This is a genomic window from Paractinoplanes ferrugineus, from assembly GCF_016862195.1.
Lineage (GTDB): Bacteria > Actinomycetota > Actinomycetes > Mycobacteriales > Micromonosporaceae > Actinoplanes > Actinoplanes ferrugineus.
In genome coordinates, this window is record NZ_BOMM01000039.1 from 1 (window position 1) to 109,719 (window position 109,719).

Consider the following 109,719-nt stretch of genomic DNA (forward strand, 5'->3'; position numbering starts at 1 on the left):
CGACCAGGCGGTAGTAGGCCGGGTTGTCGATGCCGCGGAACGACAGGGTCGGGCCCAGGTGGTTGCCCTCGGCGGTGTGGTTGTAGACGACGTCGAGGATCACCTCGATGCCGGCCTGGTGCAGCGCCTTGACCATCGACTTGAACTCCTGCACCTGGCCGCCGTGGCCGCCGAACCCGGCGTAATCGTTGTGCGGGGCGAAGAAGCCGATCGTGTTGTAGCCCCAGTAGTTGGACAGACCGCGTTCGGCGAGCGTGGAATCGTGCACGAACTGGTGCACCGGCATCAGCTCGACGGCGGTCACGCCCAGTTTCTGGAAATGCTCGATCATCCGGGGGTGGGCGAGCCCCGAATAGGTCCCGCGCACGTCGTCCGGAATGCCCGGATGACGCATCGTGATGCCCTTCACGTGTGTCTCGTAGATCACCGTCTCCCAGAACGGGATGCGCAGCGGCCGGTCGTTGGCCCAGTCGAAGAACGGGTTGACCACCACGGCCTTCTGCGCGAACGGGGCCGAGTCGGCGTCGTTGCGCGACAGCGGGTCGCCGAACCGGTACGCGAACAGCGCCTCGTCCCACTCGTTATGCCCGTCGATCGCCTTCGCGTACGGGTCGAGGAGCAGCTTGTTCGGGTTGCACCGGACGCCCCGCTGGGGGTCGTAGGGGCCGTGCACGCGGTAGCCGTACCGCTGGCCCGGCACCACCCGCGGCAGATAGCCGTGCCAGACGAGTGCCTCCCGCTCCGGCAGATCGATGCGGGTCTCCGTGCCGTCGTCGTCGAACAGGCACAACTCGACGCGCTCGGCAACCTCGGAGAAGAGCGCGAAGTTGGTACCGCCGCCGTCGTACGTCGCGCCCAGCGGATAGGAGCTACCTGGCCAGATCTTCATGTCCGCTCTGCTTCCCACAAGTCCCCCCGAGCAATCCCGGCCCGCCCCCGGAGTCAAGCCCGCCGAGCGCCCCGGCGCAACCCGGGCGAGGGGCCGAATGCCAAAAGCTATTCACGTACGTCATTTGCCAGTTCCTTTAATAATCGTTCGGCTATGGACGGGGCGGGGGCCGTTCGGCAATATCGTCCGCACCACCACCGAGGAGACCGCAAATGCGGCGCCACCCCCTGCTCGCCCCGCCGGCCGTGAATTCCGGCGATTCCCCGCGCACCGTCGCCCTGCCCGCCGGGTTCGCGCCCGAGGGCATCGCGATCGCCGGCATCCACGCCTATGTCGGCTCCCGGGCCACCGGCTCGGTCTACCGCGCCGACCTGGTCACCGGGGCCGGCGAGCTGATCCACACCGGGCCCGGCACCCCCACCGCCGGCCTGTGCGTCGACGACCGGGGCCGGGCGTTCCTGTCCGGCAACACCGGCGGCGACATCCGGGTGATCAGCGTCCGCACCGGTGCACTGCTCGCCTCGTACCGGATCGCGGGTTTCCCCAACGACGTCGTCCTGACCCGGGCCGCCGCCTGGTTCACCGACTCGTTCAGCGCCACCCTGCACCGGCTGCCGATCGCCGCCGACGGCACGCTCGGCCCGTCGGTCACCGCGCTGCCCCTGACCGGCGTGACCATCACGGCCGGCACGGTCAACCTGAACGGCATCTGCGCCACCCCCGACGGCCGAGCCCTGCTCGTCGTGCAGTCCAACACCGGCCTGCTGTTGCGGGTCGACCCGGCCACCGGCGCCGCCACCCGGGTCCCGCTGGGCGGCGCCTCGCTGGTCCACGGCGACGGGCTGCTCCTCGACGGCCACACGCTGCACGTCGTACGTAACCGCGCCGACGTGGTCGAGGTCTTCCGGCTCAACCGCGGTGGCACCACCGCCGCCCCGGTCACCACCATCACCGACCCGCGCTTCGCGACCCCGACCGCCGCCGCGCTGTCCGGCCGGCGCCTCTACGTCGTCAACGCCAGACTGAGCACACCGGTCACCGCCGACGTCCCGTACGCCGTCGTCGCCCTGCCCTGAATCACACCACCGAGAACTTCGGCGGCAGCTCGCCGCGTCCGGTGAGCGCCCGCAGCAGGGGCTCGCCGTCACCGACGGCGATGGCCACGTGGGCGGCCATGCTGGTGGCCTCGGCCACCGCCTCGGGTGACATCCCATGGGGTACGCCCACCGCCGCGGCCAGGTCGAGCCCATGCACCACCAGCTCGAACGTCCGGGTCGGCAGCCACGCCCGGACCGGCATGCCACCCACCGGCGTCGACACCACGTCGTCATCGCCGACCGCGGCCAGCGCCTGCGTGGCCCGCCCGGCCAGCTCCCGCACCACCCCGGCCGGGTCGTCACCCAGCGCCACCCCGGTCGCATGCGCGTCCGCCCCGGACGCCGACGTGAACGCCGCATGGACCTCGGCCGGCACCTGCCGGGCGAACGCCCAGAACCCCTCCGCATAGCGGACGACCACCTCGTCGGCCGGTGTCGACAGCACTTCGGGAACCTGCCGCAGCGCCGAGCTCACCGTGTGCCCGACCAGATCCCGCACGGTCCAGTCGCCGAGCCCCGGGTCGTCCCACCGCGGCGCGGGCACCCGCGACACCAGGTCGACATAGCCAACAGCGGCAGCCCGAAACGCACGGCGATAATCCATGCCGCCAATCTTGCCCGCCCCCGCCGGGCTCCGCCGCCCCGATCCGCCCGCCGGCCTTTCCCCGGGCCGCGCTGCTTCCCCTCGGCCGCTCCCCGGGCCGCCGCGCCGCTTCCGGTCAGCCGTTCCCGGGTCGTCGCGCTGTTTCCGGTCAGCCGTCGGCGGGTGATCCGTCGGCGGTGCCCGCCGGTGGGCGCCGCTGGTGCCGGGAGTGCCGCCCGCCGTCGTCCGCCTCGTCTGCGGGCGGCGGCTCAGCCGGCTCGGACAGCCAGGCCGGTTGCCGAAGCCGGCTGCTCGTCTGCCAGACCTGAGCCTGCTCGGCGTGGGTGTCCCGGCCGGCCTGCGTGTCGTGTCCGGCCGCCGGCTGCTCGTCCCAGCCGCCCTGCTGCTGTGCGTTCCTCGCCACCTGGTCCTCGTACCGCCCGCCGTCCGGGTGGGCGTTCACCGCCCCCGGCCGCTGGTCCCAGCCGCCGTCGGGCCGTTCGTCCCAGCCGCCGTCCGGCTGTGCTTCGGCAGCCGGGTCGCGGTAGTCGCTGTGCCGCCCGCCGCTGGGGTAGGGCTCGCCGTAAGCGGGGAACCGTTCCCGCGGGTGGTAGTTCGAATAGCGCGGATCGGGCGCGTAGCCGTAGGGCGTGTTCGGTCCCGCCGACCCCCCACCATGCCGGCCGTGGCTCGACGGCTGATCCGGCTGCTGACCGGGCTCACCGGAGTGCCGCCCGCCCGGATCCGGCCCGACGCCCGGCTGCGGGCCGAACCCCTGATGCCGCCCGCCACCGGCGGCCTCGCCCGGCTGACCGCCTGCCTGCTCGCCGGCGGCCGGTCCCGGTGCACCGGACTCCCACCCGAGGTTTCCCGGCGTGTAGGGCCCCGGCTCCCACGCCCCACCTTCCGGTGCGGCTGCCCCGCGCTGCCACCCGTGAGCCGACGGTTCAGCGGCCTCTGGCGGCCACCCGGAAGCTTGTGCGGCGCCCTGCTGCCATCCGGGGGCTTGTGCCGGGTCTGCCTCCGGCCACCCGGGAGATTGTGTGGGGTCAGCCCCCCGCTGCCAGGCGGGAGCTTGCGCGGCGCCGGTTCCCTGCTGCCACCCGGTGGCGGACGGGTCGGCGGGGCCTTGCTGCCACCCGGTGGCGGAGGACTCGGTGGGCGGTTGCTGCCGGTCGGGAGGTGCTTGCGGGTGGCTCTGGGGCCATGCGGGCGCAGGTGGTCCGGTGGGGTTCGGCGACCAGGTGGGCGCGGTGGGCTCGGCGGCGCTCGGCGGCCGACCGGGAGTGGAGGCCGGGGGCCAACCCGGCGCCTGCGTCTCGTCGGATCGCTGCTGCTGGTAGGGGTCGCCGGGGGAGGACTGCCAGCCGAGCGCGCGGGCGTCGCCGGGGGCTTGCCACCCCGGCGCGGAGGTCTCGGCCGGGGCTTGCCACCCGGGTGCCGGGGCGTCCCATGCGTGACCCTCGATCGCCGGGCCCGGGCCCGCGTCCGGCGGCTGCTGCCAGCCCGGCACGCGGGAACCGCCGGACCACTCCGGCTCGGACGAGGGCGACGGCTCCGACAAGGGCGACGGCTCCGACGAGGGCGACGGCTCCGACAAGGGCGGCCAAGGCGACGAGGGCGGCCACGGCGAGGACGGGGATGACGAGGGCGATGACGGGAGGGCCATCGAGGCCGGTGGCGTCGTGGGTCGGGGCTGGCCGGCGTCGGGGGGTGGGTAGGAGTTGCCCAGGGCGGAGAAACGCGGACCGGCCCAGGGCGCGGCGGCCGGGGCGGGGGCCTCCGGTGGGGGCTCCATGCCGTGCCGGCCCGGCGGCTTGGGAGCGGGGCCGGCGCCGGGGGCGGTCGGCAGGCCCGAGGGCATCGGTGGGCGGGGGCCGGGCGGGTCGGGGAGTGACGGTGGCAGGGTGGTGGGCGGCAGGTTCGACAGGCCGGAACCCCCCGGGGCCGGGCGGTCGGTGGGGGTGGGCAGGTTCGCTGCGACCGGGTCGCTGCCCAGTGGGGGCGGGGGAGGCGGGAACGGGGTGAGGGGAGTCGAGGGCGGCTCCTCCGCGAACACCTGCGGGGCGAAGCCGGCGGCGAACCGCAGGGCACGCGCTCGGCGGCTCTGGCGGAGCATGTGCAGCGTCAGCACGACGGGGAGGGCCACGGCGAGATAGACCACGCGGCTCAGGCCGGCGCCGGGGCCGGTGGTGAACAGGTAGACCGCGTAACCCAGGAAGGCGACGCCGACCAGGGCGTCGAGGGCGCGGGTGAAGCCGCGCTGGTCGAAGCCCCGGACGGCCAGGACCGCCATCGCGAGGCCGCTGACGGCCAGCAGGCCGACGTAGGCGTAGAACTCGCCTTTCGACATGAAGTGACTCCCGCGGTCCGGTGGGGCTTCCTCCACTGTCGGCCCCCGGGGCGGCGAATGTAGGTATAACGGAGAGTTGTCCGTTTCATGAAGGGGAGGTTTGTCCGGTGGGCTATGACCTTGAGCGGTTCGTGGTGGCGCAGGACGGGGTGTACGAGCGGGCGCTGGGTGAGCTCCGGGCCGGCAGCAAGCGGTCGCACTGGATGTGGTTCGTCTTTCCGCAAGTCAGTGGGCTCGGGTCGTCGCCCGCGGCGCAGCGCTATGCGATCAGCGGCGCGCCCGAGGCGCGGGCCTATCTGAGTCACCCGGTGCTCGGCCCGCGCCTGCGGGAATGCGCGCGGGCGATGCTCGCGCACGACCGGGGCGCCACGGAGATCCTCGGCTCCCCGGACGATCTCAAGCTGCGCTCCTCGATGACCCTGTTCGCCCAGGTCGCGGACGATCCGGCGATCTTCACCGAGGTGCTCGAGCGGTTCTTCGGCACGCCGGATCAACGCACTCTGGATCTTATGGCGAAATGACCCATTTCTACCCATTATGGCTGTTAAGGTACTGGATCATGCGCTCAGGGGATCTGCCACGCATGGGTGTTCCGGACGACCTCGCCGTCCGGCTCAGTCTGCCCGAACAGCACGAATATCTGACCCGGTCCCTGCGCCGGCGCACGCTGTTCGGGGCGGCCGCCGGGGGCGCGGTCGCGGTGAAGATGCGCAGCCCGGCGTTCGCGCGCCAGGGGGACTTCCACCCGGGCCGGCTGATCGTCCCCTTCGGCCGGCATCTCGCCTGGGGGGCCAACCCCCGCACCCAGATGCGGATCGGCTGGCAGGTCCCCGACAAGGTCCGCCACCCGTACGTACGGGTGGGCGACTCCCCGGCCGGTCTCGGCGACAAGATCCCGGCCGAGATCCGGCCGTTGCACACCGAGGTCAAGGACGTCATCGCGGCGACCGACCAGTTCTACGTGCACGCCGCGATCGACGGCCTCGAACCCGGCCGGACCTACTTCTACGTGGTCGGCCACCACGGGTTCGAACCGACCGACCTGGCCGAGTTCGGTCGCATCGACACGTTCACGACCGCACCCACCCGCACCCGGGTCGCCGAGCCGTTCACCTTCACCGCGTTCGGTGACCAGGGAGTCAGCCCGCAGGCGCTGCACAACGACAGCCGGATCGCCGCCCAGAAGCCGGTGTTCCATCTGCACGCGGGCGACCTCTGCTACGCCGACGCGTCCGGCAAGGGCGAGCTCGACGATCTCTACAACCCGACGCGGTGGGACCAGTTCCTGGCCCAGAACGAGCCGATCGCGGCGACCGTGCCGTGGATGGCGACGCTGGGCAACCACGACATGGAGGCGATCTACTCGCCGCACGGCTACGGCGGGCAGCTCGCCCGGTGGGAGTTCCCGGGCAACGGCCCGGCGAAGGCGGTCGGGTCGTACTCGTTCGTCTACGGCAACGTGGGGGTGGTCGCCCTCGACGCGAACGACATCTCCTTCGAGATCACGGTCAACCGCGGTTACACCCACGGCGCCCAGACGGCCTGGCTGGACGAGCGGCTGAAGTGGCTCCGCGCGCAGCCGGACGTCGATTTCGTGGTCGTCTTCTTCCACTACTGCGCCTATTCGACGACCGTCTCGCACGCCTCCGACGGCGCGGTCCGCAACATGTGGGTGCCGCTGTTCGACAAGTACGGCGTGGACCTGGTCATCAACGGGCACAACCACATCTACGAGCGGGCCGACACCATGAAGGCCGGCCGTTCGACGAGGACGCCGATCGGCGCCACCGTGCACCCCGGGACCGACGGCACCACCTATGTCACGGCCGGGGCGGGTGGTCGCGGCCTGTACGAGTTCTCCGCGCCGGACACCTACGCCGGTCACGAGCGCGGCATCGACGCGGTCAAGTCGTTCGTCTGGAACGCCGACGGCGACCGGGTGGACGAGATCGTCCCCTGGTCGCGGGTGCGCTACACCGGTTATTCGTTCCTGGCCGTCGACGTGCGACCGGCCCACGCCGGCCGGACCGCCACCATGACGTTGCGCGCGGTCACCGAGAAGGGTGCCGAGATCGACCGGCTGGTCCTCGCGCGAACCGCCGGGGACGGCTCCCGTCTGCACCTCAGCGACGACGCCGGCTGAACAAAGTGCGGCCGGCACCCTCGCCTTCCGGCCCGGCGGGGCGCTAATGTTCCGGACTCATGACGGGTCTGGAGCCGGCGGCGATGAAGCTGCTCGCCACCCTCCTGCGATCCCGGCCGGCGACACGCGACGAACTGCGCCTGATCCGCACCGTCCCGCCCGGCGCCGACCGGCTCCTGGACCAGTTGATCCGGGCCGATTTCGTCGAGGAGGCCGAGGGCCGGCTCACGTACCACGCCCCCGACCGTACGGTCCAGGAGCAGGCCCGCACCCTGGCCGGTCTGGTCGGTCTGCTGCCCGAGCTCAGCCGCGAATGGCGGCAGGGCGCCGAGCGGCGGGCCACTCTCGACATCGAACTGGTGCACCGGCCCGGCACGCGATGGCAGGCGTGGACGCGGGTGCCGCAAGCGGCGCTCAACCTGTGCCCCACACTCGACGAGGTCGAGGACCTGGTGGCCGGTCAGAGCCGGGGGCGGGTCGTGCTGCCGGCCTCGGTGGTGGTCGGCGAGGCCGACCGGCGCGCGGTCGACGAGCTGGTCACGGCCGGGATGCGGGTCCGGCTGGCCCGCTGCGTCGAGACGTGGCTCTATTCCGGCCCGGACGGGCTGTGCGCGCTGCCGGTGGTGTGGGGCGAGCACCCGCCGACCAGCATCATGCTCGTGCGTGATCCGTCGATCCGGGCGCTGACCGCCGCGTACGCGGAAGGGGTGTGGCACGGCGCCGAGCCCTACCGCCGGCCCCGCCCGGAATGGCAGGACGTGCTGCGCCTGCTGGCGCTCGGCATGTCGGACCGGGCGATCGCCTCCGCCCACGGCACGTCGCAGCGCACCGTGGAGCGGCGGATCGCCGAGGCGATGGCGCATTTCGGCGTCGGCACCCGGTTCGAGCTGGGCGCCGCGTGGTCAGTTGAACAGCCAGGCGAACGATGAGCCCTTCGCGGTCAGCTTGAGGGTGCCGGCGGTGCAGCTGTAGGTCAGGGTGTTCGTCCCGAACGTGTCGGCCGGCATCTTCACCGGCGAATCCCGGTCGTGTCCGTCGACCGTCGCCGACGTGTCCACGTCGATTCCCCCGGTCCACGTGCCGGTCGGCTGCAGGGTCCGGCCGGAGACCTTCCACTGCCCGCCCGCCGACCCGGTGTGCCGCCGGGTGACGACCACGTCGGCGCCGTTGCTCGTCCGCCCGGAGATCCTCGCGCTGGTCTCGTCGAGGATCGTCACGTTCAGGTCCTGGGTGACGGTGAGGGTCTGGTCGCCCTCGACCCGGACCTGTTTGGCGTCGAGCCCGCGCACCGCCTCCCGGTAGCTGGCCTCGAGGTCGGGGTTGGACGCCTTCCAGGGGCTGCCCGCGACGAGGCACTGCTGGTCGGCCGACCCGGGCAGGGTGGTGGCCTTGGGCGCGGCCGGGGCCGCCCCGGCATCGGCGCCGGCGCAGCCTCCCGTCCCGAGCAGGGTCACGCCGCCGCACAGCACGATGATCCATTGCTTCACGGTCGGTGATGTTATGGCCACCGAACCCGCTCGCGACCTGGCCGGACGCGGCGGAAGTCCGACACGGCGGAGATCCGAAACAGCGACGCGGGCCGATCCGGCGGCGGCCGTCACCGGGCTGCCCCGGGACCGGGCCGGCCGCGCGGTGAGGGGTGCGGCGCCCCTCACCGCGACCGGGTCAGGCGGTCGTCAGCTCGCAGGGGGTGCCGTTCACGGCGGCGGCGGTCGGTGGGGCGTTGCTGGTGCGCCAGCTGCCCAGCATGCCGAAGGAGGCCGAACTGCCGGGGGTGATCTTCTTGTTCCAGTCGGCCGCGGTGAGGGTGGCCACCGCGCCGCTCTGGCTTGCCGTCGCGTTCCAGGCGCCGGTGATCCGCTGGTCGCCGCCGAGGGTCAGGGCCAGGGTCCAGCCGTTGATGTCGGCCGTGCCGAGGTTGGTCACGCTCAGCTCGGCGACGAAGCCGCCCGGCCACTCGTTACCGGGTCGGTAGGTGACCCGGCAGGCACGGACCGGCGGGGGAGTGGTCACGACCGGGGCGGTGACGAAGTTGGAGACGAAGCCGAGGTTGCCGGCGGCGTCGACGGCCCGGACATACCAGTTGCCCACGGGGGAGGACACCGGTGGGACCGTGATGGAGGTCGCGGTGGTGGTGCCGACCAGGGTGGAGACGAACAGGCCGTCGAAGCGGTAGACCTTGTAGCCGGTCACCGCCACGTTGTCGGTGGCGGCCGTCCACGCCAGGTCGACGCCGGTGCTCGAGGAGCCGGTCACCCGCAGGTCGCCCGGGGCGGTCGGCGGTGACTTGTCAGCGGTGGTGTCGGAGGCCGGTGTCACCACGACGATGGTGTCGGAGCTGCGGCTGAGGTGACCGAGGGTGTCGCGGGTGGCGATCCGGAGCGAGTACTGCCCCGAGGGCCGGACGCCGTCGGTGATCGTCACCGTGGTGACGGCGCCGATCTGCTTCAACCAGAAGATGTCGTTGAACGCCTGGGTGTAGCTGACGTTGTAGCCGTCGATCGCCGCGCTGGTCGGGGTGGGTGCCGTCCAGGCGAGCGTGATCGAGCCGGTGGTGACCGCCGCGACGTGCAGGTCGGCCGGGGGATTGGGCGGAGCGGGCGAGGTGCTGACGGTGGGTGTGGTGGCGAGGGGCGCGGCGGCGGCCCCCGCGGGAGCGCCGGACATCAGGGCCGTGGCGCCGGCGAGGACGGCGGCGGCGAACAGCGTCGCGGCCGCGAGCGTACGAGGACGATGCTGCGTCATGCCCTCGACGCTGCGGCAACAATTCGAAATATGTCAATGCGTATAACGGAAGGCGGCGAACACGACGTCGTGGCTGGACTCGAAGCCGAGCCGCTCGTAGAGCCGGATCGCCCGCTCGTTGTCCGCGGCGGCGTGCAGGAACGGCAGCTCGCCGCGCTCGAGGATGCCGGCCGCCACCGCGAGGGTGAGCCGGGCGCCCAGGCCCTTGCCCTCGAAGTCGGGGTCGGTGCAGACGGCGCTCACCTCGGTCCAGCCGGGCAGCCGGAACCGCTCGCCGGCCATCGCCACCAGCCGGCCGTCGACCCGGATGCCGAGGTACCGGCCGAGCTCGACGGTGCGCTTGCGGAACGGGCCCGGCTGGGCCCGCTCGACCAGGTCGAGGATCTCGGGCACGTCGGCCTCGGTGAGGATCACCGCCTCGGGGTCGCGCACCCCGGTCATCGCCCGCCCCACCATCTGGACGCCGGGCGTGGCGGAGGCGGTCTCCCAGCCGGGCCCGGGGCTCAGCGACGGACCGGTCAGCAGCGCCGTGCTGGTGAGGGTGGCGAGGTCGCGCCAGGCCGCCGGGTCGGCCGGGTCGGCGAGGGCGGCGAACGGGGAGACGTCGGACCGGAAACGGGCGGCGTCACCGGACGCCTCGGCGAAGCAGGCCTGCGGTCCGGAGAGCGCGGCCCACGCGGGATTCGACAGCACGTCCTCGACCCTGCCCCGGCGAGGCCGCCGCCGCTAGCGAATATCCGTCAGAACAACTCAGACGAGCTGTGCCTCGGCGTGGGCCAGGGCGACGATCTCGGCCGGCCAGACCGGCCTCGAGAACAGGTAGCCCTGCCCGTACGGGCAGCCCATCCGGGCGAGCGCGGCCCGCTGGCCGGGTTCCTCGACGCCCTCGGCGATGACCTTGAGGTCGAGGTTGCGGGCCAGCGCCACGATCGCGTCGACCATGGTGTGCTGCTGATCGCTCGTCAGGATGTCGTCGATGAACGACTTGTCGAGCTTGAGCACGTCGACCGGCATCTGCCGGAGGTAGCTCAGCGACGAGTAACCGGTGCCGAAGTCGTCGATCGCGATACGTACGCCCATCGCCCGCAGCATCCGCAGATCGGCCCACACCTGCTCGGCGTCGCGCAGCACGAGGCTCTCGGTGATCTCCAGCAGGAGCCACTCCGGCTTCGCGCCGGCCTCGTCGAGGGCCGCGCGCACCCGGTCGACGAAGCCGGGCGTACGGAACTGGCGGGCCGAGACGTTGACACTGACGTACCGCAGCGTCATGTCCGGGTCGTCGGCGCGCCACCGGGCGAACTGGCGCAGTGCCTCGCGCAGCACCCAGTCGCCGATCGCCACGATCGCGCCGCTCTCCTCGGCCACCTCGATGAAGTGGTAGGGACCGAGCAGCCCGCGAACCGGGTGCTCCCAGCGCACGAGCGACTCCACCCCGGTGATCAGGCCGGTCTCCAGGTCGATGATCGGCTGGTACATGGTGCGGAACTGCTGCGTGTCGATCGCCTCGTGCAGCGCCGCCCGTACCTCCAGACGCTCGGTCATCGCGGTGTGCAGTTCCGGCTGGTAGCGCTGCCAGGTGCCCTTCGCCCCGCCCTTGGCCTGGTAGAGCGCCAGGTCGGCGTGGCGCAGCAGTTCGGTGGCACCGGCCGCGTCGAGGCTGGAGGCGACGCCGACACTGGCCGCGCCGCTGACGATGTGCGAGCCGCCGAGACCGTCGGACACCTCGACCGGCACGGCCAGGGCGGCCACCACCGCCGACGCCAGTTCCTCGGCCCCGGCCAGGTCGCAGTGCGCGAGGATGGCGAACTCGTCGCCGCCCATCCGGGCACTGGTGGCGGCCTCGCCGACGATCTCGCTGATCCGCCGGCCGACGGTGACCAGCAGCTCGTCGCCGACCGCGTGCCCGAGGGTGTCGTTGACCTCCTTGAAGTCGTCGAGGTCGACGAAGAGCACGCACAGCTCCTGGCCGTGCCGCTCGGCCGACGCGAACGCGTGCTCGAGCCGGTTGCGGAACTTGACCCGGTTGGCCAGCCCGGTCAGGCCGTCGTGGAAGGCCAGGTGGGACAGGTCGTCCTCGAGGCGGCGGCGTTCGGTGACGTCGCTGATGGTCAGCACGAGGCCGCCCACCGTCGGGTCGGCGCGCAGGTCCCGGCCGTCGACCTCGACCTGGATGAGCCGCCCGTCGGCGCACAGCACGGTCAGGTCGGGGGCGCCGGCGGTGCCCCGGCCGGCCCGCACGGCCGCCAGGACGTCGTTCATGGTGCGGTGGTGGCTGACCGCGACCAGGGCGGACAGCGAGCTGCCGGCCAGGTTCTCGTGGCCCAGGACGGTGGCCGCGGACGGGCTCGCGTACCGGATGTGGTCCTCGTCGGTGATGATCAGGATGACGTCGGACGCGTTCTGGATCAGGGTGCGGAACCAGACCTCGCTGTCGCGGCGGTTGACCTCCCCGGTCAGGGTGATGCGTTCGAGCACGACCTGGACCTGCGCGGTCAGGGCGGCGAACGTGTCGGCCATGTCGCGCAGCAGGTTGCCGGGCGCGGCGATGATGCCGAGCAGCTGCCGGGTCGGCGTGCCGGGCAGCCGCAGCGTGCCGATCAGGAACGCGTCGTAGCCGTCGGTGGGCACGCCGGCCGGAACCAGCTCGGCGCCGACCACCCGTACCCCGGTGTTCTCCGGGGTCTGCGTCTCCTCGATGATCTGGTGCAGCTGGTACGGGGTGTCGCGGGGCATGAGGGTGCCGATCGCATCGGCCGTCGCCAGCAGGGCGTCGTCGACGGTGGCCGCGGCGAAGAGCTTGTCGCCGGCTTTGCGCAGCGCGCGCTCCCGCGCCCGGGCCCGCAGCTGGTCGAGGGCGAGGCCGTTGACCCGGAAGATGACGAGCATGAACATGAGGGCGGCGGCCCCCGCGATGACCGGCGCGTCGATGATGCCCGCGCGGGCCGATCGGGCGCTGCTGACCCACTCCAGGTAGAGCACGGCCGGGGCGATCAGGGCGGCCGAGGCCATCCAGAGGATCCGGTGCCGGCTGTCGGCGGAGGTCGCGCCGGTCGGCTCGGTGAGCTCGCGCATCGACGGCATCAGGCCGATCAGGCCCATCCCGACGTAGAAGACGATCCAGCCGAGGTCGACCGGGCCGCCGAGGGTCCAGGCGGCGTTGAGCTGGGACTGGCCGTAGAGCACGTCGGAGATGAGCAGGCCGACGGCGGCGACGGCGAGCACGGTGAGCGCGCGTGGCCGCTTGCCCGGCACGGTGAGCATGCGCAACGTCATCGCGAGGACGAGCACGTCACCGAGCGGGTAACCGACCGACGCGAGCTTCTCGACGAGCGACAGGTCCGTGGCGCGGGTGAACGGCGCGATCCAGTAGACCCAGGACAGCAGGCCGAGGCCGACCGTCGGGACGAGCGCGTCGAGCAGGGCGGCCCGGTTGCTCACGCCGCCGCCACGCAGCCGTACGAAATACAGCATGCCACCGGTGAGCAGCGGATAGACGGCCAGGTAGAGCCAGTCGGCGATACCCGGGAAGGCCGGTTCGTGGCCGAGCGCGAGGATGAGGTTGTAGACGTTGTCCCCGGTGTTGAAGGTGACCAGGGCGGTGGCGATCAGATACCAGGGCAACTTGCGGGACGGCTGGTGCAGGCGTACGCCGAGGATGATCATCGCGGCGCAGGAGTAGCCGATGGCCGCCCACGTGTAGAGATGGCTGCCCGGGAACGTGTAGTAGATGGCGCTGAGCACCAGGATCCACGCGGCGAAGCACGCCTGTATGGCCCGCGTCGTCATGCGCTCTCCTGTCCCCGCCGAACGTTCCGTCAGGCGTTTCATCGGATGCCCGCGGGACGGTCTGAGATCTTTGCCGGGCGGGCGTCGTAGGATTCGGTTTTTGGCCGGCGACGAGGGTGGTCAGTGGTGCGTTTCGGGTCACGGATGGTAACGGTGGGTGCGGTCGCCGGCTTCGCGGTGTTCGGCGTGGCCGGGCCGGCGCTCGCCCACGTCGAGGTGAGCGCGGACAAGACCACCGCCGGGGCGGAGAACGTCACGCTGACCTTCGACGGCGAGGCGGAGAGCACCTCGGCCGGCCTCGCCGCCGAGCGGGTGGTGCTGCCGGCCGGCATCGACCCGGCCGGTGTCACGCTCGTCTCCGCGCCCGCGGGCTGGGCCTTCAGCCGCACCGCGGACGGCTTCACGGTCGCCGGCAAGGCGCTCAAGGTCGGCACGGACGCGGTCTGGAAGGTCAAGATCGCAAAACTGCCCGACGGCGAGACCCGGCTGTCCTTCAAGACCCTCGAGACGTACGGGGACGGCAAGGTCTCCCGCTGGATCGAGATCCAGCAGGCCGGCCAGGACGAGCCGGACAACCCGGCGCCGCTCGTCACCCTCAAGCCCGGCCCGTCGTCGGCCCCCGCCGCAGCCGCCGGCACACCGGCCGCCACCGCACCGGTTGCCATCGCCTCGGCCACCAGCTCCGACGCCGCCGTCGCGCCGCCGGCGTCGCCCACGCCGTCGGCCGTCGCCGGCGACCGGGCCCTCCAGCGGACCGCCGAGGACCAGGGCAGCACCTGGTGGATCTGGGCGATCATCGCGGTGGTGCTCGCCGCCATCGCCGGTTTCGCCGTGCTGCGGCAGCGCCGATCGGCCCGCCCGGCCGAACCCCGCTCCTGACCCGCCGGCCCTCCACGGCGGGCTGGGCGGGACCGGGCAGACCGATGAGCCGGGTCTAGCCGGCCAGGGCGTCGACCAGGCGGCGGGCCGAGCCGGCCAGGTTCCAGCGCTCGGCCAGCGCCAGCAGCGCGTCCGGGTCCCGCGGGGCCGTCGGCAGGGCCGGGTCGAACGGCGGCAGTTCGACGTCGAGCGCGACCTTGCAGACCGGCAGCGCCTTCGTGAGGTAGTCCCGCGAGTCGGCCAGCTTGGTGCGCAGGCCCGCCGCGAAACCGGCGTCCGGGTCGTCCAGCGCGGCCAGGATCTCCGCGACCCCGCCGTACCGGTTGATCAGCCGGGCGGCGGTCTTCTCGCCGACGCCCGGCACCCCCGGCAGGCCGTCGCTCGGGTCGCCCCGCATCGCGGCGAAGTCCGCGTACCACCGGGCGGGGACGCCGTACTTCTGCTCGACCAGGGCGTTGTCGGCGTCCTCGAGCTTGGCCACGCCGCGGCCGCAGTAGAGCAGGCGGGTGCCGCGCTCGTCGTCGACCAGCTGGAACAGGTCGCGGTCGCCGGAGACGACCTCCACCGGCGCGGCCTGGGTGGCGGCCAGGGTGCCGAGGACGTCGTCCGCCTCGTACCCGTCGACGCCGAACGCCGGGATCCCCACCGCCGCGAGCGTCTCGAGCAGCACCGGGACCTGCTTCTCCAGCGCCGCCGGCACCTCCTCGACGTCGCCGCGGGCGACGCGGTGCTTCTTGTACGACGGAACCAGCTCGACCCGCCACGCCGGCCGCCAGCTGGCGTCGAGCGCGCACACCAGCCGGTCGGGGCGGCGGGTGCGGATGAGCTGGGCCAGCATGTCGAGGAACCCGCGGATCGCGTTCACCGGCTCCCCGGCGGAGGTCTGCGCCGCCTTCTCCGGGATGCCGTGGAAGGCGCGGAAGTAGAGGCTGGGCGCGTCGACGGCGAGCAGCGGCGGTTCGGTCACCCGCACACAGTAGCGACCGGGGCGCGCCGGGGCGTGCGCCGACATGGCGGCGGGGCGGGTGACGCGGAAAGTCGGTGGTGTCGATGCCGTGGAACGAACTGAACGACCGTTAAGATGGGTCGGTGACCGTCGACCGGATCCTGCCGACCGAGGAAGCCCACGAGCTCCTCGACCTGACACGTGAGCTGGCCACCCGCGAACTCGCCGGGAAGGCCGACGACTACGAGCGCCAGGGCGAGTTCCCCCGGGAGATCGTGCGCACGCTCGGCCGCGCGGGCCTGCTCGGCCTGCCCTATCCGGAGGCCGACGGCGGCGCCGGCCAGCCGTACGAGGTGTACGTCCAGGTCCTGGAGATCCTGGCGGGTTCGTGGCTGGCCATCGCCGAGGCCGTCAGCGTGCACACCCTCGCGTGCTACCCGGTCCAGGCCCACGGGTCCGAAAGCCAGCGCAAGTCGCTGCCCGACATGCTCGGCGGCGAACTGCTCGGCGCCTACTGCCTGTCCGAGCCGCAGGGCGGCTCGGACGCGGCGTCGCTGACCACGCGCGCCACCCGCGACGCCACCGGCTGGACGGTGAGCGGGACGAAAGCCTGGATCACCCACGGCGGCCAGGCGGATTTCTACAACATCTTCTGCCGTACGGGCGGAGCCGGCGCCCGTGGCATCTCCTGCCTGCTGGCCGCGGCCGGGTCGCCCGGACTGCACCCGCAGAAACCGGAACGGACCATGGGCCTGCGTTCGTCGGCCCCGGCCCAGATCGTGCTGGACGGCCTGCACGTCGACGCCGACGGCCTGGTCGGCGACGAGAACGGCGGCTTCCGCATCGCGATGGAGGCCCTCGACGCGGGCCGACTCGGCATCGCCGCCTGCGCGGTCGGCCTGGCCCAGGCGGCGGTCGACCACGCCGCGGCCTACGCCAGCGAGCGCACCCAGTTCGGCAAGCCGATCGCCGCCTTCCAGGGCCTCGGCTTCCTGCTCGCCGACATGGCCACCCAGGTGTCCGCCGCGCGCGCCCTGCTGCTCTCCGCCGCCCGCCTCAAGGACCTGGGCCGCCCGTTCTCGATCGAGGCGGCCAAGGCCAAACTGTTCGCCACCGACGTCGCCATGAAGGTCACCACCGACGCGGTGCAGGTGCTCGGCGGCTACGGCTACGTGAGCGACCACCCGGTGGAACGCTGGTTCCGGGAGGCCAAGGTCCTGCAGATCGTCGAGGGCACCAACCAGATCCAGCGCCTGGTGATCAGCCGGTCGCTGACCTCACCGGACGCCCGCTGACCGCTCCGTCGTCAGCAGCGGCTCGGCGAACGTGGGCGACGGCGCGCCCGGGTCCTCGGCGACCGCCCGCTCCAGCTCGCGCAGGCCGGTCTCGATCTGCTCCTCGCTCAGCCGGGCGAAGAACGACTTTCTCCCGATATATCGGTCCGATACATCGAACTTATGGAGGCTCCGGCGGGCGGGCAAGACGGTGTTCCGCCGCGCCGCCAAGTAGGGTGGCGCCGTGGAAGAGATCGACCGGGCGATCGTGGCTGCCCTCACCGTGGACGGGCGCTTGTCGTACACCGACCTGGCCGAGCGAGTCGGCCTGAGCGTGTCGGCGGTGCACCAGCGGGTGCGCCGGCTCGAACAGCGCGGCGTGCTCGCGGGCTACACCGCCAAGGTCTCCTACGAGGCCCTGGAGCTGCCGCTGACGGCGTTCGTGGCGATCCGCCCGTTCGACCCGTCGCAACCCGACGACGCCCCCGACCGGCTGGCCCACCTGGCCGAGATCGACTCCTGCTACTCCGTGGCCGGCGAGGACTTCTACATGCTGCTGGTGCGGGTGGCCGGCCCGGCCGACCTGGAGCGCCTGCTGCAGGAGATCCGCACCGCGGCCAACGTCACGACCCGGACCACAGTGGTGCTGTCCACGCCGTACGAGAACCGCCCGCCCCGCATGCCCGCCGCCCCCACCCCCTCAGACCTAGCATCCTAGGATGCCTTAGCGGGTGTGACCCGTCCCGGAAAACGCCGCCACCGGGCGTCGGGCCAGCGTGAAGAGGGCCGGCCGGGCCGAAGGGGCCGGGTGCAGCGGGCCGGGCTCAGCTGGTGGCGTTGCCGGGCAGGGTCGTCCGGGCGCACTCGGTGCGGTAGGGCAGCGCGAACTCGGTGCGGCCGACCAGCTGCGGGTGGGTGGCGGCGAGCCGGCGGACCTCGTTGAGGAGGGCGGCGCGCTCGTCGGGAGGCAGCAGGATGATCCTGCTGCGGGAGGCGACCATGTCGATCAGGCGGTCCGGGCCCAGTGTCTCCACCCAGTCGAAGGTGGCGTGCTCGACCGGGCCGAAGGGCGGGCCGACGGTGGTGTCACGCTCGAGTTCCGCGTTGCCGATGATCTCGCCCAGCCGGTGGACCCACTCGGTGCGCTGGTCGCGCAGGTTCCAGAGCAGTCCCAGCCGGCCGCCGGGGGACAGGACGCGGGCGATCTCGGGCACCGCCCGGGCCGGGTCGACCCAGTGCCAGGACTGGGCCATCAGGACGACGTCGGCGGAGTTGTCGGGCAGCGGGATGTCCTCGGCGGTGCCGCGCCGGACGGGGACGCCGGGCAGGACCCGGGTGAGTTCGTCGAGCATCTCCTGGGCCGGGTCGACCGCGGTGACCGGCAGGCCGCGGGCGTGGATCCGGCGGGTGAGCTTGCCGGTTCCGGCGCCCAGGTCGACGACGCGGGGCCGGCCGGCCGGCAGGAGCCAGGAGAGCGCGGGGTCGGGGTATCCGGGGCGGCCACGCTCGTACGCGGCGGCGGCTGCACCGAAGGAGCGCGCATGATCGTCCATGCGAAGCATCCTAATATCGCAGTATCCTAGGACGCTCTACGAGCAGAGATCTGTTTCAAAAAAGCGCCCTCCGGGCACATTCCTCCTCGAACGAACAAGAACTTTGGAGGAGTTGACGATGAGCTTCACTGACAAGGTCAAGAACGAGGCCGACGAGCTGTCCGGCAAGGCGAAGCAGGCCGTGGGCCGCGCCACCGACAACGAGAGCCTGGTGGCCAAGGGTGAGGCCCAGGAGGCCGGCGCCCAGGCGCGCAAGGCCGCCGAGCACGTCAAGGACGCCGGCAAGGACGTCAAGGACGCGTTCAGCTGAGCCGACTCAGCCAACGGAGCGGCCCCGGGGTTTCCACCCCGGGGCCGCTTCTTGTCGGCTAGGCCACGAAGCGGGACCGGCGGCGGCGGGCGAGCAGGAAGCCGGTTCCGCCGAGGAGCAGGAGAGCGGCACCGACGGCGGCCACGACGGCGGTGTCGGCACCGGTCCGCGCCAGGCCGCCGCCGTCCTGTCCGCCGTCCTGTCCGGCGGCACCGGTCCGGCTGGTGGAGGACGTGGGGGCCGGTGCGGCGGTCTTCGTCGGGGTGGGCTCGACGGTCGGTTTCGTCGTGGGCTGGGCCGCGCAGTCGAGCGCGCGGGCGGCGTGCAGGCCGTCGTTCAGGAAGGTCAGGTGGGCGTCGACGGTTCCGGTGTCGAGCGCCTTCTTGGCCGCCGAACTCACGTTGCGGCCGGCGTCCGTCAGCGTCCGGAGAGCCGCGATCCGCAGATCCACGGCCCAGGCCTGCAGCACGTCCGACTTGAGGAACGCCCGCAGTTCGGCCGGGGTGCCGTCGAGCTTCTCCTGCACCCGGTCGGGCACGAGGGGCAGCGATTCGGCGGTGGCCTCGGCCAGGATCTGGTTGGCGAGAATCCGCACCTGTACGTCGGTGGCAGTGTCCAGATCGCTGGTGATGAGCTTGCGGAAGTCCTGGTAGACCACCCGTTCGACGGTCTGGCAGGCCGCGTTGAGACCGGGCGGGGCGGCCTGTGCCGCCGCCGGTGCCGCCGGAATCAGAAGGGCCAGGGCCATCAGGATGCCGGCCGCCGACTTCGCTCGCATGTGGTTGGTCCTCCCCGTTGCTGGCAAAACACGGGGAGATTACCGGCTGTGGATGGAGTTGTCCGCCCCGGACCTCGGGCGCACCCTCGGCAACCGTGCCTAGTCGGTGGCCTCCTCGGCGACCTGCTTGCGCCACCAGTTCTGGCCCGATTCGGGCAGCGTGTCGATCGGGTCGTAGTAGGCGTGCAGCTTGGACAGGGCCTCGTCGTCGTCCTGCTCGATCGAGGTCCGGTAGTTCTTGGTCCAGTAGGAGATGCCGTGCTCGCGGTCGTACTCGGCGAGCATGTGCACCCAGCGTTTGCCGACGAACGGCACGTCGCAGACGATCCGGGGGGTGGCGTAGCCGGGCAGGTAGCCCATCATGTCGTGCTGCAGTTGCTGGGCGTGCCAGACCGGGACCCGCCAGTGCTCGGCGTTGGGGATCATGTCGCACATGTAGAAGTAGTACGGCAGGATGCCGGCCTCGCCCTGCAGCCCGAAGCACAGGTCGAGCAGGTCCTCGGTGGTGGCGTTGACGCCGCGCATCAGGACGCCCTGGTTACGGACGTCGCGGACGCCGACCTCGAGCAGGGTCTGCGCGGCGCGGGCGACCAGTGGGGTCAGCGAGTTGACGTGGTTGACGTGGGTGTGCACGGCGAGGTTGACGCCGCGGCGGGAGGCGGTGATGGCGACCCGCTGCATGCCCTCGACGACGTCGGGCTGCAGCCAGTGCTGGGGCAGGCCCATCAGGGCCTTGGTGGCGAGCCGGATGTCGCGCACGGTGGGCACCGAGAGGATCCCCATGAGGTACGACTCGAGCTGCTTCCACGGCACGTTGGCGACGTCGCCGCCGGAGACGACCACGTCGCGTACGCCCGGGTGGGCTTTCAGGTAGGCCAGGTGGGCGTCGTAGCGGTCGACCGGTTTGAGGGTGAGTTTGAGTTTGTCGACCGTGGGGGTGCTGTTGCCGACGAGGTCCATCCGGGTGCAGTGGCCGCAGTATTGCGGGCAGGTGGACAGGAGCTCGGCGAGGACCTTCGTGGGGTAGCGGTGGGTGAGGCCCTCGGCGACCCACATGTCGTGCTCGTGCAGGCTGTCGCGGGTGGCGTGCGGGTGGGACGGCCAGGCGAGGTCGCGGTCGGTGGCGACGGGGATCATGTAGCGCCGGATCGGGTCGTTGTAGAACGACTCCGTGTCGGGTGTCCGGTCGGGCACCATGGTGTTGAGCATCTGGGGGGTGACCAGCATCGACATGGTGGCGAGGCGCTGCTGGTCGGTTTCGAGGTCGGTGTAGAACCGATCGTCGAGCAGTTCGCCGAGGACCGCGCGCAGCTGCTTGATGTTCTTGACGCAGTTGACCCGCTGCCACTGGGCCGATTCCCACTGGGCGGTGGTGACGTGTTTCCAGCCGGGGAAGCGGGTCCAGTCGGGTTCGGCGAGGGGGCGGCGTCGGTAGTCGTAGGGCTGGCCGTTCATCGCTGCCTCCTGGACGCCGTTGTCACAACTCGAGCTGGGCTCTAACGTACTGGATTATTTTTCGTCTAGAAACCTCGTGTCCGTAGGATTTACGGTTAGTCCTCGCTTCGAGCATGTTGATTTCTTGTGAAGGGTGGGTTTCATGTCAGCTTCTGTTGGTCTTCGGAGGGTGCTCGAGCCGGCCGGGGTGCTGCCGCAGGCGGCGTGGCGGCTCGACGCGAGTCCGGAGATCTCGGCTGACGAGGTGCGCATCCGGGTGCAGCGGCTCAACCTCGACGCGGCGAGTTTCCGGCAGCTGGCCGAGAAGCACGCGGGGGACGGGGCGCGGGTCCGCGCCGAGGTCCTGGAGATCATCGAGACGCGCGGCAAGATGCACAATCCGGTCACCGGGTCGGGCGGCATGCTCATCGGGATCGTCGAGGAGGTCGGTCCGGAGTCGCCGCTGGGTCTGAAGGTGGGGGACCGGGTGGCGACGCTGGTGTCGCTGACCCTGACGCCGCTGCGGGTCACCGATGGGCTGGCGGGGTGGGACGGCAGGTCGGAACAGATACCGGCGGACGGTACGGCGGTGCTGTTCGGTCGTTCCGTCGTCGGTGTCCTGCCGGACGATCTGCAGCCCGAGCTGGCCCTGGCCGTCTACGACGTCTGTGGGGCACCCGCGCTCACCGACCGGGTGGTCCGCGACTACGTCGACGGCGCCGCCCGCGAGTCCGGTGGCGGGGCGGGGGAGCCGGTGACGGTCACGGTGCTCGGCGGGGCCGGTAAGAGCGGGTCGTTGTCGCTGACCGCGGCGCGGCTGGCCGGTGCCCGGACGCTGGCCGTGGTGCGGGACGAGGCGGAGGCCGCCACGGTGCGTGATCTCGGTCTGGCCGACGCGATCGCGGTCGCCGACGCCCGGGACGCGGTCGCGGTGCGGGCGAGGGTCGGCGAGGCGCTCGGCGGGCCGGCCACGGTGACGGTCGTGTGTGTGGACGCGCCGGGGTGTGAGCACGGCGCGATCCTGGCGACGGCGACCGGCGGGACGGTCGTCTTCTTCTCGATGGCGACGAGTTTCCCGGCGGCGGCGCTCGGCGCCGAGGGTCTGGCGGCGGATGTGACGATGCTCATCGGCAACGGTTTCGTGCCCGGTCACGCCGACTTCGCGGTGGATCTGCTGCGTCGTGTCCCGGCGGTCCGGCGGCTGTTCGAGGCGCGGACAGCGGGACACTGAACGGCATGACTGACCACCCCTCGGTTCTGTACACCTCCGGCCGCTTCTATTCCGCCGCCGACCCGCGGGCCACCGCCATGCTGGTTCGGGACGGCCGCATCGCCTGGCTGGGCGACTCCGCTGACGCCCCGGCCGCCGACCGGCGCGTCGACCTGGACGGGGCGCTGGTGACGCCGGCGTTCGTGGACGCCCATCTGCACGCGACCGACACCGGTCTGGCCTTCGACGGCCTGGATCTGTCGGCGGTCCGTTCGCCCGCGGAGTTGCTGGCGCGGGTGGCGGAGTTCGCCGCGACCCGGCCGGCCGACGGGGTGGTGCACGGGCACGGCTGGGACGAGTCGACCTGGGCCGACCAGACCCCGCCGACGGCGGCGCAGCTGGAGGTGGCGTCGGGTGGCCGGCGGACCTATCTGTCGCAGGCGAGCGTGCACTCGGCGCTGGTGTCGACGTCGCTGCTGGGCGGCGCCGGTTCGGGCTGGGTGAAGGAGCACGATCACCATGTGGTCCGGGCGGTGGCGCTCGGTGCGTTGACCGCGCGGCAGCGGACGGCGGCGCAGCGGACCGCGTTGTCCAGGGCGGCGTCGATGGGGATCGCCGCGGTGCACGAGTGCGCGGGTCCGGGGACGTCGAGCGAGGAGGATTTCCGCTCGGCGCTGGCCCTGTCCGGGCAGGGGCTGCCGCGGGTGTTCGGTTACTGGGGTGAGCTGGGCGGCGCGGAGCGGGCCCGGGATCTGGGCGCGGTGGGCGCGGCCGGTGACCTGTACGCGGATGGGGCGCTCGGCTCGCGGACGGCGTCGCTGCGGCATCCCTATCACGACGGTGACCGGGGTGTCGGGGAGGCGTTCGTGACCGCCGACCAGGCCGCCGAGCATCTGCTGGACTGCATGCGGGTGGGGGTGCAGGGCGGTTTCCACGCGATCGGGGACGCCGCGATCGAGGCGGTGCTCGACGGGTTCGCGATCGCGGCGAAGACGGTCGGGGTCGATGATCTGCGGGCGGCCGGGCATCGGATCGAGCATGTCGAGCTGATCGACAAGCCGATGATCGCGCGGATGGTGGAGTTCGGCGTGACCGCGTCGGTGCAGCCGGTCTTCGACGCCCTGTGGGGTGGGACGGGCCGGATGTACGCGCAGCGCCTCGGGGTGCAGCGGGCGCTGGCGAGCAATCCGATCGGGGCGATGCACGCGATCGGGGTGCCGCTCGCGTTCGGGTCGGATTCGCCGGTGACGGCGCTGGATCCGTGGGCGGTCGTGGTGGCGGCGGCGGCCCCGCGTAACCCGGTGCACCGGATCTCGGTGCGGTCGGCGTTCGCGGCGTCGACCCGGGGTGGGTGGCGGGCGGCCCGCGCCGAGGGTGTGGGGGTGCTGGCGCCGGGGGCGGAGGCGACGTTCGCGGTGTGGGAGACGCCGGGTGGGGTGCAGGGCGGGCTGCCGGTGCTGCTGCCCGACGTCGAGGGTGTGGTGCCGCCGCGCCCGGTGTGCCGGCGCACGGTGCTGGCCGGCGAGACGATCTTCGAGAGTTAGGAATTCAGGGTGACCGGGAAGTTGGATCTTGATCCGGGGGTCGTGGCGAAGGCGCGGGCCCTGGCGGCGCGGGCCGGTCAGCCGGTCGTCGACCTGGCCCGGTCACACACCACGGTTTCGGTGGAGCGGGCCGTGTTGCGCCTGGCCGGTGTGCAAGGTGCCGACTCGGACGGCATCCCCTGGGTGAACCGGCTGGTCGACACGGTGCGCGCGGACGTCGGGCTGGGGCACGGGGTGGCGTTGCCGGTCTTCGACGCCATGCGGTCGACCGGGGTCGACGACGTGACGGTCCTGGCGCAGAAGGCGGCGGCGGGGGCGGTGCGTTTCGCCGTACCGGAGCGCAAGGCGGATCTGGCGGCGGCCCGGCGGGCCGCGCGGCGGGCGACCGGCGCCGGTCTCAAGCTCGTCGACCGGCGGCGGGCCGAGCGGGATCGGCTGATCAAGCGGTACGGGGATCCGCGGCAGCGTCCGTGGATCTACCTGATCGTCGCGACCGGGGACATCTTCGAGGACATCCCGCAGGCGCAGGCGGCCGCGCGGGCCGGGGCCGACGTGATCGCGGTGATCCGGTCGACCGGGCAGTCGCTGCTCGACTACGTGCCGGAGGGGGCGACCCGGGAGGGTTTCGCCGGCACCTATGCCACGCAGGAGAATTTCCGGTTGATGCGGGCGGCGCTCGACGAGACGTCGAAGGAGCTCGGCCGTTATGTGCGGCTGACGAACTACGCGTCGGGGTTGTGCATGCCGGAGATCGCCGCGCTGGCCGGGATGGAACGCCTGGACATGATGCTCAACGACTCGATGTACGGCATCCTGTTCCGCGACATCAACCCGATCCGCACGTTCGTCGACCAGCGGTTCTCCCGGCAGGTGCACGCCCGTGCCGGCATCATCATCAACACCGGTGAGGACAACTACCTGACCACGGCGGACGCGGTCGAGGCGGCGCACACGGTGACGGTGTCGCAGTTGCTCAACGAGTTCTTCGCGCACGAGGCCGGGCTGGCGGACTGGCAGCTGGGTCTGGGGCACGCGTTCGAGATCAACCCGGATCTGCCGGACTCGTTCCGGATGGAGCTCGCCCACGCGTTGCTGGCCCGGGAGTTGTTCCCGGACGCGCCGCTGAAGTGGATGCCGCCCACCAAGCACATGACCGGTGACGTGTTCCGCGGCAACCTGCTCGACGGTTTCTTCAACCTCGTCGGCGCCCTCACCGGCCAGGGCATCCTCCTGGTCGGCATGATGACCGAGGCGGTGGTGACCCCGTGGCTGTCCGACCGGGACATCGCCCTGCAGAACGTGCGTTACGTCCTCAACGGTGCCGGCAACCTGCACGAGGATTTCGTCCCGGCGCCCGGCGGTTTCATCCAGAGCCGGGCCCATGAGGTGCTGGGCGAGGCGGTCGGTCTGCTGGCCCGGATCGTCGACGACACCCTGCTCGACGCGATCGCCGACGGCACGTTCGGCATCATGAAGCGTCCCGCCGACCGCGGCAAGGGCCTCGACGGGGTGGCCCGGCACGAGGACGACTACTACAACCCGGTGACGGAGGCGTTGGAGGCATGAGCATCGTCCGGCCCTACGGGGACACCACCGGTGACGGCATGGTGCAGCTGTCGTTCACCCTGCCGGTCGTGCACGACAAGCGGGCCGAGGGGGCCGCGCTGCAGCTGGCCGCGAAGATGGGCATGGAGCCGGCGATGCTGGTGCACGCCAAGCCGATGGGGGACGGGTTCACCTTCTTCGTCGTCTACGGCCGGGTCGCTCATCTCGTCGACACCGACCAGGTGCAGGTCGTCGAGCGGGACTTCCCGCTGCTGAGCGCCAAGGAGGTGAACGCGGTGATCAAGCGCCGGCTGCGGCGGCGGCTCAACGTGGTCGGCGCGTGCATCGGCACCGACGCGCACACGGTGGGGATCGACGCCATCCTCAACGTCAAGGGCATCGCCGGGGAGAAGGGCCTGGAATATTACCGGGAGCTGGCGGTGACGAACATGGGCGCCCAGGTGTCCGTACCGGATCTGGTCGAGACCGCGCGGGCGCAGAAGGCCGACGCCGTGCTGGTTTCGCAGGTCGTCACGCAGCGCGACGCGCACCTGCAGAACACCCGGGCCATGTCGGCCGCGTTCCGGGAGGCGCTGCCGGCCGGCAAGCGGCCGCTGCTGATCGTCGGCGGGCCGCGGTTCGACGAGCTGATGGCCGGTGAGCTCGGCGTCGACCGGATCTTCGGTCGCGGCACCACCCCCGGCGAAGTCGCCTCCTACCTCGTCCACGCCCTGCTCGGGAGCCAGAATTGATCACCGTCACGCACCGTCGTTACGTGCCCTACTCGCATGCCCACTACGCGGGCAACCTGGTCGACGGCGCCTATTCGCTGGGTCTGTTCGGCGATGTCGCCACCGAGGTCTGCATCCGCCTCGACGGCGACGAGGGGTTGTTCGCCTCCTACGACGACGTGCAGTTCAAGGCGCCGGTGCAGGCCGGGGACGTCCTGGAGATCACCGGCACGGTGGTGCGCACGGGCACCCGGTCCCGCAAGATCGCGTTCGAGTCCAAGGTCGTCTGCCGGGGCACCGGTGGTTCGGCGGCGGCGGTGCTCGACGAACCGATCATCGCGGTCACCGCCACCGGCACGGTCGTCGTCCCGCCGAAGGGATGACGGCCGCGGTCTGTGTCGACGTCGGGTCCACGTACACCAAGGCCGCCCGCGTCGATCTCGCCTCGGGTGAGTTGACCGCGCGGGCCGAGGTTCCGACGACCTCCGCGAGCGATGTGCTGCACGGCCTCGACGAGGCGGTCGCGCTGGTCGGTGGTCCGTCTTCGCCGGTGTACGTCTGCAGCAGTGCCGGCGGGGGGCTGCGGCTCGCCGTCGTCGGGTACGAGTCGCTGGTCACCGCGGAGGCCGGGCACCGGGTCGGGCTGTCGGCCGGCGCCCAGGTGGTGCACGTCGCCGCCGGTCCGCTCGACGGTCCGGCCGTGGCCGCCCTGCGGTCGTCGCGCCCGGATGTGATCCTGCTGGTGGGCGGCACCGACGGCGGGGATGCGGCGGTGCTGCTGCACAACGCGAACCGGCTGGCCACGGCCCGGCTGCGGGTGCCGGTCGTGGTCGCCGGCAACGGCGACGCCGCCCCCGGCGCGGCGGCCGTGCTGTCCGCCCGGTCGGTGCCGGTGACGGTGACCGCGAACGTGCTCCCGAGGATCGGCGTCCTCGATCCGGGGCCGGCCCGCGCGGCCATCCGGGCGGTGTTCCTCTCGCACGTCATCGGGGGCAAGAGGCTGTCCCGGGGACGCCGGTTCGCGTCGCTGGTGCGGGCGGCCACCCCCGACGCCGTGCTCGCCGGGGTGGAGCTGCTCGCCGACCTGACCGGCGCCGGGGTCCTGGTCGTCGACGTCGGCGGGGCCACGACCGACGTCTACTCGGCGCTGCTGCCCGACGCCGAGGCCGAGAACGGGCCGCGCCGGGACGTCGCCGGCACCCTGTGGCGGTCCCGGACGGTGGAGGGTGACCTGGGCGTCGCGGCCGGCGCGGCCGGCACGGTGGCCGCCGCCGCGGCCGAGAAGCTGGCGTTCGCGGACCCCGGCGGCGGGCCGTCGGCGCGGCGGGACCGGGCCCTTGCCGCGGCGGCCGCGACGGTCGCGTTGCGGCGGCACGCCCGGGGGCACTCGCCGGGGCCGGGGCAACCCCGCACCGGCGGCCGGGATCTGCGCGATGTCCGCCTCGTGGTCGGCTCCGGCGGGGTGCTGCGCCACGGTGGTGGGCGTCAGGTCCTCGACGCAGTGCTCGGCGACACCGCCGGTGGCTGGGCCGCCCCGGTGCGGGCCCGCACGGTGGTCGACGAGCGTTACGTGCTGGCCGCGGCCGGGTTGTTGTCGATCGATCATCGTGACGCCGCGGCGCGCCTGGTGAACTCGCTGTAACTCGATCGGGTACGTCACATGACACGCCGAGGAACGCGACACGCCAGAGTGCGGGGGCGGTGGTTGACAGGCGGGCGGGGGCTGGACGTACCGTCTTCAGGTCCTGAGCACGGCAAGCGATCGATGTCCTCTCGTTCCCTCCGCCAACTGGCCGCAGTCCTCGCAGGGGTCGCGCGTTCAGCCAGGTCCAGTCGGTGGGGGTCGGCGGGGCGGATGCGGACCGATCGCACCGTTCGGTGGGCGGAGGGTCGTGCCGGCGCCAGTAGACAACGGTTCGGCGGGGGCAGCCAGTCCTCGGCGGGTCGGTCCGAAGGCGTACGGGACCGTCCTGCGACCCACCGGCCGTGCCCGGGAGCACGGAGAGCACCCGAAGGCGCGGCCGGATCACGGCCGCGCCTTCTCTCGCGCACCGTTCGCCCGGTAGCCTTCCGCGGGTGGAAATGACGCTCCGGCCACCGGCCGCGCCGCAGGTCAGCGCCGCGGCCGCGCCCGGCCCGCTCAGGCTGCGCCTGGCCGTGCCCCTCGCTGTGCTCGGCGGGCTGGCGCTGCTGCTGGCGTTGCCGCCCTACGACCTGTGGTGGCTGTCCCCGGCCGGGGTGGCGCTGGTCGCCGTCGCCACCCACCGCCGCCGGCTGCGGGCCGGTTTCGGGGTCGGCTTCGTCGCCGGGGTCGTGCTGTTCTTCCCGCTGCTCAACTGGACCAGTTTCGCCGCCGGGTGGCTGCCGTGGGCGCTGCTCGCCACCGCCGAGGCCACCTATCTGGGGCTGACCGGCCTGGCCACCGCCTGGCTGTCGCCGCTGCTGGACCGGCGCCGGTTCCTGTGGCCGGTGCTGCTCGGGCTGCTGTGGGTGGCCCAGGAGGCGGCCCGGGACCGGGCCCCGTTCGGTGGTTTCCCGTGGGGGCGGCTCGCGTTCAGCCAGGGCGATGCCCCCGCGCTGCGGTTCGCCGCCTACGGCGGGGCCCCGCTCGTCACGTTCGCCGTGGCCGCCGCCGGCGGGTGCCTGGCGGCCCTGGTGTGGCAGCGGCCGTCCCGCGGCGCCCTCGGCCATCTGGTGGCCCTCGCCGCCCTGACGGTGGCGCCGGCCGCGCTGCCGCTGCCGGCGCCGGCCGGTCCCACCAAGGTCGTCGCGATCGTCCAGGGCAACGTGCCCCGCCTCGGCCTCGACTTCAACGCCCAGCGGCGGGCCGTGCTCGACAATCACGTCAAGGCCACCCTGGGTCTCGCCGGCGAGGTCGAGGCCGGCCGCCAGAAGCAGCCCGACCTGGTGATCTGGCCGGAGAACTCGAGCGACATCGACCCGCTGCAGAACCAGGACGCCGCCCAGGAGATCGCCGCGGCGGCCGCCGCGATCGGGGCCCCCATCCTGGTCGGGGCGGTGCTGCGCACCGACAACCCGGCCGACATCAAGAACGCCGGCATCCTGTGGAACCCGGGCACCGGCCCCGACCTCGCCCAGACGTACGTCAAGCAGCATCCGGTGCCGTTCGCCGAGTACATGCCGCTGCGTTCGATCGCCCGTCTCGTCTCCGACAAGGTCGACCTGGTCCGGAACATGCTCGCGGGCGACCATCCGGGGGTGATCAGAACGTCGGCGCTGACCCTCGGGGACGTGATCTGCTTCGAGGTGGCCTACGACGGCATCGTCCGGGACACCGTCACCGGCGGGGCGCAGATCCTGGCCGTGCAGACCAACAACGCCACCTTCAACGCCGCCGAGGCCCGCCAGCAGCTGGCCATGGTGCGCCTGCGGGCCGTCGAACACGGCCGGGAAGCCCTGATGGCGTCCACCGTCGGCGTGTCGGGATTTGTCGGGACGGCGGGGGACGTGCACGAGGAGAGCGGCTTCAACGAGGCATCGGTGATGGTGCGCGCAATGCGGCTCGACGGATCGCGTACGCTGGCCACTCGCTTGGGTGTTCGGCCCGAGATGGCGGCCGTGGCCCTGACGGCTGCCGCCCTGGCCTGGGCGTTCGTTCTGCGGCGCAACCGGCGGGCCGGTGTACACCTCGGGGAAGCGAAGGCGGAGGAACGGTGAGCGAGGCGGAAGGCTACCCGGGAGTTGGACGGGTCCTCGTGGTCATCCCGACGTACAACGAGGCGGACAACATCCGCAAGATCACCGGCCGCGTCCGCAGCGCGACGCCGGACGTCGACATCCTGATCGCCGACGACAATTCACCCGACGGCACCGGCACCATCGCCGACGAGCTGTCCACCGCCGACGACCACATCTTCGTGCTGCACCGGGCCGGCAAGGAAGGCCTCGGCGCCGCCTACAAGGCCGGTTTCGCGTGGGCCAAGAACAAGGGCTACGACGCGGTCGTCGAGATGGACGCGGACGGTTCGCACGCCCCCGAGGAACTGCCGAAGCTGCTCGACGCGCTGCGCGACACCGACGCCGTGCTCGGCACCCGCTACATCCCCGGCGGCAGCGTGCACAACTGGCCGATGCACCGGCTGCTGCTCTCCCGCGGCGGCAACATCTACATCCGCATGGCGCTCGGCATGCCGTTCCGGGACGCCACCGGCGGCTACCGTGCCTACCGGATGCCGGTCCTCGACGCGATCAACGTCGACACGGTCGCCTCCACCGGTTACTCGTTCCAGGTCGAGCTGGCCTGGCGGACGTACAAGAACGGCTTCCGGATGGCCGAGGTGCCGATCACGTTCACCGAGCGCGAACACGGCGTCAGCAAGATGAGCGGCAACATTTTCAAGGAACAGCTGCTCAGGGTCACCGTGTGGGGTCTGACCGCGCGCCGCGAGGCCCTGCTGAGCCGCTTCGGCCGGCGTCCGCGCCAGGGTTCCACCTGGCCGTGACCGAGCATCGGCGTGTCATGCTGGAATCCGTTCGCATGACACCCGGGAGGTCCGCATGCAGCGTCGAGGATTGGCCCTGCTGCCGGTGGGGCTCGCCGTGTTGTCGGTGGCCGAGGTGGTCGTCTTCCTGAGCGTGGCCCACGCCATCGGTTTCGGCTGGGCCGTGCTGGTGATGGCCGTCACCATGCTCGTCGGGATGAGCCTGCTGCGCCGCGAGGGCATCAAGGGCTGGCGGGGTTTCCAGGCCGCCGCCGCCGAGGGCCGCCCGCCGGGCGCGCAGGTGGCCAACTCGCTGGCCGGACTGGGCGCGGCCCTGCTGCTCGCCGTGCCCGGCTTCATCACCGCCGTCATCGGCCTGGTCCTGCTGATCGGCCGCCCGTTCACCAAGCGGGCGATCGAGCGTTACACCGAGCGCCGGGTCGGCGCCGCCGTGGCCGGCGACCTGTTCGGCCCGCGCCGGGTCCGGGTGCGCCGCGGTGAGCCGGTCGTGGTCGCCGAGCACGACGAGACCCCGGTGCGCACCGCGCCGGTGGCCGCCATCGAGGGTGAAGTGATCGAGGGCGAAGTCCTGCGCTGAACACCCCTGGACAGCACGAAGGCCGACCCGAATCGGGTCGGCCTTCGTCGTTCGTGCGGTGGGTCTCAGCGGCCCCGGCGGGTCCGGACTTCCTGCAGGCGCTCGTTGAGGATGTCCTCGAGCTCCGAGATCGACCGCCGCTCCAGGAGCATGTCCCAGTGCGTACGCGGCGGCTTCGCCTTCTTCTGCTCCGGCTCGTTACCGTCCACCAGGCGGGCGACGCTGCCGTCGAACTTGCACTCCCAGGTGGCGGGCACCTCGGCGTCGACGGCGAACGGCACCTCGAACTGGTGACCCTTGACGCAGAGGTATTCGCGGGTCTGCCGGGGAGCCAGCTCGGTGTTGCGGTCGGACTCGTAGCTGACTGCGCCAAGACGGCTTCCGCGCAGCATGCGTTCGCCCATGATCGGCTTTCCCCTCGCTCGTGGTGCTGCTCTCGTCGGTGTAACGAAAGGGACGGCCGTGAGATTCCACGGTCGCCAAAGTCTCCGGCCCACCGTTGTGACGGCGGTGTTAACGCTACGAGCGTAACCGGCAACGGCCCTTACCGGTCACCGCCGTACCCCGCCGAAGTGGACCTTGGTCCACTTTACGGGGTTATGCCTGTTCTGCGGGTACTGCGACGTCGGTCACTCAACCGATTACCCAATAAAACCCAGCCACATTCCGCCGTACGCCTGGAATTATTCGTCCGCAGGTCGCCAGAACTGAGCATAGTTCAGCGCGCCTTCACCTACCGCCGCCCGCCTCGCCGGCCAGCCGGCCGGCGGGTTCGCGCCGCCGCCCCGGCCGCCCCGTGGCACCTGCGCAAACCCGCCACGGCCCGGCTCCAAGATCATCCGTCGGCACGACCGGTGGCCGGCGCCGGGCCTCCACCGGTCCCCGCGCGTCCTCGACCCCTGGCGCCGAGGCCACCGCCCGGCAGTCCGCGGCGCGGTCGGCGGTAGTGACAATTCGCACTCCGCCGGTGCCGCGGATCCGGCGCCGCATCCTGCGGTCCGCAATCACCCCGCCGCCAGCCGGTGGGTCAGCAGGCCGGCCATGGCGCGCACCCCGAGACCGATCGCACGCTCGTCGGCGGCGAAGTCGAGGGTGTGCGGTGCGCCGTTCATCCCCGTCCCGGCATCCGCCACACCGAGATAGAACATCGCGCCCGGCGCCTCGTCGAGGAACAGGGCGAAATCCTCGCAGTTGTGCGGCCAGGACGCCCGGCCCCACAGGACGGACTCCGGTCCCAGCGCCGTGCTCAGGTAGTCCCCGGCGGCCGCGCTGAGATCGACCGAGTTGACCATGGCGGGGAACGGATCGCCGTAGGGATACTCGACGTGGCCGCCCGCCTGCGCCGCGAGCCGTTCGATACGCAGGCGCAGCTCCGGGAAGAGCTCCTGCGGCCACACCTTCAGCATGAGGCCGGCGGCGGGCGGCGCCTCCGGCGTGTGCTCGCTCCACTGGACGACGCTCACCGACTCCTGGATCGAGGCGGCGATCCGCGGGTCCAGCACCGCGTGGAAGCGGGCGTGATAGTCGTCGACGCTCCGTGGGGGCTCGACCGTGTTGATCTTCGCCACCTCGGCCGCGACGGCGGCGAGCGCCGCGTCGTCCCCGCCCGGCAGCACGATCCGCAGGTTGTCGACCCCCGGCAGCCCGTACCCCGGGGACACCGTGAGCGTCCCGGCCGGGAACGGGGCACAGTGCAGCGCATAGCTCTCGCGCGGAGCGAGCTTCTGCACCAGCCCGGTCGCCAGCATCGCGCGGGCACCCTGCAGGGGCTCCTCGGCCGGCTGGAAGACGAACGCCAACCGGCCCCGCACCCGGGTGGAGTCCCGGGCCAGGGTGCGGGCGACGCCGACCCCGATCGCGGTGTGCAGGTCGTGCCCGCACAGGTGGGCGACCTCGGGGACGCGCGAGGCGAACCCCTCGTCGAAGACCCGGCCCGACCGGGGGAAAGGCAGCGCGTTGTGGCGTACGTCGACGGCGTCCAGGTCCGCCCGGTACACCACCGTCGGGCCGTCCGCGGAACCGTCGAGCACCGCCAGCACGCCGTGCCCGCCGACACCGGTCGTCACCCGCAGCCCGGCGGCGCGCAACTGCTCCGCGACCAGACCCGCGGTCTGCCGCTCCGCCCCGGCCAGTTCGGGATGACGGTGGATCTCCCGGCGCAGCTCGATCAGTTCGTCGTCGATGGTCGTCACCGGTGCATACTGCCCACAATCGACGATCCCCCGCATCACACTTACGCCCGCCGGTGGATCAGCTGCGGCCGAGCATCTCGGCGGTCAGGACGGTGCCGCCCAGACCCCAGCCGCCCTCGGCGACCTCGTCGACCAGGACGAGGGTGGTGGCGCGGGCGCGTTCGCCGTACACGTCGGCGTAGGCATCGGTGACGGCGTCGATGAGCTTCTTCTTCGACTCCGGGGTCAGGGTGTCGGCGGGCACTTTCAGGTTGGCGAACGGCATGACGGGTGTTCCTCTCGGGTGCGGTGACGCGGTTTCAGAGTGCGGCGTTCGGGGCCAGCAGATCCTCGATGCCGATGCGGTGGTAGAACTCGGCCCGGATGCGGTCGGCGACGGCGGCGACCACCTCGCTGCCGTCCCGGCTGGGATCGACGTGGGTGCGGTAGGGCCGCTCGCTCGCGGGCCGGCCGATGACGCGGACGATCTCGTCGGCGACCGCCGGGGCCTCGGCGTCCGGTGGGATCAGGCCGGCCAGGCGCGGGCCAGGGTGTGCGCGGTCAGCCGGCCGAAGCCGCTGGACGCGCCGGTGACCAGGACGACGGCCATCAGATGATCCCCCCGTTGGCGCGCACGATCTGGCCGTTGACCCAGCGCCCGCCCGGTCCGGCCAGGAACGCGACGACCTCGGCGAGGTCGGCCGGGGTACCGAGCCGTTCCAGCGGGGGCTGCTTGGCCAGCCGCTCGACGGTCGCCTCGTCCTTGCCGTCGAGGAACAGGTCGGTGGCGGTCGGGCCGGGGGCGACGGCGTTGACGGTGACGTCGCGTCCGCGCATCTCGCGGGCCAGGATGAGGGTCATCGCCTCGACGGCGCCCTTGCTGGCGGCGTAGGCGCCGTAGCCGGGGAACTGCAGGCCGACGACCGAGGTGGAGAACAGCACGATCGCGCCGCCGGTGCGGACCCGGCGGGCGGCCTCGCGTGCCACGACGAACGTGCCGCGGATGTTGGTGCGGTGCAGCGCGTCGAGGTCGGCGAGGTCCAGGTCGGCGATCGGGGACAGCGACATGCGGCCGGCGGAGTTGACGACGACGTCGACGCCACCGAAGGACTGCTCGGCGGTGTCGAACAACTTGGCGACCGCCTGCTCGTCGGCGATGTCGGCGCGGCCGGCCACGGCCTGCCCGCCGGCCGCGGTGATCTGTTCGACGACCTGCTTCGCCGCGGCGTCGTCGCCGGCGTAGCCCACGACGACGGCGTGCCCGGCGGCCGCCAGGGTGGTGGCGGCGGCGCGCCCGATGCCCCGGGAAGCGCCGGTGACGACGGCGACTCGTTGGTCGGCCATGATTCTCACCTTCAAGATCAATAGTGACGATAGCTGTTCCGCGTATCGCTGATATGACGAACGTAGCAGGCATCCGCGATCACCGCTAGCGCTGTGCCGTAGCATTGATTCGTGAGCGATGTCTCCCGCCGTCAGCGCGGCTCCACCGGCCCTGGTAACGACACCGTCGTCCGGGCGGCCCTGATCGCGGCCGCCGAGCGGCAGCTCGCCGCCGCCGCGGACGGCGACATCGCCACCCGCGCGGTCGCCGACGAGGCGGGAGTGACCCAGCCGGTGCTCTACCGGCTCTTCGGGGACAAGCGCGGCCTGCTCGACGCCGTCGCCGACGCCGGTCTCGAGCGCTACGCGATGCGCAAGACCGAACTCGAGGTCACCGACGACCCGGTCGCCGACCTGTACGCCGGCTGGGCCGACCACATGGCCTTCGCCGCCGCCAACCCGGCGCTCTACCAGCTGATGTTCACGCCTCGGCCGCAGTCGGTGGCGACCACCTACCAGCGCATCCTGCAACTTCTCGAGGCCACCCTGCTGCGCTGCGCCGCCACCGGCGCCCTGACGACGACACCGCGCCTGGCCGCTCAGCTGATCCTGCCCGCCAACATCGGCGTCGCCCTCGGCCGGATCGCCCAGCCCGCGCTGTTCGACGACCCCACCCTGTCGCACCGGGCCCGCGACGCCGTCTTCGCCGCCGTGCTGACCCACCCGGCCGCCTCCAGCGGCCCGGACCCGGTCCGCGCCGCCGCCCGCCGGCTGCGCTCGCAGCTCTCCCTGACCGGCACCGACCGGCTGGAACCGGTCGAGGCCGCCCTGCTGGACCGCTGGCTCGCCCGCCTCGACGAACCGGACCCGGCGGGCTGACCAGCCGGCTTCGGGCTCCCGCCCCGCGACGTCTCCGCAGTGCTCAGGCCGGGGCCGGGGCCACCCCGGACGCGGCGCCGGGCCTCACGGCGTGACGGTGTGGACCGCGCCGACCCGCAGGAACTCCAGGCGTTCCGCGGTGGTGCTGCCGGCCGCCGCGGTGTAGACCGTGATCCGCAGGTCGGAGCCCGTAACGGTGAGCACGTCACAGTCCAGCACCAGATCACCGACCAACCGGTGGTGGATCGTCTTGGCGGAGCTGAGATGCCGGCCGGCGACGCCCGAGCGCCACAGGCTCTCGAAGCGGGGGCTGGCCGCGGAGACCTCGGCGACGAGGGCACGCAGCTGTTCGTCCTGCGGGTAGGTGGTGACGGCCTGACGCAGGTCGGCGACCAGCGCCCGGTCGATCTCCTCGGCCGGCCCGTGGGTGTTCGCCCAGTCCGGGGGCGCGCCGAAGGTCGCCCGGATGACGTTGCGGTCGGCCGCCGGACTGCCCGCCGGGTCACCGCAGACGGCGCTCCACAACGGATTCCAGGTGATCAGGCTCCAGTCCGCCGCGTAGACCGCCACCGGGTAGTCGGTCATCCGGATGAGCAGCCGCTGGACCCCGGGCGGAATGTGCACCGGCACCGTCCGGCCGGACGGGACCGGCAGCCCGGCGGCCTGATGCAGAAGGGCGTTCTCCGCCTCGTCGAGTTGCAGCGCGCGGGCCAGCGCGGTCACGATCGGCCGGCTGGGCCGCCGCGACCGGCCCTGCTCCAGGCGGACCAGATAGTCGACGCTCACCCCGGCCAGGCCGGCCAGTTCCTCCCGGCGCAGCCCTTGCGCCCGGCGCCGGCCGTGCCCGGACAGGCCCACGTCGGCGGGGGAACACCGGTCCCGCCACGCCCGCAGAAGACCACCCAGATCGTTCGTCATGGCCCCATGATGGCCGCGTTCCCGGCGGGTTGCCTGGTAACGCCGTTCCTACCGAAGCGGCGGGCCCTGGCTACCCGGTCGGCACCGGCCGACCCTCGACCTATGACACCATCTCTCGCCGGCTGTACCGTCGTGATCACCGGAGCCGGCAGCGGCATCGGCCGCGCCACCGCCCGTACCCTGGCCGCCCGGCACGCCCGGGTCGTCCTCGCGGTCCGCGACCTGGACCGGGGCCGCGCCGCCGCCGCCGACCTGCCCGGCCGGGCCGAGGTGCGCCGCCTCGACCTGGCCGACCTGTCCTCGGTCCGCGCGTTCGCCGCGGCCTGGCCCGAACCGGTCGACCTGCTGATCAACAACGCGGGGGTGATGATGTCACCGCCGGACCCGACGGTCGACGGCTTCGAACCGCACTTCGGCATCAACCACCTGGGTCACTTCGCCCTCACCAACCTGCTGCTCCCGCAGATCACCGGCCGGGTCGTCACCGTGTCCGCCGGTGGGCACCAGGCCGGCACCCTGGACCTGGACGATCCGCACCGGCGGAACCGCCCCTACCGGCCGTTCGCCGCGTACGCCCAGTCCAAGCTGGCCAACCTGCTCTTCACCGCCGAACTCCAGCGCCGCCTCACCGCGTCCGGCTCGGCCGTCCTCGCCACCGCCGCCAACCCCGGGCTGGCCGCCACCAACCTGCTCAGCCACGGCGGCAGCCGGGCGGCCCGCTGGACGAACGCCCTGCTGCGCCCGCTGTCCCAGACCGAGGAGGGCGGCGCGCGAACCACCGTGTACGCCGCCACCGCCGACCTGCCCGGCAACAGCTACATCTCACCGGGCGGCGTGACCCAGTCCCGGGGCCGCCCCAAGGTCACCACCCCGTCGAAGGCCGCCCGCGACCCCGAACTCGCCCGCCACCTCTGGAACCTCTCCGAGAGCATGACGGCCACCACGTTCCCGCTGCCCCTGCGCAGCGGGTCGTAGCTGGGCGCCGGTCAGCCGGCAGCCGGGGCGGGGTGAGCCGGGGCGGGGTGGGCCGGGGCGGGTTCGGCGGGGGAGCGGGTGGGCTGGGCCGGTGCGGCCGGCGGACGGGCGCCGCCGAGCGAGGCGAGGGCCGAGGCCAGGTCGCTCACCTGGGTGGACAGCTGCGCGGCGCGGGCCTGGGCGGCGTCGGTCTCGGCGTGGGCGGTGGTGAGGCGGCGTTCCAGGTCGGTGACGTCCTGGCCGGCGCGGGCGGCGGTGCGTTCGAGGTCGGCGCGGGCCAGGACGGCGGCGTCACGGTCGGCGGCGGTCGCGGTCAGGTTCCGGCGGAGCTCGGCGATCTCGGTCTCGGCGGCGGTGCGTGCGGCGGCGGCTTCCTGGCGTACGGCGTCGAGCTCCACGGCCAGTTTCGCCCGCGCCGTCTCGAGGTCGCCGGCGGACTTACCGAGCTCGTCGGCCCGCGTGGCGGCCTGCTGGGTCTCGCGGACCGAAGCGGCGAGGTCGCGTTCGAGGGTGTCGCGCTCGCGGCGTACGTCATGAAGTTCGGCCTTGGTGTTGGTCAGCTCTTCGCGGGCCTGGTCCCGGAGGGTGGCCAGTTCGTCGCGGGCGGCGTCGCGTTCGGCCTCGGCGCGTTCCCGCAGGGCCGCGGCGGTGGTGGCGTCGCGGTGGGCCTCGTCGCGCTGGGTGCCGGCCTGTTCGGCCTGCTGGGCGGCGGTGGCGGCCCGGAGTTCGGCCTGTTCGGCCTGCTCGCGGGCCTCGTCACGGTCGGCCACGGCGGCGGCGGTGAGTTGCTGGGCGGTGGCCGCGGTGGCTTCGGCGCGCTCGGCGTCCCGGCGGGCGTCGTCGCGTTCGGTGTGTGCGGCGGCCAGTTGACCGGACGTCTCGGCGCGTAGTTCGGCCAGTTGCCGCTCGACGCCGGCGGGGGAGAGCTCGGAGTGCAGGGCGTCGGTGAGGGTCTCGACGAGCTGGTCGAGCCGGTCGACGACCTCCCAGGTGCGCGCGACCTGCCCGGCGAGGCCGGGGGAGGACCGGTGCCGCATCCGGTTGTTACGGGAGGCGCGCTGGCACTCGCCGTCGTTGTCCCGGCAGTACCGGAAGGGCCGTCCGGCCGAGGCCCGCTGCGGGACGGGTCGTCCACAGTGGGCGCAGGGGCGGGACTCCAGGGTGGCGTCGTTGTCGCTCATGGCCCGCTCACCCTAGGCGGGCCGGGCGGGGAGATCGCGTCACCACACCGGCGGGACTTTATCATCCTAGGACGCTTTACGCGGGGTGCGCTGCGTCATCGACACACGGGTCCACCCAAAGGTCAACACCAAAAAGGAATCAACGACCGACTGGCCTGCAGATTCGGGTGAGTCAGCCGACGAGAACCTCGTCGGCCCAAGTGGTGATGGCGGTCAGGACCGGGGCGCGGCCGGCGAACATGGCCGTCAGGTCGCGGGTGTCGTAGGCGGCTTTGCGGGGTTTCGGCTGGGCGGCGTAGACCAGCATCCTCGGCGCCAGCCAGAAGTACTTCGCGGCTCCGGTCGTCTTGATCGCCCGGTGGACCAGCGCCGGGTCGACGGCCGGCGACATGCCCTTCTGGTAGGCGGTCGCCACGCCGGTCAGCACCTGGTCCAGGTGGCCGAGGTCGATCAGGCCGTCCAGGAACGTGTCGAGGGCGAGGTTGGCGGCGTCCTCACCGATCGCGCCGGGGCCGACGAACGCCCAGTCGAGCAGGGCGGGGCCGTGGTCGGTGACGATCAGGTTCATCGGCCAGACGTCGTGGTGGCACAGGGTGCGGGGCAGCTGGTCGGCGAGGGCGAGCAGGGTGTGGCGGTTGTCCCAGAGCCGGCGCAGGGCTTGGCGTAGTGGGGTGGGCCAGGTGCTGGTGGCCGCGGGGTGGTTCCAGTCGAGGTCGTCGGGGACAGGTTGGGCGAGGGTGTAGTCGCGGAGCCAGTCGCGGGCGAGCCACGGGTAGGTGGGTGGGTTGTCGAGCCAGGTGGCTTGGGCGGCGCCGAGGCGGTGGGCGAGGTCGGTGAGGTCGGCGGGGGTGGCGGCTGGTCCGGGGGTGCCGGGCAGGTCTTGGAGCCAGAGGCCGGCGTGGTCGTCGCGGTGTTCGACGGTGAGCAGGCGGGGGGCGGCGACGTGCGGGAATGCGGTTGTGGGCAGCTCCGCCTCGTACGCTTCGAGTTCTCGTCGCCAGTAGTTGAAGTGGCCTGGGTCGTTGCTCGCGGGTAGGTGGGCGGCGGCGCCTTGGCGGTGGGCGACGGCGATTTTGAGGATGGCGGTGTCGTTGTCGCGGTGGATGCGCCAGACGCCGCCGGTGACTTCGTTGGCGTGGCTGTAGGTGAGTTCGTCGGCGGTCCAGCCGGGTCGCAGGAAGTCGTCGAGCCCCGTCATGCGGGGGAGTTTAGCCGACGATGATTCTGCCCTGGACAATTTTTGTTTTCGGTGCGAGCCTGGTCGGCATGCACGATGTCGCCGTGATCGAGGACCCGGCCGCCGCCGAGGTCAGTCTGGATCCCATTCGCACCCGATTGCTCGCCGAGTTGGTCGAGCCAGGTTCGGCCACCATGCTGGCGAGCCGGGTGGGTCTGCCTCGGCAGAAGGTCAATTACCACCTGCGCACGCTCGAGCAGCACGGGCTGATCGAGCTGGTGGAGGAGCGTCGCAAGGGCAATGTCACGGAGCGGTTGTTGCGGGCGACCGCGGCGTCTTATGTGATCTCGCCGGCGGCGTTGGCGGCGGTGGCGCCGGATCCGGGCCGGGCGCCCGATCGGTTGTCGGCGCGGTGGTTGTTGGCGGTGGCGGCGCGGCTGGTGCGTGATGTCGGGTCGTTGTTGACCGGGGCGGCGCAGGCGAGGCAGCGGGTGGCGACGTTCGCGTTGGACGGGGAGGTCCGGTTCGCGTCGGCGGCGGATCGGGCGGCGTTCGCGGCGGAGTTGGCGGCGAGCGTGGCCGGTCTGGTTTCGAGGTATCACAGCGAGTCGGGGCGTAAGCATCGGTTGGTGGTGGCTGTTCACCCGGCTCTGGATTCGTTGGTGGAGGACAGATGAGCAAGGATTTCGAGTCGCGTCATGAGGCGGTGGTCGATGCTTCGGTGGAGCAGGTGTGGGAGGCGATCGCGACCGGGCCGGGGATCACTTCGTGGTTTGTGGGGCGTACTCGGATCGAGGACGGGACGGTGCTCACCGAGTTCGGGGACGGTTGGATCCCGGCTGGTTCGGTGACGGTGGCGGAGCCGCCGCGCCGGTTCGCGTTCGGTAGTGAGCCGGCGGCGGACGGTCGTTTCGTGGCGAACGAGTTCCTGGTGGCGGGCCGGGCCGGTGCGGCGACTGTGCTGAAGGTGGTGAACAGCGGTTTTCTGCCGGGTGAGGATTGGGCCGGCGAGTACGAGGCGATGCGGTTGGGGAATGCGATGTTCTTCGCGTCGCTGGTGGAGTATGTGACGCGTTTCCCGGGCCGGGTGGGTGTGCCGGTGACGGCTTTCGGGCCGCCGGTGGCGGATTGGCCGGCGGCGTGGGCGGCGTTGCGGGGCCGGCTCGGTGCGGCGGAGGTGTTCTTCGAGAACGAGCACACTTTGGGTTTGCGTACGGAGCGGGGTCTGTATCGGTATCTGCGGGGTTTCCACGGTGCGATGGTGGTCAGTCATGTGCTGTTCGAGGGTGATGCCGAGTTTCCGGTCGAGATGGGTTGAGTGAGATGTCTTCTGTCGCGACTGCTGACGGCACTGTCATCGGTTATGAGACGTCGGGGTCTGGTCCGGCGCTGATTTTCGTCGATGGGGCGATGTGTTATCGGGACAATGGGCCGGCCCGGTCGATGGCGGCCGCGTTGTCCGATCGTTTCACCGTTTATCTGTACGACCGGCGGGGTCGTGGGGCCAGTGGTGCGGGTTTGCCGTGGTCGGCGCGGGCCGAGGTGGATGATTTGGCGGCGGTGCTGGCGGTGGCCGGGGGTTCGGCCGTTGTCGTGGGGGTTTCCTCGGGTGCGGTGCTGGCCGCTGATGCGGCTGCGAGGTTGCCGGGGATCACCGGGTTGGCGCTGTATGAGCCGCCGTTCATCGTCGACGGTTCGCGGGCGCCGCGGGAGGCGTCGTTCATCGAGGACATGGAGGCGCTTCTGGCGGCGGGTGACCGGGCGGGGGCGGTGAAGAAGTTCTTGGTTCATGTGGGGGTGCCGCGGTTCGTGGTGGCGGTCATGCCGTTGATGCCGGCGTGGAAACGGCTCACGGCGGTGGCGCATACCCTGCCGTACGATTTGCGGATTCTCGGGGATACCGGGCGTGGGGTGCCGTTGGATTCGCGGCGGTGGGCCGATGTCGGGGTGCCGGTGCTGGTTCTGGACGGCGGGAAGAGCCCGGAGTACATGCGTAATGCGGCGAGGGCGTTCAGTGCGGTGTTGCCGAAGGCTGGTTATCGGACGTTGCCGGGGCAGACGCACATGGTGAAGGCGGCGGTTCTGGGGCCGGCGTGTGCGGAGTTCCTAGGGTAGGGGTCATGACGACTCCGTCGGCGCGGGCCGAGCAGCAGTATGCGGATACGACGGGTAATTTGACGGCGCGGATGGCGGTGCATGAGTTCGGCACCAATCCGCAGGACTGGTATTCGTGGTTGGCTGAGCGGTTGCCGTTGTCGGGGCGGGTGCTGGAGGTGGGTGCGGGTACCGGCCGGTTGTGGTCGACGGTGCCGCACGAGCAGGTGGATCTGACGTTGACGGATGTGTCGGCGGTGATGTGCGCGCGGTTGGCCGGCGTCGCGGGGGCGGTGGTGCGGCGTTGTGAGGCGGGGGCGTTGCCGTTCGCCGACGGCGGTTTCGACACGGTCGTCGCCAATCACATGCTTTATCACGTTGATGATCCGGCGGCGGTGCTGCGGGAGTTCGCGCGGGTGTTGCGCCCGGGTGGCCGGCTCGCGGTGGCGACGAACGGGCGGCGGCACATGGCCGAGCTCAAGGATCTGGGTACGGGGATGGGTACGCACAGCGAGGTCACGGAGGTGACCGGTCCGGCTCTGGTGGGTGCGGTTTTCGACGACGTCCGGGTGCAGGACTACCCGGATGTGTTGGAGATCCCGTCGGTGGAGCCGGTGGTCGCTTATCTGGGCAGCATGTGCGAGGTGCCGTTGACCGAGGAGCGGGTCGCTGTGGTGCGGCGGGTGGTCGGGGAGCGGATCGCCGCCGAGGGGGTGTTCCGGGTGCGTAAGCATGTCCTGCTGATCACGGCAACCCGGCGGTTGCCGTGATCAGGTCAGACGGTGACGGTTTCGCGTGTCTGCTCGCGGACCGGGCGGGTGGCCAGGGCCGCGAAGGCGAGGCCGAGGGCCGACCACATGACGGCCTGGGTGCCGAGTGAGGCGATCCGGAAGTTCCACAGCAGGTCGGCCGGGAAGGTGCCGGGCACTTCGTCGATCGTGGGCAGCAGGACGTAGCCGACGGTGACCACGACGAGGAAACCGGCGGTGGCGGCGAGGGCTTGGCGCCATTGGTCGTGCTGGGTGCGGGCGGCGACGACCGCGGCCCAGACGGCGACCAGGCCGATCACGACGATCGCCAGGTAGCTGATGGTGCGCTGGTCGATGGTGTCGGGGTTGCCGACCGCGGGTGGGTTGGGCGGGTATTTCAGGTAGGGCACGAGGACGATGCCGAGCAGGGCCGCCCCGGCGAGGCCGAGGGCGGCGCGGGTGTCGCTGGGGGTGCGCAGGCGGCGGCGCAGCACTGTGTACGCGGTGGCGAGCAGTCCGCCCATGGCCGCGCCGTACAGTGCGGTGGCGAGGAACAGGCCACCTTTTTGGCCGTCGCGGCTGACGAGTTCGTCGGCGTGGTGGCCGTCGTCGCCGGTGGCGTGGGCGTTGGCTTCCTCGATGGCGATGGCCGCGTCGACCTTGGGTTCACCGACGGTGTAGGCGAACACGCCCGCGAGGAGTCCGGCGATGAGGCCGGCGAGCAGGCCTCGGATCAGCAGGGCGCCGTAGCTTTTGGCGGGGCCGTTCAGTGGCACGGGACACCGAGCAGGTGCCGGCCGTCGTGCATGAGTTCGTGGAGGTACATTCCGCTGCGGGACACCGCGCCCTGGTCGAAGGCGACCAGGTAGGTGATGAGCAGCATCAGGGCGACCACGGCGAGGGCCGTCCAGAGCAGGCGCGGCGAGACGACAGGCGTGGTGATCGTCTGGGCTTTGGGCATGGTGCGAGAACCTCCTTGCGGGATGGCGCGTCCCGTTGTGCAGGCTGCGACGGGTGAGTGTCCTGACTCACGGGAGCGGGCTCCCGTTCACAGTGGCGCGACCGCACCGGACTTTCACCGGTTTCCCTCACGACGCCGCAGGTTGGTGCCCACAACCTAACCGGGCGGCGTCGTCGGGCACAACCGGGCTGGGCCGCTCGGGTCGCTGCTTCTCGGTAGCATCCACGGGAATCGCTGAACGGGGAGGGCGACGATGGTTCGCAGGGTGCTGGCGGCGGTGGCGGTGCCGGCCGTGCTGGTGGTGCTGCCGGCCCCGGCGGCGTGGGCGGCGAACGTGTGTCAGTCGTTGCCGGGTAAGGCGGCGGTGTTCAAGGGTGTGCCGGTCGAGGATCAGGTCTACGCGCCGAAGCGGCTGGCCCAGTTCGCCACCGGTAAGGGCATCCGGGTCGCGGTGATCGATTCCGGGGTGGACGCGGGTCATCCGCAGCTCAGCGGGCGCGTGGCGGCGGGCCGGGATTTTCTGCACGGCGATCCGGACGGCCGGCAGGACTGTGTCGGTCACGGCACGGCCGTGGCGAGTGTGATCGCTGCGCGGCCGGTCGCCGAGACCGGTTTCCAGGGGCTGGCCCCGGACGTGACGATCGTGCCGGTGCGGATCAGTGAGCAGGAGGAGGTCGAGGGCAAGGCGGTCGGTGACCGTGGTTCGCCGACCCGGTTCGCGGAGGCGATCACCTGGGCGGTCGACGTCGGCAAGGTCCAGGTGATCAATCTCTCGCTGGTCATGTCGGACGACGACGGGAAGGTGTCGGCCGCGGTGCGGCGGGCCCACGACAAGGGTGTGGTGGTGGTCGCCGCGGTGGGTAACCATGCCACGGACGGCAATCCGACCCCGTTCCCGGCCGATGACGAGGGTGTCATCGGGGTCGGCGCGATCGGTTCCGACGGGGTGCGGGCGGATTTCTCCCAGCGTGGTGACTATGTCGATCTGGTGGCGTTCGGTAAGCCGGTGACGGTCGCCGCCCGGGGTTCCGGTCATGACAATGTGCAGGGCACCAGTTTTTCCACCCCGTTCGTGTCGGCGACGGCGGCGCTGATCCTGCAGCGGTTCGGCAGGCTGTCCCCGGACGAGGTGTTGCGCCGGTTGCAGGCCACCGCCGATCCGGCGCCGGGTGGGGCGCGCAGCGACGAGTACGGGGCGGGGGTGCTCAACCCGTACCGGGCGCTGACCGAGACGTTGGGGCTGGCCGGGCATGCCCCGGCCGCGCCGGTGGTGGTGCGGGCCGTTGATCCGGTCGCCGAGGCGCGGGCGGCGCGGCGCGCGGAGTCGCATCGCGCGGCGGTGTGGTTCGCCGCGATCGGGGCGGGTGCTGTCCTGCTGATCGGTGGCGCCGCGATCGTCGTCCGGCAGGGCCGCCGGCGCGGCTGGCGCCCGGCGGCGCCGGGCCCGCGCTGACCTGTCGCCACCCGGCGGTTGCCTAGCCCAGCAGGCGTAACACCTCGGCGGTGGACTCCGTCGCGGCGGGCAGCAGCGGCAGGCGTACGGCGGGGGTGGGAATGTGGTTCTCGGCGTGCAGGACGGCCTTGACCACAGCGGGGTTGGGTTCGGCGAACAGGGCGGCCGACAGCTGGGACAGGCGGTGACCCGACCGGCGGGCCCGGGTGACGTCGCCCTGTTGCCAGGCGGTCAGCAGCGCGACGAAGTCGGCGGTGGCGAGGTGCGCGGAGGCGAGGATCGCGCCGTGCGCGCCCAGGGCCAGCAACGGGGAGATGAGCTGGTCGTCCCCGCCGAGGACGGCGAAACCCGGGGGCGGGGCGGCCAGCAGGGCCACCACGTCGGCGTCGATCGCTCCGGTGGCCAGTTTGACGCCGGCTATCCCGTCGACGGCGGCGAGGCGGGTCAGGGTCCGCACCGACAACGGCTGGGCGGTGCGGTACGGCACGTGGTAGACGATCAGCGGAACCGGGGAAACCGCGGCCAGCGCCGACAGGTGGGCGGTGACACCGTCCTCGCCGGGTCGCAGAAACGGCGGGACCAGGGTCAGCGCGGCCACCACGGCGGGCCGGCCGGCGAGGGCGCGCAGTTCGTCGGCGGTGTTGGCGCCCACGGTCAACGGGGCGCCGTGCTCGTGGCAGACCGCGGCGAGCAGGTCGACGACGCCGCGGCGCTCGTCCGGGGTCAGGGAGCCCGGCTCGCCGGTGGTGCCGAGGGCGACCAGGCCGGTCGCGCCGTCGCCCAGCACCCGGTGGGCGAGGGACTCGAGGGCGGCGAACGCCACCGCCCCGGACTCGTCGAACGGGGTGATCATCGGGAGGTGCAGGCCGGTCAGGAGCATGACCTCACGATCCGGCCATGGAGGGTTCACGTCCAGTTAGTTGTGCTGGCGGACAGTTAAGCGCTGCTTCAAGGAGCGGTCCCGGCCGCCACCCCTGGGTCCGGCCACTGTGCGCAACGTTCCCGGACTGCGCGGAACGGCGTGCGCGCCGCACTCACTTCTCGACCGCGACCAGGGAACCGGTCTCCATCGCCACCCACACCAGGCGGTCCTCGACCCATAATCCGTGCGGCTCCCGCCCGGGCAACTGGTGCAGGGTCACGTTCCCGTCGGCGGTGATCCGGGCCAGTTGGGCCGAGCCCCACAGGGTGACCCAGCATCCGCCGTCGGTGTCGGCCGCGACGGCGTGCGGCCGGCAGGCGGCGTCGGCGAAGCTGATCTTCTCCACCGAGCCGGTCGGGTCGACCCGACCGACGCAGCCGCCGGCGATGTCGGCGTACCAGATCCCCGCCGCGGAGGCGGCGACGCCGACCGGCGCGGCGGGTGCCCGGCCCCCGGGTAGTTCGACGATCCGTACCGCACCGTCGTGCACGTAGGCGAGGGCACCGGCGGCGTTGAGCGCAACCCACGGCCGGCCGGCGACGTCGACGGTGAGCATCGCCGCCCGCGCCTCGGGGACAGGCAGGTCGAGCAGGGTCACGTCGCCCGACGCGATGACCACCCGGCCGATCTGGTTGAGGCCCGGTGCGGTGAACCAGACTCCACCGTCAGGTGCGGCGGCTATGCCGTAGGGCGCTGATCCGGGTGCCAGGTCGATCACCCTGTGGTCGCCGGCGACGTCTCGTCGGCTCAGCCGATCGTCGGTGCGGGTGCACCAGAGCGCGCCGTCGGCGGCGACGGCCAGCAGCATCGGACGGCCGTCACCGCGGGGAAGACCCTCGCGCCGGAACGCGGGACCGGTCTCACCGCCGACCGAAGTCTCGGCCGGCGTGAACCGCGCGAGACCCGGGGGAGTCAGGATCGTCAGCCACAAAGCCCCGGCGGCGTCCCCGATCACGGCGTACGGAGCCCAACCGGACGGCAGGACCACCTCACGGCACAGCGGTGGCATCAGCTCTCTCCTCACTTAAGGCTACGGATGTAGCATTAGCTACATGGAGTCAGGTACGCAAGTCCCTTCCGCGTCCCCCGGCGAAACCCGGCCCGGTGGCCGAACCGCCCGCACCCGCGAACGCGTACTCGACGCCGTCGCGTCACTGCTGCTGGAAGGCGGATACGACGCCGTGACCATGGACGCCGTCGCCGCGCGCTCGGGAGTCCATCGCACCACCGTCTACCGCCGCTGGCGCGACACCGGCGGGCTCCTCGCCGACTCCCTCGACGCCGCCCGCGAACACCCGTGGGAACCGCCGGACACCGGCTCCTTGCTGGCCGACCTGGTGGCCATCAACCGCCAGATCGTCGCCGCCCTGACGGAGGAGCCATCGATCACCCGAGCACTCGTCGCGGCGTCGTTCCGCTCACCGACCGCCGCCCAGGCGCTGCGATCCTTCTGGGAGGACCGCTACGCCCGCGCTGCCGTGGCCGTCGACCGAGCCGTCCGCCGAGGTGAGGCCAGGGAGGACATCGACGCGCGACATGTGCTGATCGCTTCCAGCGCACCGATCTTCTACGAGCTCGTCCTCCTGCGCTCCCCGGTGCCGCAGGACATCGCCGAACGCTGCGCCCGAGTAGGCCTCGCCGCAGCGGCCGTCCGCTCCTAAACCCCCTCGACGGCTACACCGCACCTGCAGCGGCAGGCCACCGGCCCGCAGATGCGGAGGCCCGCCAGGTCGGCGACCGCACCCACGCCGACCTGGCCGAGCCGTTCGGCGTGCGCACGTGTCCCAGGTGTGGCTTTGTCAGCCGGTTCGGATACCGGCGAAGGTGGCGGCCACGAGTTGCTGAAGTTCGGTGAGGCGTACCAGGCGGGCGACCGCGGCGTAGACGGCGGTGCCTACGAGACCCGCGGTGCTGAGCGTGACGAGCGCCGCGCTGAGACCGGCGCCGGTCAAGGGGGTCAGCGCGTAAGCGGTGACGGCGCCGCAACTGCCGGCGATCCCGGCAGCGACGGCCACTCGCGCGTGGGTGCGCAGCAGCCGGTGGCCGTCGATGCGGCCGAGCCGGCGGCGCAGAACCGCGGCGGTCGCGATGAGGCCCACGGTGTAGGCGACCGCGTAGGCCAGCGGGATCCCGACGACGATGTCCGCGCGGGGCAGAAGCCAGGTCACGGCGAGACAGCCGGCCACACCCACGACGGTCACCGCGGTGGTGATCAGCGCGGGGGTCCTGGTGTCCTGCAGTGCGTAGAAACCGCGTTGCAGGATCATGTAGCCGGTGAACGGCACCAGGGCCACCCCGAAAGCCGCCACCACCGCGCCGAGCAACCCGATTGCTGTCGGTGAGCTACGCCCGTAGGCGAACAGCAAGGTGGCGATCTGCGGGCCGAGGACGAGCATCGCCACGGCGATCGGGGCGAGGGCCACGACGGCGAGCCGGACGGCCCGGGACAGATCCTCGGTGATCTGCCGATGATCAAGGCGGGCGGCGTGGCGACTGAGCCGGGGCAGCATCGCGGTCATCACCGACAGGGCGATCACCGCGAACGGCATCTGGAACACCGCGAACGCGTTCTGATATGCGCTGATTCCGCCCGGCCCACTGATCGACGCCGCCCGGGTGGCGGCCGCGAGCAGCACCTGGGCAGCCACGACGGACACGAGTACCCAGCCGCCGAGTCGGCCGATCCGGCGGATACCGATACCGCGGGGGTCGAGCCGGGGCCGCACCGCGAAGCCACTGCGGGCCAGCGCCCACACCACCAGGGCCATCTGGGCGAACACGCCCGCGGTGGTGCCGACCGCAAGCAGCAGCAGGTGCGCAGGTGTCATCGACGCGATGCTCGTCGCGCCACCGATCAGCAAGTAGACCAAGCCGACGGCGATCACGATCAGGCTGTTGGCCAGCGGCGCCCACATCGGGGCGGCGAACCTGCCCCGGATGTTGAGCACGGCGCCGGCGGTGGCACTGACGCCGTAGAACAGGATCTGCGGCAGGAAGAAGCGGCTGAACACGACCGCCAACTCACGCTGCTCGCCGGTGAAGCCGGGGGTGTACACCTCGACCAGCCACGGCGCCGACACCATGGCCACCACCGAAACCATGCCGAGGCCGTAGACCATCAGCGACAGCAACCGCTGGGCGTACACCACCCCGTTATCGGGTTCGGTCAGCGCCGCCCGGGCGAGCAGCGGCACCACCACGCTGGCCATCGCACCCCCGACGACAAGCTCGTAAACGGCGTTGGGCAGCGTGTTCGCCACGTTGTAGCTGTCCAACAGCCGGCCACCCAGACCCAGGGCGGAGGCCAACACCACCAGCCGTGCGAAGCCGACGGCCCGTGACGCCGATGTCGCCACCGCCATGCCGCGGCCCGCCCGACCGACCGAGGTTCCTTGCGTCATGTCGACCTTCATAGCGCATCAGCGCCTCCGGCACCGGAATCCAAGGCCGGGCCTCCCGAAGCTACGGCGAGCCGCAAGGTAGGAGATCTTGGCTGGCAGGTTGGGATGGGGCGGCCGCCCCATAGACTTCGGGGCGGCCAGTCTCGTGCCCGAGCACGGCGCCGAGCGGCGCGGATCTCGTCGGCGGCGACCTCGTCGTTGAGCAGCGCGTACAGCTGGGTGGTTTCGGTGAGGCGTGGCCCGAGTCGGCGGCGCACGGCTTCGATGGAGACGCCGGCGTTGATCAGTGCGGTGGCGTGGCTGTGGCGTAGCTGGTGGATGTCGAGGTCTACCCCGGCGGTGGTGCGGTAGCGGGTCCAGCGGTGTCGGGCGGCGTCGTAGGACAGTGGGCCGCCGTCGTCATCCCTGGCGCGTTTCCCTGCTGAGCAGCGGCACCAGGGCCGCGATGGCATAGGCCACGCCGCACAGCAGGGCCAACTGGCCCGCGCCCAGTGCGGCGGCGAGTGGTCCGGTGGCCAGCTGTGACAGTGGGATCGCGATGAACGAGAACAGATCGTCGAACGCCGACACCCGCGACAGCGCCTCCCGCGGCACCCGCGTCTGCAGGGCGGTATCCCAGGTGATGGCCGAGATCGTGAAGCCAAGGCCACCGGCGAATGCCGCCGCTGCCACGATCCACGGTTCGCCGGTGAACCCCAGCGCCAGCAGTGGCAACGCTGGCAGGACGCCGAACAACCGTCCGGTACGCAGTGGCCGTCGGAACACCAGTCGCACTGCCACGATGCTCATCAGCAGCAGCCCCGCTGCGCGGACCGACAACACCGCACCCCAGCCGAGCGGGCCACCGTTTGCGGACACCAGCATCGGGCCCAGCACGTTCCACGGGCCGACGTTGACCGCGTTGACCACCGCGAACGACACGCTGGCCAGCACCACCCAGTGCAGCGACCGGAAGATCCGCCATCCCGCCAGAAGCTCACGGCCTATCCCTGGGACTGCGACCGGCATCCGGCTGATGGCCGGCAGCCGTAGGAAGAGCACCGACGTCAGCAGATAGCTGCCCGCGTCCACGGCCAGCGCCCAGCCTCCGCCGGCTGTGGCAGTGAGCAGACCGGCCGCAGTCGGCGCGATGATACGCACGGCGTGGCCGCTGCTGGCCAGAAGCGCGTTGGCTCGCTGCAGGTCGGTCTCGGCGACGAGGTCGGGCACGATGCCGCGCAGTGCCGGTGACGCGAAGGCACTGGCAGCTCCGGCCACCAGCGAGAGCGCTGCGATCACTGGTAGGTGGTAACGGTCGGTGAACAGCATGACCGCGACGCCCCCGATGGCGGCCGCGCTGACGGTGTTGGCGGCGATCAGCAATGAACGGCGGCTCATCCGGTCGGCCAGTACCCCGCCGAGCAGCAGTAGAGCGAGCATCGGCACGACGTTGGCGGCGAGCACGATGCCCAGGTCGGTCGCCTGGCCGGATGCCTGCAACACGGCCAGCGACAACGCGACCGTGGTCATGGAACTGCCGAACATGTCGATGGTCCGGCCGGCGAAGAACCACCCGAACCGGCCGTGCAGCAGCTGCCGTACCAGGTCGGTGGAGAGATCGGTTGTCACGGCGGTCATCCTGGTCGCGTACCACCGCGGGTTTGAACTCTTGCGGCAGATGCCGCAAGGTCGGCGCATGACCTTGCTCCGTCTAGGCCCCGACGCCCTGCGTGCCAGCCGGTTCGCGCTCTCTCCGCTGGCCGAGACGCTGAGCCGGCTGATCGTGCTGCGCCGCGAGCTTGACGGCGGCCGGCCCAGCCCGCAGGCCCAGGTGTTGGCGGGGTGGCTCGACGGCGATCCGTTTGCGGCCGGTCTGCTGCGGCTGGTGTCGGCCACAAAGTTCCTGCCCGACTTCGTGGCCATCCCGCCGTCGTCGATGACGACCCGCATCGCCGACGAACTGGCACAGATGCGCGCCGTTGCCGACAGCGAGGCGAGAGCCACGATTGCTGAGTCCCGCCGGTTCGCCTGGATGACCAGCAGCATCGCCTGGGCCGACGCCGACGGGATCACCACCTGCGCCGCGGCGGTGTTCGCCCGCGGCTGGCAGTGGTTCGTCGAGCCGGACTGGCCGCGCCGGCGGGCGGTCATGGAACGCGACATCCGGCACCGGGCGGGCGTGCTCGCGGCCCACGGCTGGCGGCAGGCCATCAGCGGCATCGGCAAGATCCGGTGGGCGGGCCCGGACGCGATCCTGTTCTCCACCCAGACCCACGCGGACCTGCCCATCGGTGACCACGGGCTCGTGCTGGTGCCGCACACCGGGACCGTCGGGCAGTGGATGTGCGAGTCGCCACCCCGGTTCGCCCTGGTCTACCCCGCCCGAGGAGCCCTGGAGCAACTGCACCTCGCTGAGGAAGGCGTCGCCCGGCTCATCGGGCAAGGCCGGGCACGCATCCTCGCCACGCTGGAGGATCCGACCACACCGTCACAGCTCGCGGTGATGCTCGGGGTGTCGCTCGGCACCGTGTCGGGACACCTCGCGACGCTGCGCGATGCCGGGGCGGTCTTCGGGAGGCGCAGCGGCCGGGCGGTGTACTACGAGCGCACGTCGCTGGGCGATGCCCTGGCCGGCCGACTACTCCATCAGCAAGAGGCTGTCCACCCGACTCCGGGTGGCTCCTGATTCGGCCACCCCGGGGTCGGCGGACGGAAGCGCACCCGGTGCGCCCGCTGTAGTGAGGACGGCTATTCGGCTACGTCACCGGTGTCCATGTCCAGGTCGAACCGGCCGTACAGGTTGACGTGGGTCCAGAACAGCGGGGTCAGCGCCCGCCGGTCGGCGTCGGTCATCCGCGCCGCCGATTCCGGCTCGGCGAGAATCACCTGCATCAGCGCGGTGTTGACGTGTGAAGGCCTTCGTGGATCTCCCGGCGCAGGTCGTAGGACGAGCCGTATTCGCAGGCGAAGATCGTGCGGATTACCCGGCCGAGTTCTTCGAGGGCGGCGAAGGTGGGGTGTTTCGGGCCGCCGCGGGTGAACCGGCGCAGCACCTGCTCACTCTCCGCCGTGCCCAAACGTCGGGCCGTGGCGTACTTGACCATTGGTTCCGGAAGTGCCGTCCAGTAATTATCGTATTGCTATTACCGGCAATCTGATAATTAGAAAACGGACATAATGCTCGCTGCACCATAATGACTCTTATGGTCGCTCCGGCGGTACCGCAGGCATGGCGGAGCAAGCGCTGGAGGGTAAGTGTTGAGCGCCACCAGGTCGTCAGTGGTTTGCGCCGCTGAATGTCAGTAGGAACGCCACCAAGCGTCAGCGGTTGCGCCATGGAACGTCAGTGACCGGGCGGTCACATGTCGGGCTCGTGCCGTCGGGATATGGAGCGCCGGCGAGGCGGGGCGGGGCTGATTCCCGATAATGTTCCTTACCGTGATACAGAATCCCGACGCGCCGAAAGCGAACGCCGCACACGTTCCGGCCGTCGCTGGCTCTTCGGATGCTGGCGCGGTGAAGTTGTCGGCGAGCACCCGGGACCGGCTGCGCCGGGCGATGCCCGAAAGCACTCGCCGCGCCTACACGGGCGACCTGCGCCGGTTCCTCTCCTGGTGTACCGGCCGGAACCTGCTCGGCGTTGCGGACCGTTCTAACGACGAGCGGCTCGCCGACGCGATGCGGCAGTTGCTCGAGCGGCATGGCGATCTGCACGCGATCGTCACTGAATACGTCAGCGCCCTGGCCGACGCCGACCGCGCGCCGGCCAGCATCGAGCGGGCTCTCGCCGCGATCACTGCCGCGCACCGCGCCGCCGGTGCCGGCGGCTTGCGGACCGAAGGCCCACGGCAGGTGCTGCGCAGCTACCGCCGCGACCGGGCCACCACCGGCACGGGCGTGCGCGTTCGCAAGGCCGCCCCGGTCACCATTGCCGCGCTGCGGGCCATGACCGACGCCCTGGACCGCAACAGCCTGATCGGCATCCGCGACACTGCGCTGCTGGTAATCGGCTTTGCCCTCGGCGCCCGCCGCAGCGAACTGGCCGCCCTTGATATCGCCGACCTGAGCTTCACCGCCGAAGGCGTGCAGGTCGAGATCCGCACCTCCAAGACCGACCGGGACTCCCGCGGACGGACCGCCGCCCTGCCGTACGGCGCGCATTCGGTGACCTGCCCGGTGCGCACCGCCCAAGCCTGGCTGGCCGCGCTCGCCGACTATTACCGTAGCTCAGGCCCACTGTTCGTGCGCATCGACCGGCATGGCGGACTCGGCCGCACACCCACCGGCCGCGGCAGCGCCGACGGCCGGCTCACCGGCCAGGCCGTTGCTCTGATCGTCGCCCGCACCGCCACCGCCGCCGGTCTGGACCCGAAGGCGGCCTGGTCCGGGCACTCGCTACGGCGCGGCTTCGCCACCGAGACCTACCGGACCGGTGCCGACCCGCTGCGCATCGCCCGTGCCGGCGGCTGGAAGGACGGCTCCGCCACGCTGCTCGGCTACATCGACGACGTCGACCGCTGGCAGGCCAACCCTCTCGCAGGGTCGGGCTCTGACGCCTCCGGCAGGTGAAGGCTTCTCGCGTGTAGGGAGAGTTTTCCCAGCTTAACGGCTTGCTGGCATGTGGGAGCCTTTGCTGGTGACCGGAAGTTCAGCTCGCGAATACACCTACGAGGAGTTCAACTCGTTCGTGCGGCGTTTTCATCAGGAGGCGCTGCTCAAGGCCGTCGCGCAGCGGTCTCTACGGGTACCGCTGCGGCTGTCCTCCGACGACCGCAGCACGCTGCTTTTCCAGCAGACGCCGCCCTGGGCGCTGGCCGCCGTTGCGAAAGCGTCCATCCTCCACGGCAACGCGTATCGGTCGGCCCAGCCGCGAGAGCAGCACATCGTGACGGCATGCCAGATGCACGAGAACCTCGTTCCCGAGGAACTCGAACACTCCGAGCTCAATTCACCCTTCGCGATCATGGCGCGGACCCTCTATGAACAGTTCCCCTACCAGGAGCACGGTCTGGCCGAACTCGCGCGACCGGTGGCCTTCTTCGACGACTACGCCGGCGACAGGCACCTGGAGGTGAACCCGAAGGAGGCGATGACGCACCTCGTCGGCGCCCCGACGGTCACGGCGACGGGGATCGTGGTGATGCTGGCCGCCTCGGCGGAACACAACAGCGGCTTTTTCGACCCGGCCTGGCTCGACCAGCCGCAGTTCGCCGAACTGCTCACCGTGCTGCCGCGGGACGAGATCTTGGCCGTCATCCATGCGGTGTTCGCGCAGACCATGGCGGAGTTCCGGCAGGAGAACGCCGTGGCTGAGCAACGGACACCGCTGCCGCACCTGGACCGATACGCTTTCAACCCGCTGACGTCACGACCGTTCGTGCGGCTGTCTGACGGTCGGCTTATCGCGCCGGTCCGCCACCTCATTCCGCGGCGGCTCACCCCGTTGGAGCTCTACTACGTGGGCCTCGCCCGATGGGGGACGTCGTTCACTCGTGAGCTGGGCTATCTGCATGAGGACTACGTCGGACGGCAGTTCGCGACCGTACCGGACGCTCAGGTGTATCCCGAGATCATGTACCGCGAGCGCAAACAGCAGGTAGCGAGCACTGACTGGTTCGTGGTGTTCGACGACTTGGTGCTGCTGATAGAGACCAAGGCGACCCGGTCTCCGCTGGCAGCCCGCGCCGCCGACATCACGGTGCAGGACGCCTACGGCAAAACGCTGGGTGAAGCGTTCAGCCAGCTCGGCCGGACCCTCGACAAGATCCGGGCCAAGGCGCCCGAGTTCGCGGACATCCCGACCGACCGCCCTTTCATCGGCTTGGTCGCAACGCTCGACCCGTGGTATTTCGCCAACAGCCTCGGACGGACGTTCCTGCCCACCCCGGCACTGCCGACCCTGGTAGCGCCGTTGCGCGACATCGAGCATCTCATCAGCATTGGTCAACGCCGATCTGTCTCCGCCATCCTGCAAGAGATCCTGGCGGCCGGCGACGAACGTCAGACGTGGGAGCTCGGTACGGCGTTGCAGAATTACAGCGTTCCTGGTGATCGCAACCCGTTGCTGGAAGAAGCATTCAACCGGCTGCCGATCCGCAATGGCGGTGCGGAGGCTGCTGGAAGAGCCTGACAGTCAGCACTCTGCGGCAGCACATCGCTTCTATGGTTGCCTCCGCCAGCGCACACGCAGTGCCGACCGCGGCGGGTGACCATCAGGCCATCCGCTCAGTGCCGGTCACTAACTCGTCTCGCTCAAACCGCGCGGGCCCTGCGACTGTCGTTCGGCCTGGCCGGACGAGTCGGTGCCCTCCGCAAGATGACCGTTCAGGTGATCATGCCGGTACGGCGTAGTCGCTTGAGCTGATCGAGGCTCAACTCCTGGCGGTGCTTTGCCGCCGGGCTGCTGACCCAGGCCAGGATCTTACGGTCTGGCATGCCGGAGGCTGTGCCGGGTGTGATGTCGTAGCCGTCCTGCTGCACGATCTTCTCGATCATGCGGGCAAGCTCGGTCGGTCCGCCGCCACCGTAGCCGGTGCCGTAACCCGCTCCGTACGCCTCGGGCAGGAAGTGCAATGTGCCGTCCTGGTTGCGTATCCAGATCTGACCGCCGTCAATGATCAGTGAGGCCAGGCGTTCCCCATCCGGGAAGCCTAGCGGCGAGCAGGTGTGGTAGCGCCAGTTCTCGTGGTTGCCGCTGACCGTGCGGAAGTGATTCGCCGCAACCGGCATCCAGGTCACCGGGTCGTGGAAGGTCTGCCAGCAGACACAGCCGTCACCGGCGATAGCGACAGGCGACTGCGGATCGTCGTAGACGCAGGGATGCCACAGGGCGGCCGCGTCCTTGGAGCCGACCAAGGCGACGTGCAGCGCGTCAGGGGCGCAGGGCTCGAGCCGCTGCACCCACTCCTCGGCGTACGGGCTTCCAGCCGTGACGGCCTTTCCGTCGGTGGTTTTGTCGATCGTCAGGATCTTCCCGCCGTTGAGCGCGATCCCTGGCCCGATCCCGGGAGGCTCGCTGTAGAGCACGAAGTGACAGGAACCATTGTTCGGGTCGTAGACGAGTTGCAGGCCGTGAGGTGGTTGGTAGCCCATGGGCGACAAGATGTCCTTCCGCGACGGGGGTGACGGCCCACCCGTGACCATCACGGACGGTATCGATGTGAACACATTACGGAAGTGCCGTGGTGTCGAGCTAGGCCGATCGCTTGGGGCCTGGCGGCATCGGCAACGTCTGCCCCTGACGGTGCGGCTGCTCAGCGTGAGCTCTGGTCGGCGGGCTGGCTTGCACTTGTGTCCTGAGCCTTGGAAGCCGTCGGGCTCCGGACAGGAATCGCCAGTGTGCTCATCCACCGTCTATCGATGCGTACGAGACCTGAGGGAATAGCTTTTGCGCTCCTCCGGCGTGTCGGCAATGATCAGACACCTTGATGGGCGACACTGCGGGACTTGCTGCCGGCATTGGGGAACGGCATGTCGATCGAATATCGGGCGGTATGGACTGACCGGGATCTTCAGGACGGGCTGCGCAACTCGCCCTACTCAGTTCCCTCGCAAGTCAGCGAACAGACAATCCGAACGTTGTTGAGTGAAATTCAGATGGTGACCGCCGAGGCGATCGGCGCTCACCATAGACTCGCCCGAGATGTTCGTGGCGGCTGGCTCAAGCGCAACCGTCGCGTTCAGGAATTGCACGAGAGCAACCGAGTCGAGGGCCTTGGGCCGCAACATTTATCCGCTACCAAGGACATTCTGGAAAGTAAAGATGCCGCCGACATTCAAAACGCACTTAACCGCTATGCCGTAGTCAGGGCGCTGGACACCGACCAGCGCACGCTGGACGTGCTGGGATTGCACGGCGGCAAGCTTTTCGCCGACGACATCCTTCAAGGGTTCCATGACCGACCGATCGTGGAAATCGACATCCGCGACATGCATCGCTTGATCATGGGCAATCACTACTCTGCAGGCCGCTACAAAGTGTGGCTCAATCAAATCTCTGGCGCCGATCACGTTCCGTTGACGCCAGCGGATACACCGGGCGCGATGTCGGCACTGGTCGACTGGCTCGGCGAAACCGTCCGGAATCAGAAGCTACCCGCTGTGGTGATCGCTGCCACGGTGCACGCCTGGCTTGCACACATCCATCCGTTCGACGATGGCAATGGACGGGTGTCGCGTCTGCTCGCCAATATCGTAGTGGGCTCTCAGGCCCTACCGCCGCTGATTGTCCAGAACGCGGCGGACCGCACCGAATACATCAACGCTCTCGCCATCAGCGATCAAGGTGGAGACCTCGCGCCCCTTATCGGCGTCTTCCTGCGTATCCAGAAACGCGCTATCGCGGACATGCGCAACCCGGACTTCGCGCTCAAACTGTTCGAGGACGAGATAGCTGAGCGCTCACTGAGCGTCTACCAAAGGTGGCACCGGACTTTACAGTCCTGGCTTCTAAACCTCGGAGCCGAGCTTCGGCTCCGCGATCTCCACCTCCGTTTACCCGGAGACGTCATCCTCGGGCAAGAAAGCTACCAGCGCATCTCGAACGGCTCCTCCGGGGAAGGTGTCGTTACCGGAGGTATCGGCAACGAAGAGCGATACGAACGTTGCCGCGTATACCTACTCATCGACAAAGTTCAGCACTCCACACGGTACAGCGAAGGCGAGCCTGTCCTGTCGTTCCTCAGGTACGGTCCTTCGCCGTGGTCCAGGCACGTATACCGCCGGTTGATGGGCCGAATCTCGGAGGTAATCGTCCGCCCCGACCCCATCGATGGTGTTTACGTACGTTTCGGCTCAGGGCGCACCGATCACTTCACCCCCGCCGATGCGGCGAGCATCGTCGCCGAGCAACTCGCCGAAGACTTCCGCATGGGAACCGCGAAGGCCGACTACGGACTAGTCAGAAAGCCGCTCAGAAACCGGCGGACGAGTCGCGTACCGCTTGATGACTTCAACTTCGACAACTATCGCTGAAATCCGGACCCGCGGGCCAGCTTGATGGCAAGCAAGTCCTTGAACACCGTCACGCCGGCCAGCCGCGCCACGGCGGTCACGGTGACCTCGTCGAACCCCCGCTCCAGGAACTACCGGGTCGCGGCCTGCGAGATCCGCGCCCGTGTCTGTGGCCCACCTCTCGGATCGGTACGGGACATTCGGCCCTCACTTGCTTGTGTGACTTAACTTAGTCACTTAACATAGTGTAGGTGACCACCACTGCCTCAGCCATGGCCGAGACCATCGCCCGCCCGCCGTTCGATCCCGAACTGGCCACCTTCCTGACCGCGATGCAGCAACGCGGCCCGTTCGAGCTCACCACCGAGATGCTGCCCCGGATGCGGGCCCTGGAGATCAGCGAGGCGCAGCTCGACGAGAACCTGCGAGCCCGCGGACTGCAACGCCGTACCGTCAGCGTTCCCGGCCATCTCGGCGACCCCATCGACCTCGCGGTCATCCAGCGGGCCGGACGCACCGGTGAGCCCGCCGCCTGCTTCTACACCATCCACGGCGGCGGCATGATGTTCGGGCACTACCTGGGCAACCTCGACTCGTACGACGACTGGCTGCTCACCCATGACGTCGTCCTGATCAGCGTCGACTACCGCCTGGCCCCGGAGCATCCCGACCCCTACCCGGTCGAGGACTGCTACGCGGGCCTGGCCTGGACCGCATCGCACGCCGACACCCTGGGCATCGACCCCGAACGCATCGTGCTCGTCGGGCAGAGCGCGGGCGGCGGCCTGGCGGCCGGCACCGCCCTGCTGGCCCGCGACCGCAACGGCCCCGCCATCATGAGCCAGATCCTGGTGTCACCCATGCTTGACGACAGCGACTCCACCATCTCGACACAGCAGATCGACGGGGTCGGCGTGGCCGACCGCGCTCTGACCCGCTTCGCCTGGAACGCCTATCTCGGCGACCGGCGCGGCGGCGGCGACGTGTCCGTCTTCGCCGCACCGGCGCGGGCCGACGACCTGTCCGGCCTGCCCCCGACCTACCTCGACTGCGGCAGCGCCGAAGTCTTCCGCGACGAGACGGTCGCCTATGCCAGCAAGCTCTGGGCCGCCGGCGTCCACGCCGAACTGCACGTCTGGCCCGGCGCCTTCCACGGCTTCACCACGATGATGCCGCACGCCACCCTGTCCCGGACCGCCACCGCAGCCCTGGCCGACTGGACCACCCGCATCCTCACCCCGCGGCCGGCCGCGGGGTGAGGATCCACACCATCGACGGCGTCTGCCAAGTCATCCGTGACCCCGCCGAAGACGGTCGGGAAGCCTCGAGCAGGATGGGCCGAGGAGGTGCGCCATGGCGTTGTCGGTGCAGGACAGGCTCGCGGTGCATGAGCTGATCTCGTTGCACGGTCACCTGATGGACGACGGCGAGTTCGACCGGATGGGCGAGCTGTTCTGCGCCGACGTGATCTACGACGTGTCCGCGTTCGGGTTCGGAGAGCTGCGCGGATACGCGGCGATCAGCGAAGCCGGTCTGGCGCTGGGGGACGCCAACCCGATCGGCCATCACGTCACGAACATCCGCGTCACCGAGGACCCGGACGGCACGGTGCGGGTGCGGTCGAAAGGCATCGGGGTCTCCGTCACCGGCGGGGTGGGCAGCGTGGTCTACGAGGACGTCGTACGCCGGGAGGCGGCGGGCTGGCGCATCGCGTACCGCAAGGTGCTTCCGCGCCGCACGCCGCTGCAGCCGTGACGGAAGGCGGCGAGCTGGGCATGCCGAGCGAGGACGTGGAGACTCTGGCCGCGGGCGCCCTGGACTGGATGATCGGGGCCGGCGCCGCGGCCGGCGAGGCGGCGGACCACTCGCTGTACGGCGGCGGCGCGGGAATCGTGCTCGCCCTGCTGGAGGCTCAGCACCACTTCGGTGCGGACCGGTACGGCGACGCCGCCCGGCGTGGCGCCGCGGTGCTGGCCGCCTCCGTCGAGAAAGGCGGCGAGGACGGCGGCGGGAGTGGCGGCGGGAGTGGGGGCGAGCAGGACTGTTCGCTGTACTTCGGCCTGACCGGTACGGCCGTGGCGCTGCGGGCGGTGCATGCGCGGCTCGGCGATCCGGCCGCCGACCGGGCGGCGACCCGGGCGCTGGACCGGGTGCGGTCGCGTTTCGACGGGTGGCGCTGGGGTCCGATGTTCGAGCTGCTCTTCGGCAACGCCGGCATCGCGCTGGGGGCGTTGCACGCCGGCGACCTCGACCTCGCCGTCCTGGCCGTGCAGCCCTATCTGGCCACGGCGGACCCGACTGACGGCGGAGTGAACTGGGCGGTGCGCCCGAGCCCGGCGCGTTCGCATCACCTGGCGCACGGCACGCTGGGCATCGTGTACGCCCTGGCCGCCGTGGGCGTCGCGGCGGGCCGCGACGACCTGATCGCCCTGGCCCGGCAGGGAGCCGCCGACGTGGTGTCGCGCGACGAGGCCGGGCCGGCCGGTTTCCTCGTCCCGCACTCCGACCCGCCGCACCGGCCCGACCTGATCGAGCGGTACAGCTACGGCTGGTGCAACGGCCCGGCCGGTGACGCGCAGGTCTTCCGGCTGCTCGGGGCGCTCACCGGGGATCCCGCCTGGAGCGTCCTGGCCGACCGGTGCTGGCACACGGTCACCGGCAGTGGCCTGCCGCGTCGGGTCCGGCCGGGTTTCTGGGACAACAACGGCCGGTGCTGCGGGACCGCGGGGGTCCTGGCGCTGGCCTGCGACCGGCACGTCGAACAGGGGGAGCCGCTCGGCTTCGCCCGGGTACTGGTCGACGATCTGAGCAGCCGGGCAAGCGTCGACGCCGCCGGGGTGCGCTGGTCGAATCACGAGCATCGGGCCACCCCGAGCACGCTGGAGCCGCACGCCGGGTGGGCGATGGGCAACGCCGGCATCGTCCGGGAACTGTTGCGGTTCGCCCGGATCACGTCCGGAGCCGATCCCGCGTACGCCGTGCCGTGGCCCGACCACCCGCAAGCCACGCCCCGCAGCCGGTGATCAGTTTGCGTGCGTTCCAGCACGCCCACGGTCAATTGCCTAACGACATTCGTCCTCGATGGAGGATATCCGTCGATCTGGTGCTGCGGACCGTGCCGAAGGTCGGCTGGTACGAGTACGGCACCGGGTACCGCTCCGGCGACGACGGCCGGATCACCGCCCGGCCGGCCCGACGGCGCCCGTCCTGAGCGTCACCCGGGCCCGTGCGTGCGAGAAGTTCGCCTCGGTCAACTCGACCCGCAGTGCGTGGGCCGCCCGGTGGCTGATCACGTGAACGGCGAGACCCTCACCGAACCGGTGCTGTGGGTCCGGATCGGCTTCCACCACCTGCCCCGCGACGAGGACCAGAGCCCGATGCACGTGCACTGGCAGGGGTTCGACCTGATGCCCCGCGACCTGACCGCCACCAACCCGCTCGCACCGAGCGCCCGCTCGAGCGTCAACGGGCGGCCGTGACGGCACACTTTCGGGCGCCGAATCCCGCGAAACGGCCACCGCAACGCGGGAATCGGGCTTTCATGGGACACGTGCCGATCGAACACACCGGCGTCGACGCGCCGGTTCCCGCGGGGCCGACCGTCGTCGAACTGTCCCGGCGGGCCCGGCTGGCCGTCACCGACGCGCAGCAGCTGATCGAGGCGGCCATCGACGCCGGCTGGGACAACCCGGACGGTTTCGAGGGCGCCGACCCGCATGCCGCCGTGGACGCGGCGCTGTGGCTGTGGACCCGGCAGACGTCGGCGTTGCCCGGCGTCGCCGTGCTCGCCGACGGCGGCGAGGCCGGGTTCGTCCCGGACGACGAGAAGTAGTCCCGCGCCGGCCGTCCCTCAGCCCGCCAGCAGCCGATCGACGGCTCCGGTGGCGGCCGCGGACCCGCCGGCGACGAGGCCGGGCAGTGCATCGGGGTCGGCGAGCAGGGCGTTGAAGGTGACCGGGTCGGTGCGCAACGAGGCGTCGGCTGTCCCCGGCTCGCCCGGCACGACCACCACCCGGCCGTCGTGCGACCGGACCGTGAAGACCCGGTCGTCGAGTTCCAGCCGGTAGGTGCCCGCGGCCCGGGGGCGCCCGGAGCCGCGCAGGTAGAGCAGTACCGACGTGGCGCTCAGGTGCGCTCCGGTCGCGGGCAGCGTGGATCCGAACGCGCCGAGGGCGTCCAGGACCGGCTCGAGCCGGCGGCCGGTGTCGGTCAGCTCGTACCCCGTGGCGGCCGCCGGCGCGGCCGGCCGCCGCCGGACCAGCACGCCGTTGGTCTCCAGTTCCCGCAGCCGGTCGGTGAGCATGTTGGAGCTCGCGCCGGGCAGCGCGCGCCGCAGATCGGCGAAGCGCAGCGGCCCGAGCAGCAGCTCGCGGACGACGAGCAGCGCCCACCGCTCACCCACGACGTCGAGCGCCCGCGCGATCGGACAGGCATCTCCATAGCGGCGGCTGGTCGGCATGCCATGATGCTAGTTGTTTTTAACAACCAAGGAGGAGAGATGTCCCGTCCGGTTGTGCATTTCGAGGTCATCGGCGCGGACCCGGCCGCCCTGCGCGACTACTACGCCGCCCTGTTCGGCTGGAGCTTCGACGTCGGCAACGCCGCCGAGGCCGTGTCCGAGCCCGGCAACTACGGCTTCGTGCAGCCCGGCGCCGGCATCCCCGGCGGGATCGGCGGCGGCCCCGGCTTCGCCGCCCGCACCCTGTTCTACGTCGGGGTGCCCGACGTGGACGAGGCCCTGCGGGAGGCCGAACGGCTTGGCGGCACCCGGCTCTCCGGGCCGCACCAGCACCCGGACACGCCCCTGACGGTCGGCTTCTTCACCGACCCCGAAGGCCATCTCGTCGGGGTCGCGGCGTCACATTGACCCGGGCCGACTCGTCCCGGGTGGCATGCACACCGCTTATCTGACTGTCACCCTCGTCGCCGCCGTCCTGACCGGCAGCGCCGCCGTCACCTACCTGATCGGCCACGAATATCCCCGGGCGCAGGCCGACCTGAAGCGCATCCCTCGTTCCTGGGTGCCGGTGCTGGGCTCGTTGCTGGCGGCCGGCACCGTCGGCCTGCTGGCCGGCTTGGTGGTGCCGGCGCTCGGCATCGCCGCGGCGGCCGGCCTGGTCCTCTATTTCGCCGGTGCGCTGATCGCGCATCTGCGCGTCGGTTCGCGCCGGCTCGCCGGGTGGGCGGTCTTCTTCACCACGGAGGTGATCGCCCTGGCTGTGACGCTGGTATATCGGTCCTGACAAACCGGCCCGAGGCTGTGTACGTTTGTACGTATCTTGCCGTGCCCTCCGGAAGGACCCCCCTCGTGGATCGCTTGACGGCGCGCCGCCGCCTCGCCCTGTTCGGTCTGTTTCTGATCCCGGGGCTGGCACTGTCGTCGTGGGTGACCCGCACCCCCGACATCCGGGACCTGCTCGGCGCGTCCACCGCCGAGATGGGCCTGGTCCTGTTCGGGCTCTCGGCCGGCTCGATGATCGGCATCCTGTTCTCCGGCAAACTGGTCACCCGCTTCGGCACCAAGCCGGTGATCACCGCGGCCAGCCTGACGATCGTCGCCTGCACCCCGGTGGTCGGGCTCGGCGCGGCCCTGTCGCAGAGCCTGCTCGTCGCGGCCGGGCTGTTCCTGCTGGGCCTCGGGTTCGGCTGCGGCGAGGTCGCGATGAACGTCGACGGCGCCGACGTGGAACGCGTCATCGGCCGGCCGGTGCTGCCCATGATGCACGGCTGCTTCAGCCTCGGCACCGTCGTCGGGGCCGTCCTCGGCATGGTGTTCACCCAGGTGCGCTTCCCGGTCGTGGCACACCTGGCCGGCCTGGCCCTGCTCACCCTTCCGCTCGCGGTCGCCGCGATCCGGATGATCCCGGCCGGCACCGGCCGGGAGGAACGCCACGAACAGACCACCAAGGGCCCGGCCGTGTGGCGCGACCGGCGGCTGCTGCTGATCGGTGTGATCGTGCTCGGCATGGCCCTGGCCGAGGGCGCCGCCAACGACTGGCTGCCGCTGATCATGGTGGACGGTCACGGACTCGACCCGGCGTTGGGCTCCGGCGTCTACGTGGTGTTCGTGGCGGCCATGACGATCGGCCGGTTCACCGGCACGTACTTCCTCAACCGGCTCGGCCGGGCCGTGGTCCTCGGGGCCAGCGCGGTCATCGGCGGCCTCGGCCTGGCCGTCGTGATCGCGGTCGACAACCAGATCGCGGCGGCCGCGGCCGTACTGCTGTGGGGCCTCGGATCCGCTCTCGGTTTCCCGGTCGCGTTGTCCGCCGCCGGGGACTCCGGTCCGAACCCGACCGCCCGGGTGTCCCTGGTGGCCACGGTCGGCTACCTCGCGTTCCTGGTCGGCCCGCCCGCGCTGGGCTTCCTCGGTGAACACGTCGGGCTGCGCGGCGCCATGCTGGTGGTCCTCGCGTTCCTGGCGATCGCGGCGCTCGCGACCCCGGCCCTGGGCGGCAAGCAGATTCTCGGCGCCCGCACGGAGGAAGTTAGGATCTGAGCCCATGCGGCTCTCGGTGGGATGCGCGATGTGGTCGCACAAGGCCTGGACGGCCCGGATGGTCCCGGCCAAGGGCAAACCGCTTCCGGCGTACGCGCGGTGGTGCGACGCCGTGGAAGGCAACACCACGTTCTACGCCACCCCGGCACCGGAAACGGTCGAGTCCTGGGCCGCGCAGACACCGCCGGAGTTCCGGTTCGTGCTGAAGTTCCCCAAGGCCGTCACCCACGAGCACCGGCTGACCGGGACGGCGCCGCTGATCAGCCAGTTCATGCGGGTCATGGCCCCGCTCGGGCCGCGTCTGCACGCCTACTGGATCCAACTGCCGGGCTCGTTCGGCCCCGGCGAACTGCCCGCCCTGGCCCGGCTGCTCGACGAACTGCCACCGCAGCACCGCTACGCGGTCGAGGTGCGTCACCCCGGCTTCTTCGCTGAACCGGGCCCCCTCGAAGAGGTCCTGGCCGGGCGGGCCGAGTGGGTGCCGTTCGACACCACGGCGTTCTTCGCGACCCCACCGACCAGCGACGCCGAACGCGACGCGTGGGCCCGCAAACCCCGCATGCCGCACCGCACCACCGCACTGACGGCGCACCCGATCGTGCGATACCTGGGCCGCGACGCCACCGCCGAGACCATCGCCGGCTGGCAGCCGTGGGTGCACACGGCCGCCCGATGGCTGCGCGAGGGGCGGTCCCCGACCGTCTTCCTGCACACCCCCGACAACGCCGACGCGCCCGCCCTGGCCCGCATCTTCCACAGCGAGGTACGGGCGCTGGTGCCGCAACTCGAGCCGCTGCCCGACCCCGAACCGATCGAGCAGCCCCTGACCCTGTTCTGATCGCCGACCCTGGAAAGGGGGTCAGGCGCGCGGGACGGTCAGCGGGTCACCCGGACGGTGGTCTGCGCGGTGGCGCCGGTTTCGTAGCGGGTGCGTACCGTCAAGGTGTGTTTGCCCTTGCCGGTCGCGACGGCGCGGCTGCGGGTCGCGGCGCTGACGGTGCTCCACTTGCCGGTGTCGAGGCGCAGGTCGTAGCCGGTGACGGCGGGGTCGCCGGGCCTGGCCGCGGGGGCCGCCCAGCGCAGCGTGACGGTGGCCGGGATCCTGGCGTTGGCGGCCGGGGCGGTGATCTTCGCGGCGGTGGCCGACCAGGTGCGGGTGACCTCGACGGTGCCGGTGGTGGGGCTGGACGGGCCGCGGGAGTCGACCGAGCGGACGGCGACCTGGTGGGTGCCGCGGGCCAGGGTGAGCACGAGTCTGGTGGTGCCGGCCGCGACGGTACGGGTGGCGCCGTCGACGGTGACGGTGTAGCCGGTGGCGCCGCTGGTGGGCAGCCAGCGCAGGACGGTGGTCGTGCCGGCCCCGGACGGGAAGGTGACCTTCGGGCCGGCGACGGTGCTGCCGGTGGTGAACGTGGCCGAACTGGTGGCGCTGACCGTGCCCGGCAGGCCGACGGTGGCGATGGTGACGGTGTGGGTGCCGGCCGGCAGGCTGGTGCCCAGGCCGGTGGTGGCCGGGCCCCGCACCGTCTGGACGCCGTCGACCTGCAGCAGGTAGCCGGCGATCGCGTCGGTGCCGGCCGCCGGGGTGCTCCAGCTGATCGTCGAGTTCGCGGTGGACAGGGCCGGGGCCGGGAGGGTGGCGGTGCTGGACCGGCGCAGGTGCAGGACGGCGGCGCCGGTGGTGACCGAGTCGACGACGACGTCGTAACCGGTGCCGGGCAGGGCGGCGGCCCGGCCGGGGGTGACCGCGACGCTGTCCGGGTCGGGGTCGCCGGTGTAACGCAGGACGGTCAGCAGGGTGGACAGCAGCGAGCCGTGGTGGACCTGGCGCACCTGCACGCCCGGTGACGGGTCGCCGGCCTCGCCCGCGCCGGCCGTGTCCGGGCGGTATTCGACGTAGTAGGTGTCGGTGTCACCGGCGACTTTCAGGGCGCGGACCCCGGCCCGGTCGAGGCGGGGTGCGATGGTGACCCGCTCACCGGCGGCGGGGGTGACGGAGTCGAGCAGGCCGAGCTGGTCGGCTTTGGCGGTGTTCAGGCCGTTGCCGTCGGCGTAGCGGGCGTAGCCCATCACGTCGTAGTCGCCGTACTCGACGTTCTCGCAGTCACGGCCGGTGAACGACAGGGTGCAGGTCTGGTCGCCGGCGTGGTCGAGGCCGAGGTTGTGGCCGAACTCGTGCTCGAACGCGTCGGGGTAGGTGTAGCCGTTGAGCCAGATGACGTTGCCGGGCAGGTAGCCCAGCCCGGTCCAGCCGCAGCTGGTGGCGGCGTTCTTGGCCAGGTAGACGACCAGGTGGTCGTGGCCGGTGAAGTCGTTCTCGGTGCGCCCGAGCGCGGCCAGGGCGGCGTCCTTCCACCGGTCGGGGTCGCAGGCGCCGCCCGGGATGGCGGCGCCGGTGACCCAGCCGGCGACGGTGATGCCGCTGTCGTCGACGGTGAGCGCCCCGGAGGTCTGCGCCGACCAGAAGTCGCCGAGCCGGCGGGCCTCGGCGCTCAGCCCGGCGGCGGTGGTGCCGTCGGTGGTGGCGGCGTTGGTGACCGGCACGATCGTCAGGGTGTGGTTGCCGGCGATGTCGCCGCTCAGCGCCGCCGTCGCCCGGGTGGCGGTGACCGTGGCCCGGCCGGCCCGGACGGCGCGGGCGACCGCGGCGGGACTGCCGGTGGCGCCGCGTACGGTGGCGGTGACCGACTGGCCCGGGGTGAGCCGGTCGGTGACCCGCTCGGGCACGGGCACGGTGCGGCCACCCATCAGCAGCACCGGCTGGTGGCCGGCGTCGGCCAGCACCGTGTACGTCGCGGGCACCTGCGTCACCGGGTCCGCATGGGCGGGCGTGGTGGTGCTCAGTCCGGCGAGCAGTGCCGTGGCCGCGGCGGCGGCAGTACGAGCGATCATGGTCGGTACCTCCCGACCGCCAGAGATCGGCCCGTACCGGGGCGGCATGAGTGTTCGCCCGGTTGCCGGGCGGTATCGTCGAGGGCCGTGACGGACGATCAGCGGTGGATGCGGCGCGCGGTCGAGCTGGCCCGCCGGTCACCGCGTACCGAATCGGCTTTCGCGGTGGGGGCGGTGATCGCCGGCCCGGACGACCGGATGGTCGCCGAAGGGTGGTCGCGTGACACCGACCCGCTCGTGCACGCCGAGGAGTCGGCCCTGGCCCGGGCGGCCGGTGACCTGGGCGCGGCGACGCTCTACAGCACCCTGGAGCCGTGTTCGAAGCGGGCGCACCGCCCGGACGCCACCTGCACCGCGCTGATCCTGGCCGCCGGGATCCGCCGGGTGGTGATCGCGTGGCGGGAGCCGGACGTGTTCGTGACCTGCGAGGGTGTCGCTCTGCTGATCGCGGCCGGGGTGCGGGTCGTGGAGCTGCCGGAGTTCGCGGCGGCCGCCCGGGCGGTCAACGCGCACCTGAAGGGTGTCTGATTTCCGACCGCAAGTCCGGTTGTGGGAGACTCCCCGCCGTGGGTGAAACCGAGGGTCTGTTGCGTGCCCGCGACCTCGTGCCCGCTGCGGGCGGCGACTGGCGCGGGCTGCTGTTCGACAACCAGGCGGTGGGTCTGCCGGCGGCGTTGACCTGGTCGTTCCGGGTGCCGTTCGAGCCGGTCGGCGGGCTTGCGGCGGGGCTGACCGTGGAGTGGCTGCCGATCGCGGCGAAGGGCTGGCGGGAGCTCGCCGGGTCGTCCGCGGCGAGCCTGTCGTTCGCCGAGCCGGCCGAGGCCAGCGTCCACCACGCCGGGCACTACCGGTACGACCGGGTCGAGCTGCGGGTCGCCGAGCAGGACGGCGCCCGGGTCAGGGTCGTGGTGACGGTGGCCGGGGACATCGACCGGCTGGGCCCGCCGGAGTTCACGGTCGAGGCGTGGCTGACGTTCGCCGGCATCGACGTGCAGCTCGGCGGCGGCTCACCGGCGCGGCTGGCCGAGTTCACCGACACCGACGGCCTGGTCGAGGTGCCCGACCCGCGGGGGATCGCTGTCCGGTTCGCTCCGGCATAGACGATCATCAGAGCGTTTGTCCTAGAGTCACGGGATGACTTCCGACGTCGTCGTCCTGCCGGGCCGCCGGGCCGGCACGTGGTCGCCTCTGCCGCTCTACACCAGCCGGGTCGCCGAGGAACGCGGCGCCACCGTGCACCGGCACGAGTGGGGCGGCCACGCCCCGGAGCCGGCCGGCGTGGAGTACGTACGCGGTGAAGTGACGCCGTTGCTCGACGAGCTCGGTGGCCGGCCCCTGCTGATCGGCAAGTCGCTCGGCACGAACGCGGCGGCGCTGGCGGCGGAACGCGACCTGCCGGCGATCTGGCTTACCCCGTTGCTGCATCTGCGCCCGGTGGTGGCCGCCCTGGACCGGGCGACGGCGCCGTTCCTGCTGATCGGGGGCACCGCCGACGGTTCCTGGGACGCGGCGGTGGCGCGCCGGTTGACGCCGCACGTGTTCGAGGTGGTCGGCGCCGACCACGCCCTGTCCGTGCCCGGCCCGGTGGCCGCGTCGATCGCCGTGCTGGTGCGGGTGGTGCAGGCGGTCGGGGAGTTCTTCGACGAGATCGACTGGCCGCGGTTCTGATCGACTCGCCGAGGTTCTAGAGCAGCCGGTCCCAGTCGAGGTCGTGCCAGCGTACGACCGGCGCGCCGGCGCGGTCCGGGCCTCCGTCCGGCGGCCACACCCCGGTCACGGCCAGTCCGGTGATCACGGCGAGCCGGTCGGGGCCGGGTTCGGTGCCGGTCAGGGCCGCGGTGACCCCGGCCGGGGTCAGCACCGTGGCCGGGTCCAGGCGGGTCACCGGCCGATCGGCGCGGGCGGCGGCCACGTCGGTGGCGTCGTCGAAGTCGCGGCGGGCGGCCAGGTCGACCGGCGAGGCCAGCATCCGGGCCAGGGCGCGGGTCAGGTGCCGGTCGCGGGGCAGCAGACCGGCCAGGCCCGGGGCGGCCGGGTGGCCGTCGGCGTCGTCGAAGGTGACCGCCCACTCCAGGCCGCTGGTGCGGGTGCGGGCCGGGGAGATGGTGGCGGCCCAGACGGCGGCGCGGAAGATGCCACCGGCGAGCCGGCCCCGGGGGTCGTCGACGAGTCGTTCCAGGGCGTGCGCGGCGATCAGGGCCAGGTCGCGGTCGACCTCGACACTGCCGGCGCCCCGTTCGACGCGGTACTCGAGTTTCCCGTCGTCGGCGACGACCAGCAGGAACGCGTCGGTGATCCCGCCGGTGCGGATCTCGCCGTACAGGCAGGCGCGGGGTGCGGCCGGGTCGTCGCCGAGGATGTCGCAGACCTTGTCGTCGCGCAGCCACCGGTGGTGGTCGTCGAACACGACACTGGTGCGCGGCTGCGGCGGGCGGTAGGCGGCGTATTCACGGAAGCGCATGGGCGCATGGTGACATCGGTGCACGCCCGCGGATCGGACCCGCAGTGCGCCGGGAATTGCGGTGCCGCGAACCGGTGGGCGCCGCAATACTGTCCGCCGGAACTGTCCGCCGCGACGAAAGAGGTGAAGCACATGAGCCGCAGTCTGCGGGTCACCGTGCGGGGTGTGTTCGACAACCTGTCCGAGGCGCAGCTGGCCGAGCTGGTCGCCGAGCGGGATGAGCACGACTTCCTGCACACCGCGTACACCGCTGACGGTTATCTGGCCTACGACCTGCCGGCCCGGCCGTTCTTCACGTTCCGCTTCGCCGACAGTGTCGGCGAACAGGCCGAGATCCCGGCGGCGCGGGCTCGCGCCGAGGCCAAGGCGGCGGCGTGGATGGCCGGGCGGGGTTTCCCGGTCCGCGAGCTGAGCTCGCAGGCCGTCGACATGTCGGTGGTGCCGCTGGGTAAACGGGGCCGCCGCGAGGCGGATAAATCGGTTGCCCGCCCGCCCGTGTCCTGATCAGCTGGCTGCACACGCCACTGCCGAGACGAAGGAATCCGAGATGCGAGCGACGTCGGTGTCCACCCTGGAAGCAATCCTGCTCACCGCGAGGGACCTGACGCTTGGCTACGCTCAATCTCGGCATTCTGGCGCACGTCGACGCCGGTAAGACCAGCCTCACCGAGCGGCTGCTCCACGCCGCCGGGGTCATCGACGAACTCGGCAGTGTCGACTCCGGTACCACCCGCACCGACACGCTCGACCTGGAACGCCGCCGCGGCATCACGATCAAGTCCGCGGTGGTGTCCTTCGTGCTGCGCGGCACCACGGTCAACCTGATCGACACGCCCGGGCACCCCGACTTCATCGCCGAGGTGGAACGGGTGCTCGGCGTGCTCGACGGCGCCGTCCTGGTGGTCTCCGCCGTGGAGGGGGTGCAGGCCCAGACCCGGGTCCTCGCCCGTACCCTGCACCGGCTGCGCATCCCGACGTTGATTCTGGTCAACAAGGTGGATCGCGGTGGCGCCCGGTACGGCGGTGTCCTCGACGAGCTCGCCGCCCGGATCAGCCCCGCCCTGGTGCCGATGAGCCGGGTCACCGGCCTCGGCACGAAACGGGCGGCGGTCCGCGCGCGGGTCGACTGGCTGCGGCTGGCCGATCACGACGACGCCGTGCTGGCCGCGCTCGTCGAGGACCGCCCGCCGCCGCTGCGGGTGCGCGACAAGGTCCACCCGGTGTACTTCGGTTCGGCGATCACCGGTGCCGGCATCGACGAGCTGATCGACGGCATCACCACCCTGCTGCCCGCGAGCCGGTCCGGCGGGGGCGAGCGGCCGCCGAGCGGCACGGTGTTCAAGGTCGAGCGGGGGCCGGCCGGGGAGAAGCTCGCCTACCTGCGCATGTTCGAGGGGACGCTGCGGGTGCGCGACACGGTCGGCGCGGACCGGGTGACCGGCATCCGGGTGTTCGCCGACGGCACCACCCGGGCCGGCGAGCAGCTGCGGGCCGGTCAGATCGGCACGGTCCGGGGGCTGACCACCATCAAGATCGGCGACCCCGTCGGCGTACGTCTCCAGGCGGCGCACCGGGCGCAGTTCGCGCCGCCCAGCCTGGAGACGGCGGTGCTCGCGGCCAACCGCGCCGCTCTGCACACCGCCCTGGCCGAGCTGGCCGAACAGGACCCGCTGATCGACCTGCGCCAGGACGACGAGCGGCGCGAGGTGTACGTGTCGCTCTACGGCGAGGTGCAGAAGGAGGTCATCCAGGCCACCCTGGCCGAGCAGAACGGCCTGCGGGTGACCTTCCGGGAGACCACCACGCTGCACATCGAGCGGATCGCGAGGGTGGGGGAGGCGGCCGAGTTCAACAAGGTCGACCCCAACCCGTTCCTCGCCACCGTCGGTCTGCGGGTGTCGCCCGCCCCGGCCGGCTCGGGGGTGTCGTTCGGGCTGGCGGTGGAGCCGGGGGCGATGCCGGCGGCGTTCTTCGCGGCGGTCGAGCAGACCGTCCGGGAGACCCTGCGGCAGGGCGTGTACGGCTGGCCGGTGCCGGACGCGGCGGTGGTCATGACCCGCTCGGGCTACTCGGCCCGGCAGAGTCACGCGCACGCGGTGTTCGACAAGAGCATGTCGTCGACGGGCGGCGATTTCCGCAACGTGACCCCGCTGGTGCTGATGGCGGCGTTGCGCCGGGCGGGCACGGTGGTGCACGAGCCGATCCACGCGTTCCGGGCGGAGGTGCCGGCCGACACCCAGGCGGCGGTGCTGCCGCTGCTGGCCCGGTTACGGGCGATCCCGCTGGCGACGGGACCGGCCGGGATCGACGGGCAGATCCCGGCGGCGGCGGTGCACGAGTTGCAGCGGCGACTGCCCGCCCTGACCCGTGGGGAGGGCGTGCTCGACAGTGCGTTCGACCATTGGGCACCGGTCCGCGGACCGGCGCCGGGCCGGGACCGCACCGGCCCGGATCCGGCGGACCGCAAGGAATACCTGCTGCGCGTGGTGCGCCGCAGCGGAGCCCGGGAGGTCTTGTGAAGCTGCGCGACGGGGAGCTGGACATCACCGGCGACATGGTGCGGCGACTGCTCGCCGCCCAGTTCCCGGCGTGGGCCGGGCGGGAACTGCGGCCGGTGGCCGAGGGCGGCACCGAGCACCTGATGTTCCGGCTCGGCGAGGATCTGGTGGTGCGGCTGCCCCGGCTGCCGTCGGGCGGCGCCACCGTCGAACGTGAGCGGCGCTGGCTGCCCTACCTGGCGCCGCATCTGCCGCTGGCGATCCCGGAGCCGGTCGGGTTCGGCCGCCCCGGCGAGGGTTGTCCGCTGCCGTGGTCGGTCTACCGGTGGCGGCCCGGCGACCATCACATGACCGACCCGCCGGCCACCGCCGCGGCGCTCGGCGACTTCGTGGCCGCCCTGCAACGCGTTCCGGTGCCGCCCGACGCCCCGCCGGCCTACCGCGGCGGCCTCACCCCGGAGCCGGCCGGCGGTGCCGGGAGCGGGCCTGGCCGGGAGGTCGGTTACGCGCGGGCGGACGCGGAGATGCGCGCGGCGGCGCGTGATCTGCGCGTGCCGGCGGTGCTGAGGCTCTGGGACGCGGCACTGGAACTGCCGGGCTGGGCCGGGCCGCCGGTCTGGGTGCACAGCGATCTGCTGCCGGGCAACGTGCTGTTCCGGGCCGGTCGGCTGGACGCGGTGATCGATTTCGGGTGTGCCGGGGTCGGGGATCCGGCCGCCGATCTGATGGCGGGCTGGGCGATGTTCGGGCCGGCGGAGCGGCGCGGGTTCCGGGCCCGGCTCGCCGTCGACGACGACACCTGGGCTCGCGGCCGGGCGTATGCGCTGGTCTTCGGCCTGGCCGCGTGGCACTACTACCGCTCCCGCAAGCCGGCTTTCGCCGCACTGGGCCGCCGCACCGTCAACCAGGCGTTGACGGATTGAGGTCGTCAACCTAGGGTTGACGGCATGACTCAGCAGATCGTCCCGCCCGTCCGACTCGACGAGCTCATCCACGCCATCACCAGCAACCGGCCCAACGACCCGCTCGAGCGGGTGTCCGACGCGGTCGTCCTCGCCGATCACCTGGGGGAGCTGGCCGACCACCTGATCGGGCACTTCGTCGACCAGGCCCGCCGCTCCGGCGCCTCGTGGACCGACATCGGCCGCAGCATGGGTGTCACCAAGCAGGCGGCCCAGAAACGGTTCGTGCCCAAGGGGCAGGAGCAGGGCTTCGAGCGGTTCACCGCGGCGGCCCGCAACGCCGTGCTGGCGTCGATGAACATCGCCAAGGCCGGCGGCCACGCGCAGATCCACGTCGAGCACCTTCTCCTCGGCGTACTGCAGACTCCTGAAGCGCTCGGCACCCGAGCCCTCGCCGCGCAGGGTCTCGACGTCGAAGCCGTGCGCGGCGCGGCGACCGCGGCCCTGCCGGCGGCCGAGGGCCCCGCGCCCGACCTGGTGCCCTACGACGCCCGCGCCCGCAAGGCCCTGGAGCTCACCTTCCGTGAGATGACCCGCCTCGGCCAGCAGAGCGTCGGCACCGGCCACCTCCTGCTCGCCCTGATCGAGCAGGACCAGCCGGAGGGCGGCGTGCTGCACCGGCTCGAGGTCGACAAGCCCGCGGTCGAGCAGTTCCTGGCCGGCGCCGAGCAGGAAGCCATGAACACCTGACGGATGTCATGGTCACGACATGACGCGCGACCCCGGGCGCGGCAACCCGCGGCCGCGACGATTGTCGGCATGACGCTCACCGCATCACCCGGCATCCCGGTGTCCGGGACCGCCGAACCGGCCGTCGACCTCGACGGCGTGGTCAAACGCTACGGCGCGGTCACCGCCGTCGACGGCATCGATCTGCGCATCCGGCCCGGCGAGGTGGTCGCGTTGCTCGGCCCCAACGGCGCCGGCAAGACCACCACGGTCGACATGCTCCTCGGGCTCGCCCAGCCCACCGAAGGCACTGTGCGCGTCTACGGGCGCAAACCGCACGAGGCGGTCGCGCTGGGCCTGGTCTCGGCGGTCATGCAGACCGGCGGGCTGCTCAAGGACTACACGGTCGAGGAGACCGTCAAGCTCACCGCGGTGCTGTTCGGCAAACCGCAGTCGGCCGTCGGTGCGGCCCTGCACCGGGCCGGGATCGCCGACATCGGCAAACGCCTGGTCGGTAAGTGCTCGGGCGGGCAGCAGCAGCGACTCCGGTTCGCGATGGCGCTGCTGCCCGACCCGGATCTGCTGATCCTCGACGAACCGACCACCGGCATGGACGTCGGTGGCCGGCACGACTTCTGGCAGGCCATCCGGCGCGACGCGGGGGACGGCCGGACGGTCATCTTCGCCACCCACTACCTGGAGGAGGCCGACGCGTACGCGGACCGGGTGGTCTTCGTGCGCCGCGGCCGGATCGTCGCCGACGGCACCGCGTCCGAGGTCAAAGCCCTCGCGTCGGGCCGGACCGTGCGGGCCACCCTGCCCGGCGCCGTCGTGTCGCAGCTCGAGTCCATCACGGGGGTGGACACGGTCGAGGTCCGGGGCGACACGGTCTACCTGCACGGGCGCGACACCGACGGGATCGCCCGGCACCTGCTGACCAGCACCCCGGCCCGGGACCTGGAGATCACCTCCCGCAACCTCGAAGAAGCGTTCCTGACCCTGACCGCCGATTCCGTCCCCGGGAGCGCCGCATGAGCACCGCCACCGTCCCGCGTAACCTGCCCCGCTTCGGCGGCTTCAGCACCGGCATGATCAAACTGGAGTTGCGGCGGATGGTCCGCAACCGCCGCACGGTCATCTTCACCGTCGTCATGCCGCCGGTGTTCTTCCTGCTCTTCGGCACCGACGCGGCCTCACGCAACGAGGCCGTCGGCGCGCACGGCAACGTCAGCGGCTACATCCTGGTCAGCATGGCCGTCTACGGCGCGATGCTGGCCACCACGTCGGGCGGCGCGATGGTCTCCATCGAACGCGCCGCCGGGTGGAGCCGGCAGCTGCGCCTGACCCCGCTCAAACCGATCGCCTACGTCGCCGTCAAACTCGCCCTCGCGATGATCATCGGGGCCGTGGCGGTGGCGGTGGCGTTCGCGGTGGGCTCGGTCACGGGGGCGAAGCTGCCGGTTCACGCCTGGATCGGCTGCGGGCTGCTGGCCTGGGTGTGCGCGCTGGTGTTCGCCGCGTTCGGGCTGTTCATGGGCTACCTGCTGCCCAGTGAGAACGTCATGCAGCTCCTCGGCCCGGTGCTCGCGGTGCTGTCGTTCGCCGGTGGGCTGTTCGTGCCGGTCGACAAGCTCGGCCACACGTTCGCGACGATAGCCGAATTCACTCCGGTGTACGGGGTGGGGGAGATCGCCCGCTACCCGCTGACCCAGGACGGCAACCTGTGGCTCGCCGCCCTCAACGTGATCGTCTGGACCGCCCTGTTCTCCGCCGGTGCGATGTGGCGGTTCCGCCGCGACACCGCCCGCGTGTGAGCCGGTAGCGTCGTGGACGTGACCGCCGTGAAGGCCCCGTACGGGGGCAAACGATACGGGTGGCTCTTCTCGGCGGTCTGGCTGTTCTACCTCGGCGACTCGGTCGGCGCCCTGTGGGACCAGCCGGACATGCTGTGGCGAGTCGTCGGCCTGTTCGCCGTCGTCTCGTTCGCCGCCACCTACCTGTTCATGGTGCGGATGGCCAGCCGGCTGCCGGACACGGCACCCCCGCCCCTGGCCTTCACGGTGCGCGCCGCGCTCGGCATCGCGCTCATGCTCGCCCTGTTCGGCCTGCAGATCCCCGGGGCCGGCGCGCACGCCCTGACCTGCCTGGTCTACGTCGCCGCGTTCGCGATGGTCAGCCTGCCGCTGCCGGTGGCCGCGCCGCTGGCGGCGCTGCTGGTCGCCGCGGCCGAGATCCTGCCGGCGGTGGTGCCGGGCTGGGACGACAACGGCTACGGCCTGGCCGTTCTGCTCGGCTCCCTGGCCACCTGGGGCATCCGGCTCGCCGGAATCCGGCAGAACCGGCTCATCGCCGCCCAGCGGGAGATCGCCGACCTGGCCGTGCAGAACGAACGCGCCCGCATCGCCGGCGACCTGCACGACATCCTCGGCCACTCGCTGACCGTCGTGGCGGTCAAGGCCGAACTGGCCCAGCGGCTGCTCGACGTCGACCTCGACCGGGCCCGCCGCGAACTCGCCGACCTGGAGTCGCTGGCCCGCGACGCGCTCGCCGACGTGCGCTCGACCGCGCTGGGGGTGCGGGGCATCTCGCTGCCGGGGGAGATCGCCGCCGCCCGCGAGGCCCTCGCGGCGGCGAACGTCGAAGCGGTCCTGCCCGGCGCCGCCGACGAGATCCCCACCCGCAACCGTGAACTGTTCGCCTGGACGATCCGCGAGGCGGTCACCAACATCGTCCGGCACAGCGGCGCCGCGCATGCCACGGTCACCTTGCACCCCGGCGCCGTGGAGATCGTCGACGACGGCACCGGCTCCGCCGTGGTCAAGGGGGACGGCCAGGGCCTCGCCGGGCTGCGCCGGCGCGCGGAAGCGCTGGGCGCGAAACTCACTGTCGGTCGCCGCGAAGACCAGCCGGGCTTCCGGGTACGCGTGGAGGTCTCCTCATGATCAAAGTCCTGCTCGCCGACGATCAGGCCCTGGTGCGCGGCGCGATGGCGGCCCTGCTCGACATGGAGGCCGACCTCAAGGTCGTCACCGAGGTCGGCCGCGGCGACGAGGTGCTGGCCGCCGCCCGCGACCACGACATCGACGTGGCCCTGCTCGACGTCGAGATGCCCGGCATGGACGGCGTGGCCGCCGCCCGGGAGCTGCACAAACAGCTGCCCCGGGTGAAAGTGCTGATGGTGACCACGTTCGGCCGGGCCGGCTACCTGCGTCAGGCGATGGCGGCCGGGGCCAGCGGGTTCATCGTCAAGGACACCCCCGCCCGGCAACTCGCCGACGCCGTCCGCCGCGTACACGAAGGGCTGCGGGTGGTCGACCCGGAACTCGCCGCCCAGTCCCTCGCCCAGGGCGAGTCACCACTGACCGAGCGGGAGACCGACGTGCTGCGCGCCGCCCGAGACGGCGGAACGGTCGCTGACATAGCCCGTGAGCTGCGCCTTTCCGACGGAACCGTGCGCAACCACCTGTCCTCGGCGATCGGCAAGACCGGCGCCCGCACCCGCGCCGAAGCCGTCCGGCTGGCCCTGGACAACGGCTGGCTGCTCACTTGAGAAGAAATCCGCTGCGCTACCGACCCGCAACCGTCAGCGACCACTGACCGCACCCGTCGCCGACAAAAGTTCCCCCTGCAGCCAACAACGGGGGGAACCAATCATGACCGCAGGTACGAGCACCGTCACCCGCGAGCAGGAGAAGCTCATCCGCGACAACATGGCCCTGGTCGGCCACATGGTCCGCGAGATGCTGTTCAAGGTTCCGCCGCACGTGCACCGTGACGACCTCGCCTCGGCCGGCTACACCGCCCTCGTCACCGCCGTGCGGGCGTTCGACGCGAACCGGGGCATCCCGTTCGGCAAGTTCGCCGCCATGCGCGTGCGCGGCGCCCTGCTCGACGAGCTGCGCAGCATGGACTGGGCGACCCGCTCGGTGCGCGCCCGCGCCCGCCGCGCCGACGTCGCCCGCCAGGAACTCACCGTCCAGCTCGGCCGCACCCCCACCCCCGACGAGCTCGCCGAACTGCTCGGCGTCGCCGTCACCGAACTCACCAGCGTCGACGACGACGTGCAGCGCGCCGCCGTGCTGTCGCTGCAGGGCTTCGCCACCGGCTCCGCCGACGACATGGTCACCGAGACCGCCATGAACCCCGAGGAGATGCTGCTGCACCGCGAGCGCATCGGCTACCTGCACGACGCCGTCGCCGTGCTGCCCGAGCGGCTGCGGTTCGTCGTCGAGGCGTCGTTCCTGCGCGAGCGACCCCTCGCCGAGGTCGCCACCGAGCTCGGCGTCACCGAGTCACGGGTCTCGCAGCTGCGCACCGAAGCCCTCGCCCTGCTCAAGGACGGCCTGACCACGCACATGGACCAGAAGGAGACCGGCACCGCCAAGGACGGCTGCGTCGCCCGCCGCCGGGCCCTCTACGCCGCGCAGATCGCCGCCCGCTCCACCATGGCGACCCGCCTGTCCGCCACCAGCGCCCAGGGCGAGCGCCTCGCCGCCTGATCGCGGCCCGGGGGCGCCCCGGCGCGGGCGCCTAAGATCTCTGCTCGTGACCCCTGTGAGCCTGCAAGACATCCGCGACGCCGCCCACCGCATCGCCGGGAGTGCCCACCGCACCCCGGTGCTGCGCTCACGCACCCTCGACGGCCTCGTCGGCGCCGAGGTCTTCCTCAAGGCGGAGAACCTCCAGCGGATCGGGGCGTTCAAGTTCCGCGGCGCCTACAACGCCATCTGCCAGCTCACCGGCGAGCAACTGGCCCGCGGGATCGCCGCCTACTCCTCCGGCAACCACGCCCAGGCGGTCGCGCTGGCCGCCCGCGAACTGGGCAGCACCGCTGTGATCGTCATGCCCGCCGACACCCCGGCCGCCAAGCTCGACGCCGTCCGCGGCTACGGCGCCGAGATCGTCACCTACGACCGCTACACCGGCGACCGCGAGGAGATCGGCCGGCGCCTCGCCGCCGACCGGGGCCTCGCCCTGATCCCGCCGTACGACCACCCGCACGTCATCGCCGGGCAGGGCACCGCCGCGCTCGAACTGCTCGACCAGGCCGGCGACCTCGACGCGCTCGTCGTACCGGTCGGCGGGGGCGGGCTCATCGCCGGCAGCGCCACCGCCGCCAAAGGCCTGCAACCCGACATCAAGATCATCGGCGTGGAACCGGCCGCCGGGGACGACACCCGCCGCTCCCTGGCCGCGGGGGAGCGGGTCAGCATCCCGGTGCCCCGCACCATCGCCGACGGGCAGGCCGCCGCCATCCCCGGCGAACTCACCTTCTCGATAAACAAAACCCTCGTCGACGAGATCGTGCTGGTCACCGACGACGAGATCCGCGACGGCCTGCGGTTCGCCCTCGACCGGCTCAAAACCGTCCTCGAACCCTCCGGCGCCTCCGGCCTCGCCGCCCTGCTCGCCGGCCGGATCACCCCCGGACCGGCCCGCATCGGCGTGATCCTCTCCGGCGGCAACGTCGGCGCCGCCCGCCTCGCCGAGCTACTCGCCTAACACCTGCCGCTCCAGCGCCGGATCCAGGCCCACCGGCGGCCGATCCGGGCGCTGCGGCGCCTCCCCGGGCAACGACCGCAGCCACCGCCACGTGTCCACGACCGTCTCGCCCACCGGCCGGCACCGCAGACCCGCCCCGACCGCCTTCGACACGTCCGCGCCGCGCAGGAAATCATGGTCGGGGCCGGGCGGGAACCAGATCGGCAACTGCGTCCACGGCTCGATACCCGCCGCCTTGATCACCGCCGGGTCGATCCAGCGCAACTCGGCCCGGCCACCGGCCACCTCGTTACCGACCTCGAGCAACTCACCCATCGTGGTGTGCCCCGGCTCGCTCACCACGTTGTAGGCACCCGCCCGCGCCGAAGCCGCCGCATCCAGCAGGAAGACCGCCAGGTCCCGGGCATCGACATACTGCAACGGCAACGCCCGCGGATCCGGCGCCAGCGTCGGCCCACCCCGCGCCAGCCGCTCCAGCCACCACGGCAACCGCCCGACATCCTCGTACGGACCCAGGATCAGCCCCGCCCGGGCCAGCAACACCGGCCCGTCGAACTCGGCCGCCTCGATCTCCCCCCGCAACTTGTCCCCGGCATAACCCGGATCAGCCGGATCCGCCAGCGGCGTCCGCTCGGTCAGCGGCATCGACGCACCCCACCGGTAGACCGAACGACTCGACACATAGCCGAAGTGCCCGGCCCGGCCGGACAACAGCCGCGCGGCCCGCCCCACCGGCCCGGCACCCGCCGACCACGTGTCGACCACCGCGTCCCAGCTCCGGCCATCGTCCAACGCGGCCAGACCGTCGGGAGCGAGGCGATCACCCCGCACCACCCGCACGCCCGCCGGCGCGTCCCGCAGCCCGCGGTTGAAGACCGTGACCTCGTCGCCACGGGCGACCGCCTCCTCGGCGACCGCCCGGCCCACGAACCCCGACCCACCCAGAACCAGCAGCCTCATGGTCATCGACCCTGCCCGAGGCCGGCCCACCGCGGAAGCGTTCTCTGCTCAGAGCAGATCGGGACCAGCTGATCGCGCCCGGCTTTAACGGAGGAACCGCTCGATCGCGGCCACCACCAGGGCGTGATCCTCGGCCTGCGGCAGACCCGACACCGTCACGACGCCCACCACCCCGACCTCACGGACCCGCACCGGGAAAGCCCCGCCATGCGCGGCGTACCGCGCCGGATCCACACCCAGGTCCGCGTCCAGAACCTGGTCGCGGGCCGCCAACCGCCGGCCGACCAGGAACGACGACGCACCGTAACGCTCGACGACCCGGACCTTGCGGACGATCCACGCGTCGTTGTCCGCCGTGGAACCCGCCAGACCCGCATGGAACAACTGCTGCGTACCCCGCCGGATGTCGATCGCCACCGGCTTGTCACCGGCCAGCTCCACCAGCAGACAACCCAGCCGCCACGCATCCGCGTTGGTGAACCGGTCGAACACCAGATCGCGTTCCTGACGCTCCAGCTCAGAGATCAGATCATCACTCATGGCGAACATTATCGGCGGCGCGCCCGCTGCAACCAGATCCCCAGCGAAGCGAGCGCCACAAAAACCAGCATCGAACAGCAGAGCAACTTGATGAACAACTCCGCCTCCCAGTTCGTTAGGGTCGGACTCGTGCGACTGGCCACCTTCAACCTGCTGCACGGACGGTCACTCTCCGACGGCACGGTACACGCCGACCGCGTCCACGCCGCCATCGCGGAACTCGACGCCGACATTCTCGGCCTCCAGGAGGTCGACCGCGCCCAGCCCCGCAGCGGGCTGCTCGACCTCACCGCGATAGCCGCCGACGCCCTCGGCGCCCCCACCCACCGCTTCGCCGCCGCCATCGTCGGCACCCCCGGGGAGACCTGGCAACCCTGGCGCAACGACGACGACAACCAGCACCCGCTCTACGGCATCGCCCTGGTCAGCCGCTACCCCGTACGCCAGTGGCAGATCACCACCCTGCCCGCGGCACCGATCCGCTCACCCGTCTACACCGGCGACGGCATCCGCCTACTCAAGGACGAACCCCGGGTCCTGCTCGCCGCCGTCCTCGACACCCCCGCCGGCCCCGTCACGGTCGCGACCACCCACCTGAGCTTCGTACCCGGCTGGAACCTGCGACAACTACGGCACGCCGTACGCGCCCTGCGGAACCTGCCCGGACCGCGACTGCTCCTCGGCGACCTCAACATGCCGACCGGCCCGGTCCGCGCCGCCACCGGCTGGCGCCCCCTCGGCAAAGCCCCCACCTACCCGAGCTTCGGCCCCCGCGCCCAGCTCGACCACATCCTCGCCGATCCGCGCGGCTACGACCTCGGCCGCGTCGTGCAGGTGTCCACCCCACGCCCCACCGTCTCCGACCACCTGCCGCTCATCGTGCAGCTGGACGCATGAACACGTCCTCCAGGCCGTCCTCCGGATCCCACTGCTCACCGATCTTCCGGAAACCCAGCCCGGCGATGGTCGCCCGCGATCCGATGTTGTCCGGCCGGATGCTCGCCCGCACCGCGGTCACGTCCGCGTCCGCGTCGGCCCGCGCCAGCAGCGAGCGCAGCATCGCCTTCGCGTAACCCCGGCGCCGGTGCGCCGGATCCACCGAATAGGCGACCTCGACCACACCTTCGGAGTCGGGCGGCCCGTGGAACCCGCCGTGCCCCACCACCACCCCGTCGGCCAGCGCCGCCCGGGCGATCCAGTCGGCACTGACCGGATCCCGCCCGATCTGCTCCAGCCGGATCCGCCACAACCAGTGCTCATCCACCAGGTACTGCGTCAGGGGCACCCCGGCGCTCGCACTCGCGGCGTCCAGGTCGCCGTCGATGAGCGACTGCAGCGTGTTGGGGGAGAGCTTGACCCACGTGATGTCCGGCACGGCACGCATGATCACACACAGTGGTGATCAAAGCCACATCGGTTGTGCACAACTGAATTGCGCACTACCGTTCATCGCATGGCGGAGGAACGAGCCCAGACCACCGGCCTCGAGCAGATGATCTGCTTCGAGCTCTACGCCGCAAGCCGCGCCATGACCGCCCTCTACCGCCCCGTCCTCGACGACGCCGGCCTGACCTACCCCCAATACCTCGTCATGCGCGTCCTCTGGCACCGCGGCCCCGTCACCGTTCGTGACCTCAGCCAAATCCTCCACCTCGACAGCGGCACCCTCTCCCCACTGCTCAAACGCCTCGAAACGCAACACCACATCCGCCGCGAACGAGGCACCCCCGACGAACGCACCGTCGTCATCCACCTCACCGACACCGGCGCCCAACTCGAACACCGAGTCGCCGACGTCCCCCAGCAGATCGTCTGCGCCCTCGACCTCAACCTCGACGAATACCGGCAACTGCACCACCTCCTCGGGCGCATCAGCGCCGCCACCCCGCACAGTTCCGGAAAGGAACACTGATGGCCTCCGTCTACACCGCCAGCTCCACCGCCACCGGCGACGCCCGCAACGGCCACGTCCGCTCCAGCGACGGCGTCCTCGACCTCGACCTCGCGGTCCCCAAGGAGATGGGCGGCCCCGGCGGCGCCCTCACCAACCCCGAGCAGCTCTTCTCCGCCGGCTACGCCGCCTGCTTCCACAGCGCCCTCAAAGCCGTCGCCCGCGCCCAGAAGATCACCCTCGAAGACACCGCCGTCACCGTCGACGTCGGCATCGGCCCCAAGGACGGCGGCGGCTTCCAGCTCGACGTCGCCATCGAGGTCGAGATCCCCGGCGTCGACGAAGCCACCGCCCAGCAGCTCATCGAAGCCGCCCACCAGGTCTGCCCCTACAGCAACGCCACCCGCGGCAACGTCGACGTCGCCCTCAGCGTCGCCTGAGCCCCCTCTGCCGGCCTTTGCAAGCCACCCAGGTTTACAAGCCACGCAGCGCGCGGTTGGTGCGGTTCGCCCGCACCGCCGCGCGCTGCTGTTCCGCCGTCACCTCGATGTAGCCCTGCGACGTCGTCAGCGAGGCATGCCCCAGCAACCGCATGATCTCCGACGCGTTCGCCCCGTCCTCCGCCAGCCGCGTCGCGAACGTATGCCGCAAAGCATGCAACTGCGCCCCCCGCGGAACCCGATCAGCGAGCCCCGCCCGCCGATAACACGACTCCACCAGATATTGCAGACCACCCCGCTTCAGCGCCGCCCCCCGCCGATCCACCAGCAGGGGAGCCCGCACGTCGGCCCGCCCGAACCGCACCCGCCGGCTGTCCAGATAACGCTCCACCAGACCATCGAGCTCCGGCTCGATCGGCACCGTACGCGGCCGCCCACCCTTACCAGCCACCTCGACCCGACGCTCCCCGTCCCGCCCGAGCACATCCCCGATCCGCAACGCCAGCAACTCCGACAGCCGCAACCCCGCACACAGCGCCAGCGCCAGCACCGCCAGATCCCGCTCCGGCCACGGATCCCGCTGCCGCTCGTCACTCTGGCTGACCGCGGAGAGTAACTGCTCCGGCGTGTCCTCGCCGCGCAACGGCTTAGGGGAGTGGGGCGGCAGTTTCGGCTTGTCCACCGCCGACATCGGATTGCCGGGCACCACCTGCTCCGTCACCAGGAACGTGAAGAACGCATTCCACGACGACCAGGCGCGAGCCACCGAGGCGGGAGCGCGGTTCGCGGCAAAACGGGCAAAGGCCTGCCGCAACAGGCGGGGGGAGAGGTCACCCAGAGTGACATTCTCTCTGTCCATCAACCCCAGAACCGACCCGAGATCCCTCCGGTACGCCTGCAGCGTGTGCTCCGACGGCTTCCGGGTAGCCCTGGCCGCCAGAAAATCCTCCACGAGTTCCGCAACTGATTCCCCGCCCGCCACGCCTGCCCCAAACTGCATAAGTCATATTATGCAGCACTTTGCGGTATCTGTCTTGTTCGGCGTCCAGCCGGATTTGCCCGCTTATCGCGCCGCCGCCTCGGTCCGGGCCTCGCGCACCCGCCGCCTCGGCGGAGTCGCCTCTGTGGTTGCCGGGGAGAGGTGGCCTCACCGCGACGTCCCGACCGCGTGGATCTTGCGCGCCCGGATCGGTCAACTTGGCGGCAAACCGCCTGGTTCGGGCACTGCACCGGCCGTGGTGCGGGGGTGACCGAAGCCGGCGCTTCCGGACCGCACCCACCGGCTCGAGTTCGGTCCCGGCGGCGGCCCGGGGGCGAAACCGTGGGAGAACAGCGCACACATGAATTCGCGCTCGCGTGCCCCTTCCGACGCGGCCCCGATTCGCTTCTACTTTACATAATGTAAATTATCGACCTGGGATGTCGTCGATGGCTGTGGGCGGAACGATACGGTCGTCGGATGCTGGTTCGCTGGGTTACCGGGTTTCTCGACTCCCCCTCGCCGACGGCGGAGTCGTTCTGGCTTGCGGTGACGGGATCGACGTTGTCGTCCCGGCGCGGTGGCGGGGTGTTCGCGACGTTGGTGCCGGACGGTGGGGACGCTTTCCTGCGCGTACAGCTGATCGGGGCCCGGGAATCGCCGAAGGCGCATGTGGATCTTCATGTGGATGAGGTGCCGGCGGCCGCCGCGCAGGCTGAGGCGCTGGGGGCGGTGCGGGTGTCGGCGGAGCCGGGTCTGGTGGTGTTGCGCTCCCCCGCCGGGATTCTGTTCTGCCTGGTGGAGTGGTCCGGTGAGGCGGTGGTGCCGGCGGCGGTGCGGTGGCCGGGCGGGCAGCGCAGTGTGGTGGATCAGTTGAGCTTGGACGTTCCGGCGGCGGGCTATGACGCGGAGATGGAGTTCTGGGCGGCGTTGACCGGGTGGGCGCGGGTGGCGTCGGATCTGCCGGGGTTCGCGTTTCTCGACGGTGGTGACGCGTTGCCGTTGCGGTTTCTGTTGCAGCGGATCGGCGGGGACGCGGCGGGCGTACATCTGGATCTGGCTTGTGACGGGGTGGATGCCGAGGTGGTGCGGCATCAGGGGTTGGGGGCGTCGGTGGTGCGGCGGGTGGCGGGTGACTGGACGACGTTGCGGGATCCGGTGGGGCGGGAGTATTGCGTCACCGCGCGGGCGCCCCGTGGGCGTAGATGACCTGGCGGTGGGTGGTGATCGTCGGGGTGAGGTGCCAGCCGGGCAGGGCGCTGAGTTCGTCGGGTTGCCAGTAGCGTTTGACGATGTGGAAGGCGCGGCCGTCGCTGAGGATGCGTTGTTGCCGGTCCTGGTCGAGGCGGGCCTCGCGGTAGGAGTCGAGGAGGAAGACCCGGCCGGTGGGGCGTAGGGCGGTGGCGACGTGGTGCCAGAAGGCGTCGAGGTGTTCGGCCGGCACGTGGGAGAGCCAGTAGCTGAAGAAGACGACGTCGTAGGCGGCCGGTGGTGGGGTCCAGGTGAAGATGTCGGCCTGGACGAAGGTGATGTCGCCGTGGTGGTCGCGGGCGCGGTTGAGGTCGAGGGTTTCGGTGTTGGCGTCGACGGCGGTGACGTGGCGGGCGCGGTTTGTCAGTCGCTCGGTCCACCAGCCGGTGCCGGCGGCCAGTTCGAGGACGTCGCCGGTGGGTGCGAAGTCGTCGAGGGCCTGCTGGGCTGGTGGATGTCGGCGAACCAGCGGTCGTGGGTCTCGGTGTCGACGGCGTAGCGTCCGCGGCGCTGCCACCACTGGTCGTACTCGGGGGCGCGGTGGCGGTAGTACTCGCGTTGTTCGTCGAGTTGATCCATGACCGTGACGCTAGCGGCGGCGTGGTGTGCGCGAAACTGTCGGAGGCTGCTGCTAGAACTGTTGGCACATGCGTTCGAATGATCGGAGATGGGCGTGGCCCGGGGTTTGAGCATCGAAGAGCTGGCGACGATCCGGGCTGGGGTGGACGCCGGGCGTAAGCCGCGGGTGCAGTTCACCGAGTCGGCGGGGCAGATCGCCGGGCAGATCGGTCAGGTGGTGTCGCTTGGTGATCCGGCGGAGTCCGACGAGTTCGTGGTGGTGAAGTTCGGGCGCGACGAGTTGCCCTTCTCCCCCAATGATCTGCAGGTGGCGCCGCGGGGTGCGGTGGCGAAGAAGGCTCCCCCGCCGGCGCCGCAGCAGGCTGCTCCGGTGGAGCCGGAGTTCGTGCTGGACAAGCCGGTGGTGCCGGTGCCGGCGGTTGTGCCGGCCGAGCCCGCTGCGGTGACCGCGGCGGCTTCCTCGGCTCCGGCGCCGCGCAAGGCGACCCCGGCGAAGGCGGCCAAGGCGAAACCGGCGCCGGCTCTGACGATCACCTTGGCGTACGGGGAGGGTGAGTGGACCGTCGCCGCGGCGCAGGGCAGCAAGGTGTTGGCGAAGCCTTACGTGGTTCGGCCGGCGGAGGCGATGCGGATGGTGTCGTTGGTGGATGTGCAGGGGGTGCAGGAGGCCGTCGAGCAGATCCTGGCCGCGGAGCGAGCTGAGGCGGAGAAGGAGGCGCAGCGGTTGCGGGCGGAGTTGGCCGAGGTGGAGGCGCGGCTGGCGGAGTTAGGTGAGGCGGGTCGGTGAGGTGGTGCTCTCCCCCGGCTTGACGGTGGGCCGGGCCGGCAGTTCACGGCCGGGCCGGGGGCGCACCCGGGTGTAGTCGGCGGGTCGGGTGGGGTCGGCGATGCGGGGCTGTTCCATTTCGCCGTCGCGGAGTTGGGCGAGGGTGGCGTCGATGCCTTCCATGATGAGGCGGGTGGCTTTCATGGCTTGGGCGCCGGGGGTGCCGGTCACCGTGGTCAGGTCGATCGGGGTGTCGCCGAATCGGACGTGCACGACGGGGCGGTGGCGCAGGGCGCGCAGGATCCAGCGGAGCATGTGGGTGGGGGCTTCGTAGGGCAGCACGGCGTGGGCGCCCCATTGGGCGACGGGCAGGACGGGGGCGCCGGACATGGCGGCCATGCGGGCGACGCCGGTTTTGCCGCGTTCGGGCCACATCCACGGGTCGAGGCCGATGCGGCCTTCGGGGTAGACGAGGACCATGGCGCCGTCGGTGAGGGCTTGGACGGCGGCGGGGAGGGCGTCGGCGGCGGTGTCCTTGCCACGGTCGACGCGGATGTGTCCGGCGGCGCGCATGGCGGGGCCGGCGATGGGGGCGTCGAAGAGTCCGCCGGTGGCCATGATCCGTGGTCCGATGCCGGCGATGTGGCAGGCGGCGGTCATGACGATGGGGTCGAACGGGCTGATGTGGTTGGCGGCGAGGATGAGGGCTCGGCCCTGGAGCGGTTCGGGGATGTTGCCGGTGACTCGCAGGCGGCACAGCGGGAGGACCAGGAGGCGGCCGATGAGCATCATCAGTCGCCAGGTCAGGGGCACCCGCCAGGTGGTTCTGTTCATAGAGCGGACAATGTACGCCCGGGTGGAGTGGGTGTTCCAGTGGTAAACGCGGTCAGCGGCAGCCGCTGAGTTCGGGTGCGGCGGTGCCGGAGGTGATCTCCGCGGCGGCGAGGCGGCCGACGCTGGGGGCGAGGCAGACACCGGAGTGCATGACGGCGGCGTAGACGTGTGGGGTGAGCCGGCCGATCAGGGGGCCGCGGGCCGGCATGGGTCGGGTGCCGACTCGCCATCCGCGTAGCATCCGCCGGCCGTCGCCGAAGGTGGTGGCGAGTTCGTGCCGGGCGTGCCGGGCGGCGGTTCGCAGGTCGGTCCAGGTCCAGGTGTCGCCGAGGGGGGCGGTGATGAGCAGTTCGCGGTCGCGGACTTCGCGGACTTCGAGTTGTGGGGTGGCGATGATGCCGCGGACGAGGCCGGTTTCGGCTCGGACGCGGATCAGGAGTGCGGATGAGGTGTCCGCGATGCGGGCGGGGTCGGTCAGGTGGCGGGTGAGGGCGGCGGTTCCGGCGCCGGCGGCGAGGACGACGGTGGACGCGGGGAGGAGTCCGGCTGACGTGGAGACGCCGTCGGTGTGGATGTGGGTGACGGTGGTCCCGTAGTACACGTGGGCGCCGGCGTCGCGGGCGGCGAGGAGCAGTGTGCGGGCGGCGCGGGGGGCGTCGACTCCGGCGTCGCGGGGGTCGTGGCTCGCTCGGTCGGGGACGGCGCGCAGTGCGGGTTCGAGGTGGGCGATCGTGTTGCTGTCGACCAGGTCCGTTCCGGTGTCGTCGGTGACGGGCCATCGCAGTGAGCCGGTCCGGCGCAGGCCGAGGCCGGGGACTTCCTGTTCGAGCCGGCGCCAGTCGTCGACGACGAGCCCGCTGAGGTCGGCGGCCCCGCCGGGCCAGTGGCCGCGGTCGCCGCCGCCGATCCAGCCGAACGACGACGCGGTCGCTCCCCCGTCGCGGCCGACCACGGTGACCGGCACCCCGGTGCGCGTCAGGTGGTGGGCGATGGACGCGCCGACGATCCCGGTGCCGACGACGACTACCGGTTTCACAGGGTGGCCATGCCTTGTTCGGCGACGGTCAGCCATCGTTCGACGGTGGTGGTGTCGTGGTGCCGGATGGACCAGTCGACCTGGCGCAGGCTCATGTGTGCCCAGTAGGCGCGGTGCCGCCGGGGTGCGAGTTGGGCGAGCCGTCGGTCGATCGGTGCGGTGAGTGCGGGTGCCGTGCCGGTGAGGTGGAATCGCAGGGTGACGAGGTCGAGGTGGCGGTCGCCGCGGACCGCGCCGTCCCAGTCGATGACGCCGGACAGCCGTCCGTCGGCGATCAGGACGTTGCCGGGGTGGAAGTCCATGTGCACCAGGTCGTCACCGGGCATGTGCGGGCCGCAGGATTCGCCGACCGAGCGCACCCAGTCGAGCAGCCGCGCGGTGCGGGGGCTGTGTGTTCGCAGGGGTTCGTGCAGGCAGAACCCGGGTCCGTCGGAGGTCAGGTGGAGCTCGGCCGGTTGCGGTGCGGCGGTTCCGGTGAGCAGGTCGGCGAGCTGGTCGTTGACGTGCAGCATCTGCCGCACGAGGGTGGCGTCCGGTCGGGTGGGTGGCGCGCCGGGCAGCCGCTGCTGGACGACGACGCGGATGCCGTCGACGCGGGCGGTCAGTTCGTGCCGGGCGGTGGGTACGCCGGCGGCGCGGGCCCGGTCGACGAGGGCCGCGCTGCGGGTGCGGGCGGCGGTGAGCACCGATTGCCGGCCGTCGGGCCAGCGCACGTAGGCGGCGCCGATCTCGCCGCCGGGGCAGGGTCCTTCGAGGACGAGCCGGACTCCGGTGATGTCGTGGATCCGTTCGAGGATCCGGGGCGCGTCTAGCCGCGCCGACCGCGGCCATGCCGCATCCGGCTGGGCCGGCACCGGCTGGGCGGTATCCGGCCGTGCTTGAGTGGTCACGACGACCCCCGACTCGTGACGGCGAACAGTTTCCCTCCGGCAAGACCCTAGTGGGCCGACGGGCGGCGCGGTGTCAGCCGAACGACTCTGATCGATGCGGGGTCATTGGGGTCCGCGCTGCCGCAGGTAGGCCAGGACGGCCTCGCGGGTGGTCCGGACCCCGAACATCGCCCGTGCCTCGGCGATCCGCCGGTTGGCGGTGCGCAGGGACAGGAACTCGGCGGCGGCGGCGGCCGCGATGGTGTCGCCGGCGGCGAGCCGGTCGAGCAGGGCTCGCTGTTCCGGCACGAGGTCGGCGACGTTGTCGGCGCTGTCGGGGGTCTCCGGGGTGACGCCCTGCCGCAGGGGTCCGAGCCGGGACAGGTCGTCGACCAGGGCGCGGCCGAGGGTCGTCTCGGCGTCGCAGATCGCGACCACGCCGGCGCCGCGGGCCGCGGCGAGCACGGCGAGCTGCAGGGTTTCCGGGTCGGTGATGCGGCCGTGCAGCACCAGGTGGTTGCCGGTCACGTCCCAGGCCGGGTCGGGCAGGGCGAAGCCTTCGCGGGCGAGCCAGCCGTCGCGGATCAGGCGGCGCAACACGGTGTCGGCGTCGCCCGGGGTGGCGACGACGTGGCGAGGGGCGTCGGGCTGTCTGGTCACCGGCCATCCTTGGGTGTCTCTGGGGAGTTCGGGAAGGTGGCGAAGGCGAGGGCGGCGGCTTCCGTTCGGGTTCTGGCGCCGAGCTTGCGCATGCCGGCGCGGATGTGGGTGTCGACAGTCTCGGCGCTGATGCCGAGCTGCCCGGCGATGCGCCGGGTCGGTTCTCCCGCGGCGACCAGGCGCAACACGTCGGTTTCCCGGCGGGTCAGCTGGTCCCCCGAGCGGGGGCTGCGGGTGTCGCGGTGGACGTGGTGCCGGCGCAGACCTCGCCGGGCACGCCCGGCGAGAACGGTCAGTCCGGCGTTGTCGGCGAGTCGTTCGGCGTCGAGCAGCGCGGCAACGGCGCGCTGCGGGTCGGCGTCGGTCAGACCGGCCGCGAGCAGGCACCGCACCTGCTCCCGTAAGGCGACGGGCCGCCACCCGTCGGCGGCTGCCGTGAATCCGGTTCCGGTCGCCCACGCGGTCAAGGTGCGCCGGGCGGGTGCCGGTAGACCTGACGGGATGGGTGGAGCACCCCTGACGCCGAGGTCGTGAGCGGCCCAGCGGGCCGTGATGGCGTGCAACCCGGCCAGCAGACCGGGGGTCCGGGCCGGGCTTTGCTTGGTGGCTCGATCGGGTTGCCCGTCGAGCCACGCGGTCTCCTGGGTCACCCAGCCGACGGCCGGGTGGTCGGGGCCGGCGTCGAGGCGTGCCCGGGCCGCGCCGAGCAGCCCGGTGTCCGCCTCGATCAGCGCGGTCGCGGCGGTCGCGTAACCCCGCGCTTCGTCGGGAACGGCCCGGTCGGCGAGGTTCCCGCTGCGCTTGAGGACAAGGTCAGGATCAAACCCGACCTCTTCCGGTACGCGGTCGGGCCGCTCGACGGCACCGGGGGCCGCCCCCGCCGCCGCGCCCGGCTGAGCGGGACCAGAGCTGTCCACGCGGCCGCCGGGATCATGCGGGGCGCCGGGATCATGCCGGGCGGCGGGATCATGCGGGGCGGCGGAACTGCCGTGCAGGGCGGCCGCCCAGTCGGCGACCGCGGCGAAGCGGGTCTGCCAGCCGTAGGCCAGGTCGGTGGCGCAGTCCTCGGCGGCCCGCCGGGCGGCGGTGGCGGCCTCGACCAGGCGGCCCGCGGCGACGAGGTGTTCGACCAGCAGCCAGGCGCTCCAGCGGGTGATCAGCGGGTCGCCGCCGGGGGTGGCCGCGGCGGCCAGTGCCGTGTCCCAGCCGGGGGTGTGGTTGGCGGCCTGGACGGCGGCGAGCGCGGCGGCCACGCCGGGTGGTGGGTGCGGGTAGCGGTAGGCGATCTTCCCGGCGAGTTCCCGCGCGGCGGCGGGGTCGGCGGCCAGTTCGGCGAGCAGCAGCACCCGGTCGCGGCCGGCCAGCACCGGGGTGGGTGACGCGTCGGGGACGCCGGCGACCGCGGTGCGGGCCGCGGCGGGTGCGCCGGCCTGCAGCAGCGCCTCGCCGCGCAGCACGTCGGCCTCGATGCCCAGCGGCCCGGGGGTGGTCAGCACCTTCGCGGCGGCGGCGGGCCGGCCGGCGGCCAGGGCGGCGTCGGCGGCGGCGAGGCGCACCCGCGGGTCGATCGGGGTGTCGAGGTCGCAGGCGAACAGCAGCAGCGCCGCCCGGTCACCGCCGGTGGCCCGGTCGGCGGCGGACAGCGCGAGCCGGTGGGCGCCGGCGAGGTCACCGGCGGCGGCCAGGTGCCGGGCGGCTTCGGCGGGCGGGGTCAACTCGGCGAGGCGGGTGTGCAGTTCGACCCGGCCGGCCGCGTCGAGCAGGCCGGCGGCGGTCTCGGCGACATAGGTGGACACCGGCAGCAGGGTGCCCGCGGGACCGGCGGTGACCAGCCCGGCCGCGTGCAGGTCGGCGGCGCCGGGGCCGAGCAGGGCGGCGGGGGCGGGCCGGCCGAGCAGGCCGAGGGCGGCCAGGGCGGTGCGGGCGGGCCGGGGCAGGTCGGCGAGGGCGGTCGCGATCGCGTAGGCCACCTGGTCGATGTCGGCGCCCGCGGCGGCGCGGCCGGCGGCCGCCTGCCGGGCCAGTGCGGTGATCGCGAGGGGGTTTCCGCCGGCTCGGGCCAGCACCGCGGCCAGGGCCGGCTCGGTCAGGCCGGTGGCGGTGCGCCGGGCCAGGTCGAGGGCGGCGTCGGGGTCCAGGGGCGGCACGCTGAGCCAGGCGGCGCCGGCGGCGCGCAGGGCGTCGGTGACCGCGGCGGGCAGGCGGTGCGGGGTGCGCAGCGCGACCAGGACCCGGCAGTGGGTGGCCAGCAGCGGCAGGGCGGCCAGGGTGGCGGGGTCGGCGTACTGGAGGTCGTCGAGCACGAGCAGGCCACCACGCACGCGGGAATGGACGGCTTCGGCGAGCAGGTGCACGTCGTGGGCCGGCAGCCGGGCCCGGACCGCCCGGGACAGGGCCAGGGCGGGAGTGGTGCTGAGCATGGCGAGGCCGCCGCCGGTGTGCGCGGGCCCGGGGACGGCGGCGGTGATCCGGCGCAGCAGGGTGGTGCGGCCGCTGCCGGGCGCGCCGGCCAGCACGACCAGGGCGGCGGGGCGGTGCAGCAGGGCAGCGGCGCAGGCGAGCGGGTCAAGATCTTCCGCCACCTGGGCCCTCCCCTTCTCGACGCCGTCGGCCGGCTGTGGCACGAACACGGGATCCCGTGTCCCGAGCCGGTCCGTAGGCTGTGCCGTGGCGGGCACCCGACCCGCCCCATTCAACCGGGGAGGGTTCAGGTGACGGCCGTGGTCATGCCATTGTCGCCGACAGTGTGCACGGCTGACGAGTCGACATGAGCGGCCCCCTCAGTGCAAGCGTAGCTACCCTGTGTGACGAAATTGCCACGCGGATCGGTCCGGAGGCCGGTGGCCAGCTCATTCAGATCCGTGACCGCCTCGGCGAGCCGTTACGCGTTGCGATCGCGGGCCGTCTGAAAGCCGGAAAGTCGACACTCGTCAACGCCCTGATCGGGCGCCGGGTGGCACCCACGGCGGTGGGTGAGTGCACCCGGGTGGTCACCCGGTTCCGCTACGGCCCGGCCGACCGGGTCGACGTGGTGCTGCGCGACGGCACCCGGCGCAGCCTCCCGCTGGCCGACGACGGCATGATCCCGCAGCGGCTGGGCGTGCCGGGCTCGTCGGTCGCCTACGTCGACGTGACCCTGACCAGTGAGAAGCTGCGTGACCTGACCGTGGTCGACACCCCCGGCCTCGCCTCCACCGACACGGTGGTCTCGGCGCGCGCCGCGGAGGCGGTCGGGGTGTCGACGGCCCCGTTCGACGCCGACATCGACGCCGACTCGGCCGGCGAGGTGGCCGCCGCCGAGGCCGTGGTCTACGTGTTCACCCAGGCGGTGCGGGCCGACGACGTCCGTGCCCTGGAAGCGTTCCGGGACGCCTCGGCACGGCTGTCGTCGAGCCCGATAAACGCACTCGGCGTCTTCGGCAAGGTCGACACCCTGGCGGGTGGGCCGGGTGACCCGTGGCCGATCGCCGGTCCGCTCGCCGAGCAACAGGCGGGCCTGCTCGCCCGTACCGTCTCCGATGTCGTCCCGGTCGTCGCCTTGCTCGCCGAGACCGCCGAGGCCGGCCGGCTCAACGCCGCGGACGCGGCGGCCCTGCGCGAGCTGGCGCAGCTGCCGGTGGAGCAGTTGCGGGTGCTGCTGGCGTCGGTCGACCTGTTCCGGACGCGGCCGGCGCCGCTCGACGCGGCCCAGCGGGAACGGTTGCTGACCCTGCTCGACCTCTACGGCATCGGCTTCGCCCTGGCGCAGTACGCGGCGGACCCCCGGCTGAGCACCGGTGAACTGGTGCGCCGCCTGGTCGCCGCGTCCGGGTTCCCACGGCTGCGCCAGACCCTGGAGGAGGCGTTCCGGTGGCGCGCCGACGCGATCAAGGCCGGCTGGGCCCTCGGCCGGCTCGAACGCCTCGCCGGGCACACCCGGGACCCGAAGGACCGGGAGACCCTGCGCGACGCCGTCGAGCGGCTGCTGCGCGATCCCGCCTACCACCGGCTGCGGCTGCTCGACGCGGCCCAGCGGGTGGCGACCGGCTCCGTGCACCTGCCCGCCGACTGGGAGGCCGAACTGACCCGCCTGGCCACCTCCGAGGACCCCCGCTGGATCCTGCGGCTGCCCGGCGCCGGCGCCGACGAACTCGCCCGCGCCGCCCGCGAGGCCGCGAACCGGTGGCGGGTCTACGCGGTCGCCGGCGCCGGACCGGCCCAGTCCCGGGTCGCCCAGGTCGCCCACCGCGGCTTCCACCTGCTCGCCCAGCAGGTCGTCCGATGACCCCGGACCTGACGAAAACCCTCGACACCGCGGTCCGCGACACCCTCGCGTACGTGCGTGGCCGCGACCCCGACGCCGGCGCCGACCTGGCCGAACTGCATCGCCGCGAGGTCAACCGGCCGTCGCTGGTGGTGGTCGGCGAGACCAAACGCGGCAAGAGCTCACTGATCAACGCGTTGCTCGGCGTGCCCGGCCTGTCCCCCGTCGACGCCGCCGTCGCCACCGCCACCTACCTGCAGTTCGTGCCCGGCCCGTACCAGGCGCGGGCGTGGCTGCCCGGCTCGGCCGAACCGGTCGGCGTCGACGACCTCGCCGCCTGGGCCACCGGCGCGCAGAAGGCCCGCCGCATCGAGGTCCAGCACCCGGCGCCGCTGCTGCAGTACGTCAGCCTGCTCGACACACCCGGCGTCGGCGGACTCGACCCTGCCCACGCCACCGTGGCCCTGGCCGCCGTCGACAAGGCCACCGCGCTGCTGTTCGTCGCCGACGCGTCCGCCCCGCTGTCCGAACCGGAACTGAAGTTCCTGGTCGCCGCCAGCGTTCGGGTCGACGCCGTGGTCTTCGCGCTCACCAAGATCGACGCGTACCCGGGCTGGCGCCGCATCGCCGACGACAACCGCAACCTGCTGCGCGCGCACGCCCCCCGCTTCGCCGAGGCGCCCTGGTTCCCGGTTTCCTCCGCCCTCGCCGAACTGGCCCGTCAGTCACCGCCGGGCGAGCAGGCCGCCCTGGTCGACGCGTCGAGGATCGCCGAACTGCAACACGCCCTGGTCGACCTGGCCGGCCGCGGCCACCAGCTGCAACTGGCCAACGTGCTCCGCGCCGGCCGCGGTGACCTGGCCCGGCTCGCCGACGCGGCCGCCGCGAAGGTGCGGGCCGCCGAGGCCGCCCCGGCCCGCGCCGCGCAGGTCCGGGCCGAACGGGCCGCCCTGGCCGCCCGTAAACGCACCGAGTCGCGGCAGTGGACCCTGCTGCTGAGCACCGAGACCCAGCGGGCCCGGGTCGAGACCGTCGGCCGGCTGCGCAGCACCGTCGCCACCCTGCAGCAGGAGTTCTCGGCACGCATCGACACCGGTCGCGGGGCGGTGCTGACGAAACTGCCGGACGCCGTCGACGCGTCGCTGCAGGCCCTGTCGGCGGAACTGTCGCTGGGTCTGGAGGAGACGTTCCGGACGGTCGCCGAGAAGGTCCTCGCCGAGGTGTTCGACGCCGACGAACGCGCCGGGATGCTCGGCCGGCTCAACGCTACCCTGCGGCACGCGCTGGCCGCCGCCCCGATCCGCGACGGCTCCGGCGAGAACATGCTCATCGCCCTGTCCGCCGGTGGGATCGCGTTCATGGCCGGCCGCGGCGCCATCCTCGGCGCGACCGCCCTCGCCGCCGGCGGGGTGCTGGTGCCGGTCGCCGGGATCGGTCTGGGCCTCGCCGCCGGCGGTTACGTCCTGTGGCGGCGCCGCGTGCAGACCGACCGGCAGCAGGCCCGCATCTGGCTGCGGGACGTGCTCGGGGAGGCCCGCGCGGCGCTCGCCGACGAGATCGCCAACCGGTTCACCGACCTGCAGTACGCGCTGTCGGTGGCCCTCGACGACGCGGTGGAACGGCGGCTGCGCGACCTGGACGCGCACATCGCCGAGATCGACGCGGCCGCCGCCGAGGACGCCGCCGGCCGGCAGAAACGCCGGCTGGCGGCCCAGCAGGAACTTGACGGGGTACGCGCGAAGCTGCGCCACACCGACGACGTGCTGATCCGGGCGCGGGCCCTGACGCCCGTCCCGCTTGACGAGGAGGACCAGTGACGGATCACCACGACTACGGCGACCACCACTTCGGCGACGACCACCTGCCGTTCGACGACCACGACCAGTTCGACCACGACCAGTTCGGGCCGCACCACGACGATCCCGGCCCGCCCGACGACCACCTCGCGTGGGAGCCACCCGTCCCCGAGGACCACCACGTCGAGCTGCCCGCCCACGACCAGGCCACGCTGGACGAGCACCTCCCCCGGGCCGACGAACACCCCGCGACGGACCTGCCCGACCTGCCGGACCTCAGCGACAACGTCTTCCCGCCCGCGGTCGACGTCGGTGAACTGCCCGAACCCGTCGACGGGTTCCCCTGGATCGACACCGGCAGCCTCGGCCTCGCCGACCTGCGCGACGCCCTGCACGAGACCGACCCGGTGCAGCCGGCGGAACTGGCCGAGTACGCCCGGACCGACCTCCCCGCGGGCGCCGACCCGTGGCAGGCCCTGGCCGACTCCGACGACCCCGCCACCGCCGCCCTCGCCAAATGGTGGTCGCAGCAGAACTGAGTGCGCGGCCTCTCCCCCCGCCGGTGGCGAGATGGCAGGATGACCCGGCCACCGAACGACGACCGGGAGAACAAGCCCCATGGCCGCACCCACCGGCACCCCCACCGATCGACCCGCGGCCGGCCGCCGGGAACGCACCGGCTGGTACTTCTACGACTGGGCCAACTCGGCGTTCTCCACCACGGTGCTCACCGTCTTCCTCGGCCCGTTCCTGACCAGCGTCACCAAGATCGCCGCCGGCTGCGAGCTGGGCGCGGACGACTGCACCGGCCGGGTGCATCCGCTGGGCCTCTCGGTGGCGGCGGGCTCCTTCTACCCGTACGTCGTCTCGCTGTCGGTCTTCCTGACGGTTTTCGTCCTGCCGGTGATGGGGGCGGTGGCCGACCGGAGCCCGCGCAAGAAGGTCCTGCTCGCCGTGACCGCTTTCACGGCGGCGGCGGCCACCATGGGTTTCGCGTTCGTCACCGGCGACCGTTACCTGCTCGGCGGCATCCTGTTCCTGATCGCGAACATCTTCGGCGGCGCGTCGATCGTCGTCTACAACTCGTTCCTGCCGCAGCTGGCCGGCCCCGACGAACGCGACAAGGTGTCCAGCCGCGGCTGGGCGCTCGGCTACCTGGGCGGCGGGCTGCTGCTCGCGTTCAACCTGGTCGCCGTCACCATCCTGTCGGTCGACGGCAACGACCAGCGCACCCTCGACCTCGCCCGCTGGTGCATCGTCTCGGCCGGCGTGTGGTGGGCGCTGTTCACCCTCATCCCCCTCGCCTGGCTGCGCGAACATCCGGGCCGCTCCGCCGCCGCCGGGCCCCGCGGCAACGTGCTCGTCGACGGCTTCCGGCAGCTCGGGGCGACGATCCGCAACGTCCGGGCCTACCCGCTGACCCTGTTCTTCCTGCTCGCCTACCTGATCTACAACGACGGCATCCAGACCGTCATCGCGCTGGCCAGCCAGTACGGCACCGAGGAACTCGACCTCGAACAGTCCACGTTGATCATCACGATCCTGCTGGTGCAGTTCCTCGCCTTCGGCGGTGCCCTGCTGCTCGGCGCCATGGCCGCCCGCGTCGGTGCCCGCCGAACCGTCCTGTTCAGCCTCGCTCTGTGGCTCGGCGTGGTGATCGCCGCCTACTGGCTGCCGGCCGGCGAACCCCTGCCGTTCATGCTGCTCGGCGTCGCGATCGGTCTCGTCCTCGGCGGCTCGCAGGCCCTGTCCCGCTCGCTGTACTCGCAGCTGATCCCGGCCGGCAAGGAAGGCGAGTACTACGGCTTCTACGAGATCAGCGACAAGGGCACCAGCTGGCTCGGCCCGCTGCTGTTCGGCCTGGTCTTCCAGCTGACCGACAGCTACCGGTTCGGCATCGTCTCGCTCGTCGTGTTCTTCCTCGTCGGTGGGGTGCTGCTCGCCCTGGTGCCGATCCGCCGCGCCATCGTCGCCGCCGGGAACACACCCCCCAGACTGCTCTGATGGACATCACCGTCGACCCCGACTCGGCCACCCCGCCCTACGACCAGGTGCGCCGCCGCATCGCCGAACTCGCCGCGTCCGGCACCCTGCCCGCCGGCACGAAACTGCCCCCGGTGCGCACCCTGGCCACCGACCTCGGGCTGGCCGCCAACACGGTCGCCCGCGCCTACCGCGAACTGGAGGCGGCCGGCCTGGTCGAGACCCGCGGCCGGGCCGGCACCGTGGTCACGTCCCGGGCCACCGGCACCTCGGTGCAGGCCCAACTGGCCGCCGCCGACTACGCCGCCCGCATCCGCGCCCTGGGCGTCACCCCGGAGACGGCCCTGGCCCTGGTACGGGCGGCCCTCGATGCCGGTTGACGTCGTCTTCGAGACGCACGCACTCACCGAGGACAACGAGCGCGGCATCGCCACCGGCTGGCTGCCCGGCCGCCTCAGCGCGCAGGGGCGCGCCAACGCCGCGGCGATGGGCCGCCGGCGGCGCCCCGACGGTCTTGCCGCCGTGTTCACCTCGGACCTGCACCGGTCGGCGGAAACCACGAGGATCGCCTTCGGCGACACCGATGTGCCGATCCTGTACGACTGGCGGCTGCGCGAATGCGACTTCGGCTCCCGCAACGGCACCGCGGCCGCCGACGTCAAAGCCGACCGGCTGTCCTTCTGCGACCGGCCCTATCCCGGCGGGGAGAGCCACACCCAGGCGATCACCCGCGTGCTGGGTTGCCTCGGTGACCTGCCGACGCGCTGGTCCGGCCGCCGGGTGATGCTGATCGGGCACTTGGCGACCTACCGTGCGCTCGTGCACGCGAGCACCGGCCGCCCGGTGCGCGACATCGTCGCCGACGACTTCGAGTGGCAGCCGGCCGGCTGGTCGTTCGTCCTGAACGGCTGACGGCCGGCCCCGCCGGGGCACAGCTCACGGGCGGGAGTGGAGGTAGGTGTCCAGGGCGGCCGCTCCCGCCAGCATCGCCCGGCCCCGCGACGTCAGCCGTTCCCGCCAGGCGTGCAGCATCGCCTGCAGGGGCTCGACGCCGCCGGCGGTGCGGACCTGGGTCATCAGCGGGGCGATCTGCTCGAGCCGGTACCCGCCGCGGCGCAGCTGGTGCACCATCTCGGCGTCGCGGATGTCGGCCGGGCCGAACACGCGGTAGCCGGTCCGGGCGTCACGGCGCGGCCGGAGCAGACCGGCCGCCTCCCATTTGCGCAGGGTGGCGGCACGGACACCGAGTTTGCGGGACAGCGACCCGACGAACATCTCCCCGTGTGCGGGCGGCGCCGGGACCAGGTCGGTCAGGGCGGCCTCGACGGCGTGCAGGGTGTGCCGGTCGGCCAGCAGCTCGGCGTGACTCTCGTCGATCAGGCGCAGCGCCTCGCCGGTGGCGCCCCGGTTGACCGCCCGCATGATGGCCGCGGCACCCTGATGGTGGTGGGCCGGCACCAGGGCGAGGAACGCGGCCAGGGCCGCCGCGTGCACCGGTGTGTAGGCGCGGTAGCCGGTCCCCGAACGCGACGCCTCGGGCAGGATGCCGGCCGCCTCGTAGTTGCGGACCGCCTGCGTGGACAGGCCGTGGACTCGGGCCAGGTCCACCGGTCTTTGAAGGTTCTGTCGCATATCTCCGGGTTTACACCGCCAAAGTCTCCACCGTCGGTTCAACGATACTGTTCAGGGGCATGACCGCTTTCGACGCCACCACCCTGCTCGGCCTGCTGGCCGGGAAACCACGCGTGCTCGCGCTCGGCGAACCCACCCACTTCGAGGACGCGTTGCTCGACATGCGCAACGACCTGTTCCGGGAACTGGTCGAGGACCACGGCTACCGGACGATCGCCATCGAGAGCGACTGCCTGCTGGGCCTGCTCGTCGACGACTACGTCACGACCGGCGCCGGGGACCTCGACGACGTCCTGGCCCGGGGCATCAGCCACGAGTTCGGGGCCGGCCGCGGCAACCGGGACCTGCTGCGGTGGATGCGCGCCCACAACGAGGGCCGGCCCGCCGCCGACCGGGTCCGGTTCGCCGGCTTCGACGGCCCGCTGGAGATCACCGGCGCCGCCGGCCCACGACAGGCCCTCACCGAACTGCACGCCTATCTGGCCGCCCGGGTCGACGTCCCGGTCCCGGCCGCCGCCCTCGACGAGCTGATCGGCGACGACGAGCGCTGGCCCGACCCGGCCGCGATGATGGACCCGTCCCGCTCGATCGGCGCGACCCCCGCCGCGGTCCGGTTACGGCTGATCGCCGACGACCTCGCCGCCGTGCTCGAAGCCCAGGCCCCGCACCTGATCGCCACCAGCACCCCGGACGAATGGGACCGGGCCCGCCTGTACGGCCGCACCGCCACCGGCCTGATGCGCTACCACCGCTGGATGGCCGACGACTCCCCGGCCCGCATCCCCGCCCTGCTCGGGGTGCGCGCCTCGATGATGGCCGCGAACCTGCTCGCCCTCGCCGAACGCGCCCCGGTCCTTGCCTTCGCGCACAACTCGCACCTGCAACGCCCGCAGAGCAGCATCCGGCTGGGCGAGCACTCGTCGCAGTGGTGGAGCGCCGGCGCGCTGACCGCCACCCGGCAGAGCTACGCGGTCGTCGGCACCGCCCTCGGCACCATCGACCGCCGCGGCGTCGGGACCCCACCCCCGAAAACCGTCGAAGGCCTGCTGTACGCGATGCCCGGGTCCCGCCTGCTGCTGGACCCGCACCGGCTGGCCGCCGACCGGTCGGGCCCGAGCCCGCAGCGCCGGGTGTCCCCCTGGTTCGGGTATGCCCCGCTCGATCCGGCCGAGGTGACCGGTTACGACGCGATCGCCTTCGTCAAGGACTGCTGACCTTCTCCCCGGCCGGCCACATGCGGCGGCGCACCGGTTGCCGGACCGGGGTGGGGATGCGCGGCAGGCGGACGGTGAAGGTGGCACCGCGCCCCGGGCGGCCCTCGGCGGTGATGGTGCCACCGTGCCCGGTCACCACTTCCTTGAGCAGGGCCAGGCCCAGCCCGAAACGGCGGTCGCCGGCGGCGGCGCCCCGGTGGAAACGGTCGAACAGGCGGGCCGAGTCGGCCGGGTCGAACCCGGCGCCGGTGTCGGCCACCACCAGTTCGGCGGTGTCGCGGACCGCCCGGACGGTCACGGTGATCTCGCCGCCGGCGGGGGTGTGGGTCAGGGCGTTGGACAGCAGTTCGGCCAGGACGCGGTGCAGGGCGGAGCGGATGCCGGCCACCGGCAGCGGGCCGCCCGGGGTGGCGAGCTTGACCGTCACCCGGCGTTCGGTGGCGCGGGCCGTCTCGCCGGCGACGACGTCGGTGGCCAGCAGGGTCAGGTCGACCGGTTCGCGGACCGGGCCGTCGTCGGGGGCGGCGGCGAGCCGGGCGGACAGGAGCAGTTCGTCGACGATCTCGCCGAGCCGGCGGGTGGTGCCGACGAGGCGTTCCAGGTCGCGGCGTTCGGCCGGGCCCGAGTCGGAGCGACGGGCCAGCATCTGGGCGCGGGTGTGCACCTGGGCGATCGGGGTGCGCAGCTCATGGCTGGCGTCGGCGACGAACCGGCGTTGCCGGGCCAGCGCCTCGGCGAGCGGGGCGACCGAGCGGTGGCCGACGATCCAGCCGGTCACCGACGCGGCGAGCAGGCCGAAACCGGCGGCGAGGGTGAACGCCCAGAGCAGGTGCCGCCGGTCGGCGATCTGGTAGCGGGCGTCGAACACGACCTGCACGGCCCCGGTCGGGGTGGCTTGGGTGCGCACGTGCAGGACCGTGCCGGGGGCGTCCACGGTGGTGATCTCGGTCGGCCCGCCCGCCGCGACCCGGTCGAGGGCCGGCCGGTCGGGGAAGCCGGGCGGCGGCGGGACCGGCCCGGAGCGGACCACCCCGTCCTGCAGCTTGATGATCCAGTTGCAGCCGACCGGGCCGGAGATGCTGCCGTAGCGGGCCCCCCAGGACAGTTCCCGCTGGATCTGCCGTTCCTGGCTGGCCACCAACGTCGCGTACGAGATGGCGCCGACCAGGGTGAGCAGCGCGCCCACCGCGAGCCCGACGAACAGGCCCATCCGCCACCGGGCGCGGCGCACGATCAGGCCCTCGGTGCTCACAGCGCCCCCAGCCGGTAGCCGAGGCCGTGCACGGTGCGCACCACGTCACGGCCGAGTTTGCGGCGCAGGTAGTAGACGTAGGTGTCGACCAGGGACGCGGCCGCCGCCTCGTCGAAGACCCGGGTGCGCAGCTGGGCGCGGGAATGCACCTGGTGCGGGCGGGCGGCGAGCACGCGCAGCAGTTCGAACTCGCGGGCCGACAGCGACACCCGGCCGCCGCCGGGCAGCACCACGTCGCGTACGGCCAGGTCGATCAGCCCGCGTCCGACCCGCAGCGCGCCCGCGGAGTCCGGCACCCGCCGGCACAGGGCGCGCAGCCGGGCGCTGAGCTCGTCGAGGTCGAAGGGCTTGGCGAGGTAGTCGTCGGCGCCCGCGTCGAGTCCGGCGATCCGGTCGGCGACCGTGCCCAGTGCGGTGAGCATCAGCGCCCGGGCCGGGACCGCCCGCGACCGCAGCCGGGCGAGCAGGTCGAGGCCGTCGAGGGCGGGCAGCAGGCGGTCGATGACCATCACGTCGTACGTGCGGGTGAGGCCCAGGTGCAGGCCGCGCTGGCCGTCGGCGGCCTGGTCGACGTCGTAGCCCTCGTCGCTCAGGGTGTCGGTGAGCATCTCGGACAGTTCCGGGTCGTCCTCCACCAGCAGCAGCCGCATGCATTGATACTGATGGATAGAGGGACGCTTGGATAGTCAAAAGTTGAACTCACAACAAATCAACCTACGAGTACCGGATCGGGCACGGCGACCGGCCGGCGGCGGTCCAGCCAGGACAGCATCGGGGTGGTCATCAGCGTCGTGACGAGGGCGACCAGCACCAGCACGGTGAACAGTGACGCGTTGACGATGCCCGCTTCCAGGCCGACGTTCAGGGCGATCAGCTGCATCAGGCCCCGCGCGTTCATCAGGGCGCCGACGCGCAGGGCGACGTCCTGCGGTTCGCCCCGCAGCCGGGCGGCCCCCCAGCACGCGCCGAACTTGCCGGCGATCGCGACGGTGACGCAGGCGAGGGCGAACAGCAGCACGGCCGGGTCGCCGAGCAGCCCGAACTCGGTGCGCAACCCGGAGAACGTGAAGAACAGCGGCAGGAACAGGGCGGACGCGACCGGGGTGAGGGTCTCCACGATCCGGTCGGCGGCGACGCCGTGCGGCATCACCGCGCCGACGACGAACGCGCCGAAGACGGCGTAGAGGCCGATCTCGTCGGTGTAGAACGCGACGAGGAACAGCAGGCCGACCATGCCGATCATGCGGGCCGGCTCGGCCAGGCGCAGCACCGCGGCGGCGACCCGGCGGCCGAACAGCCACGCGGCCAGCCCGAACAGGATCGCGCCGCCGACGGTGACGACGGCCGGCAGCACCGCCCCGGAGGCGAAGGCGAGCACCACGGCCAGCAGGATCCACGCGACCATGTCGTCGATGGCCCCGCTGGCCAGCGACAGCGAACCGAAGCGGGTGCCGGCGAGGCCGCGTTCGGTGATGATCCGGGCGAGCATCGGGAAAGCGGTGATGGCCAGGGCGACCCCGACGAACACGGCGGACACCCCGATCGACACCCCGGCCGGGCGGATGTCGACGGCGTCGCCCGCCGCCACCACCAGCAGGACCCCGAGGAGCAGCGGCACCGTCACGCCGGCCAGCGACACCGCGCCGGCGGTCCCGGCGAGCCGGGTGACGCGGTGCGCGGTGAACGCGTAGCCGGCCTGGAACATGAACAGCACCAGCCCGACCTGCCCGACGACGTACAGCACCGGGTACAGGGCGGGCGGGAACAGGGCGGCCTGCACCCCGGGCAGCAGCAGGCCCAGCAGGGACGGTCCGAGCAGCACCCCGGCGAGCATCTCGGAGACGACCGGCGGCTGGCCGACCTTGCCGAGCAGCCACGCGACGATCTTGCAGAAGATCAGGATGACGGCGACCGCGACGAAGAAGCGCGGGGCCAGCTCGGTGGGGGTCACCGGGGTACCTCCTCGAAGTAGGTGGTGCACAGTCGCTGCCGGCGGGCGTCGACGACCATCCAGGTGCCGAGCACGAGCTGCTGGATCGACCGGCCGGCGTCGGCCCACCGGTCGCGGACCCGCATCAGGGCGAGGCGGGCCGGGCCGGGACCGGGGCGCCCGGCCGGGGTCAGGTAGGCGGGCCCGCGGCTGGGCAGCGAACGGGTGTGCTCGGCGGAGGACGCGACGTCGTAGCGGCGCAGGATCTCCCGGGTGGCGGCGCGCAGCATCACCGGTGCGACCCCACGGGCCGGGCACGCCCGGTTGGCGGTCACGCCGTACGGGATGAAATGGGCGTCCTTGCGGTTGATCCGTTCCCACCGGGACGGGTCGAAGGCGGCGTCCCCGGCCGGGCCGGTGCGCTGGAAGGCCAGGTAGTTGAACAGCAGCACGGAACCGGCGGGCAGGGTGACGTCGCCGGTGCCGGCGATCGGCGCGGAGGTGATGCGGTGGGCGATGCCGAACAGCGGGTGCACCCGGAGGGTCTCGTCGATGAGCCGGTCGAGGGCGTCGTCGTCGTCGACCTCGACGGCCGGGCCGGTGGCGGCGCAGAGCAGGATGTGCGCCATCGCCTCGGACATCTGCACGACGGCGGTGTTGAAGAACGCGCCCTGCAGGTACCAGGCGGTCTCCTGATCGGTGAACTCGGCGGGCAGTGTCACCGGGCAGGTGCCCGCGCGCAGGCGTGCCAGCAGATATCGGGTGAGGCGGTCCCGGCGGGCCATGTGCCGCAGCCCGGTGCCTTTCAGGGCGGTGACGACGTCGTCGGCGTTGGCGACGATCAGGTCCCGCACCGGCGGCGGGCAGGCCTCGCCGAAGACCAGCTCGTAGTAGACCTCGGCCCAGATCGGCATCACCAGGTCACGCAGCCGCACGTGGACGGTCCCGGCCGGCAACGCCTGCAGGCGGCGGCGGGTGGCGGCACCGGCGAGTTCGTCGCTGCGGCGCGCACCGACCGCGAGGACCTTGCGGGTGGTCCGGGCCACCGTCCGGTAGCGCTCCCCCGGCTCGAGATGCTCCTGGTGCATCTGCGGGCCCGGGGCCAGCCAGTACCAGAACAGGTCGGACAGTCCGGCGCCGCGGCTGCGCCCGTCGGCGGCCGGGTCGGCGTAGACGCGGGCGAAGTCCTCGGCGGACACCAGCGGCCCCGGCACCGGGATCCCCTCGTCGCCGTTGACCCGCCGGAAGATCCATTCGCGGAACCGGACGACGGCGTTCATGCGATCAGGTCCGGGCTCAGCTCGGCCGGTCGCTGCGCTCCGGCCAGGGCCAGGGCGTGGTCGAGCTGGGCGCGCAGGGTTTCCAGAGTTTCCCGTACGCCCGGCGCGCCGGCCCGGGCCAGTCCGTCGACGACCGGCCGGCCCACCAGGGTCGCGGTCGCGCCGAGGGCCAGCGCCACCAGGATGTCCGTGCCGGTGCGGATCCCGCCGTCGATCAGCACCGGCACGCGCCCGCCGACGGCGTCGAGCACGGCGGGCAGGGCGTCGAGGGTGGCGATCGCGCCGTCGAGCTGCCGGCCGCCGTGATTCGACACGATCACCGCGTCGGCGCCGTGCGTGACGGCCAGCGCGGCGTCGGCCGGATGCAGGATCCCCTTGAGCACCAGCGGCAGGTCGGTGGCGCGGCGCAGCCGGTCGATGTGCGGCCAGCCGAGCCGGTCGTCCATGGCGATGTCCCGGCCGTCCATGTTGCGGCAGGCCAGCCCGGGCGGCAGGTCGGTGAAACCGTTCCGCAGGTCCCGGGTGCGGGTGCCGAGGACCGGTGAGTCGACGGTGACGACGATGCCTTCGACGCCGGCCTTGGTGACGCGCTCCAGCAGCCGCGCCTGGAAGTCCAGGTCGGGTTGCGGGTAGAGCTGGAACCACAGGGCGGCGCCGGTGTCGGCGATCTGCTCGATCGGCTGGGTGGCGGCCATGCTGACGACCATCGCGACCCCGGCGCTCCGGGCCGCCTGCGCCGTGCCCGCCTCCCCGGCGGGGTGGGCGAGCAGGTGGAAGGCGGTGGGGGCGATCAGCAGCGGCATCGACAGGTCGGTGCCGAGCACGGTGGTGCGCAGGTCGCGGGGGCCGGTGCCACGCAGCACCCGCGGGATGATCCGGCGCCGCCGGAAGGCGGCCTCGTTGTCGCGCAGGGTGCGTTCCTCGCCGGCACCGCCGTCGAAGAAATCCCGGTGCACGGGGTTCATGGCAGGCGGCGCAGGAAGTCGGCGAGCGGCGCGACGTGCACGTCGGGGCGGTCCCACCGGTTCTCCAGGTTCTCCGCCAGGTGGTGGGTGCCGGTCAGGACCCCGTCGCGGTAGGCCCGCACCACCGGGTGCAGGTAGGCGGCGTCGTGGGCCTGACCGGGGTGGTTCTGGCTGATCCGGTTGACCGAGATGTCGAACGGGTCGACCTGGTCGTGGTCCGGCCCGTACTCCAGGGTCACGAGCAGGCCGGTGCGGTACTGCTCGTGGAACAGCTCGACCGGCATCTCTTCGAGGTAACGGCCGTCGGGCAGGACCACGTCGGCGAGGAACCCGAACTGCTGCCACAGCGCCGACGACCGGTTGACCCGCGCGATGATCGCCGCGGTGACGTCGGCGGTCCGCGTCGCCGGCCACGGCCGATCCGCGTACCGCTGATCGAGGATCTTGTGCAGCGCGCGCACCGCGTAGCGGAAGCCGTGGATGAAACCGCTCGTGGATTTCTTGAAGTCGCGTTGCTGGGTGATGGTGCCGGCGAAGTACAGGCCGGGCACGTTCACCGATTCCCAGGCCGGGGTCTGCGCCGGGAAACGGTCGTTGATGGCCAGTTCCGGCCGGCAGGAATCGTCGAAGATCGAGGCGTCGAACGCGAACCCGGTGCAGGCCAGCACCCGGTCGTAGCGCAGCTGTTTGGTGATCTCGTCGGCCCGGGCGAACGCGAACGTCACCACCAGGTCGTCGCCGTCACGGCGGATCTCCCGGACGTCGCCGTCGAGGATCGCGTTCGCCGACTTCAGCTGATAGGTGTCGAGGAAATTGTTGTTGACCGCCCGCAGATGCCCGACGAAATGGGTGCGCCACGCCAGTTTCACGTCGTGCGGGCCGGCCACGTGGATCAGCGTGGTGGTCTCGATCAGGTTGTCGGCGGTCTCGAACCCGGAATTGCCCTTGCCGAGGATCAGCACCCGCTGGTCGGTGAAGTCGGCGGGGTCGGTCGGCATGGTGTCGTAGCGTTCGGCGAGCTCGATCCCGGCGATGTCGGGCACGTACATCCGGGACACCCCGGTGGCCATCACCACCCGCCGGGCCCGGTACTGCCGGTCGGCGGTCACCACGAAGTCGTCGCCGTCGCGGGTGATGTGGGTGACCCGGGCGTTGTGCCGGATCCGCACGCCGGTCTTGGTGGCGAAGTCGGCCAGGTAACGCACCATCACGTCGGCGTCCGGGAAGTAGCGGCCGGTGTAGCCGGTGAACAGCGGCCCGTCGGCACTGAGCAGCGAGTTCCAGTCCAGGCGCAGGTTGAGTTCCGGATCGTCGGTGCCGGTGTGCGTCTTGTTGATGGAGATCAGCTGCCGGTGCCGCGGGTACGTCCGGAAGAACGCCCCGGGCACGTCGGCCGCTTCGAGGATGAGGTAGTCGCTGTCGCCGCCGGCTTCGAGCAGCGCGCCGAGCTGAAGGCCGGCCGGACCGGCCCCGATGATCAGGTAATCGAGCGTCACGCTTGCTGACGGTAGGAACCGGAAATCAGAGAAATATCAGTATCGGTCGCAGCAGATCGCCGCGGCCCGGCGTACGTCCTGCTCCAGCGGCCGGTCCGGGTCGACCGGGTCGATCTGCTCCAGCTCCGCCAGCAGCTCACCGGTCCGCCCGCCGGTGGGCCGGCGCGCGCCGACGTAGGCGGCCTGACGCAGCCCGAGGGCCAGCGAACCGCAGATCAGCCGAAGAAGTTCGGCCTGGTCCAGGGCACGCAGCGCGGCCTGGGTGCCGAACGGTACGACGTCCTGGTTGTGCAGGTTGGTGGGCAGGCTCTGCATCCCGGCCGGCATGGCGTCGCGGCGGATCTCCGCGATCAGCGCGGTCGAGGCGAGCTGAACACCCTGCAGGCCGTGCTGCTGCCCGGGACCGGCGGCGAGCATCGGCGGCAGGCCACCGTTGCGGTGCGGGTCGACCAGCAGGTCGAGCTGCCGTTCGGCGAGGTTGCCCAGCTGCGCCTGCACCGTGGTGAGCAGGTCGGCGGCGAACGCGGCGGGCTGGCCGAAGAAGTTGCCGCCGTGCACCACGCTGTCGTCGTCGGGGAAGAACAGCGGGTTGTCACTGACCCCGGCCAGATCGGCCGCCACGACCTGATCGATGTAGCGCAGGGCGTCCTCGGCCGCACCGAACAGCTGCGGCGAGCACCGGATGCTGTACGGCTCCTGCAGCGGCCGCTTCCCGCCCGGCTGTTCGCGGGTCGCGCCGGACTGCTCGCCGGCCCCGGGTCGCGTGGCGCCGGACTGCTCGCCGGGCCCGGCCAGGGCGGCGCGCATCCTGGCCGCGACGGTGATCGCGCCGGGGTGGGCGTAGCGGCGCATCAGCCGCTCGTCGAGGAACTGCGGGTCGACGCCGAGCAGGTCGGTGAGCAGGCACGTCAGGTCCTGCTGGGCCGCCGCGATCTTCCGGACCTGGCGGGCCGCCAGCGTCAGCGCCGCGGTGGTCAGGGACGTGCCGTTGACCAGCGCGAGCGCGTCGCGCCCGTCGAGCGGCAACCGGTCCAGGCCGGCTTCGGCGAGGGCTTCGGCGGCCGGCATGCGCTTGCCGCCGACGTACGCGAATCCTCGTCCCCGCAGAGCCTGCGCCGCGGCGCCGAGCGGGATGAGGTCGCCGCTCGCGCCGACCGACCCGAACCGGGGCACCGCCGGGGCGAACGTCGTGGCCAGCATGGCGATCAGCGCGTCGACGACATGCGGGGACACGCCCGAGGCGGCCTGGGCCAGCGACCGCGCCCGTACCAGGACGGTGGCCCGGACCAGCGCGGGGTCGAGGTCGGGGCCCTGCCCGGCGCCGAGGTGCGCGAGGGTGTTGTCGGCCTGGTCGCGCGGGTCGTCGCGGCCCTTGAACCCGACGAGCGCACCGAACCCGGTGGTGCTGCCGTAGACGGCTCGGTCCTCGCCGAGGATCTTGCCGAGGAACGCGCGGCTCTCGGTGATCCGTGCTCGGTGGGCGGCCGGCAGTGTCACCTCGATCGGCTGGGCGGCTCGGGCGAGATCGTCCGGGTGGAGCGGGGCGGCGAGGTCCATGCCCGCGGACGTTAGGGACGTAATCTCAGAAGCCTCTGAAATCGCCCGGTTACGTTGCGGCACATGACGCACGACTACCTGATCATCGGGGCCGGTCCGGCCGGGTTG

114 protein-coding genes and 1 riboswitch (1 of these 115 only partly in view) are annotated in these 109,719 nt (G+C 71.9%); of the genes, 64 read left to right on the top strand and 50 right to left on the bottom strand.

The features are described 5' to 3' along the window. Positions 1 to 889: alpha-amylase family glycosyl hydrolase (locus Afe05nite_RS21280; RefSeq protein ID WP_239118043.1), on the bottom strand; the 889-nt coding region annotated here is incomplete at its 3' end. A 212-nt stretch (positions 890 to 1,101) separates the two neighbouring features. Here Afe05nite_RS21280 and Afe05nite_RS21285 point away from each other — a divergent pair. After that, positions 1,102 to 1,965, top strand: coding sequence for an SMP-30/gluconolactonase/LRE family protein (locus Afe05nite_RS21285; protein ID WP_203818919.1), 864 nt, complete (start codon positions 1,102 to 1,104; stop codon positions 1,963 to 1,965). 1 nt (position 1,966) lies between these two features. Here the strand turns inward: Afe05nite_RS21285 and Afe05nite_RS21290 are convergent, their stop codons facing one another. Beyond that, positions 1,967 to 2,590, bottom strand: coding sequence for a maleylpyruvate isomerase N-terminal domain-containing protein (locus tag Afe05nite_RS21290; protein WP_203818920.1), 624 nt, complete (start codon positions 2,588 to 2,590; stop codon positions 1,967 to 1,969). Positions 2,591 to 2,738: 148 nt separating this feature from the next. Further along, positions 2,739 to 4,922 (bottom strand): hypothetical protein, encoded by a 2,184-nt coding sequence (locus Afe05nite_RS21295; protein WP_203818921.1) that lies wholly within the window; start codon positions 4,920 to 4,922, stop codon positions 2,739 to 2,741. 107 nt (positions 4,923 to 5,029) lie between these two features. Between Afe05nite_RS21295 and Afe05nite_RS21300 the strand changes: the two genes are divergently transcribed. From Afe05nite_RS21300 to Afe05nite_RS21310, 3 genes are read left to right on the top strand one after another with little or no spacing between them, the layout of a single operon-like run. After that, positions 5,030 to 5,443 (top strand): DUF1810 domain-containing protein, encoded by a 414-nt coding sequence (locus Afe05nite_RS21300; protein ID WP_203818922.1) that lies wholly within the window; start codon positions 5,030 to 5,032, stop codon positions 5,441 to 5,443. A gap of 38 nt (positions 5,444 to 5,481) precedes the next feature. Next, positions 5,482 to 7,065 (top strand): purple acid phosphatase family protein, encoded by a 1,584-nt coding sequence (locus tag Afe05nite_RS21305; protein WP_239118044.1) that lies wholly within the window; start codon positions 5,482 to 5,484, stop codon positions 7,063 to 7,065. 59 nt (positions 7,066 to 7,124) lie between these two features. After that, positions 7,125 to 7,994, top strand: a complete 870-nt coding sequence (locus tag Afe05nite_RS21310) for a helix-turn-helix transcriptional regulator (RefSeq protein WP_203818923.1) — start codon at positions 7,125 to 7,127, stop codon at positions 7,992 to 7,994. Here the strand turns inward: Afe05nite_RS21310 and Afe05nite_RS21315 are convergent. From Afe05nite_RS21315 to Afe05nite_RS21330, 4 genes are all read right to left on the bottom strand, one after another. Next, positions 7,968 to 8,552 (bottom strand): hypothetical protein, encoded by a 585-nt coding sequence (locus tag Afe05nite_RS21315; protein WP_203818924.1) that lies wholly within the window; start codon positions 8,550 to 8,552, stop codon positions 7,968 to 7,970. The two genes, Afe05nite_RS21310 and Afe05nite_RS21315, sit on opposite strands and share 27 nt — an antisense overlap. Before the next feature lie 178 nt (positions 8,553 to 8,730). After that, entirely contained in the window at positions 8,731 to 9,810 is a 1,080-nt protein-coding gene (locus tag Afe05nite_RS21320; protein WP_239118045.1) for a cellulose binding domain-containing protein, read from the bottom strand. 33 nt (positions 9,811 to 9,843) lie between these two features. Then, the gene (locus Afe05nite_RS21325; protein WP_203818925.1) at positions 9,844 to 10,503 is read right to left on the bottom strand and encodes a GNAT family N-acetyltransferase; all 660 of its coding nucleotides are present in this window, start codon (positions 10,501 to 10,503) and stop codon (positions 9,844 to 9,846) included. A gap of 57 nt (positions 10,504 to 10,560) precedes the next feature. Then, entirely contained in the window at positions 10,561 to 13,596 is a 3,036-nt protein-coding gene (locus Afe05nite_RS21330; protein ID WP_203818926.1) for a putative bifunctional diguanylate cyclase/phosphodiesterase, read from the bottom strand. A 144-nt stretch (positions 13,597 to 13,740) separates the two neighbouring features. On the opposite strand from Afe05nite_RS21330, the gene Afe05nite_RS21335 reads away from it, so the two are divergent. Then, positions 13,741 to 14,475, top strand: a complete 735-nt coding sequence (locus tag Afe05nite_RS21335; protein ID WP_203819076.1) for a DUF1775 domain-containing protein — start codon at positions 13,741 to 13,743, stop codon at positions 14,473 to 14,475. 55 nt (positions 14,476 to 14,530) lie between these two features. Here Afe05nite_RS21335 and Afe05nite_RS21340 read toward each other — a convergent pair whose 3' ends face one another. After that, the gene (locus tag Afe05nite_RS21340; protein ID WP_203818927.1) at positions 14,531 to 15,487 is read right to left on the bottom strand and encodes a 5'-3' exonuclease; all 957 of its coding nucleotides are present in this window, start codon (positions 15,485 to 15,487) and stop codon (positions 14,531 to 14,533) included. A 77-nt stretch (positions 15,488 to 15,564) separates the two neighbouring features. Between Afe05nite_RS21340 and Afe05nite_RS21345 the strand changes: the two genes are divergently transcribed. Then, positions 15,565 to 16,716 carry an acyl-CoA dehydrogenase family protein gene (locus Afe05nite_RS21345; RefSeq protein ID WP_203818928.1) on the top strand — a complete coding sequence of 384 codons (1,152 nt, stop codon included), beginning with the start codon at positions 15,565 to 15,567 and terminating at the stop codon, positions 16,714 to 16,716. Here Afe05nite_RS21345 and Afe05nite_RS21350 read toward each other — a convergent pair. Further along, a complete protein-coding gene (locus Afe05nite_RS21350) occupies positions 16,699 to 16,902 on the bottom strand; it encodes a hypothetical protein (protein WP_203818929.1) in 204 nt (67 codons plus the stop codon). The genes Afe05nite_RS21345 and Afe05nite_RS21350 overlap by 18 nt on opposite strands. A 37-nt stretch (positions 16,903 to 16,939) precedes the next feature. On the opposite strand from Afe05nite_RS21350, the gene Afe05nite_RS21355 reads away from it, so the two are divergent. After that, positions 16,940 to 17,413, top strand: a complete 474-nt coding sequence (locus Afe05nite_RS21355) for an Lrp/AsnC family transcriptional regulator (protein ID WP_203818930.1) — start codon at positions 16,940 to 16,942, stop codon at positions 17,411 to 17,413. A 106-nt stretch (positions 17,414 to 17,519) separates the two neighbouring features. Here the strand turns inward: Afe05nite_RS21355 and Afe05nite_RS21360 are convergent, their stop codons facing one another. Continuing rightward, entirely contained in the window at positions 17,520 to 18,248 is a 729-nt protein-coding gene (locus Afe05nite_RS21360; protein WP_203818931.1) for a class I SAM-dependent methyltransferase, read from the bottom strand. Positions 18,249 to 18,366: 118 nt separating this feature from the next. Between Afe05nite_RS21360 and Afe05nite_RS21365 the strand changes: the two genes are divergently transcribed. Next, positions 18,367 to 18,558: a CsbD family protein gene (locus Afe05nite_RS21365; protein WP_203809739.1), complete on the top strand. Its 192-nt coding sequence runs from the start codon at positions 18,367 to 18,369 to the stop codon at positions 18,556 to 18,558. 58 nt (positions 18,559 to 18,616) lie between these two features. Here the strand turns inward: Afe05nite_RS21365 and Afe05nite_RS21370 are convergent, their stop codons facing one another. Together Afe05nite_RS21370 and Afe05nite_RS21375 are read right to left on the bottom strand one after the other, a co-directional pair. Next, positions 18,617 to 19,336: an LAVTG motif-containing sortase-dependent surface protein gene (locus tag Afe05nite_RS21370; RefSeq protein ID WP_203818932.1), complete on the bottom strand. Its 720-nt coding sequence runs from the start codon at positions 19,334 to 19,336 to the stop codon at positions 18,617 to 18,619. A 99-nt stretch (positions 19,337 to 19,435) separates the two neighbouring features. Beyond that, positions 19,436 to 20,791, bottom strand: a complete 1,356-nt coding sequence (locus Afe05nite_RS21375; protein ID WP_203818933.1) for a KamA family radical SAM protein — start codon at positions 20,789 to 20,791, stop codon at positions 19,436 to 19,438. Between the two features lie 142 nt (positions 20,792 to 20,933). Between Afe05nite_RS21375 and kdd the strand changes: the two genes are divergently transcribed. The 9 genes from kdd (at position 20,934) to Afe05nite_RS21420 (ending at position 30,840) form a co-directional block, all read left to right on the top strand. Further along, positions 20,934 to 22,001 carry an L-erythro-3,5-diaminohexanoate dehydrogenase gene (gene kdd / locus Afe05nite_RS21380; RefSeq protein ID WP_203818934.1) on the top strand — a complete coding sequence of 356 codons (1,068 nt, stop codon included), beginning with the start codon at positions 20,934 to 20,936 and terminating at the stop codon, positions 21,999 to 22,001. A 5-nt stretch (positions 22,002 to 22,006) separates the two neighbouring features. Continuing rightward, a complete protein-coding gene (locus Afe05nite_RS21385; RefSeq protein ID WP_203818935.1) occupies positions 22,007 to 23,524 on the top strand; it encodes an amidohydrolase in 1,518 nt (505 codons plus the stop codon). A gap of 9 nt (positions 23,525 to 23,533) precedes the next feature. After that, positions 23,534 to 25,090, top strand: a complete 1,557-nt coding sequence (gene kamD, locus Afe05nite_RS21390; RefSeq protein WP_203818936.1) for a lysine 5,6-aminomutase subunit alpha — start codon at positions 23,534 to 23,536, stop codon at positions 25,088 to 25,090. Further along, positions 25,087 to 25,821: a lysine 5,6-aminomutase subunit beta gene (gene kamE / locus Afe05nite_RS21395; RefSeq protein WP_203818937.1), complete on the top strand. Its 735-nt coding sequence runs from the start codon at positions 25,087 to 25,089 to the stop codon at positions 25,819 to 25,821. The genes kamD and kamE overlap by 4 nt, the downstream gene beginning before the upstream one ends. Further along, a complete protein-coding gene (gene kal / locus Afe05nite_RS21400; RefSeq protein ID WP_203818938.1) occupies positions 25,818 to 26,183 on the top strand; it encodes a 3-aminobutyryl-CoA ammonia lyase in 366 nt (121 codons plus the stop codon). The genes kamE and kal overlap by 4 nt, the downstream gene beginning before the upstream one ends. Next, a complete protein-coding gene (locus Afe05nite_RS21405; RefSeq protein WP_203818939.1) occupies positions 26,180 to 27,442 on the top strand; it encodes a glutamate mutase L in 1,263 nt (420 codons plus the stop codon). Before kal ends, Afe05nite_RS21405 begins: the two co-directional genes overlap by 4 nt. Before the next feature lie 440 nt (positions 27,443 to 27,882). Next, positions 27,883 to 29,478, top strand: a complete 1,596-nt coding sequence (lnt, locus tag Afe05nite_RS21410; RefSeq protein WP_203819077.1) for an apolipoprotein N-acyltransferase — start codon at positions 27,883 to 27,885, stop codon at positions 29,476 to 29,478. Further along, positions 29,475 to 30,263: a polyprenol monophosphomannose synthase gene (locus tag Afe05nite_RS21415; protein ID WP_203818940.1), complete on the top strand. Its 789-nt coding sequence runs from the start codon at positions 29,475 to 29,477 to the stop codon at positions 30,261 to 30,263. The genes lnt and Afe05nite_RS21415 overlap by 4 nt, the downstream gene beginning before the upstream one ends. Positions 30,264 to 30,318: 55 nt before the next feature. Beyond that, positions 30,319 to 30,840 (top strand): FxsA family protein, encoded by a 522-nt coding sequence (locus Afe05nite_RS21420; RefSeq protein ID WP_203818941.1) that lies wholly within the window; start codon positions 30,319 to 30,321, stop codon positions 30,838 to 30,840. 65 nt (positions 30,841 to 30,905) lie between these two features. Here Afe05nite_RS21420 and Afe05nite_RS21425 read toward each other — a convergent pair whose 3' ends face one another. The 4 genes from Afe05nite_RS21425 to Afe05nite_RS21440 all read right to left on the bottom strand — a co-directional run bounded on the left by Afe05nite_RS21425 (position 30,906) and on the right by Afe05nite_RS21440 (position 34,355). Continuing rightward, positions 30,906 to 31,244, bottom strand: a complete 339-nt coding sequence (locus Afe05nite_RS21425; RefSeq protein ID WP_203818942.1) for an RNA polymerase-binding protein RbpA — start codon at positions 31,242 to 31,244, stop codon at positions 30,906 to 30,908. A gap of 600 nt (positions 31,245 to 31,844) precedes the next feature. Next, positions 31,845 to 33,032, bottom strand: coding sequence for a M20 metallopeptidase family protein (locus Afe05nite_RS21430; RefSeq protein WP_203818943.1), 1,188 nt, complete (start codon positions 33,030 to 33,032; stop codon positions 31,845 to 31,847). A gap of 58 nt (positions 33,033 to 33,090) precedes the next feature. Further along, entirely contained in the window at positions 33,091 to 33,297 is a 207-nt protein-coding gene (locus Afe05nite_RS21435) for a 4-oxalocrotonate tautomerase family protein (RefSeq protein WP_203818944.1), read from the bottom strand. A gap of 323 nt (positions 33,298 to 33,620) precedes the next feature. Then, a complete protein-coding gene (locus Afe05nite_RS21440; protein ID WP_203818945.1) occupies positions 33,621 to 34,355 on the bottom strand; it encodes an SDR family oxidoreductase in 735 nt (244 codons plus the stop codon). A gap of 111 nt (positions 34,356 to 34,466) precedes the next feature. Between Afe05nite_RS21440 and Afe05nite_RS21445 the strand changes: the two genes are divergently transcribed. Continuing rightward, the gene (locus Afe05nite_RS21445) at positions 34,467 to 35,213 is read left to right on the top strand and encodes a TetR/AcrR family transcriptional regulator (protein WP_203818946.1); all 747 of its coding nucleotides are present in this window, start codon (positions 34,467 to 34,469) and stop codon (positions 35,211 to 35,213) included. Between the two features lie 84 nt (positions 35,214 to 35,297). Here Afe05nite_RS21445 and Afe05nite_RS21450 read toward each other — a convergent pair whose 3' ends face one another. Further along, entirely contained in the window at positions 35,298 to 36,131 is an 834-nt protein-coding gene (locus Afe05nite_RS21450) for a helix-turn-helix transcriptional regulator (RefSeq protein WP_203818947.1), read from the bottom strand. 102 nt (positions 36,132 to 36,233) lie between these two features. Between Afe05nite_RS21450 and Afe05nite_RS21455 the strand changes: the two genes are divergently transcribed. Continuing rightward, complete coding sequence (locus Afe05nite_RS21455; RefSeq protein ID WP_203818948.1) at positions 36,234 to 37,106, top strand: oxidoreductase; 873 nt, start codon at positions 36,234 to 36,236, stop codon at positions 37,104 to 37,106. Positions 37,107 to 37,117: 11 nt separating this feature from the next. Here Afe05nite_RS21455 and Afe05nite_RS21460 read toward each other — a convergent pair whose 3' ends face one another. Further along, positions 37,118 to 38,287, bottom strand: coding sequence for a coiled-coil domain-containing protein (locus Afe05nite_RS21460; protein WP_239118049.1), 1,170 nt, complete (start codon positions 38,285 to 38,287; stop codon positions 37,118 to 37,120). Between the two features lie 172 nt (positions 38,288 to 38,459). Next, positions 38,460 to 39,485, bottom strand: coding sequence for a phosphotransferase (locus tag Afe05nite_RS21465; RefSeq protein WP_203818949.1), 1,026 nt, complete (start codon positions 39,483 to 39,485; stop codon positions 38,460 to 38,462). Positions 39,486 to 39,568: 83 nt separating this feature from the next. On the opposite strand from Afe05nite_RS21465, the gene Afe05nite_RS21470 reads away from it, so the two are divergent. Genes Afe05nite_RS21470 through Afe05nite_RS21485 form a run of 4 tightly spaced genes read left to right on the top strand, consistent with a single transcriptional unit; the run spans position 39,569 to position 42,328 of the window. After that, entirely contained in the window at positions 39,569 to 40,141 is a 573-nt protein-coding gene (locus Afe05nite_RS21470) for an ArsR/SmtB family transcription factor (protein ID WP_239118050.1), read from the top strand. Further along, positions 40,138 to 40,782, top strand: a complete 645-nt coding sequence (locus Afe05nite_RS21475) for an SRPBCC family protein (protein WP_203818951.1) — start codon at positions 40,138 to 40,140, stop codon at positions 40,780 to 40,782. The genes Afe05nite_RS21470 and Afe05nite_RS21475 overlap by 4 nt, the downstream gene beginning before the upstream one ends. A 5-nt stretch (positions 40,783 to 40,787) precedes the next feature. Further along, positions 40,788 to 41,579 (top strand): alpha/beta fold hydrolase, encoded by a 792-nt coding sequence (locus Afe05nite_RS21480; RefSeq protein ID WP_203818952.1) that lies wholly within the window; start codon positions 40,788 to 40,790, stop codon positions 41,577 to 41,579. 5 nt (positions 41,580 to 41,584) lie between these two features. Next, entirely contained in the window at positions 41,585 to 42,328 is a 744-nt protein-coding gene (locus tag Afe05nite_RS21485) for a class I SAM-dependent methyltransferase (RefSeq protein WP_239118051.1), read from the top strand. Between the two features lie 5 nt (positions 42,329 to 42,333). On the opposite strand, the gene Afe05nite_RS21490 is transcribed toward Afe05nite_RS21485, so the two are convergent. Then, on the bottom strand, positions 42,334 to 43,083 hold the full coding sequence (locus Afe05nite_RS21490; protein WP_203818953.1) for a CbtA family protein: 750 nt from the start codon (positions 43,081 to 43,083) through the stop codon (positions 42,334 to 42,336). Next, complete coding sequence (locus Afe05nite_RS21495) at positions 43,074 to 43,268, bottom strand: CbtB domain-containing protein (RefSeq protein ID WP_203818954.1); 195 nt, start codon at positions 43,266 to 43,268, stop codon at positions 43,074 to 43,076. Before Afe05nite_RS21495 ends, Afe05nite_RS21490 begins: the two co-directional genes overlap by 10 nt. 35 nt (positions 43,269 to 43,303) lie before the next feature. Next, a riboswitch (cobalamin riboswitch) is annotated at positions 43,304 to 43,448 on the bottom strand. 73 nt (positions 43,449 to 43,521) lie between these two features. Between Afe05nite_RS21495 and mycP the strand changes: the two genes are divergently transcribed. Beyond that, positions 43,522 to 44,721: a type VII secretion-associated serine protease mycosin gene (gene mycP / locus Afe05nite_RS21500; RefSeq protein ID WP_203818955.1), complete on the top strand. Its 1,200-nt coding sequence runs from the start codon at positions 43,522 to 43,524 to the stop codon at positions 44,719 to 44,721. Between the two features lie 22 nt (positions 44,722 to 44,743). Here the strand turns inward: mycP and Afe05nite_RS21505 are convergent, their stop codons facing one another. Both Afe05nite_RS21505 and Afe05nite_RS21510 read right to left on the bottom strand, forming a co-directional pair. Then, positions 44,744 to 45,601 (bottom strand): dihydrodipicolinate synthase family protein, encoded by an 858-nt coding sequence (locus Afe05nite_RS21505; protein ID WP_203818956.1) that lies wholly within the window; start codon positions 45,599 to 45,601, stop codon positions 44,744 to 44,746. A gap of 154 nt (positions 45,602 to 45,755) precedes the next feature. Continuing rightward, entirely contained in the window at positions 45,756 to 46,652 is an 897-nt protein-coding gene (locus tag Afe05nite_RS21510) for a Vgb family protein (RefSeq protein ID WP_203818957.1), read from the bottom strand. A gap of 43 nt (positions 46,653 to 46,695) precedes the next feature. Between Afe05nite_RS21510 and Afe05nite_RS21515 the strand changes: the two genes are divergently transcribed. Next, positions 46,696 to 47,304 carry a TetR/AcrR family transcriptional regulator gene (locus tag Afe05nite_RS21515; RefSeq protein WP_203818958.1) on the top strand — a complete coding sequence of 203 codons (609 nt, stop codon included), beginning with the start codon at positions 46,696 to 46,698 and terminating at the stop codon, positions 47,302 to 47,304. Positions 47,305 to 47,442: 138 nt separating this feature from the next. On the opposite strand, the gene murJ is transcribed toward Afe05nite_RS21515, so the two are convergent. The 3 genes from murJ to Afe05nite_RS21530 are packed head-to-tail and all read right to left on the bottom strand — an operon-like array spanning position 47,443 to position 50,652. Continuing rightward, entirely contained in the window at positions 47,443 to 49,005 is a 1,563-nt protein-coding gene (gene murJ, locus Afe05nite_RS21520; RefSeq protein ID WP_203819079.1) for a murein biosynthesis integral membrane protein MurJ, read from the bottom strand. 47 nt (positions 49,006 to 49,052) lie between these two features. Beyond that, positions 49,053 to 49,496, bottom strand: a complete 444-nt coding sequence (locus tag Afe05nite_RS21525) for a tyrosine-type recombinase/integrase (RefSeq protein ID WP_239118052.1) — start codon at positions 49,494 to 49,496, stop codon at positions 49,053 to 49,055. Further along, entirely contained in the window at positions 49,444 to 50,652 is a 1,209-nt protein-coding gene (locus Afe05nite_RS21530) for an MFS transporter (RefSeq protein WP_239118053.1), read from the bottom strand. Before Afe05nite_RS21530 ends, Afe05nite_RS21525 begins: the two co-directional genes overlap by 53 nt. Positions 50,653 to 50,719: 67 nt before the next feature. Here Afe05nite_RS21530 and Afe05nite_RS21535 point away from each other — a divergent pair, with 67 nt between their 5' ends. Continuing rightward, a complete protein-coding gene (locus Afe05nite_RS21535; RefSeq protein WP_203818960.1) occupies positions 50,720 to 51,709 on the top strand; it encodes an ArsR/SmtB family transcription factor in 990 nt (329 codons plus the stop codon). A 62-nt stretch (positions 51,710 to 51,771) separates the two neighbouring features. Here Afe05nite_RS21535 and Afe05nite_RS44610 read toward each other — a convergent pair whose 3' ends face one another. Continuing rightward, complete coding sequence (locus Afe05nite_RS44610; RefSeq protein WP_203818961.1) at positions 51,772 to 51,915, bottom strand: Tn3 family transposase; 144 nt, start codon at positions 51,913 to 51,915, stop codon at positions 51,772 to 51,774. Then, a complete protein-coding gene (locus tag Afe05nite_RS44615; protein ID WP_203818962.1) occupies positions 51,915 to 52,127 on the bottom strand; it encodes a Tn3 family transposase in 213 nt (70 codons plus the stop codon). Before Afe05nite_RS44615 ends, Afe05nite_RS44610 begins: the two co-directional genes overlap by 1 nt. 322 nt (positions 52,128 to 52,449) lie before the next feature. Here Afe05nite_RS44615 and Afe05nite_RS21550 point away from each other — a divergent pair, with 322 nt between their 5' ends. Both Afe05nite_RS21550 and Afe05nite_RS21555 read left to right on the top strand, forming a co-directional pair. Then, positions 52,450 to 53,592, top strand: coding sequence for a site-specific integrase (locus tag Afe05nite_RS21550; protein WP_203818963.1), 1,143 nt, complete (start codon positions 52,450 to 52,452; stop codon positions 53,590 to 53,592). Between the two features lie 67 nt (positions 53,593 to 53,659). Then, on the top strand, positions 53,660 to 55,153 hold the full coding sequence (locus tag Afe05nite_RS21555; RefSeq protein ID WP_203818964.1) for a hypothetical protein: 1,494 nt from the start codon (positions 53,660 to 53,662) through the stop codon (positions 55,151 to 55,153). 194 nt (positions 55,154 to 55,347) lie between these two features. Here the strand turns inward: Afe05nite_RS21555 and Afe05nite_RS21560 are convergent, their stop codons facing one another. Beyond that, on the bottom strand, positions 55,348 to 56,049 hold the full coding sequence (locus tag Afe05nite_RS21560; RefSeq protein WP_239118054.1) for a hypothetical protein: 702 nt from the start codon (positions 56,047 to 56,049) through the stop codon (positions 55,348 to 55,350). Between the two features lie 420 nt (positions 56,050 to 56,469). On the opposite strand from Afe05nite_RS21560, the gene Afe05nite_RS21565 reads away from it, so the two are divergent. From Afe05nite_RS21565 to Afe05nite_RS21590, 6 genes are all read left to right on the top strand, one after another. Continuing rightward, positions 56,470 to 57,996, top strand: coding sequence for a Fic family protein (locus Afe05nite_RS21565; protein WP_203818965.1), 1,527 nt, complete (start codon positions 56,470 to 56,472; stop codon positions 57,994 to 57,996). 230 nt (positions 57,997 to 58,226) lie between these two features. Then, complete coding sequence (locus Afe05nite_RS21570) at positions 58,227 to 59,234, top strand: alpha/beta hydrolase (protein WP_239118056.1); 1,008 nt, start codon at positions 58,227 to 58,229, stop codon at positions 59,232 to 59,234. Positions 59,235 to 59,328: 94 nt separating this feature from the next. Next, on the top strand, positions 59,329 to 59,730 hold the full coding sequence (locus Afe05nite_RS21575; protein WP_203818966.1) for a nuclear transport factor 2 family protein: 402 nt from the start codon (positions 59,329 to 59,331) through the stop codon (positions 59,728 to 59,730). Then, entirely contained in the window at positions 59,727 to 60,998 is a 1,272-nt protein-coding gene (locus Afe05nite_RS21580; protein ID WP_203818967.1) for a lanthionine synthetase LanC family protein, read from the top strand. Before Afe05nite_RS21575 ends, Afe05nite_RS21580 begins: the two co-directional genes overlap by 4 nt. A gap of 258 nt (positions 60,999 to 61,256) precedes the next feature. Continuing rightward, positions 61,257 to 61,454 (top strand): copper amine oxidase, encoded by a 198-nt coding sequence (locus Afe05nite_RS43910; RefSeq protein ID WP_239118057.1) that lies wholly within the window; start codon positions 61,257 to 61,259, stop codon positions 61,452 to 61,454. A gap of 71 nt (positions 61,455 to 61,525) precedes the next feature. Next, positions 61,526 to 61,807: a hypothetical protein gene (locus tag Afe05nite_RS21590; protein WP_203818968.1), complete on the top strand. Its 282-nt coding sequence runs from the start codon at positions 61,526 to 61,528 to the stop codon at positions 61,805 to 61,807. Between the two features lie 18 nt (positions 61,808 to 61,825). Here the strand turns inward: Afe05nite_RS21590 and Afe05nite_RS21595 are convergent, their stop codons facing one another. Next, positions 61,826 to 62,434, bottom strand: coding sequence for a winged helix-turn-helix transcriptional regulator (locus tag Afe05nite_RS21595; RefSeq protein WP_203818969.1), 609 nt, complete (start codon positions 62,432 to 62,434; stop codon positions 61,826 to 61,828). Between the two features lie 39 nt (positions 62,435 to 62,473). Between Afe05nite_RS21595 and Afe05nite_RS21600 the strand changes: the two genes are divergently transcribed. Genes Afe05nite_RS21600 through Afe05nite_RS21615 form a run of 4 tightly spaced genes read left to right on the top strand, consistent with a single transcriptional unit; the run spans position 62,474 to position 65,312 of the window. Beyond that, entirely contained in the window at positions 62,474 to 62,842 is a 369-nt protein-coding gene (locus Afe05nite_RS21600) for a VOC family protein (RefSeq protein WP_203818970.1), read from the top strand. Positions 62,843 to 62,867: 25 nt separating this feature from the next. Next, positions 62,868 to 63,218 (top strand): DoxX family protein, encoded by a 351-nt coding sequence (locus tag Afe05nite_RS21605; RefSeq protein WP_203818971.1) that lies wholly within the window; start codon positions 62,868 to 62,870, stop codon positions 63,216 to 63,218. A 41-nt stretch (positions 63,219 to 63,259) separates the two neighbouring features. Further along, on the top strand, positions 63,260 to 64,474 hold the full coding sequence (locus Afe05nite_RS21610) for an MFS transporter (protein WP_369077026.1): 1,215 nt from the start codon (positions 63,260 to 63,262) through the stop codon (positions 64,472 to 64,474). A gap of 4 nt (positions 64,475 to 64,478) precedes the next feature. Next, positions 64,479 to 65,312, top strand: a complete 834-nt coding sequence (locus Afe05nite_RS21615) for a DUF72 domain-containing protein (RefSeq protein ID WP_203818973.1) — start codon at positions 64,479 to 64,481, stop codon at positions 65,310 to 65,312. A 38-nt stretch (positions 65,313 to 65,350) separates the two neighbouring features. On the opposite strand, the gene Afe05nite_RS21620 is transcribed toward Afe05nite_RS21615, so the two are convergent. Further along, on the bottom strand, positions 65,351 to 67,366 hold the full coding sequence (locus tag Afe05nite_RS21620) for a hypothetical protein (protein ID WP_203818974.1): 2,016 nt from the start codon (positions 67,364 to 67,366) through the stop codon (positions 65,351 to 65,353). An 87-nt stretch (positions 67,367 to 67,453) separates the two neighbouring features. Here Afe05nite_RS21620 and Afe05nite_RS21625 point away from each other — a divergent pair, with 87 nt between their 5' ends. The 3 genes from Afe05nite_RS21625 to Afe05nite_RS21635 are packed head-to-tail and all read left to right on the top strand — an operon-like array spanning position 67,454 to position 69,034. Then, positions 67,454 to 67,894: a deaminase gene (locus Afe05nite_RS21625; RefSeq protein ID WP_239118059.1), complete on the top strand. Its 441-nt coding sequence runs from the start codon at positions 67,454 to 67,456 to the stop codon at positions 67,892 to 67,894. A 38-nt stretch (positions 67,895 to 67,932) separates the two neighbouring features. After that, positions 67,933 to 68,466: a hypothetical protein gene (locus tag Afe05nite_RS21630; protein WP_203818975.1), complete on the top strand. Its 534-nt coding sequence runs from the start codon at positions 67,933 to 67,935 to the stop codon at positions 68,464 to 68,466. Between the two features lie 34 nt (positions 68,467 to 68,500). Continuing rightward, on the top strand, positions 68,501 to 69,034 hold the full coding sequence (locus Afe05nite_RS21635; RefSeq protein WP_203818976.1) for an alpha/beta fold hydrolase: 534 nt from the start codon (positions 68,501 to 68,503) through the stop codon (positions 69,032 to 69,034). 16 nt (positions 69,035 to 69,050) lie between these two features. Here Afe05nite_RS21635 and Afe05nite_RS21640 read toward each other — a convergent pair whose 3' ends face one another. Then, positions 69,051 to 69,827: a hypothetical protein gene (locus Afe05nite_RS21640; RefSeq protein WP_203818977.1), complete on the bottom strand. Its 777-nt coding sequence runs from the start codon at positions 69,825 to 69,827 to the stop codon at positions 69,051 to 69,053. A gap of 132 nt (positions 69,828 to 69,959) precedes the next feature. Here Afe05nite_RS21640 and Afe05nite_RS21645 point away from each other — a divergent pair, with 132 nt between their 5' ends. The 10 genes from Afe05nite_RS21645 (at position 69,960) to Afe05nite_RS21690 (ending at position 79,458) form a co-directional block, all read left to right on the top strand. Beyond that, positions 69,960 to 70,331, top strand: a complete 372-nt coding sequence (locus Afe05nite_RS21645) for a DUF6204 family protein (RefSeq protein ID WP_203818978.1) — start codon at positions 69,960 to 69,962, stop codon at positions 70,329 to 70,331. 104 nt (positions 70,332 to 70,435) lie between these two features. Beyond that, complete coding sequence (locus Afe05nite_RS21650) at positions 70,436 to 72,346, top strand: elongation factor G (protein WP_203818979.1); 1,911 nt, start codon at positions 70,436 to 70,438, stop codon at positions 72,344 to 72,346. Next, a complete protein-coding gene (locus Afe05nite_RS21655) occupies positions 72,343 to 73,248 on the top strand; it encodes an aminoglycoside phosphotransferase family protein (protein ID WP_203818980.1) in 906 nt (301 codons plus the stop codon). The genes Afe05nite_RS21650 and Afe05nite_RS21655 overlap by 4 nt, the downstream gene beginning before the upstream one ends. A 24-nt stretch (positions 73,249 to 73,272) precedes the next feature. Further along, positions 73,273 to 73,977, top strand: a complete 705-nt coding sequence (locus Afe05nite_RS21660) for a Clp protease N-terminal domain-containing protein (RefSeq protein WP_203818981.1) — start codon at positions 73,273 to 73,275, stop codon at positions 73,975 to 73,977. 69 nt (positions 73,978 to 74,046) lie between these two features. Then, the gene (locus Afe05nite_RS21665; RefSeq protein WP_203818982.1) at positions 74,047 to 74,991 is read left to right on the top strand and encodes an ABC transporter ATP-binding protein; all 945 of its coding nucleotides are present in this window, start codon (positions 74,047 to 74,049) and stop codon (positions 74,989 to 74,991) included. Next, positions 74,988 to 75,770: an ABC transporter permease gene (locus Afe05nite_RS21670; RefSeq protein ID WP_203818983.1), complete on the top strand. Its 783-nt coding sequence runs from the start codon at positions 74,988 to 74,990 to the stop codon at positions 75,768 to 75,770. The genes Afe05nite_RS21665 and Afe05nite_RS21670 overlap by 4 nt, the downstream gene beginning before the upstream one ends. Positions 75,771 to 75,788: 18 nt before the next feature. After that, a complete protein-coding gene (locus Afe05nite_RS21675) occupies positions 75,789 to 76,898 on the top strand; it encodes a sensor histidine kinase (protein WP_239118061.1) in 1,110 nt (369 codons plus the stop codon). Then, positions 76,895 to 77,506, top strand: coding sequence for a response regulator transcription factor (locus Afe05nite_RS21680; RefSeq protein WP_203818984.1), 612 nt, complete (start codon positions 76,895 to 76,897; stop codon positions 77,504 to 77,506). Before Afe05nite_RS21675 ends, Afe05nite_RS21680 begins: the two co-directional genes overlap by 4 nt. Before the next feature lie 103 nt (positions 77,507 to 77,609). Continuing rightward, the gene (locus Afe05nite_RS21685) at positions 77,610 to 78,455 is read left to right on the top strand and encodes a sigma-70 family RNA polymerase sigma factor (protein WP_203818985.1); all 846 of its coding nucleotides are present in this window, start codon (positions 77,610 to 77,612) and stop codon (positions 78,453 to 78,455) included. A gap of 46 nt (positions 78,456 to 78,501) precedes the next feature. Continuing rightward, positions 78,502 to 79,458 (top strand): pyridoxal-phosphate dependent enzyme, encoded by a 957-nt coding sequence (locus tag Afe05nite_RS21690; RefSeq protein WP_203818986.1) that lies wholly within the window; start codon positions 78,502 to 78,504, stop codon positions 79,456 to 79,458. Here Afe05nite_RS21690 and Afe05nite_RS21695 read toward each other — a convergent pair. Continuing rightward, positions 79,447 to 80,418 (bottom strand): NAD-dependent epimerase/dehydratase family protein, encoded by a 972-nt coding sequence (locus tag Afe05nite_RS21695; RefSeq protein WP_203818987.1) that lies wholly within the window; start codon positions 80,416 to 80,418, stop codon positions 79,447 to 79,449. The two genes, Afe05nite_RS21690 and Afe05nite_RS21695, sit on opposite strands and share 12 nt — an antisense overlap. A gap of 84 nt (positions 80,419 to 80,502) precedes the next feature. After that, a complete protein-coding gene (locus tag Afe05nite_RS21700) occupies positions 80,503 to 80,958 on the bottom strand; it encodes a heme-degrading domain-containing protein (RefSeq protein WP_203818988.1) in 456 nt (151 codons plus the stop codon). A 129-nt stretch (positions 80,959 to 81,087) separates the two neighbouring features. On the opposite strand from Afe05nite_RS21700, the gene Afe05nite_RS21705 reads away from it, so the two are divergent. Continuing rightward, the gene (locus tag Afe05nite_RS21705; RefSeq protein WP_203818989.1) at positions 81,088 to 81,855 is read left to right on the top strand and encodes an endonuclease/exonuclease/phosphatase family protein; all 768 of its coding nucleotides are present in this window, start codon (positions 81,088 to 81,090) and stop codon (positions 81,853 to 81,855) included. Here the strand turns inward: Afe05nite_RS21705 and Afe05nite_RS21710 are convergent. After that, entirely contained in the window at positions 81,833 to 82,342 is a 510-nt protein-coding gene (locus tag Afe05nite_RS21710; RefSeq protein ID WP_203818990.1) for a GNAT family N-acetyltransferase, read from the bottom strand. The two genes, Afe05nite_RS21705 and Afe05nite_RS21710, sit on opposite strands and share 23 nt — an antisense overlap. Before the next feature lie 69 nt (positions 82,343 to 82,411). Here Afe05nite_RS21710 and Afe05nite_RS21715 point away from each other — a divergent pair, with 69 nt between their 5' ends. Continuing rightward, the gene (locus Afe05nite_RS21715; RefSeq protein WP_239118062.1) at positions 82,412 to 82,870 is read left to right on the top strand and encodes a MarR family winged helix-turn-helix transcriptional regulator; all 459 of its coding nucleotides are present in this window, start codon (positions 82,412 to 82,414) and stop codon (positions 82,868 to 82,870) included. After that, positions 82,870 to 83,289 (top strand): organic hydroperoxide resistance protein, encoded by a 420-nt coding sequence (locus Afe05nite_RS21720; protein ID WP_203818991.1) that lies wholly within the window; start codon positions 82,870 to 82,872, stop codon positions 83,287 to 83,289. Before Afe05nite_RS21715 ends, Afe05nite_RS21720 begins: the two co-directional genes overlap by 1 nt. A 34-nt stretch (positions 83,290 to 83,323) precedes the next feature. Here Afe05nite_RS21720 and Afe05nite_RS21725 read toward each other — a convergent pair whose 3' ends face one another. Next, positions 83,324 to 84,289 carry a tyrosine-type recombinase/integrase gene (locus tag Afe05nite_RS21725; RefSeq protein ID WP_203818992.1) on the bottom strand — a complete coding sequence of 322 codons (966 nt, stop codon included), beginning with the start codon at positions 84,287 to 84,289 and terminating at the stop codon, positions 83,324 to 83,326. Positions 84,290 to 84,748: 459 nt separating this feature from the next. Between Afe05nite_RS21725 and Afe05nite_RS21730 the strand changes: the two genes are divergently transcribed. Continuing rightward, positions 84,749 to 85,477, top strand: coding sequence for a VOC family protein (locus Afe05nite_RS21730; protein WP_203818993.1), 729 nt, complete (start codon positions 84,749 to 84,751; stop codon positions 85,475 to 85,477). Here the strand turns inward: Afe05nite_RS21730 and Afe05nite_RS21735 are convergent. Next, positions 85,446 to 86,036 carry a class I SAM-dependent methyltransferase gene (locus Afe05nite_RS21735; RefSeq protein ID WP_203818994.1) on the bottom strand — a complete coding sequence of 197 codons (591 nt, stop codon included), beginning with the start codon at positions 86,034 to 86,036 and terminating at the stop codon, positions 85,446 to 85,448. The genes Afe05nite_RS21730 and Afe05nite_RS21735 overlap by 32 nt on opposite strands. A 150-nt stretch (positions 86,037 to 86,186) precedes the next feature. Here Afe05nite_RS21735 and Afe05nite_RS21740 point away from each other — a divergent pair, with 150 nt between their 5' ends. Further along, the gene (locus Afe05nite_RS21740; RefSeq protein WP_203818995.1) at positions 86,187 to 86,885 is read left to right on the top strand and encodes a hypothetical protein; all 699 of its coding nucleotides are present in this window, start codon (positions 86,187 to 86,189) and stop codon (positions 86,883 to 86,885) included. Here the strand turns inward: Afe05nite_RS21740 and Afe05nite_RS21745 are convergent. The 5 genes from Afe05nite_RS21745 to Afe05nite_RS21765 all read right to left on the bottom strand — a co-directional run bounded on the left by Afe05nite_RS21745 (position 86,865) and on the right by Afe05nite_RS21765 (position 92,845). Continuing rightward, the gene (locus tag Afe05nite_RS21745) at positions 86,865 to 87,698 is read right to left on the bottom strand and encodes a lysophospholipid acyltransferase family protein (protein WP_203818996.1); all 834 of its coding nucleotides are present in this window, start codon (positions 87,696 to 87,698) and stop codon (positions 86,865 to 86,867) included. The genes Afe05nite_RS21740 and Afe05nite_RS21745 overlap by 21 nt on opposite strands. Positions 87,699 to 87,750: 52 nt before the next feature. Further along, complete coding sequence (locus Afe05nite_RS21750; protein ID WP_203818997.1) at positions 87,751 to 88,734, bottom strand: NAD(P)/FAD-dependent oxidoreductase; 984 nt, start codon at positions 88,732 to 88,734, stop codon at positions 87,751 to 87,753. Then, positions 88,731 to 89,624, bottom strand: a complete 894-nt coding sequence (locus tag Afe05nite_RS21755; protein ID WP_203818998.1) for a phosphotransferase — start codon at positions 89,622 to 89,624, stop codon at positions 88,731 to 88,733. The genes Afe05nite_RS21750 and Afe05nite_RS21755 overlap by 4 nt, the downstream gene beginning before the upstream one ends. Before the next feature lie 102 nt (positions 89,625 to 89,726). Continuing rightward, a complete protein-coding gene (locus Afe05nite_RS21760; RefSeq protein ID WP_203818999.1) occupies positions 89,727 to 90,263 on the bottom strand; it encodes a LuxR family transcriptional regulator in 537 nt (178 codons plus the stop codon). Further along, entirely contained in the window at positions 90,260 to 92,845 is a 2,586-nt protein-coding gene (locus tag Afe05nite_RS21765) for a LuxR C-terminal-related transcriptional regulator (RefSeq protein ID WP_275407496.1), read from the bottom strand. The genes Afe05nite_RS21760 and Afe05nite_RS21765 overlap by 4 nt, the downstream gene beginning before the upstream one ends. Positions 92,846 to 93,030: 185 nt before the next feature. Between Afe05nite_RS21765 and Afe05nite_RS21770 the strand changes: the two genes are divergently transcribed. From Afe05nite_RS21770 to Afe05nite_RS21795, 6 genes are all read left to right on the top strand, one after another. Next, a complete protein-coding gene (locus Afe05nite_RS21770; protein WP_203819000.1) occupies positions 93,031 to 94,527 on the top strand; it encodes a dynamin family protein in 1,497 nt (498 codons plus the stop codon). Then, on the top strand, positions 94,524 to 96,323 hold the full coding sequence (locus Afe05nite_RS21775; protein ID WP_203819001.1) for a dynamin family protein: 1,800 nt from the start codon (positions 94,524 to 94,526) through the stop codon (positions 96,321 to 96,323). Before Afe05nite_RS21770 ends, Afe05nite_RS21775 begins: the two co-directional genes overlap by 4 nt. Further along, the gene (locus Afe05nite_RS21780; protein ID WP_203819002.1) at positions 96,320 to 96,841 is read left to right on the top strand and encodes a hypothetical protein; all 522 of its coding nucleotides are present in this window, start codon (positions 96,320 to 96,322) and stop codon (positions 96,839 to 96,841) included. The genes Afe05nite_RS21775 and Afe05nite_RS21780 overlap by 4 nt, the downstream gene beginning before the upstream one ends. A gap of 79 nt (positions 96,842 to 96,920) precedes the next feature. Beyond that, positions 96,921 to 98,306 carry an MFS transporter gene (locus Afe05nite_RS21785; RefSeq protein ID WP_203819003.1) on the top strand — a complete coding sequence of 462 codons (1,386 nt, stop codon included), beginning with the start codon at positions 96,921 to 96,923 and terminating at the stop codon, positions 98,304 to 98,306. Continuing rightward, positions 98,306 to 98,665, top strand: coding sequence for a GntR family transcriptional regulator (locus Afe05nite_RS21790; RefSeq protein ID WP_203819004.1), 360 nt, complete (start codon positions 98,306 to 98,308; stop codon positions 98,663 to 98,665). Before Afe05nite_RS21785 ends, Afe05nite_RS21790 begins: the two co-directional genes overlap by 1 nt. Next, a complete protein-coding gene (locus Afe05nite_RS21795) occupies positions 98,655 to 99,197 on the top strand; it encodes a histidine phosphatase family protein (RefSeq protein WP_203819005.1) in 543 nt (180 codons plus the stop codon). Before Afe05nite_RS21790 ends, Afe05nite_RS21795 begins: the two co-directional genes overlap by 11 nt. 24 nt (positions 99,198 to 99,221) lie before the next feature. Here Afe05nite_RS21795 and Afe05nite_RS21800 read toward each other — a convergent pair whose 3' ends face one another. Next, positions 99,222 to 99,917 (bottom strand): TioE family transcriptional regulator, encoded by a 696-nt coding sequence (locus Afe05nite_RS21800; RefSeq protein ID WP_203819006.1) that lies wholly within the window; start codon positions 99,915 to 99,917, stop codon positions 99,222 to 99,224. Positions 99,918 to 99,976: 59 nt separating this feature from the next. On the opposite strand from Afe05nite_RS21800, the gene Afe05nite_RS21805 reads away from it, so the two are divergent. Continuing rightward, positions 99,977 to 101,131: an erythromycin esterase family protein gene (locus tag Afe05nite_RS21805; RefSeq protein ID WP_203819007.1), complete on the top strand. Its 1,155-nt coding sequence runs from the start codon at positions 99,977 to 99,979 to the stop codon at positions 101,129 to 101,131. On the opposite strand, the gene Afe05nite_RS21810 is transcribed toward Afe05nite_RS21805, so the two are convergent. The 7 genes from Afe05nite_RS21810 to Afe05nite_RS21840 are packed head-to-tail and all read right to left on the bottom strand — an operon-like array spanning position 101,118 to position 109,611. After that, the gene (locus tag Afe05nite_RS21810; RefSeq protein ID WP_239118063.1) at positions 101,118 to 102,383 is read right to left on the bottom strand and encodes a sensor histidine kinase; all 1,266 of its coding nucleotides are present in this window, start codon (positions 102,381 to 102,383) and stop codon (positions 101,118 to 101,120) included. The two genes, Afe05nite_RS21805 and Afe05nite_RS21810, sit on opposite strands and share 14 nt — an antisense overlap. Beyond that, positions 102,380 to 103,033, bottom strand: a complete 654-nt coding sequence (locus Afe05nite_RS21815) for a response regulator transcription factor (RefSeq protein ID WP_239118064.1) — start codon at positions 103,031 to 103,033, stop codon at positions 102,380 to 102,382. The genes Afe05nite_RS21810 and Afe05nite_RS21815 overlap by 4 nt, the downstream gene beginning before the upstream one ends. A gap of 59 nt (positions 103,034 to 103,092) precedes the next feature. Continuing rightward, entirely contained in the window at positions 103,093 to 104,334 is a 1,242-nt protein-coding gene (locus Afe05nite_RS21820; RefSeq protein ID WP_203819008.1) for a cation:proton antiporter, read from the bottom strand. Beyond that, on the bottom strand, positions 104,331 to 105,593 hold the full coding sequence (locus Afe05nite_RS21825; RefSeq protein WP_203819009.1) for a cytochrome P450: 1,263 nt from the start codon (positions 105,591 to 105,593) through the stop codon (positions 104,331 to 104,333). Before Afe05nite_RS21825 ends, Afe05nite_RS21820 begins: the two co-directional genes overlap by 4 nt. Then, the gene (locus Afe05nite_RS21830; RefSeq protein ID WP_203819010.1) at positions 105,590 to 106,558 is read right to left on the bottom strand and encodes an alpha-hydroxy acid oxidase; all 969 of its coding nucleotides are present in this window, start codon (positions 106,556 to 106,558) and stop codon (positions 105,590 to 105,592) included. Before Afe05nite_RS21830 ends, Afe05nite_RS21825 begins: the two co-directional genes overlap by 4 nt. Then, positions 106,555 to 108,054, bottom strand: coding sequence for an FAD-dependent oxidoreductase (locus Afe05nite_RS21835; RefSeq protein ID WP_203819011.1), 1,500 nt, complete (start codon positions 108,052 to 108,054; stop codon positions 106,555 to 106,557). The genes Afe05nite_RS21830 and Afe05nite_RS21835 overlap by 4 nt, the downstream gene beginning before the upstream one ends. Positions 108,055 to 108,090: 36 nt before the next feature. Next, complete coding sequence (locus Afe05nite_RS21840; RefSeq protein WP_203819012.1) at positions 108,091 to 109,611, bottom strand: aromatic amino acid ammonia-lyase; 1,521 nt, start codon at positions 109,609 to 109,611, stop codon at positions 108,091 to 108,093. Between the two features lie 63 nt (positions 109,612 to 109,674). Here Afe05nite_RS21840 and Afe05nite_RS21845 point away from each other — a divergent pair, with 63 nt between their 5' ends. Beyond that, positions 109,675 to 109,719, top strand: the 5' portion of a protein-coding gene (locus tag Afe05nite_RS21845) for an NAD(P)-binding domain-containing protein (protein ID WP_203819013.1). The gene runs 1,485 nt beyond the window's last position; only the first 45 of its 1,530 coding nucleotides appear in the window; its start codon is at positions 109,675 to 109,677; the stop codon falls past the right edge of the window.

Coding starts and splice junctions, on each gene's coding strand:
- Afe05nite_RS21420 (WP_203818941.1), top strand. CDS start 30,319: ATGCAGCGTCGAGGATTGGCCCTGCTGCCGGTGGGGCTCGCCGTGTTG.
- kdd (WP_203818934.1), top strand. CDS start 20,934: ATGTCAGCTTCTGTTGGTCTTCGGAGGGTGCTCGAGCCGGCCGGGGTG.
- lnt (WP_203819077.1), top strand. CDS start 27,883: ATGACGCTCCGGCCACCGGCCGCGCCGCAGGTCAGCGCCGCGGCCGCG.
- Afe05nite_RS21405 (WP_203818939.1), top strand. CDS start 26,180: ATGACGGCCGCGGTCTGTGTCGACGTCGGGTCCACGTACACCAAGGCC.
- Afe05nite_RS21800 (WP_203819006.1), bottom strand. CDS start 99,917: ATGCGACAGAACCTTCAAAGACCGGTGGACCTGGCCCGAGTCCACGGC.
- Afe05nite_RS21775 (WP_203819001.1), top strand. CDS start 94,524: ATGACCCCGGACCTGACGAAAACCCTCGACACCGCGGTCCGCGACACC.
- Afe05nite_RS21805 (WP_203819007.1), top strand. CDS start 99,977: ATGACCGCTTTCGACGCCACCACCCTGCTCGGCCTGCTGGCCGGGAAA.
- Afe05nite_RS21505 (WP_203818956.1), bottom strand. CDS start 45,601: ATGCTCCTGACCGGCCTGCACCTCCCGATGATCACCCCGTTCGACGAG.
- Afe05nite_RS21715 (WP_239118062.1), top strand. CDS start 82,412: ATGGCGGAGGAACGAGCCCAGACCACCGGCCTCGAGCAGATGATCTGC.
- Afe05nite_RS21465 (WP_203818949.1), bottom strand. CDS start 39,485: ATGACGGGGCTCGACGACTTCCTGCGACCCGGCTGGACCGCCGACGAA.
- Afe05nite_RS21635 (WP_203818976.1), top strand. CDS start 68,501: ATGACTTCCGACGTCGTCGTCCTGCCGGGCCGCCGGGCCGGCACGTGG.
- Afe05nite_RS44615 (WP_203818962.1), bottom strand. CDS start 52,127: ATGGTCAAGTACGCCACGGCCCGACGTTTGGGCACGGCGGAGAGTGAG.
- Afe05nite_RS21310 (WP_203818923.1), top strand. CDS start 7,125: ATGACGGGTCTGGAGCCGGCGGCGATGAAGCTGCTCGCCACCCTCCTG.
- Afe05nite_RS21730 (WP_203818993.1), top strand. CDS start 84,749: ATGCTGGTTCGCTGGGTTACCGGGTTTCTCGACTCCCCCTCGCCGACG.
- Afe05nite_RS21515 (WP_203818958.1), top strand. CDS start 46,696: ATGGAGTCAGGTACGCAAGTCCCTTCCGCGTCCCCCGGCGAAACCCGG.
- Afe05nite_RS21670 (WP_203818983.1), top strand. CDS start 74,988: ATGAGCACCGCCACCGTCCCGCGTAACCTGCCCCGCTTCGGCGGCTTC.
- Afe05nite_RS21685 (WP_203818985.1), top strand. CDS start 77,610: ATGACCGCAGGTACGAGCACCGTCACCCGCGAGCAGGAGAAGCTCATC.
- Afe05nite_RS21790 (WP_203819004.1), top strand. CDS start 98,306: ATGGACATCACCGTCGACCCCGACTCGGCCACCCCGCCCTACGACCAG.
- Afe05nite_RS21710 (WP_203818990.1), bottom strand. CDS start 82,342: ATGCGTGCCGTGCCGGACATCACGTGGGTCAAGCTCTCCCCCAACACG.
- Afe05nite_RS21725 (WP_203818992.1), bottom strand. CDS start 84,289: ATGCAGTTTGGGGCAGGCGTGGCGGGCGGGGAATCAGTTGCGGAACTC.
- Afe05nite_RS21770 (WP_203819000.1), top strand. CDS start 93,031: ATGAGCGGCCCCCTCAGTGCAAGCGTAGCTACCCTGTGTGACGAAATT.
- Afe05nite_RS44610 (WP_203818961.1), bottom strand. CDS start 51,915: ATGCAGGTGATTCTCGCCGAGCCGGAATCGGCGGCGCGGATGACCGAC.
- Afe05nite_RS21480 (WP_203818952.1), top strand. CDS start 40,788: ATGTCTTCTGTCGCGACTGCTGACGGCACTGTCATCGGTTATGAGACG.
- Afe05nite_RS21815 (WP_239118064.1), bottom strand. CDS start 103,033: ATGCGGCTGCTGCTGGTGGAGGACGACCCGGAACTGTCCGAGATGCTC.
- Afe05nite_RS21485 (WP_239118051.1), top strand. CDS start 41,585: ATGACGACTCCGTCGGCGCGGGCCGAGCAGCAGTATGCGGATACGACG.
- Afe05nite_RS21645 (WP_203818978.1), top strand. CDS start 69,960: ATGAGCCGCAGTCTGCGGGTCACCGTGCGGGGTGTGTTCGACAACCTG.
- Afe05nite_RS21665 (WP_203818982.1), top strand. CDS start 74,047: ATGACGCTCACCGCATCACCCGGCATCCCGGTGTCCGGGACCGCCGAA.
- Afe05nite_RS21695 (WP_203818987.1), bottom strand. CDS start 80,418: ATGAGGCTGCTGGTTCTGGGTGGGTCGGGGTTCGTGGGCCGGGCGGTC.
- Afe05nite_RS21830 (WP_203819010.1), bottom strand. CDS start 106,558: ATGAACCCCGTGCACCGGGATTTCTTCGACGGCGGTGCCGGCGAGGAA.
- Afe05nite_RS21290 (WP_203818920.1), bottom strand. CDS start 2,590: ATGGATTATCGCCGTGCGTTTCGGGCTGCCGCTGTTGGCTATGTCGAC.
- Afe05nite_RS21375 (WP_203818933.1), bottom strand. CDS start 20,791: ATGAACGGCCAGCCCTACGACTACCGACGCCGCCCCCTCGCCGAACCC.
- Afe05nite_RS21600 (WP_203818970.1), top strand. CDS start 62,474: ATGTCCCGTCCGGTTGTGCATTTCGAGGTCATCGGCGCGGACCCGGCC.
- Afe05nite_RS21550 (WP_203818963.1), top strand. CDS start 52,450: ATGTTCCTTACCGTGATACAGAATCCCGACGCGCCGAAAGCGAACGCC.
- Afe05nite_RS21330 (WP_203818926.1), bottom strand. CDS start 13,596: ATGACGACGCGGGCCATACAGGCGTGCTTCGCCGCGTGGATCCTGGTG.
- Afe05nite_RS21335 (WP_203819076.1), top strand. CDS start 13,741: ATGGTAACGGTGGGTGCGGTCGCCGGCTTCGCGGTGTTCGGCGTGGCC.
- Afe05nite_RS21825 (WP_203819009.1), bottom strand. CDS start 105,593: ATGAACGCCGTCGTCCGGTTCCGCGAATGGATCTTCCGGCGGGTCAAC.
- Afe05nite_RS21305 (WP_239118044.1), top strand. CDS start 5,482: ATGCGCTCAGGGGATCTGCCACGCATGGGTGTTCCGGACGACCTCGCC.
- Afe05nite_RS21475 (WP_203818951.1), top strand. CDS start 40,138: ATGAGCAAGGATTTCGAGTCGCGTCATGAGGCGGTGGTCGATGCTTCG.
- Afe05nite_RS21435 (WP_203818944.1), bottom strand. CDS start 33,297: ATGCCGTTCGCCAACCTGAAAGTGCCCGCCGACACCCTGACCCCGGAG.
- Afe05nite_RS21575 (WP_203818966.1), top strand. CDS start 59,329: ATGGCGTTGTCGGTGCAGGACAGGCTCGCGGTGCATGAGCTGATCTCG.
- Afe05nite_RS21620 (WP_203818974.1), bottom strand. CDS start 67,366: ATGATCGCTCGTACTGCCGCCGCCGCGGCCACGGCACTGCTCGCCGGA.
- Afe05nite_RS21440 (WP_203818945.1), bottom strand. CDS start 34,355: ATGGCCGACCAACGAGTCGCCGTCGTCACCGGCGCTTCCCGGGGCATC.
- Afe05nite_RS21840 (WP_203819012.1), bottom strand. CDS start 109,611: ATGGACCTCGCCGCCCCGCTCCACCCGGACGATCTCGCCCGAGCCGCC.
- Afe05nite_RS21370 (WP_203818932.1), bottom strand. CDS start 19,336: ATGCGAGCGAAGTCGGCGGCCGGCATCCTGATGGCCCTGGCCCTTCTG.
- Afe05nite_RS21320 (WP_239118045.1), bottom strand. CDS start 9,810: ATGACGCAGCATCGTCCTCGTACGCTCGCGGCCGCGACGCTGTTCGCC.
- Afe05nite_RS21455 (WP_203818948.1), top strand. CDS start 36,234: ATGACACCATCTCTCGCCGGCTGTACCGTCGTGATCACCGGAGCCGGC.
- Afe05nite_RS21460 (WP_239118049.1), bottom strand. CDS start 38,287: ATGAGCGACAACGACGCCACCCTGGAGTCCCGCCCCTGCGCCCACTGT.
- Afe05nite_RS21660 (WP_203818981.1), top strand. CDS start 73,273: ATGACTCAGCAGATCGTCCCGCCCGTCCGACTCGACGAGCTCATCCAC.
- Afe05nite_RS21365 (WP_203809739.1), top strand. CDS start 18,367: ATGAGCTTCACTGACAAGGTCAAGAACGAGGCCGACGAGCTGTCCGGC.
- murJ (WP_203819079.1), bottom strand. CDS start 49,005: ATGGCGGTGGCGACATCGGCGTCACGGGCCGTCGGCTTCGCACGGCTG.
- Afe05nite_RS21740 (WP_203818995.1), top strand. CDS start 86,187: ATGGGCGTGGCCCGGGGTTTGAGCATCGAAGAGCTGGCGACGATCCGG.
- Afe05nite_RS21745 (WP_203818996.1), bottom strand. CDS start 87,698: ATGAACAGAACCACCTGGCGGGTGCCCCTGACCTGGCGACTGATGATG.
- Afe05nite_RS21595 (WP_203818969.1), bottom strand. CDS start 62,434: ATGCCGACCAGCCGCCGCTATGGAGATGCCTGTCCGATCGCGCGGGCG.
- Afe05nite_RS21605 (WP_203818971.1), top strand. CDS start 62,868: ATGCACACCGCTTATCTGACTGTCACCCTCGTCGCCGCCGTCCTGACC.
- Afe05nite_RS21700 (WP_203818988.1), bottom strand. CDS start 80,958: ATGAGTGATGATCTGATCTCTGAGCTGGAGCGTCAGGAACGCGATCTG.
- Afe05nite_RS21785 (WP_203819003.1), top strand. CDS start 96,921: ATGGCCGCACCCACCGGCACCCCCACCGATCGACCCGCGGCCGGCCGC.
- Afe05nite_RS21720 (WP_203818991.1), top strand. CDS start 82,870: ATGGCCTCCGTCTACACCGCCAGCTCCACCGCCACCGGCGACGCCCGC.
- Afe05nite_RS21640 (WP_203818977.1), bottom strand. CDS start 69,827: ATGCGCTTCCGTGAATACGCCGCCTACCGCCCGCCGCAGCCGCGCACC.
- Afe05nite_RS21525 (WP_239118052.1), bottom strand. CDS start 49,496: ATGCCATCGCGGCCCTGGTGCCGCTGCTCAGCAGGGAAACGCGCCAGG.
- Afe05nite_RS21295 (WP_203818921.1), bottom strand. CDS start 4,922: ATGTCGAAAGGCGAGTTCTACGCCTACGTCGGCCTGCTGGCCGTCAGC.
- Afe05nite_RS21535 (WP_203818960.1), top strand. CDS start 50,720: ATGACCTTGCTCCGTCTAGGCCCCGACGCCCTGCGTGCCAGCCGGTTC.
- Afe05nite_RS21795 (WP_203819005.1), top strand. CDS start 98,655: ATGCCGGTTGACGTCGTCTTCGAGACGCACGCACTCACCGAGGACAAC.
- Afe05nite_RS21510 (WP_203818957.1), bottom strand. CDS start 46,652: ATGCCACCGCTGTGCCGTGAGGTGGTCCTGCCGTCCGGTTGGGCTCCG.
- Afe05nite_RS21615 (WP_203818973.1), top strand. CDS start 64,479: ATGCGGCTCTCGGTGGGATGCGCGATGTGGTCGCACAAGGCCTGGACG.
- Afe05nite_RS21450 (WP_203818947.1), bottom strand. CDS start 36,131: ATGACGAACGATCTGGGTGGTCTTCTGCGGGCGTGGCGGGACCGGTGT.
- Afe05nite_RS21495 (WP_203818954.1), bottom strand. CDS start 43,268: ATGCCCAAAGCCCAGACGATCACCACGCCTGTCGTCTCGCCGCGCCTG.
- Afe05nite_RS21385 (WP_203818935.1), top strand. CDS start 22,007: ATGACTGACCACCCCTCGGTTCTGTACACCTCCGGCCGCTTCTATTCC.
- Afe05nite_RS21425 (WP_203818942.1), bottom strand. CDS start 31,244: ATGGGCGAACGCATGCTGCGCGGAAGCCGTCTTGGCGCAGTCAGCTAC.
- Afe05nite_RS21285 (WP_203818919.1), top strand. CDS start 1,102: ATGCGGCGCCACCCCCTGCTCGCCCCGCCGGCCGTGAATTCCGGCGAT.
- kamE (WP_203818937.1), top strand. CDS start 25,087: ATGAGCATCGTCCGGCCCTACGGGGACACCACCGGTGACGGCATGGTG.
- Afe05nite_RS21340 (WP_203818927.1), bottom strand. CDS start 15,487: ATGTCGGCGCACGCCCCGGCGCGCCCCGGTCGCTACTGTGTGCGGGTG.
- mycP (WP_203818955.1), top strand. CDS start 43,522: ATGGTTCGCAGGGTGCTGGCGGCGGTGGCGGTGCCGGCCGTGCTGGTG.
- Afe05nite_RS21360 (WP_203818931.1), bottom strand. CDS start 18,248: ATGGACGATCATGCGCGCTCCTTCGGTGCAGCCGCCGCCGCGTACGAG.
- Afe05nite_RS21680 (WP_203818984.1), top strand. CDS start 76,895: ATGATCAAAGTCCTGCTCGCCGACGATCAGGCCCTGGTGCGCGGCGCG.